Consider the following 115,343-nt stretch of genomic DNA (forward strand, 5'->3'; position numbering starts at 1 on the left):
TAATAGAAGCCAGTGGCACCGACAGCGCCTACTTAGATATAGAGCTCAATCACCACGACGAACTAGACACTCGATTACATCAGCCAGTTACCAAAACTCAGGGGCGAAGGGTTCCTATATCGGGAAGCCTCGAGGAACAGCTGATCATCTATCGAGACCACTGGCGAGCAGGCGTACCCAGTGTCGGTTTTTCGGAAGAAAACTTCATGTTTGTTGTCCATCGTGGAGGACGCAGCCAAGGTCAAGCACTACCCAAGACGGCATTTGGTGCAGGGCTTGCTAACCTCAAACAGCTATTTGACGCGCTTAAACCAGTTCACCCCCATCTGCTACGACATGACTGGAATTATCGTTTTTCAAAACATGCGGACAGAGAACGCATGCATTTTGAAGAAGAGCGTACGCTGAGAGAACAGCTAATGGGCTGGGTACCGGGCTCGCCAATGTCAGCACGTTACAACCGCCGCCACATTGAAGAAAAATCTCATGAAATTGGCCGCAAAGTCGCTTCCGACACTGCAAGGATTTTACAATGAAAAGAAAAACATCTTTGCCAGCACAACCAATATTTTTTGATCACAATCTCGATATCAACCGCACTGAGCGCCCTGGCGTTCAGTGCGGTACTTTTGGTGCGTTTCATTGGGACGGAGATGCACTTATTCATACGGGTCAGAATAAATTCCACATGGCCAAAGCGCTATCCTATCTAACCCCCTCGCTAGGATCGTCATTTAAACAACACCTGATATCTTTCACGGCGCAAGGCAATTATGCGCCAGCTAGCTACGGAAATCTCATCTCAGCATTTCGGACAAGTCTAATTACATACCCGACTTCCTCTTTCGACTCCAGCTGGATAGCAAAAGCTTTAACAGTCCCAACATTCCATAGAAACAAAAATAGAATCTTAAGTTTCTTCCAACATTGGTCGGAACGCGACAACGCCATTATCAGCCAGAGCGCCTTAAGCTTGCTGAATGATACTGCTTCTTCCTATCGCGCAACCCCGCGCAACGTGCTTTCAGACGATCCAAATAAAAGCTGGCTCACCAACGAGGAATACAATGGTCTGCTCAGCGTCGTTTGGGATAATTATGACAGGGGAAAATCCGGCACACAAGTTACGCTCATCAAGCTGCTTTCGATGCAATATGCTCGTCGGCCTGTACAGATTGCGAATTTAAAAATTGGTGATATTCAAGAAAACGACGGCTCGGATAAATTGAGCCCTATAGGTAAAGTAATTCTCTTTCCAGGCAGCAAGGATAAGGGGGCTGAAATAAGTTTTAGAGACAGCAAACTTGAGCCTCACTCCCTAGCCAATCACTTGTGGGACTTATGTCATATTCAGTGCCGTGAAGTAAAAACGCTTTACGAAAAAACTTTGGGCCTTACTCTTACAGATGATCAACTGAAAAAATTACCTTTGTTTTGCAGCGAATTTCGAGTGAGGCAATCTCGACAAATCATTGAAGGCCAAAGTGGGCTCAGCCTATTGACAAATCTGGACAGCGAGCTTTTTCATCTGCGTCGAGAAAGCATATCCCAAATCCTCACATGGGGAAATAATTTCCCGACTTGTGAATATGGCGACTCAAAAACTAAATACTCGTTACAGCAGCCTCCCCCCAGTCCACGTACTGGACGGACAATGGTTGTCACTGCTACGCGAATGCGCCATACGCGAGCGCGACAACTTGCCCGACTAGGCGTACCTCATCACATACTCTCTCACTGGCTAGGTCACACGACTGAACAGTCGATAGATGCCTATTACAATGACCCTGCCGAACAAGCTCGGCAACTTGATGAAACAATGGCGCATGCTCTGGCTCCATTCGCAATGGCTTTCACAGGGATACTGATCGACTCCACGGCTCAGGCCACGCGAGCCAGCGACCTAACCAGCAAGTTGGAATTTGCCCGCTCTGGAGTTTTAAAAACAGTCGGTCACTGCGGAAAATTCAGCTTCTGCGCGACAACGTCAGTGCCGATACCCTGTTATCGCTGTAGGTATTTCGAACCCTTGGTGGATGCACCACACCAAGAGGTATTGAATGCGTTAGAAGAGCGACAAGCAGCGGAGCAGGACGTATTAAAATTTGGCGGGGCGCGAAATATATTGATACCTATAGATCTTTCAGCAGACATTCACGCTGTCAAAAGCTGCATTGAACGTTGCAACGCGAGCAATGCACAAAGAGAGTTAAATTCATGAGTCAGTCCATTCGATTCACCCCTAAGCGCGAAATGTTTGCCAAACAAAATCTTAGTGATTTCATTGACATGGCAAAAAACAACTTAACACTGTGGTCTGATCTGAAGAATTTTTCTTGGGATGCAGATCGATGGCCTACAACATATTCAGGCATCCGTTTTATCAGCCATGAATACCGGAGCCTGCCAACCCGCGACCGCATCGACACGCATCAATTGATGCACCCAGCGTTCACCGAGTTTGCCAAAGCCTACTTGCGCTATAGACATACGCTCCGCCCACAAAAATCAATATGCCAGCAAATATCAGCGCTTCGAGTTATAGAGTACGTGTTGCGAAACGACATGACAGTGCCTGACATAACCAAGTTTGAACAAAGACACTGGGAAATGGTCGTCAGTACTGTTGTAGACCTACCCAGCCGCCAAGGGCTGTGCAGCCATGTTCGCAGAACTTTGAAGATGCTAGCGGATTTATTTATTCTTCAGGTAGATCCAGGATTCTGGAACAATCCTTACGTAGGGCAACACAGCTACGATGCTATTAACGGCGCAAAAGCGCCGAGTGAAGCAAAATTGAAGAAGCTACCAGACCAAGACGCGCTGTTAGCAATCGCTGAAGTTTTTTCGCTAGGCGACAGTGAAGCGCTCATAGACAACGACATAATGATTACTTGCATTACAGGGCTTCTTATGAGCGCTCCCATGCGTATCGGCGAAACCCTACGTCTACGGACCGACTGCTTGCGCGACGACAACGACAAGGATGGAGAACGCCAGAATTACTTAGCGTATTGGGTACCGAAATCGGCGCATTTCGCTCGTAAAGCCATACCGAAGACGATGGCAACTGTTGCTACCGACTCTATTCAAAGGCTAAGCGAAATGACCGATGAGGGCCGTCGCTTAGCGCGCTACATGGAAACTAATCCAGACCATTTCTACCGGCACGAGAATTGTCCAAAAGTACCTGACGATCAAGTACTTAGCAGACATCAAGTAATACAAGCGTTAGGTTTTTCTAGCCCGAATAGCTGCATGAGCTTCGTAAAACTCCACACTGGCAGTGGTTCACTGAAAGGCTTTACACTAGACACTCTTTGGAGCATTGTGTTAAAAGCGCACAACAAACTCAATCCACACTTTCCATATCAGGAAAACCCGAGAAATTCATCGCTACCACCGCTACGAATGTCCGAATCACTGCTGTGCTTTCGTCGATTTCAAACTTCACCTGAGTTAAATACCAGTCCTGTGCTACTTGCACCGTACAGCAAAGATACATATGGGAAGAATTTGTCGACAGGGAAAGGCACAACACATTCCGGGAACTTCTTTAGAAGAAACGGCTACGGCGCCATCAACCTAAAACCTCACAGCCTTCGCCACCTCCTCAACAGACTAGGGCGCAATAACGGTGTTTCCGTAGAAACGCTTACCGAATGGAGTAGTCGCGCCACCATCCGGCAGACTCGAACTTACCTGCACGACGATCCGCTTAAAGCGGCTTCCAATGGAGCGGCTTTGCTTGGGACGATCCAAAAACAGACTCCACTGAAGCCAGTCACCTCTGGGGAAGCAGAGCTATATGGTCAGGGGCCGTTCCATCGCAGCCGTTACGGCATTTGCCGACGAAGCTGGAGAGCCGGGCCTTGCAACAAGTTCGCCGATTGCCTCAATTGCTCCGAACTCCTCATGTGCAAGGGCGACAGGATCGCCGCAGAAATAATAAAACAAGACCGTAACAATCTTGTACAAACATACACTGCCGCACAACTTGCAATAGCTGAAGGCGAGCGGGCAGCATCGCGATGGACTGAAAAGGCAGGACCGCAGATCGCAAGACTCGATGAACTGCTGGCCATACTGCACAACCCTGAAATACCGGACGGTAGCCCTGTCGAAATGGAAGGAGAAGACTTCAGCCACGAGAAGGTGATTGTGTCCGAGAAAGCCGAAGCAGCAGGCGTAAAGTTGCTGGACCGGAATGAACTGCGCATCACATACGGCGATGATTTACTGGCTTGCCTAGAGTTACTTCGGAGCTCCGACAATGCCTAAGACAATCACAGAACAGCATGAAAGAAAAATCGCTCAGATGATCCGTAACTGGCCAGCCGAGCATGCACTGGACTGGAACGCAGTCTGTAAGGGCGCACAAGGCATATTGGGATGGGATAACCCTCCAACTCGCCAGGCGCTTGACAAAAAAATAGCGATAAAGGTCGCTTATAAGAACAAGAAACAAAATTTTAAGATAGAAAAACAAAAGCTCTCGGACATGCCAAGGCCACGGAGCACCCTGGATGCCATGAAGAAGATCTCTAGGCTTCAGGCAGAGAATGATGAACTGAAGGCAGAGCTTGCTAGGATGGCCGAAATCGCAAACAGACTCATCTACAACGCAACCATTGCAGGCCTTACACGAGAGCGACTGATGGCGCCACTTCCGACAATTCGTGAACCACAGCCACGCAAAATGTGAATTCAGTGATCGTTGAATGTAACTCTTGTATTTTCTGACCTAGTACGCCGTCTGGATCTCGAAGTGAGGCAGCCTCAAGGTTTCGCACACAGCGTTTAGACATAGCCGCATCACTAATACACCGCGAGGGAGGCCTAGGTGCTAATTTTTGAATCCGCCGTTAGCACTTTGATAATTCGAATAAATTGCTACCTAATTGATCGACTCCATCGCCCTACGACGAAAGATTCAAATGTCACCCCTGCCCCCTTTCAGCTCCATTAGTTGAAGCTCCTCTTGCACGCGGGATAGGAATCTCCTGACATCCCCGGTGTTTTCTTTCCGCATATAGCATGCCGCCACCAAGCTGACCGGATGGATGGCTAGAACGCTGCAAAGCTCTTCGAGCTTATCAAGCGTCGGACTGGTGCCGCCTCGCTCGAGCAAGCTGACATTAGTCCGGCTACTGACGAGCGCAAAATCCTCCTGCGTAAGGTTTTTCTGAAGGCGAACCTGCCTCAGCGTTGCCCCAAATGCTTTTCTCAGTTCCATTTTGCGGTCTCACAAAAGGAACGATAAGGCTTCATTGCACAATATATGACTACAACATATATTGGTCATTTGTGACGCGGAGAGGCTTGCCATGAATCAGGAGCATGGACGATCGATGATCTTTTCCAGCCTATTCAACGACGATTTTCTAGCACGACCCTTCGTTCGACAGACAATAATGTGCCCATGGTTTTATCTGCAAGCGGAGGTTCGTGAAGGCAAGGAATTCATGGGCGAGATGCTCATGGTCTCTTCGTTTGACTCACTGAAAGATATCCTCGAGCAGCAGCATGACTCCTTCCGGGTCCGGTCAATCCAGTACGTCACTCCCGGTTTTGTCAACAAAACTGGCCAGTGGCGTATGGAGCCGCTTTTGGAGGCTAGCGAAGCGATCGGTCAGGGTGGAGAGAAAATACCCATTTTGACAGTTGCGGGCCGGACGTATTCGCACATGGACATTAGCGCCGAGACAGACTTCACAAACGTTAAGGTATTGTTCACCCACAAAACGGACAGACATGACTGATTTTTTGTAGGTAGGCTGCGCCTCAGTCGGGGAGGTCTGCCTTGCTTGTTCAGCTCTGACTTACTCGGATGCGGTGTACAACGTAATCTTTCCGCAGTGATGCGGCCACAAGAAGTCGCCACCTGAACCAAGCTAATTCCGATGTTTCACATCATCGGTTATCAGTCACGTGGCGATGGATCGCTCAAAATCTTCGTGTACTTCAAGGGAGTGCCGGCGAAGGCGGTGCCTTCTACCTTACTAAAAGCATCAACAGCATCGACGTTGAAAAAACTACGATACTTGGACGATTTTTGTAGACGCTCAAGCTTGGCTCGGGCAGTAGCTACTGTATCGTTATCGACTTTAGCTCTCATTCTTTTCCACCTTCTCAAAGCACCGATACGTAAAAAAACCTGACGGACACCTTCCGCGCATTCGATACACGTTTCGAGGATTTTGGATGACATCACCTCCTACCATCCAAAAATACGTCACTTTTTCCGGCGACGTGATTCTTGTACAGTGAAATCAAAACTCAATCCTGCGAGTGGGCCACACGGTTCTTGATCCGGATGACAATGGAGCAATCTTTCCCGTAAATCGTGATCCAGTTTATTGAGTTTATCGAGTGATTGGAGGGCCTCGCCATCATCAACCTCCGCCTCTGACTCACTGTCCCCGTCCTCAGGCACCAAAGACTCAGGGCTACTCAAATAAAGAGCGAGTAATTTATGGTGTGGGTAGCGATTCTCAAAATCCCTGACCAACCCCTTGAAAATGCTTTCACCCGTGGGTGTGCCAGCAACTCGGCGAATCACATAGTCAGCGATAGCCAGGCGCACCTCGATCTCGTTTGAATCGAGTGGAAGATCCTCGTACCCATCTTCAAACCGGCTATAGGGACGACATCCAACGGGCTTATCGGTCATCGTTCAGGGTTCCTGCGTGGGTTGACTTTGATAGGTCAAATGACCGTACACGAAACTCCCGCATTACGATTGAAGTGATCGCTTTTGCGGTATTTCGACGCTATCTTCAAAGTACGTCAACTCCAAAACAAATGAAACCACCGGAATCTTGTGTACGGTCAGTGAAATCCAGGAGAGAACGCACTGCGCTCTCTTTCAAGCTCGAGCCCTCTGGCATTCCATCAGCTTAGGCTTTAGTCAATCAGCGAGTGAGGCATCACATGAGTAATCGCATGAGTAATCGCAAAAAGCATTCAGGAGAAGCTAGCTTTGACGAGATATTGATGATCAAGCGTCGAGCCAGGGACAGGCTTGTTGATGCGGTGTACGCAGCAGATCGTGAAAGCCTTGAGCTCGCAGCGGAACATATCAAAGCGGTTCTACGTGGCAACTCACCAATTCCACGGCCACAACGATTTAGCTGTCTCGATAACGAGAAGTAAAACGCCACGCTAGCTCTACAAACTAAATAGCCGAAAAATGGTAACTAATAGACTGAATTCCAGCGCCTGAACACTATTGAAGGGTTAGTTTGCGAAAACCAACCGTGTTGTGACCATACAAGGGTGCACTCACCTACCGTTGTGTAACGCAGGTAACACTATTGATGAGATTCACACCAGGCCATCCAACAGGCCATCTTCGCGTAGAAGGTCAACTATCTCCTGTTCTTCGATCGTATAGACACTACGAGACGTTTTCCAGACCAGTTTCTTTTCCTGCAGTGCCATGAGCGCTAGCTGCACATCTGGCACTTCAACCTTCGACTCGCTTGTGGCTATGCCAGCTTTCTGTATCGCTTTGGCATACAACTCCATAGTCGAGCATTCGAAGGGCGCGAAACCATCGCCCTTCGCACCCATCACACGAATGACTGCAGACTGCAATGGAGTGAGGCTACGAATCACCGTCTTAGGATTCGCATTGAGTGCTACAGCTTGCGCTCGGACAAGCTCGGCAAAACGCACCAAGATGGTTTTAGGGTCCACGGTGAGATCGAAGCGGATACCGTCTGCGGCTGCGCTGAGAAGCTCAGGCCGATAGCCGCTCTCTTGAAACAACTGGAATACATCTGAAGGGTCGAGATCCTGTGGAAGGTCAAGTCCCTTGCAGTACCAGTCAACGAAGCCTTCATCCAGCATTGGGAACTGCACCATTGAAGCCCCAAAAAACGCCTCATCGCTGCTGTTTCGAAGCATGGCAAGCTTGTTTCGGTTCGATCCGATGCAAACGATACGGAGACCATAATGCTGCGAACTGTTAAGTTCGTCTCTGGCCGCCTTTAGCGCAAAAAGCGCTGCGACGCCTTCGTCTGACGTGATCGCATGTTGGGCTTCGTCGATTATCAGCACTATGAGTTGTTTCGACTCATCGGACAGTGCTTCAAACGCCTTGGTAAGATCAATTTCTTTCCCGAGCCCAATGTTGTTCACGTCAAAATTAACGCGAGCGACACCTACCGTTTCCAGCCCGGATGCTACTGCCAATTGGCTGATGAGTTTCTCGTTAGGTCCAATAGCTTCTCGGACAGTCTCGACGATGACAGCTCCTGGATCTTTCGTCAGGTCCTTCCAAAGATCGGCGTATAACACAATGGCTCCGGCATCCTCCAAGGCAGGCCACAAATCTTCGCGGGCGAAAGTGGACTTCCCGGTGCGGCGTGGCGCTGTCATGAAGACACCTGACGTAGCGGCACTGCCTACCGCCACTTGCGTTATCAGCTTAGTGAGCCGCTCAGACAGCGCCCGACGACGGTAAAAATATTTCTGCGACATTGTTGGCCTTTGATGGGATCCATAGGGAATCAAAGAATTGAAGCCCTAATTTGAGCGTGATCTAGCATCGCGTTCAGTCAGCGTTGAAAGTAACTATATGTTAACGGTCAAAAAATCAGCAACGATAATGGACTCAGTTTCGTTTTATCTCTTTTTGACCAGACGCGCAGCGCTGACCAACCCCTCCAGCCAATCTTGATGCCCATTGATCATTGGGTTCGGCCGCGCCATGGCGAGTTCTTTGGCGGGTTTTCCCTTCTGGGTTTCTTGGGTGAGGATTCGAACTCGACCATCCGACAAATCTTCGATTAGCCAAGCATGGTGCACATCCAAGCGAGTGTGGACCTCGCCCGCCCAGCCGTGCCAGGCTATCCGTCCCGGCTTACCATCTCTGACCAATCAGCGGATTCCATTGCACACCAGATTTAGCTTCTACACCTGGCTTTAGGCGCTGAGTTTCGTCGTAGTCACTCCATGGGTGCATGAACAAGGGCTCAGCGCTATCCAACGTCTTTAGGCGCTCCGCAAAGCCAGCGAGGTAAGCCACACGATCTTCAGCAGTCACACGGCCTGGCATCCATGCGGCAAATGGCGGTAGGACAGAGAAGCCGGTGTAAGCCAGGAGACCGTTGTGAATTGGCCAAAGTACATGCAGCAAATCCCCATCGATCCCGTTCGGCTCATAGAGCGTCGATGCTGTCCCAGTCGTCAGGCAAAGCATCGCCTTCTTGCCCTTGAACAACCCCGAGTCGTATTTACGACCGGCTGCATAGGCAAAGCCGCGACTGAATACGCGATCGCACCAGCCCTTCAAGATCGAAGGCATGGAGAACCACCACACAGGAAAGTGGAACAACACCAGGTCAGCCTCAGCGACTTTCTGCTGCTCACGAACAACATCAGCACTTTGGGTATTCTGTGCGAACGCATGCTCTTGCTCACGAGAGAGATCCAAGAACTCCGCATTCTCGCGGTCAGCAAAATCTGCTGCAGACAGCACTGGACTCCATCCCATAGCGTAGAGATCGCTGACGACAACGTCGTGACCCAGACCGGTCAATGTTTCCACCGCTGTGTTTTTTAGCGCTGCGTTGAACGATGCCTGCTCCGGATGTGCATAAACGATGAGGGCTTTCAATGTGTACCACTCCGGACTTGAAAGGAGGACTCAAAAACTTGCACGATAAGCCCAACACATGTCTGCAATGTCAGTCGTTCAGCTTAAAGGCACGTCGAGCGTTCTCTGCTAAAAACAAGCGCTGCACGTCCTCTCCTAGATTTAATGCGCTAATCCCTTCCAAGCAGTCGGCAGGCGTCAGCATAGGATAGTTAGTCCCAAACAATACCTTGTTTTTCCCCGCTCCTCGCATATAGGCAACGAGCTCTGCAGGAAAACGAGATGCTTTGTAGGCCGATGTATCCACATAGACGTTCTGGTGTTTCATCATCAGAGAAATCATTTCAGATACCCAAGGAAACCCAATATGCCCACCGACGATCCGCAGCTCTGGGAATTCATGCGCGACGTTGTCTAGATAAGGCATGGGCCGTCCCGGTTCCGAAGGTCGCATCGGTCCTGCATGCCCGACTTGCAGGCAAAACGTAATGTCTAGCTCGATGCATTCGGCATACAACGGATAGTATCGGCGATCGTCCGGGGGCAATCCCCAAAGCCAAGGGAGGACACGTAAACCCTTGAAGCCAAGATCCCTGACACAACGGCGCAATTCTCTCACTGCGTCCATCGGTCGGCTGATGTCGACGGAAGCAATTCCAACGACTTGATCGGGATGCGCAAAAACTGAAGCTGCGATTTCATCATTGGTGATCATGGGGCCCGATGGTCCCCACCAAGCGCTAGCAAGTACTTTCGCCACACCTTGATCACGAAAGGTATCGAGCGCCTCGTCGAAGGTTATGTCCGGATTATCCTGCGCTAGCGTTTTCCATGCCGTGGGCCATCGTCGCAGCGAATCGAACATAGGGTCCTGTAGGTATGCCTTGTTAGGAAACTGCATCCAGGCGTCGATAATTTCCAAAGCGTCTCACCTCTAAAGATTGAGATTGGTGGTTCCAACAACGATCAAAGAAAACCAGTCGGGTCGCCTTGAAACCCGCCTCCTGTGCCAGCTTCGTCTCCAAATATTGACGTGTTCTGACTGTTGAATTTACTCAATTCAAGAGGCGAGCCATGTATCGGTCACATACCCATGATTTCCCGACGCCGTCTATCTTGGGCTCGACGGTTACCCTCTTCGCTCATCCCGGTTGGTAGCTCCTGGTCTAGCAGGGTTGTTCGAAGATCAATTTGTTGAATCACAGAGTCTTGCAAAGCTTTTTTGGACATGGCGTAAGCCACATTGCAGTCAGGAGTGATGCAGCGGGCATAGGCGATTGCCGTGGAAAGCAAATCCTCCTCTTCGACTACCTCATGGAAGAACCCAAGCTTCTCGGCCTGTTCCAGAGAGTAAAGTTCGCCTTTGAGGGTGGTCAGAGCTCCGACCTGGTTGCCCAGCGCGTATTTGATGATTTCAACATAGGCGGCTGGCATCGGAATGCCGATGGGAACTTCGTTCAAGCCAAATTTGGCTTTTTTCCGTGCTGCAATCCGGAAATCGCAATCCAATGCGGTGATCAGCCCACCCGCGATTGCATGCCCGTTGATCGCAGCGACGGTTGGTCTTGGGTATTGGAAGATTCGCAGATTGGTCGCACGGTATTCAGCGTACCACTGGCGAATACGTTCTTTGTTTTGGCTGCCGAACACGTCAAAGCTGTACTTGAAATCAATGCCGGCTGAAAAAACGTTTCCTTCTCCCGTCAGGATGACCGGCAACTCGCTAAACTCTTTTTCAAGCCGGTCGAAAGCGTCATGCAGATCCTTGAAGAAGGCGTCATTTTGCACGTTAACTTTATTGGTGTTCATGCGCACAACCGCGCACTCATCGACGACCTCAATTTGCCAAGCCATGTTCATTCTCCTCATCAGCTGCGCCTGCAAGCGGCGCAGTCATTAATTCACTCAAGTCCTAACTGATTGTGCGAGCATCTGGAAGTCATGCTGCGGTGTTAACACACCGCCAACGTGAGCTCCTCTTCCATCATTTCGCGCATCTTGAATTTCTGTACCTTTCCAGAAAGTGTCATTGGGAATCCGTCAACAAATCGTATATAGCGAGGGATTTTGTAACGTGCGATCTGTCCGTCGCAGAATGCTCGGATGTCGTCTTCACTGATCGACGCGCCGGCGCGCGGAACAATCCAAACGCATAGTTCCTCGCCGTATTTCCGGTCCGACACACCAATCACTTGGGCGTCCTGGATGGCCGGATGTTGGTACAAAAATTCCTCGATTTCACGTGGTGAGATGTTTTCGCCACCACGAATCACCATGTCCTTGATGCGGCCTGTGATGCTGACATAGCCTTCTTCATCCATGGCGGCAAGGTCACCGCTGTGAATCCAGCCGTCGGCATCAATGGTCTGGGCGGTCTTTTCCGGGTCATCCCAATACCCCTGCATCAGCGAGTAGCCACGAACACACAACTCACCAACGGTGCCTATCGGGACAATGGCACCTGATTCTGGATTGATAATTTTCGCTTCCAGATGCGGGTGCACCCTACCAATGGTCGATACCCGCTTTTCAATTGGTGTTTCGCAAGTGCTTTGATAGCTGGCGGGGCTTGTTTCAGTCATTCCATATGCGATGGTCACTTCGCGCATGTGCATGTCACGCTCGACTCGCTTCATGACCTCGATCGGGCATGCTGTGCCCGCCATGATGCCGGTGCGCAATGTCGACAGATCGAACTCCTGAAAGCGTGGATGATCGAGTTCTGTGATGAACATCGTCGGAACGCCATGAAGTGCCGTGCAGCGTTCGTTTTGGACTGCCTGAAGGACCGCCACCGGATCAAATGAATCGTTAGGATAGACAATGGCTGTGCCGTGGGTCAGAGCAGCTTGGTTGCCCACCACCATTCCAAAGCAGTGAAATAGAGGCACCGGTATGCAAAGTCGATCAGTCGAGGTCAGCTTCATGGCTTCCCCGAGGAAAAATCCGTTATTGAGTATGCCGCGATGCGTCAAGGCTGCGCCTTTCGGCGAGCCGGTCGTTCCGCTGGTGAACTGAATATTGATCGGATCGGTATTCTTAAGTGTTGCACCAATATGCCGGACGCTTTCATCTGCCGGATCGCCCGCAGCAATCAGGTCGCTGAAGCGCATGAAACCGGGAACCTGCTCTTCACTCAGTTGAATCACTGTTCGCAAGAACGGTAGTTTGACCGCATCCAGCATTCCAGGCGTTGCGCTGTGTATTTCAGGCGCGAGACTCCTGATCAACTCGAGGTAATTGGTGGTCTTGAAGGTCGACAGGGTTATTAGTGCCTTGCAACCCGCCTTGTTCAAAGCGTATTCGAGCTCGGAGGCCCGGTAAGCAGGGTTGAAATTGACGAGGACGAGGCCAATCTTGGCCGTCGCTAATTGGGTAATCAGCCACTCGGCACTGTTGTTGGCCCATATGGCCACACGATCACCAGGCTTTAGCCCAAGGCTCAAAAACGAGCTCGCCAGCCGATTGGTCTCACATTGCAGCTGGGAATAGCTATACCGGATATTCTGATGACATGAGACCAACGCCTCATTTTCGGGAAATTTGGCAGCTATTTCGTCAAAAAAAACACCCAAGGTTTTTTCTATCAGTGGGATATCGGTAGCGCCACGAGAATAGCTGTCTTTTATTTTGCTCATTTTTATTGTCTCAACCTTGATTCACTTGAATTTCTTGTGCTTCCCAATTCAGGTAGAGCGACAGCTCATTCCACTCATTGGTATCAACGAACATCCGGCTTAGAAATCGCAGCGCCCCACTTGCTTCAATGTACGAGTGTGGAAGGTCGTATAACATTGGCGATATTGACGTTTTTTGTGCCAGTTACGCCAAGCTAGAGCACCGCTTGCGACTCGACTTGAATCTCGAGACCAGAGCATGGTTAGACATTCTCTGGCCGCGAGCACTCAGGGGTTACCAAAGTGGCAAGCTGTAGCTGACGATCAAACGGTTTTCATCCAGGTCGCTGAGGAAGTTGCTGCGTGTGGTGGCGTTGCGTAGCTTAAGTCCGAGGTTTTTCAGCGGGCCGCTCTGAATGACGTATCCAATGTCAGTATTGCGTTCCCAAGTCTTGCCTTCACTGAGCCCTGCGCCTCGATCGACGTTGTCACCGGAAAGATAACGGGTCATCAGTGTCAGCCCAGGCACGCCGAGGGCTGCAAAGTCGTAGTCGTAACGAACCTGCCAGGAGTGCTCGTCCTGGTTGCCGAAGTCGTTGATCTGGACCTGATTGATCAGCGCATCATCAGCACCGTTTACAAAGGCAAAGCCGGTGTCGCCGCTGAGGTGCTGGTAACCAGCACCGAAACTGTGCCCGCCGAGCTTGTAGGTAAACAGGGCTCCCAACGCATCGTTATCGACATTACTGCCGCCGTCACCGCCGGAATGGGCAAAACGGATATCAGACTTGAGGCTCTGCCCATCTCCTAACGGTAGCTGGTGCACCAGATTAACGAGGTGCTGTTTGTAGATGCCGTCGAGGCCCCCGTAGTAGTAACTGGTGGCGAGTGACGGATTCCATTGGTAGCGACCGCCACCGAACAGGAACTCATTGCTGCTCTTGGTCTGGCCCAGCACGATGTTTCGCTTACCACCGTTAAATACAGTGAGCTCCTCATTGTTGGAGGAGTCCCGCTGATTGACTCGATCGATACGACCAAGATCCAGGTTCAAACCATCAATCTCATTGCTATTGATCCACGCACCCCGAAAGGTTTGTGGCATCAAGCGTGAATCGTTGCGCATCAACGGCGGTAAAATTGGCTGAAGGGTGCCGAGCTTGAGGGTGCTTTTTGACATGCGCAGTTTGCCAGTCAGACCGGATTCGCCGTATTCGTCCTTTGCGCGCTTGGGCGCGCTGCTGTTGGTTTTGAGCAGACCTGTTCCTACCCGGTCGGGGCTGGAATCAAGCTTCACACCGAGCATACCGATGGCATCAATGCCAAAACCAACGGGGCCTTCCGTATAACCGGACTCCAGGCGCAACATGAAACTTTGCGCCCATTCCTCCGCTTTGTTCTGCGCGGCACCAGCCTGGCGAAAATCACGATTCATATAGAAATTACGCAAATCGAGAGTGCCCTTGCTGTCCTCCAGAAAAGCTGCACTGGCTGACCCTGCGATGCCCATAACTGTTCCCGTGCAAAGCATATGGATGATAGTTTTCAAGTTGTACTGCATGGAAAGTCTTCCTCTCGCTATTGTTATTGTTATTGCTGTTTTTTTGTTGTTGTACGACTGATATGCACGTGCGAGCGCTGCCGAGATAACTTTCTCGACTTCACTTAAAACTCGAAATTCCATTTACTAATACAAGACATGAGCGTGAGCTCAACGGAATAACCCGGCCCTCAAATACTCGAATAACTTAATAGTTGAAAGAAACGATGTAGCGATACTTATTTTGCCGTCATCCGTAATGCTCCATCCAGGCGAATGACCTCGCCATTGAGCATCGGATTCAGAATGATTGATTCCACCAGTTGAGCGTACTCACTGCCACGTCCAAGGCGCGATGGAAACGGCACGGTCTTACCGAGGGAGTCCTGCACATCCTGCGGCAAACCCAGCAACATCGGAGTCTCGAAAATACCTGGAGCAATGGTCATGACCCGAATACCGAAACGTGCCAGCTCGCGGGCGATCGGCAGAGTCATGCCTACGACGCCTGCTTTGGACGCCGAATAAGCCGCCTGCCCGATCTGCCCATCAAACGCCGCCACTGAAGCCGTGTTGATGATTACTCCCCGCTCACCTTCTGCATTCGGAGTGTTTTTGCTCATCACCTCGGTGACCAAACGAATGGCATTGAAGGTGCCTACGAGGTTGATCATGATCCCGCGAGTGAAAGTGCTCAGTGCATGAGGGCCTTCCTTACCCAGAACCTTCTCCCCTGGTGCAACACCGGCACAACTGACCAATCCATGTAGAGCGCCGAATCGGGTCAAGGAAACATCGATGGCCGCTCGTGTTGAGTCTTCATCGACAACATCAGTGTGGACAAATAGCGCCGCGTGTCCCAGCTCATCCGCCAGCGCTTCACCGGCAGATACATTGAGGTCCGCGAGCACGACCTTGCCGCCGCCTTCCACCATTTTTCGCGCGGTCGACGCGCCAAGACCCGAAGCACCACCGGTGATGAAAAAAACGGAACCTTCGATATTCATTAGAGTTCTCCAGAGGGGTTAAACAGATACGCCGAAGTTAGCTTTACGCCGCTGGCAAAAGGCGCTAACGCCTTCTTGAAAGTCAGAGGTCGCAGACATTTCAATAAACATTGCTTTTTCGGCTTCTAGTGCGGTTTGCAGGTCGTGATCCAGTCCGTCGCGCATCAGACGCTTAATCCCAGCCTGCGCCGCAACAGGTCCATTGGCTAAGCGATGAGCCATGGCAAGTCCTGCCATCTGTAGCTCATCAGCTGGAACGACTTCAGCAACCAGTCCGATATCTTGTGCCTGGCGGGCATCCAGTTTCGGATTCAGCAGAGCGATCTTCATTGCCCTGTGCAAACCAACATGCCGTGGAAGGTGCCAGGTCCCACCGCCATCCGGGGTAGCACCAATGGCGCTGTATGCCATGAGAAAGCTTGCATCCTCTGCAGCCACAATCAGGTCGCAAGCCAAGGCAAGCGAAAGGCCAAAACCGGCTGCCGATCCGCTGATCAAGCCCAGCACAGGACAAGGCAGTTGCGTCAGCCCGATGACGGCCTCATTTACAGCGCTGATGAGTTGCTCCAACTCTGCGGCGCAGGCGGCTTTCGAGACTTTGAGCAACGTATCGAAGTGCCGGACGTCCCCTCCCACCATGAAATGTGCCCCGCTACTGCGCAACACAACAACCCGAGGTGGATCGGTGATGAGCGTGCGTACAGCGTCTCTCAGGGCAAACCCCATGGAGAGATCGAAGCTATTGCGCGTTTCTGGACGATCGAGGGTGATAAAAGCGAGTGCCCCTTGACGTTCAAGATGAACGAGCAGGCGCTCAGGCGTGGGAGTGTTCATTTTCTTCCTCACTGGCGTCACTGATTTGTGTTGCTGATGCGCTCGGCGAGCAGCTCAAGCCTGTCGCCGCCCCAAAAAAGCTCGCCGCGATACACGAAGGTGGGGGCTCCGAAAACGCCCATGCTTTCGGCTCTTTCGGCTGCCGCCGTTAAGTCTCGCTGTGCGTTCTGCTCGAGGTAATGGTGCCAATCCGAGGCCTTCAACCCCGCGCTGATCAGGGCTGCCTGAATTTGTGCTGCGGACTCCAGATCGAACTCCCGTTGCCAGAAAGCAGCCAACAACGGGTGACAGAACTCCCAAAGCCGATTCATCGACTTGGCGAACAACATTGCCTGGCTGGCAAGCGCCGCATCCCAGAGCTTTGTTGTTGCATGGATCGTGAGCCCCTGCTGCTGAGCGAGCCGACGGCAATCCATATACAGATACTTCAATTTCGAAACTTCTCGACTCGAGCGCTGCTCTACCTCACCGCCATACGCAGAGCGAAAGTCGGTGATGTAAGGCCACCAGTCAAAGGTCACTCCACTGCGTTTTGCGAGCGAAAAAACCGGTTGTAACGCAAGGTAAGAGTAGGGACTTCGCAAATCGATAAACACGTCCACTACCGGATCATCAGGTTGGCTCATGGTCCGCTCCTACCCCGCCCGAAACAGGTTGTGCTTGGCTTGCTCCGAAGTAGTGACGTCGACCCAACGATCCTTCAAAAGCTCGATTGCTTGCCCGACTGCTGGCCGGCTACGCACCCTGCCGTACCAGGCTTTTACGTTCGGAAAGTCATCGAGCGTGATTCCCGTCATCTTGTGAACACGGATCCAAGGGAAGCACGCCATGTCTACGATGGAGTAATCACTGCAGATGTACTCTCTCGTTTCGAGCCGATCGTCCAGGATCTTTAGAAGACGCTTGGTCTCGGTCTGATAACGGGTAGTTGCGTAGGGCACCTTTTCAGACGCATATCGAAAGAAATGTTGAGCCTGGCCCATCATCGGCCCCAGCCCTCCGACCTGCCAAAACAACCACTGCAGGACTTCTCTGCGCTGACGCACATCCTGTGGCAGGAAGCGTCCTTCCTTCTCCGCCAGGTACATCATGATGGCTCCGCTCTCAAATACTGTTACGGGTCCGCCGCCATCAGAGGGCGCGTGGTCAACGATCGCTGGAATCTTCCCATTCGGGTTGATCGCCCTGTAGCTCGGCGTGTGTTGAGCACCGCTAGTAATGTCGATTGGTACAACCTCATAGTGGATCGCCAACTCCTCCATCAGGATGTGCAATTTGTGCCCGTTGGGGGCTGGCCAGCTATACAGTTCGATCATGAGGTTTCTCCAACAACAGATACGCGTTTTTCCCGCTGACAACTCATGCTTACTCAAGACAGCTGCGACCGTTCAAGACAGCCGCAGCAGCTGGTTAACTACAAACAGAGGTGTTCTTTGGACGCAGGATCTCGTCGTAATCATCCAGCGAGGGAAATGTGAGCGACGGCCGTTGATCCAGCGTCAGCAGGTGCTGGCGGTACTGCTCCAGGTATTCCTGCCGCGCCTCTTGGCTGATGTAAGGCACGTGGAAGGCCACAAAGGGTGGCAAGACGGTCAAGCCGACATAACCGAGCACGCCACGCTGAATTGGCTGCAACAAAGCCTCAAGTTCGCCATGCACTGCGCCTGGACCGAACATATGGTCTTGCCCACCAAGAGAGAATGCGAGCATTGCTTTCTTGTCCTTAAGGCCACCACGGTCATAGATCCGTGCTCCGCCATAGCAGTAGCCCGAGATGAAGACGCGGTCGAACCAACCCTTCATGATCGCCGGCATGCTGAACCAGTAAATCGGGAAGTTGAAGATGATCAGATCGGCCCACTTGATCTTGTCCAGCTCTTCAAGAATGTCGGATGCCAGCGTTCCGGTGCTGTAGCCGTTGCGTTGCTCCAGCGCATAAACAAGATGATCGCTATTAGCACGCTGGTGGAAATCTTCAGCGCTGGCCACGGGATTGAATTTCATTGCATATAAATCAGACACGATTACGTCGTGTCCCTGTCCGCTTAATGCTTCAACGGCAAGGTTCAGCATCGACGTATTGAATGACTGAGGTTCGTTATGGGCATGGACGATCAATACGTTCATGGGAGCTCCGGTGAGTGACTATGGAGTCACTGTACGGAACAGGCAGCCAGTGCTAAATTGGCATTATTGACTAATAACATGCGGATTTTGCCAAAATGAAACCAGCCCCTCTTCGCGCAGCAATTCTTGCCCTCGATGGTTGCTATGCCTCGAGTCTCGCTGGTTTTGGCGATGTGCTGCATGTCACCAATGCCCATTTGAGTCGACATCAACATAAGACTGGCACCGCGATGGCACGCTCGTTTTCGTGGCAATTCGTTTCGCACAAAGGCAGGCCCGTAACCGCGTGTAATGGGCTTGCGCTCAATACCGCTGTGCCGCTCCCTGAAGAGACACTCGATATCATCTTCATCCCTGGCCTGTATTACTCGGGGCATGATGGCTTCGAACGTATGCTGGAAGCCGCCGAGCCGCAGCGGGAATGGCTTAAGGCGCAATGGCGTGAGGGCGCAGCGCTGGCGGCGAATTGCACCGGCACTTTCCTGTTGGCAGAAACCGGCCTGCTGCGCGGTCGTCAAGCCACAACCACCTGGTGGCTGGAAAGGCTATTTCGAGAGCGCTACCCGGGCGTCAACTTGCAACTGAGATCGATGGTCACAGAGGAAGATCGCCTCTGGTGTGCTGGTGCCTCTGCTTCTTACTTGCTGCAGGCAGTGCGCATGGTCGAACATTTTTGTGGCGCAAATACGGCCACACTGACGGCCAAGACCATGCTGATTGATACTAGCCAGACGACTCAACTGCCCTACCTGCCGCTCCAGATGGAAACCGTGCACAGCGACACGATGGTTGCAAAGGCGCAGCACTGGCTTTTGAAACACTTCGCCGAGGATGTGAGCCTGCCAGAGCTGGCCGCGGCGCTTTCAGTCAGCGTGCGGACGTTGATCCGTCACTTCAATCGCGTACTCGGCACTACTCCCCTTACCTACCTGCAGAACCTGCGCATAGAAATATCAATGACTCTGCTCGAAAGCGGTGACCTCAGTATTGAGGAAATCGCTAATCAAGTCGGCTACCAGAACGCCAGCTCATTTACGCGCCTTTTCCGCAAGCAGGTAGGGGCGACTCCGGCGGCTTACCGCAGTCGGTTTACGTCATTGGCGACGGGCTAGGTAGATTTTTGCGGTACGGGTGAAATTGCGAGGTGAGGCGTCCTTGCCCGTCTGACATGGCTTTACGCAGCCTTCAGCGTCCTGAAGCGAATGTTCAATGCCTCGACCGCAAGCGAGAATGCCATTGCAAAATAGACGTAGCCCTTCGGTACGTGCATCCCCATTGCATCAGCAATCAGCACGACGCCCACGACTATCAGGAATGCCAGGGCCAGCATTTTCAGGCTCGGATGCTTGTCGATGAACGCACTGATCGCCCCGGCCGCGAGCATCATGATCAACACGGCGACGACGATAGCGGCAACCATCACCGGTACATGAGAAACCATTCCGACAGCTGTGATCACCGAGTCCAGCGAGAAGACGATATCGATGATCGCAATCTGAATGATGGTGCTCAGAAAGCCCGCACCCTTTTTACCTAACTCAGACTCCCCCTCCTCGCCACCTTCCAGTTCCTGGAAGATTTCGCTGCTACTTTTCCACAGCAGGAACAATCCTCCGAAGAACAGAATCAGGTCACGACCCGAAATCCCTTGATCGAAGACATTAAACAGATCGGTAGTCAGTTGCATGATCCAAGTGATGGACAGCAGCAGAAGAATGCGCGTGACCATGGCCAGTGCCAAACCGAAGAAGCGGGTTTTGGGCTGCATGGCTTTGGGCATGCGGCTGACCAAAATCGAAATCATGATGATGTTGTCGATACCCAAAACAATTTCCAACACTGTCAGGGTAAAAAACGCGATCCAGATTTCCGGATTGAGAAACCATTCCATAACGTCAAAACTCTCGATTGCCCAGAAAAAAAGGCATCACCAAAATCGGTGATGCCCGCATGCTCAAATGAGCGAGTCGTGGTAAGCCACATCGCCTCGACGGGGGCGACCAAACCAATCGTCGGTGCGGCGATGCACTGATGGCACCTGTCAGCCAATCAGACGGTGAGAAGCGAGTTGCCATCCATCTCAGACGGAATCGGCAAACTCAGCATCTGCAACAGGGTTGGAGCGATATCGCACAACCGGCCATTCTTCAGCCCGTGTCGCCCTGGTTGCTCACTGACCAGAATCAGCGGCACCGGATTCAAGGTATGCGCCGTGTGGGCCTGGCCAGACATCGCATCGAGCATTTGCTCAACGTTGCCGTGGTCGGCGGTAATCAAACATTCACCACCAACTGCGAGGGTTGCTTCAACCACGCGACGCAGGCATTCATCGAGCACCTCGACCGCCTTGACGGCAGCATCGAAGGAGCCCGTATGACCCACCATATCGCCGTTGGCATAGTTGCAAACGATCAGGTCGAATCTGCCGCCAGCGATGGCGTTGACCAGTTCGTCAGTCAACAGGGGGGCGCTCATCTCAGGCTGCAGATCGTAGGAAACAACGTCAGGTGACGGAATCAGGATTCGCTCCTCACCCTCAAAAGGCTGCTCTCTACCGCCGTTGAAAAAGAACGTCACGTGGGCGTACTTCTCGGTTTCGGCAATGCGCAATTGCGTTTTCCCAAGTCTGGCCAAGTGTTCCCCCAAGCTGTTGTGAATAGCTTCGGGAGGGAATGCACACAGGCAACTCAGCTCTTCGGAATACTGCGTCAATGTCAGCAAGCGATCCTTGTCCACCACAAACGGCCGCTCGAAGGTCGTGAAATCCGGTTGGATCAACGCCTGGGTCAACTCCCGCGCCCGATCGGGGCGAAAGTTCATGAAGATCATGGCGTCATCCGCACCGACACTGACAGACTGTCCAATCGTGGTTGGCTTGACGAACTCGTCCGACTCCCCACGTTCGTAAGCGGCAGACAAAGCTACCGACGCCGTTTCAGCCTGATGTTCGGCTTCGCCGCCGACAATCAAGCGGTAGGCCGATTCCACGCGCCCCCAGCGGTTGTCGCGATCCATTGCATAGTAGCGACCGACCAGCGAAACAATGCGTCCGGCGCCCAGTCTCGCAAACGCGTTTTCCAAAGCCTCAAGCGAGGCTAAAGCGCTCTTGGGCGGCGTGTCTCGGCCATCGAGAAAACCATGCACATAAACTTTCTCGACACCCTGCTCAACCAGGCAACCACAAGCCGCGATAATCTGATCGATATGACTATGCACGCCGCCCGGAGAAAGGAGCCCCATCACGTGCACAGCACCATCGCGACTCTTTACCCCTTGGAGCAACATCTGTAGTGCCGGGTTGTGTGAGAACTCTCCGTCCGCGAGTGCTTTATCAATTCGGGTCAAGCTCTGGTACACCACCCGCCCCGCGCCGAGATTCATGTGGCCAACCTCGGAGTTCCCCATCTGACCTTCGGGCAGCCCAACAGCAAGACCTGACGTCGCGATCTCGCTGTGGGAGAAACGCTTGAGCAGCGCATCAAACGTCGGCTTTCTCGCTGCGGCGAAAGCATTCGATTCAGTAGCCTGCCGAATACCGACACCATCAAGAATAATCAAAGAGCGCGTAGTCATCGTGCCCCCTAGAAGATGTAGTCAGTGGTCAAGAAGCTCGACTCGCGATTGCGAATGATGTCGCTGACCAGTTCCTTGTTACTTTCCTGGAACTTGGTGGCGACGAGCGTGCGAATGGAGAACACGCGCAAGGCGTCATGCACGGACAGCGTCCCTTCGGCAGAGTTTTTGCGACCGTTGAATGGAAAGCTGTCTGGGCCGCGCTGGCATTGCGCGTTGATGTTGATACGCCCCACCTGATTGGCAAAGGCATCGACCAAACGACCCACTTGCGCGGAATCCTTGCCGAAAATACTGAGCTGCTGGCCGAAATCGGAATCGAGGACGTATTCGATGACTGTTTCCAGATCACGGTAAACCACCACAGGTACAACCGGCCCGAACTGTTCTTCGTGATACACACGCATGTCGGAAGTCACCGGGTACAGCACCGCCGGGTAGAAGAACGTCTCACAGACTTCTCCCCCGCCGGCGTTGACGACGTTGGCGCCTTTGCTGACAGCATCGGCCACAAGCCCGGTCAGAAAATCAGTCTTGCCTGGCTCTGGCAGGGGCGTTAAAGCGACACCCGGCTCCCACGGCATACCCGGTTTCAGCTGAGCCAACTTCGCCTGGAACTTGTCGATGAAAGCGTCAACGACGTTTTCATGAACGAACAGGATTTTCAGCGCAGTGCAGCGTTGCCCGTTAAACGAGAGCGAGCCGGTAACAGCCTCGGAAACGGCGTTATCCAGATCGACATCGGGCAGGATGATGCCCGGGTTTTTCGCATCCAGGCCCAGCGCGGCACGCAGACGGTGTGGCTTAGGGTGCAGCTTTTTCAGGTCGCTGGCAGCCTTGTTGGTTCCGATGAACGCAAAAACATCGATCTTGCCGCTGGCCATTAAAGCGCTGACGGTTTCCCGGCCGCTGCCGTAAATGATGTTGATAACCCCGGCCGGGAAGCTGTCACGGAATGCCTCAAGCAAAGGTCGAATCAGCAGTACACCGAATTTGGCCGGTTTGAACACGACGGTATTGCCCATGATCAGCGCAGGGATCAAGGTCGTGAACGTCTCGTTCAGGGGATAGTTATAAGGCCCCATGCAAAGCGTTACGCCCAGCGGAACGCGGCGGATCTGGCCCAAGGTGTCTTGTTCGAGCTCGAAACGGCTGGAGCGACGATCCAGTTCCTTGAGGGCATTGATCGTGTCAACGATGTAGTCGCAGGTGCGATCGAACTCTTTCTCCGAGTCTTTGAGATTCTTGCCAATCTCCCACATCAATAATTTCACTACCGCTTCACGTTGTTCACGCATGCGGCTGAGGAAAGACTCCACGTGTCGAATACGCTCGACCACGCGCAGGGTTGGCCAGACGCCTTGGCCACGGTCATAGGCCTGTACCGCTGCATCCAGTGCGGTCATGGCCGTTTGCGCGTCCAGAAGTGGGGTACTGCCCAAAATCACGGACTCATGACCCGATTCCTTTTTCAGGCATACAGGACTGCGGACGGGAGCGAGCGCGCCGTCCCACAACCGCAGCTCGCCATTGACCAGATATTCGCGCTGTTCAATGGAAGGTCCTGGACGAAACGCTGCAGGGATTTCGTCTGCGCTCGGGAAGAGAGTTTCAAGTCGGTTGTTCAACGTCATTTTTCATACCTCTGTGCACACTGTGCAGTGCCGGGAGAGAAAGAACCCGGCACATGGTGCTTTGCACGTTCAAATAGAATTCAGATCGCGATGGGTTCGGCAGCCGGCGCCGTTTGAGCCGCCCAGCAGATGGCAGCAAAGGACATCGCATCCAGCGAAGCTCCGCCGATCAGGCCACCATCGATGTCCGGTTGATCGAATAATTGCTTGGCGTTCTCGGCCTTCACACTCCCGCCGTACAGAATCCGGCAATCGGTGGCGGCCGGGCGATCCTGTTCAGCCAGCCATTCCCGGATGTGCCGATGAACAGCTTGAGCCTGCTCTGGCGTCGCGGTTTCGCCAGTACCAATGGCCCATACAGGTTCATAGGCAATCACGCCCCTGACCAGATCCTGAATGCCCACTGCCTTCAGTACTGCACTCAATTGTTGGGTGACGACTGCCTCTGTTTCACCCCCCTGACGTTGAGCAAGTGTTTCACCCACACACAACACCGGGATGAGTCCGGCACGAAGCGCGGTAGCAAACTTCTTTGCCACAAGCTCATCATCTTCTGCATAAAGCGCACGGCGCTCCGAATGCCCGACGAGCACGTAGCGGCAGCCGATGTCCTGGAGCATCGAAGCACTGACTTCTCCGGTATGTGCGCCTGACAGATGGGTGCTGAGATTCTGGGCTCCCAGCGAAACGTCAGAATCGTCCAGCAGATCAGCTACGGTCGTCAGGTAGGGAAACGGTGGGCAAATTGCCGTCTCAACACTTTCAAAGCGTGAAATCACCGGAAGTAGGCTGCGCAGCAACGAAGCATTGGTCGCGCTGCTGCCGTTCATTTTCCAGTTACCGATAACCAGTTTTTTTTTGTGAGAAAAGGTCTGCATAATTCAGGCTTTCCTGTTCAAAAGTGCGGTAGCGTCATAGGGCGCACGACCTTGCAACGCCTCTTCAATTCGTAGCAAACGGTTGTATTTGCCCACCCGATCCGAACGACTCAGAGAGCCGGTCTTGATCTGTCCGGCACAGGTCGCGACGGCAAGGTCGGCAATGGTGGTGTCCTCGGTTTCTCCCGAACGGTGAGAAATGACCGCGGTGTAGCCTGCGTCTTGCGCCATACGAATGGCGTCCAGCGTTTCACTGAGAGTCCCGATCTGGTTGAACTTGATCAGAATCGAATTACCAATTCCTTTCTGAATGCCCTCACGCAGAATTTTGGTGTTGGTCACAAACAAGTCGTCACCCACCAGTTGCACGTGGCCAAGTTTTTGGGTCAAACCCGCCCAGCCTTCCCAGTCGCTCTCATCCATCCCGTCTTCTATGGAAATGATGGGGTACTTGTCGCAAAGCATCGCCAGGTAATCGGCAAAGCCTTGCGAACTGAATGTCTGGTCTTCCCCGGACAGTACATATTGACCGTCTTCGTAAAACTCGGAGGCTGCGCAATCAAGCGCCAGAGTAATTTCCTTGCCCAGCTCGTAACCCGCTCGACTTACCGCTTCCTTGATAACAATCAGAGCTTCTTCATTGGAAGCAAGTGAGGGAGCAAACCCGCCTTCATCCCCTACCGCGGTACTCAGGCCACGCTCGGACAAAACCTTCTTCAAGGAATGGAACACCTCGGCGCCCATGCGCAGTCCTTCACGGAACGACGAGGCGCCGACCGGCTGGATCATGAATTCCTGGATATCGATGTTGTTATCAGCGTGCTCGCCGCCGTTGATGATGTTCATCATCGGAACCGGCATGCTGAACTTGCCTGGCGATCCGTAAAGCGCCGCCAAGTGTTCGTACAATGGAATACGCTGAACCTCGGCTGCCGCTTTGGCGGTAGCCAGGGAGACAGCGAGGATCGCGTTGGCACCCAGGATGCTCTTGCTCTCGGTACCATCAAGGGCAATCATCGCGTTGTCGATTTCGCGCTGATTCAACGCGTCCAGTCCGATCAAGCATTCACGGATCGGGTTGTTCACGTTTTCGACCGCACGCATCACGCCTTTGCCCATGTAACGCGTAGCGTTGTCGCGCAGTTCGAGTGCTTCACGTGAACCGGTAGACGCACCCGACGGGACACTGGCGGTGGCACTGACGCCACAATTGAGCGTCACAACCGCTTCGACAGTCGGGTTTCCTCGCGAGTCCAGAATTTCACGGGCAGTGATTTGTTGGATACGGCTGTTCTTGTTAAGCATGATTTGTCCCCTTCGTATGATTCACTGCCGTTGCCTCTTGGCCTTGCGTACCGAGCAATTCCTGCTGCTCGGCATACTGCGCCCGAAAATCGAAATCCCGTGGCCATGATGCAAAGTCGTGTTCTTCAACGACTTTGTGATCAGTAGAATTCGTCTCACTCATCAGAGCATCCTCAATCAGCGGATCGCTTCGCCTACGCGCACAACACGAAGGGAGTTGGTCCCACCTTGGGCGTTGGCGTAATCGCCTTTGGTAATCAGAACGTGATCACCGGCCTTCACCACACCGCGTCGGGTCAACTCTTCAACCGCTTTCTCATTCACCATTTCAGGAGCGAAGTCGTCACTGTCGAACGGAATGGTCGCGACACCACGGAACAACGTGACGCGATTCTGAGTGGCCAGATTGCGAGAGAACGCGAAGATCGGGAGGTGCGAGCGAATGCGCGACATCAAGCGAGGTGTATCACCGCTTTCCGTCATGCAGATGATGGCTTTGACACCGTGCAGATGGTTGGCCGCGTACATGGCGGACATCGCGATGGACTCGTCGATCTTGTGGAACACCTGGTCGACGCGATGTTTGGAACGATGGGACTGAGGATGCTTTTCTGCGCCGATGATGATCCGGTGCATGGCCTCGATCGTTTCGATGGGATAGGCACCCGCCGCGGTTTCGGCGGAGAGCATCACGGCGTCGGTGCCATCAAGCACTGCGTTGGCAACGTCGAACACTTCTGCACGAGTCGGCATTGACTGCGTGATCATCGACTCCATCATCTGAGTGGCGGTGATCACCACACGATTAAGCGTGCGGGCACGTTCGATAATCAGCTTTTGAACGGCGACCAGTTCCGCGTCACCAATTTCCACCCCCAGGTCACCCCGGGCCACCATCACGCCTTCAGATGCTTCGATGATCTCATCAAGAATTCGCAGGTCATTGACGGTTTCTGCGCGTTCAATCTTGGCAATCAGGCCGGCCTGCCCTCCCGCCTCCTGCATCAGGCGACGAGCCAGGTGCATATCCGAGGCGTCGCGTGGAAACGAGACAGCCAGGTAATCCACCTGCATGTGTGCAGCCGTCTTGATATCGGCGAAATCTTTTTCGGTCAGCGCCGATGCCGACAGTCCACCGCCTTTGCGATTGATCCCCTTGTTGTTGGACAGCGGCCCGCTTATCAGGACTTCGCAGATCAATTGAGTCGCTTCGACTTTCAGAACCTTCAACTCGATTCGTCCGTCGTCGAGTAACAGAATGTCGTCTGGGCGGCTGTCTGTGATCAAGGCCTCGTAGTCGATTCCGACTCGCTGATTGTCTCCGGCATTTTTGTCCAGCGCTGCGTCGAGAATGAATTGCTGCCCCTTCTCGAGAACGACTTTTCCTTGCGCAAACCGTGCGATGCGAATTTTAGGACCTTGCAGATCGGCCAGTACTGCCACGAAACGACCATGTTTGGCAGCCAGCTCACGCACCAGCCGGGCACGAGCAATGTGATCTTCAGCCTTCCCATGGGAGAAGTTCAGGCGCACGACATCAACGCCCGCTTTCACCAATCCCTCGAGGGCTTCGAATGATTCTGTTGCTGGCCCTAACGTGGCCACGATCTTGGTTCTGCGCTGCATGACAGATACTTCCTCAAACAGGGTTTTATTATTGAACGCAAAGGAAATCTGGACGTGCTTGTGATTATTTGCGTGCAAATAATCAATCAGAGCAAAGCAATCCTATCGACTGCTCAAACTGCCAGGGACCGACAAGAAGCTTTTAACCTCAGCATTTTTGGCTTTACCGCTCATCACTCAGGTAAGACTTCTCGAAAAACGCCTAAAAAATCTTGGCACATTGACACACCAAAATGCAATGCTATTTTAGTCAGCACAAATACACGCATCCGGCCACGACCCGGATCGCACTACTCTGCCGAAGGGATACTGATCATGCTGCCAAGACGCCTCTCCATCGCCAGTCGAATGGTTCTCGGGTTCGTCATCATTGCCGCGCTGAGCATTGCGCTAGGGGTCTTCGCGCTACGTCAGATCGATGAAGTGCAGGTCCAATCGACCCAGATAAAAGACAATTGGCTTCAACGGGTACGTGCTCTGGGGGCGGCGAATGCCGCACTGAACCGCTACCGGATGGGATCGATGCAGCACATTCTTTCGGTCAGCGAAAAAGACATGCAGTCTTACGAGGACAAAACCGCCGGGCGGTTGCGTCAGGTTCGCGAGCAAATGCAGATCTATGCCCAGTTGCTCACGAACGAGGACGATAAGGGCAGGTTGAGCGCGTTCAATGCCAGCCTTGACGTGTATGCAAAAAATCACCTCGAATTGCTCAAGCTTTCTCGCAAGGGTGACAAGACGGGCGCCAGGGAATTTCTGATGGCGATCAGGGATTCCTACGATCAGATGACGCAAAACTTCGAAGACCTCATCGACCGTTCAAACCAAGGCGCAGAGCTGGCAGGTAACGAGTCGATCGATGCCTATCAACGCGCCGTCCAAGGCGTGGCATTGGTCATCATCCTGGTTGGTATCGGGACAGTTCTGGTGGCATGGCTACTGACTCGCAGCATCACTGCGCCCTTGAATGTGGCCGTTAAAGCCGCGAAAACAATTGCCGAAGGTGATCTGAGCCAGCCCATTCAACCAACGGGCAACGATGAAGCTACTCGTCTGCTCGAGTCCTTGGCGACCATGCAAAGCAATCTGATAAAAACCCTGGGACAGATCTCAGGCTCATCCCGGCAATTGACCAGCGCCACCGCGCAACTGAACACGGTCACGGAAGCTTCCAGTCAGGATATTCAACAGCAACACGCCGAGATTGAGCAGGCAGCCACCGCGGTGACCGAAATGACCGCCGCAATCGAAGAAGTCGCCCGTAATGCGCTGTCCACGTCCGAGCTGTCCGTGGCGTCAAGGGACATTGCCCTGAAAGGGCAGCAACGCATGGTCGAAACGTTGGGCGCCATAGAGACGCTAACCCTAGATGTGCAACTCAGTTCGGAGCAGATTGAAAGTCTGGCCGAACAGGCGCAGCGCATTGGCAAGGTGCTGGACGTCATTCGCACGATCGCCGAACAGACCAACCTGTTGGCACTCAACGCCGCCATTGAAGCGGCTCGAGCAGGCGATGCGGGAAGAGGTTTTGCAGTCGTTGCAGATGAGGTACGCGCCCTCGCCCACCGCACTGCACAGTCGACCCGGGAAATCGAAGAGATGATAAGTGGCATCCAGAGCGGAACTGATACTGCCGTTTCGACCATGCTCAACAGCAGCGAGAACACCCGCCTCACACTGTCTTTGGCCCAATCCACTCAAAGCGCGCTGGCAGAAATCGTCGCCGCCAACGACGACATCAATCAACGCAATCTAATGATCACGACGGCCACCGAAGAGCAAGCGCACGTTGCACGTTCCGTGGACCGTAACCTGCTCAATATCCGCGATCTGTCCGTTCAGTCGGCCACGGGATCGCAACAAACCACCGACGCATCGTTATCCCTTGGCCATTTGGCTGTCGAGCTCAACAGCATGGTGGGCCATTTCAAAATTTAGCCAATGCAATTTTTTGCATAATGCCACGTTAAAAAGTAGTCATCAGCGACGAAACCTGTTCGAATCAAGCCATGCTTCATTCGCTCTCACTCGCCACTACTGCGGACAGTGATCGTCGCCACCCTATTTGTAAGTGATCAAAATATGGCCTCAAGCGCCCTCGTACAACGCATCGCTGCTGAAATTCGGCAGAAAATCCAGACCGGCAAGCTGGCTCTGGGAGCTCACCTGAGCGCACAAAAAGTCGCCGACGAGTTCAACGTCTCCCGCTCTCCTGCGCGTGAAGCACTGGTATTGCTCTCGGAGCAAAACATTCTCGAACAACTGCCAAATCGTGGATTCTTCGTGCTGGAGCTCGTGCAGGATCCGTCGCAAATCCAAGATGAGGTACTTCCGCTTGAGGAGCCGGACGAATACTACCGACTCTCGGAAGACTGGCTGAACAATGCAATCCCCAACGAAGTGACAGAGCAGTTTCTGCGCACTCGCTACAACCTGACAAAGGCCCAGGTCATAGACATTCTCAACCGGGCGGCAAAAGTCGGTTGGGCCGAGCCGAAACCGGGTTATGGCTGGCGCTTTCTGGACGTCGCAAAAACGCCGGAAACTCTCGAACAGATCTACAAGGTGCGCTCGTTGATCGAACCGGCAGCGCTGCTGGAGCCGACCTACCATCACGACCTGAGCAAGCTCCAGCGCTTGAAAAAAGAGCAGCAGGACATGCTCAACGGCGGCATTGATAACCTGCCGGCTGATGTGCTGCTCAAAAATGGCATTCGCTTCCACGAAGAGCTAATCAAGCTCTCCGGCAACCCGCTTTATCACATGATCCTGGTCCAGATGAACAACATGCGGCGCTTGATCGAATATCGCTCGATGATCGACCGCAAGCGCCTTTTCAAACAGTGCGCCGAACACATCCGGATGATCGAACTGGTGGAGCAAGGTAACAACCTTGAAGCCGCGCATCTCATGAAACAGCACCTGAGTGGATCCTTCGCTCACAAATCGCCGATTCTGAAATTAAGACCCGAATCCGCCGAAGCCAACCGTTCAGTTTCAGGCATCGGCTCTGGCCTCACATCACTTCTCGAGGAGAGTACAAGTTGAGCACCGAAGAACAATTGCGCGAAGAAATCTGCACCGTCGGCAAAAGCCTGTACGAACGCGGTTACACCGTGGGTAGCGCAGGCAATATCAGTGCACGCCTGGAAGATGGCTGGTTGATCACCCCCACCGACGCCTGCCTGGGAAGATTGAAGCCGGAAGAAATCGCGAAGGTCAGCAAGGACGGCACCTGGGTATCTGGCAACAAGCCTTCGAAAACCCTGGAGCTGCACCGTCAGGTCTACGACCGCAACCCGGAAGTGAATGGTGTAGTGCACACACATTCGACGTCGCTCGTGGCTCTGACGCTCGCCGGAGTCTGGAACAAAGACGACGTCCTTCCTCCACTGACGCCTTACCAAATCATGAAAGTCGGCCACATCCCATTGATCGCCTATCAGCGCCCCGGTTCTCCTGACGTGGCGGCACAAGTTGCGCAATTGGCCAACGATGTGCGTGGCGTCATGCTGGAACGGCTAGGCCCAGTGGTTTGGGAAACCTCAGTATCGAAAGCCAGCTTTGCACTGGAAGAGCTTGAGGAAACGGCGAAGCTCTGGATGATGAGCAATCCGAAGCCTGCACCGCTGGATGAGGAAGCAATTGAAGACCTGCGTCGGGTGTTTTCTGTTAAGTGGTGATGCCTCCAAGACGCAACACAAGATCTTCCATTGAATAATGCGTTGATACTCGCCTTGTTAATCAAGACCTCCATTCATCTCGCTACAGAGGTGATTAGCGAGGCGAATGTCCCCTTGCATAGTTGACACTATTTTCCCCTCAACCTAGGTCATGCAGCCTGACCGGGCACTATCTAACTGAATTTCCGCGCTATTACGCTCGTTCTTCGAATTAGGGGCAGATTCGTAAGGTGCGCCGATGTAGGGTGACAGCCGGCTGCGAGTTATTTTCAGACCATGCGACAGACAGCAATCGATTTCTGCGCTTCATGAAAGGCATAAAACGGCCATAAGCGGACCTTGGCAAGGACCGCTAACGGCCGAAGCCTGCCATTTGAGATGTCCAGCTAACGATCAACATCAGGCGTTCAAATCAACCACTAAATACCGTGCGCTGCGATGAACATTGCGACGGCCGACCGGCAATAGGATTCGACTTCATAGTCGTCCTTTGCTTTCGCCTCATCGAAGCGGGCGATCATCAGGAGATCGGACCCTTTGATAAGCGCGGCAAACAAGCGGGCAGACTCTAAAGGGTCGGGCACGTTCAGCATCGCCTTCGCGTGCAACTGACGCAACAGGGCCTCGATCTGGGCAATGACATAGGCGGGACCGGCTTCGTAATGGAGCTTGCTCAACGACTTTTGCTTCGTCTTGTCGACCATGATCATGGCTTCAACACTGCGCACTTCCGGACTCAACAACGTGCGCAACAGGAATGTCCCCACCGCCATGAGCTGATCTGCAGCCGAACCGTCGATGCCTTCAACAATGGCCTGTGGTGCAAACTGATGGCAATGGGCCGCGATGGCCGCGCTGAACAGCGCCTCCTTGTTCTCGAAGTGTCGGTAGATGCTTAGCTTGGATATTTTTGCCCGCTGGGCGACCTTGTCCATTGTTGTCGCTTGAAATCCCAACTCCACAAAAAGTTCGCCGGCGGCGTCGACGATCGTTTGGCTGAGCGCCTCGTTGGCTGGCCGGCCGCGCCGGGTCTGGCTGATTTCGGTCATAAAAATTCCAGTACTTGACGGTATCGTAATTTCGGGATTATGGTACTCGAAAGTATCCAAACAGTAAAACCCAAGTCCCTTCAGCCACAACGCGGAGCCTATCACCATGAATGACGTCATCATTATCGGCGGCAGTTTTGCGGGTCTTGCCGCCGCTCTCCAGCTTGGTCGTGCCCGCCGAGAAGTCACCGTTCTCGATACCGGACTTCCGCGTAATCGCTTCGCCGACCACTCGCATGGTTTGCTTGGCCACGATCACAAGCCACCGCTGGAAATTCTGGCCGAAGCGCGGCAACAGTTGGCGCGCTACCCTACGATCAGCCTTGTCACTGCCCGGGCCGAGAGTATCTCCGGCACCATTGACGATTTCTCCATCCTCACTGGCGATGGCGGAAGTCTCAGGGCACGCCGCCTGATCTTGAGTTATGGCGTCGCCGACCAGATGCCTGAACTTCCCGGCTTTGCCGAAGGCTGGGGAACCTCCATCGTGCCCTGCCCCTATTGCGACGGCTTTGAAGTTGCGGGCCGGCATTGGGGCCTCGTCTGGTCCGGCCCGCCGTCGCACAACTACGTCAGGCTATACCACGACTGGACCGACACATTGACGGTCTTCGCCAATGGTCACGACATTCCACCTGACATCCGGGCCGATCTGGCGCGCCGCGGCATCCCTGTCGTCGATGGCCGGATCACCGAAATCGACCATGACGAGAGCCATAACACCACCGTCAGGCTCGACGCCGGCCCCCCTGTCGCGGTCGACATCCTGTTCGCGCATCCGCGCAACAAGCCCTCCGCACGTCTGCATGAATCCCTGGGCCTCGCCACGGTCGATACGCCCCTGGGTATCGCCCTCAAGGTCGACGAGCGCCGCGAAACCAGTGTGCCCGGCGTCTACGCTGCCGGCGACCTCGCCAACCCTCTCATGGCTTCTGTCAGCACGGCTTCATGGCAAGGCGCGATGGCGGGCATCTTCGCCCAGCAGTCGATGCTGGTTTGAGATCAAGCAGCATCGATCACGCCAATTTCAACTTCACAATAGACGCGAGCGCCACCATGGAAGTCCTAAAGAAATTCAAGCCGCTAGACGATGAATTCCCGCTTGAGCGCCAACTCGGCATCTCGGCCGCGCCAATCGTACTTATCAACATATTCACGGTCGGTTCCGCTGACGAAGCGGGCTTCCTGGACGCCTTCAAGGCGGCAGGCGAAACCCTGAAGAAGCAGCCGGGCTTCATCTCCACCCAACTGCACCGAGCGATCGGTGATAGCCCGACCTTCCTGAACTATGTGGTGTGGGAGTCCACCGAGACGCTCCGCGATGCCTTCGCCCGTCCCGAATTCGTCGCGAAGGTTTCGGCCTATCCGTCATCCGTCGTAGCTACCCCGCACCTGTTCCAGAAGGTCGCCGTCCCCGGCTTTTGCACGGCCTGACTCCGGAAATATGGCAAGGCGCGATGGCCGGTATCTTCGCCCAGCAGTCGATGCCGGCTTGAGAGCACAGATTGGAGATGAGCATGGAGGCGCACATGTCCAGGACCAGAAACACCGAAGCCAGCATCAGCATTTCTCGCCCGACCATTTTTGAAAAAGGCTGACACACATGGAGTTCGAACACGTCACTTTCGACCTGCCACACGGCACCTTTCATGCGCTGAAGGGGGGGGATCCCGATGGTCAACCGACGATCGTCTTGCACGGTTTCCCAGATCATCCGCCGACCGCGAAGCTCTTCCTTGCCGAGCTCGGCCGCCGTGGCCGCCACGTCGTCGCACCCTGGCTTCGCGGTTACGCGCCGTCCCCGACCGCGGGGCCGTTCGACTTCGCAGCCCTCACCAGCGATGTGCTCGCGCTGATCGACCGCTGGTCTCCGGGGCGCCCCGTGGAGTTGATTGGCCACGATTGGGGCGCCCTGATCACCTATGATGCCTGCGTCACCGCACCGGGGTGGATCGAACGCGCGGTCGCGCTCGCAATCCCTCATCCACTCACGTTCATGAGCCGGCTGACGCACCTCGCTCAACTGCGCCGGAGCTCGTACATGGGGCTCTTTCAACTGCCTGGAAGCGGCTGGATCTCCACCGCCCGCGATCTTGCCTTCATCGACCGCCTCTGGCGTCAGTGGTCGCCCGGCTTCTCGCTCGATCCCGCTCTCAAGGCAGAGCTACACGAGCATCTGCGCAAGAGCATGCCCGCGCCCCTAAAGTATTACCGGGCGATGCTGCGCCCCGGCATGATTGGTGCGACGCGCCGCATGTCTCAGCCGATCACGGTGCCCCTGTTGCAGCTTCACGGTGCCAACGACGGCTGCATCCTCCCCACGCAGTTCGAAGACCGACATCAGTTCGCCGCCCCGCACGCGATGGAGGTCGTCCCCGGCGTCGGTCACTTCCTGCACATCGAGGCCCCTGAGGCGATCGCGGAACGGATCGTGGCATGGGCCAAGTAGCGTCCTTTCCTCCTTGCCTCGATCAAAGGCTAGCTGGTTAAAAACGAATCAAAACGAGGAGATGTCATGACAGAGCAAAAAGCCTATCAGGTCGCCGACTGGAATGGCGAAAGCGGAGAGTACTGGGCCGCCAACCAGGCCCGGCTCGACGCCATGTTTGCGGTATTTGGCCAGGCCGCGATAGAAGCCGCGGCGCCCGCCACGGGCGAACGCGTGCTTGACGTCGGTTGCGGCGCGGGCGCGTCGAGTCTGGCTCTGGCCGCCCGCGTCGGCGCGGGCGGACATGTGCTGGGCGTGGACATATCCGAACCGCTGATTGGACGAGCGCGCGAGCTTGCGCCGCAGGATACGCCGGTCCTGTTCCAGGTGGCCGACGCCAGTAGCGCCGAGCTGCCCGAGGGCGCGTTTGACATCCTTTTCTCGCGTTTCGGGGTGATGTTCTTCGACGATCCGACAGGGGCGTTCGCACATATGCGACGCGCGCTCCGGCCGGGCGGGCGGGTCGCTTTCATCTGCTGGCGCGGCGTGGCCGAGAACGATTGGGTGCGCCTGCCGATGGGCGCGATCAAGGGCATCGTCCCGCTGGCCGCACCGCCTGATCCTGAAGCACCTGGACCATTCTCGTTCGGTGACCGGGGACGCGTGACACGTATCCTGACGGCCGCTGGCTTTACCGATATCACTTTTGCGCCGTTCGATGTTTCCATCCCGTTCGGTGAAGGCGAGACTCGGGATGCGGCGATCGATGACGCGGTGAGGATGGCGTTCGAGGGCGGTCCGCTGTCGCTAGTACTAGCGCAACAAACCGATGACATCCGCGCCCACGCCTCGGCCGCGGTTCGCGCCGCCTTCGCCGGCCTCCCCGGCGAGCGGTCGGTGATGATCGACGGCGCGGCGTGGATCGTCATGGCATGTAATCCGGCAGCCAGCGCCTGTTAGCAGGGATGCCGCCCCCCACACTCAGTAGAGCAGTGCAACTTAGGTAAGTTAGATTAATGTCCCTTTTGGTTTGGTGATCCGTCCTTGGCAAAAGCGATACCGTCCGCTTCTGGCCGGTAGTTGCCCGTCGCGAGAGGCAGAAAACGGCCAAAAGCAGACCTTTAGAATTTCGGCCAGAACACCCTTCTCGGTCTGGGCAAGAATCAAGCTTCAACGGAAATTGCTGCGCGGTGCACTATGCTTATTTCTCTAAGGAACAGGGAGCTCAGGTATGGCCATTTATGAGGAAGTGCTGGAGTGGGCGGGAAGGTTGCCACTATGGCGTCAGGATGCCTTGCGACGCCTGTGTGTTCAGGGGGCATGGACCGAGGAGGACCTGAGTGAAATTCTAGACCTTGCCAAACAACATCATGCTGTCCCCAGTGCACTTCAACCAGCACCTCAACCGATAGGGTTCGCCGCGGAGCATTTCCCCGCAGAGGCGAATCAGGATCGGACGGTTGTCCTGCGAGCCCTACATTCGCTGACCAATGTCGGCAAGATTCCAAGCGACCAGATTTTGGAGTTTCAGTCGCAAGGGCTCACCATCGTGTACGGTGGTAATGGCGCTGGTAAGTCCGGTTATGCCCGCGTACTGAAACAGGCGTGCCGAGCCCGTAGCCCTGGTGCTGTATACGCCAATGCCTATGCCGCGAATTACCAGCAGCTCATACCGAGCGCCGCCATCGACTTCTCGCTGGACGGCGCCCCGGAGCAAACGATCTGGAGTGGTCAGCCTGGGGTTGTCCCGAGGCCCGAACTTCGGGGCATTTCCGTATTCGATGGCGACTGCGCCCGTCATTACCTACAGTCGCGAGAAGCTGCCACTTTTCAGCCGTCTGCGCTGATCTATCTGCAGCAGCTGGCCAACGGGCTCAACCAGGTTCTGAGGCCACGAGTCCAGAATGAAATTGCAGGTCTCGCTACAGACGTTACGCCATTCAATATCATTCCCGCCGATACCGAGGCCGGCCGGACAGTGCATCCGATTGGACCTACCACAGATCTGACGCGGGCACGTGAGTTGGCCACACTCACGCCAGATGAGCAGGCAGAGCGAGCTCGCCTTCCTCAGGAGATAAGCGAAGCGGACCCAACCGCTAGGGCGACGAACCTCGACAATGCCGCGACTCGGGTCGATGAGTTGGCCAACACCATCGCAGCGGCAGCAAGTGTTGTGTCCGATGATGCGTTGGATGCCAAGCTGCAGGCCCATCGAACCCTTGTCGATGCGGAGGTCGCGGAGCGTGCGGCATCTGCCCTGCTGCAGGCAGGGGATGCGACGCAGCTGCTTCCTGGAACTGGTCAGGGCCCTTGGGCAACGTTGTTCAATGCTGCGCGTGAGTACTCGATGGGCACGGCTTACCCTGGAGAAGCTTTCCCAGTTACCGATGACGGCGCAGTTTGCGTGCTTTGCCAGCAGGAACTGAATCCTGAGGCTCAGGACCGCTTGCAGCGGTTTGATCACTACATCCGGGATCGTGCGGCCGAAGCTGCTCAAACTGCCCGGGATGCCTGGCAGCAGATTGTCCGCGACGTTGGCCAAGCTAGTGTTGCTTTCATAGTTGCCCCCAACATGCAGGATGGTTTGAGGGCTCGAGTGGCAGCGCTGCCGGACGATATTCAGGCTTACCAGGAAGATTTGGTCGCTCGACTTCAGTGGCTCAGAACGGCTGTAGCTGACGGGGAATGGCCGGAGCGCCCTGGATATCGAGGCCCGGGCCCGGCGGCTTCGCTCCTTCAAGTTGCGGAAGCACTACGCGCCGAAGCGGCCCGCATGCGCGCAAACATGGATGCGGAAGCCCTGGCAGCCAAAAAGCTGCGACTGAAGGAGCTCGAAGCTAGGCAGCTCCTTTCCGAGCATATCCAAGGCATAGCCAGGGTCATCGAGAGTCTGGCCCGTAGGGCTAGGCTCCAGAGCTGTCTTGATGACATCGCTGCGACGCGCCCGATGACCACGCTTGCAAGTCAGTTGGGGAGAGCTTACGTCAGCGAAGCACTGGCTGGACGTATGAACGAGGAACTTAGCAGGCTGAATCTTCGGTACATCCAAGCCGGGATTTATTCTCAAGGAGATGCAGGATCGGTTCGCCTAGGTATTCAACTCCAAGGTTGCCAGCTTGGCCCGCACCAGGTTCTCAGTGAGGCTGAGCAGCGCATGTGCTCTCTCGCGTTCTTCTTCGCGGAGCTCCACCAGTCGGGGTCGACGTCAGGCATCGTTTTCGACGATCCGGTCTCAAGCCTTGACCACGGCCATCGAACCGCTGTTGCGCGTCGGATAGTTGAGGAGTCCGCCATTCGACAAGTGATCGTGTTCACCCACGATGCTGTGTTTTTTGGTGAGCTACTCACGCTTTGCCAGGATGCGGATCGGGTTCCGGGAGTCCGGTCGATCAGCTATCGAGCAGAAGGTCCTGGTTACGTCGATGCTGGATTACCTTACGACATGCGCCGGCATGCGGAACGGATTCAGCAGCACCGCACCACTCAGCAGCAGATTGCGGCTAACTTCAACAACCCTCCGGGAGAGGATGAGCGTCGCGCGATCCGCAACGCCTACGATGACCTGCGCGTGACGATTGAGGTTGGGATCGAGGACACGCTACTCAACGGAACCGTTGTGCGATTTCGTGATGGTATCTCGGTTGGCCGGCTCGATGGCGTGATGGTGGTGGAAGAGCAGGACTTTCGAGAAGTCCAGCGTCTACATGATCGCTGCTGCCGCAACGTGAGCGCGCACTCACATGCAGCTGGTCAGCAGCGGCCTGTAACGCAGCCAGACGAACTGCTCCGGGATATAGAGGGAGTCAACGCCTTGTTCGTGAGCATCCGAAGACGCAGAAACTGACTCCACGAAACCTGGGGGCGATTCAAGTTTGTATTCTTCTTACAGGCTCCTACTGGTTAATTGTCGTCAGCAGTTTAATCTTTGCTCGGTTGGCGCTGATGGAAAATTCGCGATCTGGCGCCCATAAAATCCGGCGACCGCTTTTGGCCATTTGCTGCCTATCACAACTAGTTGAAACTGACCCGTTGCTACCAGTAGAAAAGGCAGAATGATCCGCCGCCGCTACGATTGATCGCGTTCAATATATAGAGTTAAACAGCTGCTCAGCGTTCTTCAATTCACACGCCGCTTCTGCCTCCTCTCGCGTTGGAAAATGAAGGGGTAGACGGGACTTTTCCTTGTTGTCATAAATGTCGAATCCAGACGGCTCCGTGCGCGAATAAAAGCGCACACCACACCTTGCCGATTCTGTCTCTTTAGGGGTTGCTGGTATGACAACAAATCTCAATACCATCTCCTCACCTATAGTGTTTTATTCCTAATTCTTGTGTTTTAGCGGCATATAGCCATCTTATCAATCTCCCGTCACGGGACTCGACGAGCGGAAAGCACCTAGTCCAGATGCAGAGTTAACCGATGGTGAGCCGATGACAGCTTTAGGCCGAAGGCAGCTCAAGATTTCGCTATTTCGACCCGGAAATGTGTTCCGATGGCTATGCACGGCAGCAAGAAAAATCTGCCGTGGTTTTACAGTCCTCATGGCCCTCTCACAGTCTGCGCGCTTGGTTTTTAGCCGCTTCGAAGGCGGCATCCCGCGATGCACTTCCTGCCTCCCTATCAGTTGCTCACCTGCGAAACGACCTTGCGCACGACATACGGCAGGATACCGCCCTCCTTCAAGTAGAGAATTTCCTGTTGCGAATCCAGCTGCAGAATCAACGGCAGCGAGGTCTGACTTCCGTCCGCGCGATTGATCACCAGGCAAAGCGGGTTTGCCCCCACCTGCATTGTCTCCAGACCTTTGAAGTCCAGCGTCTCATCTCCCTTTAACTGCAAGTTCGTCACGTCGACGCCTGCCGAGAAGGTAATGGGCAAGATGCCCATGCCGATCAGATTGCTACGATGGATACGCTCAAAACTCTGCGCGACGACAGCCTTGACCCCCAAGGTGGCTTGCGCCTTGGCTGCCCAGTCACGACTGGAGCCCGCTCCATAGTTGAACCCGGCGAAGATCACCAGCGGCACGTCCTTGGCAACGTAGCTCAGAGCTGCGTCGTAAACGCGCTGGATCGAACCGTCAAAAGCCGTTGCAAAACCACCCTCTCCCGGCTGTTGCTCCAATAGCCGATTCTTCACTGCTCGATTCACGAATGCACCGCGCATCATCACTTCGTGGTTGCTGCGGCGGGTCGAGTATTGATTGAGATCGTTCGGGTTTTCGCCGCGCTCGATCAACCACTGTCCAGCCTGGCTTTCGAGTGGAATCGCACTGGCCGGTGAAATGTGGTCAGTGGTGACATTGTCGCCCAGCACCATCAAAGTTCTTGCACTATGAATCGACAACTCGGGTGAAGCTTCGGCTTTGACGTTTTGCAGGTAAATGGGGCGGCGCAGGTAAGTCGAATTCGACGCCCAAGGAAACTGCACACTGCCACTCGCTGACAGTGCCTGCCAGTGATGAGTGCCATCCCACAGCATCGCGTTACGCTGGCGGAACAAATCCGGGCGGACGGTCTGGCTGACCAGTGCCTGAATCTGCTCTTCACTGGGCATCAGTTCATGCAGGTACACATCGTTGCCTGCCGCATCCTGTCCTAACGGCTCAGTCTGGATATCCATATTGATGGTGCCTGCCAAGGCATAAGCCATGACCAGCGCCGGCGAGGCCAGGTAGCCGACCTGTACGCGAGGATTGACCCGCCCCTCGAAGTTGCGATTGCCCGACAGCACCACCACGGTTTTGAGGCCCTGGTCCGAGAAGCGCTCCATGTGTTCTTCAAGACTGCCGGAGTTGCCGATGCAGGTCATGCAGCCAAACCCGGCGAGGTCGAACCCCAGGGCCGAGAAGTCGCTCAGCAGATCGGCCTTTTCCAGGTAGTCCGCGACTACGCGCGAGCCGGGCGACAGAGATGTCTTGACCCAGGGTTTACTACGCAAACCGCGACGCTGAGCGTTACGGGCCAGCAATCCCGCCTGGATCATCTGGCTCGGGTTTGCAGTGTTGGTGCAACTGGTAATTGCCGCCAGGGAGATGGCGCCATGGGTCAGGGCCTGGCCAAACGTAGGCTCGAAGTATTCCGCTTCAGCATCCGAAGAGCGCGCTATCACACCCTCCCGCTCACCCAGAATTTCCTGGCGGAAGGACGGCGCGGCATCAGCCAGTTTGCGCCACTGATGCGGCTGATGAGGCCCGGCAACACTTGGCTCGATGGCCGCGAGATCCAGCTCGATCAGGTCATCGAAATGCGGGTCGGGCAGTGAGTCGTGGCGCCACAGGCCCTGTGCTTCGAGGTAAGTTTCAATACGCGCAATGGTGTCTTCGCTGCGACCGGTCAGGTGCATGTACTCCATCGTGCTATCGTCGAACGGGAAGAACACTACCGTGGCGCCATACTCAGGGGCCATGTTCGACAGCGTGCCTCGCGCCGCCCAACTGAGCTTCGACAGGCCAGGGCCGCAGAACTCAACGAACTTGCCCACTACGCGCTTCGCACGCAATATTTGCGTGATGCGCAATGCCAGATCGGTGGCCGTCACACCGGGCCGCAGTTCATTGCTCAAACGAATGCCGACGACTTCAGGAAAACTGATCGGCACCGGCTCACCGAGCATGGCAGCCTGTCCCTCCAGCCCACCTACACCCCAGCCCAGAACGCCGATGGCGTTGATCATCGGCGTGTGGCTGTCGGTCGCTACGATATCGTCAGGATGCAGCAGTGGCTGGCCATCGGCGGTCTGGCTTTCCCAAACCACGGTCGCCAGCGACTCCATGTTGACCTGGTGAATGATCCCGGTACCGGGCGGAACCACCTTGAAATTCGTCAGGCTCTTCTGTGCCCACTTGATGAATTCGTAGCGTTCGGAGTTGCGGCGGTAGTCGATGTCCAGGTTCTTCTCCACCGCGTCCGCTTCAGCGTAGCGCTCGACGATCACCGAATGGTCAATGACCAGCACAGCAGGAATCATCGGGTTCATGGTTTCCGGTGCGCCACCCATTTCCGCCACCATGTCGCGCATACCGGCAAAGTCAGCAAGCGCCGGCAGGCATGTCGTGTCGTGGAACATCAGCCGGTTAGGATAAAACGGCACTTCGCAGGCCGGCGCCCCTTGGCGTATGCATGCGATGAAGTTGTCCAGCGACGCTGGTGAACACCGAGCCACATTCTCCAGCAATATACGGATTGAATAGGGCAAGCCAATGAGCTCGTCCGGGGTGAGTATCTTGCGCAGATCCACGTAGGCGTAACGGGTGTCGCCCACTTGAAGATGACTTTGATGACGTGCGTCGATGGTTGAAATCATGGGCTTATCGTTCACCGGTTGAGTGCGTGCGCAAACGACTCTATATGGTCGTTCAGTTGAATCCAGCGTAACCAAAGGCCGAGCCGGGGAAAATTGAACAATGAGCAAGTCATCGTTCGCCCACGGAGAACGCAGCCTTGATGAGTCTGAAATTGTCAGGTCTTGCTCACTTCCCTACTCTCAGGGCCGACGACAATTTCCATGGAGACCATTTATGCTCGCCCCTACCGCAAAAGTTCTTGAAGATCTTGCACCGACCGGCGTGCTCAGAGCAGCCATCAACTTCGGCAACCCGGTGCTTGCACAGCGCAATGCCGAAACGGGCCAACCTCAAGGTGTATCTGTCAGCCTGGCGGTGGAACTGGGCAAGCACTTGGGCGTTCCTGTCGAGCTCATCACCTACGATGCTGCAGGTAAGGTGTTCGAGGCTTTGGCGCAAAATCAATGGAACATTGCATTCCTGGCCATCGAACCTGTGCGTGAAGCTCAAGTCGCCTTCAGTGAACCTTACGTGATTATCGAAGGTACCTATCTGGTCAAGGACAGCTCTCCATTCCGCAAGATGGAAGATCTGGATCAGCCCGGCGTGCGGATCGCCGTGGGTAAGGGTGCAGCTTATGACCTGTACCTGAGCCGGACTCAACAGCACGCAACCCTGGTTCGCGCACCAACCTCTGCCGGAGCTGTGGACCTGTTTCTCGATGAGAACCTGGATGCGGCGGCGGGTGTGCGTCAACCGCTGCTCAAGGTCGCCGAGGCCAACAAGGAATTGCGCGTACTGGACGGCTACTTCACATCAATTCGCCAGGCAATGGGCGTTCCAGTGCGATGCGCCGCGGGTGCGGCGTACGTCAGAGCATTCCTGGAAGAACAGAAAGCCAACGGCTTCGTTAGCAAGGCACTTGCCGCAAGCGGCCAAAGTGACGTCACGGTTGCCCCGCTTCAAGTCAATTGAGGCCGCTGCGATGAGGGGTTGAAACGCACTTGCCTGCTCAGCGGCGAAGGCGTTTCAACCAGATTTTATGCACCGGCTCAGCGCAGAGCATCACCACTATCAAACGCATGATCTGCATTGCCGTAACGATGCCAACGCCCAGGTTCAAGGCTTCGGCCGTCAGGTACATTTCCGTACTGCTGCCCGGCATCATGCCCAGTGCCAGCGTCATCAAAGGAAAGCCCAGCAGATATCCGATCCCAAGTGCCAGCAACAAGGTGCATACAATCATGCTCAAGGTGAACACCGAAACCTTGATCAGGAATGTCGGTGAGGCCTTGAAGAACTGGCGATCAAAGTAGCCTCCGAGCGCACAACCGATCATGAGCTGACCGTAATGGCTCAGCTCAACGGGTAATGCCGTCTGCAGATTGAAGCTGGCAGTGAATAGCGCACACAGCGCCATCGGGCCGAACATCCAAGGGTTCGGCAACTTGTACCGTTTCCAGATAATCGCCGTCAGCGCTCCGCCGAGCAACAATGGCAGCAGCCAATACCAATCACTGGGCAATCGGGCATGAGCCACCGATGGAGAGATTTTCGAGGTGAAAAAAATCGCGGGCGGAACACAAAGAACAATCAGCACGAGCCGTACACTGTGAGCTGCAGCGATCTGACTGACGTTGGCCTTATGCCTGATCCCCGATTGAATCATCTCTGCAAAGTTCGCAGGCATGAAGGCGAAAAAGGCAGTCGTCAGATCCATGCCTCGACGCCGCATGAACTCTATGCCGAGCAAGGCAAGCAACAAGGTCAGAAATGCCGCGAACAGCATCATCGCGAAATGCCCCAGGATCTGCTCCAGCACCGCGGGTGTGAAATGCAGGCCGATGGATGTCGCAATCATCCATTGCCCGGTCAATCGACCATTGGGGATCTCCCCTACCCGCCAGCCGAGGCAACGCACCAGAATAACCGCCAACATCGATCCAATGATCCAGGGCAAAGGCCAGTTCAGGTAACTGGCAATCAGTGCGCCGGTCACTCCAACCAGCGGTGTCGCCCACCACAATCCCATTGAGGTGAAAAACGCTCTCATACGTTGGCGCCACCAAAGACCATGCACACTGGACTCCCTGTCTCAATCACCTCACCCGTTGGGGTCAAGCTGCCAGTCGTTGGGTCAACACTGAAAACCACGATCGTGTCGCTGTCCTCGTTGGCCACATACATGCATCTGCCGTCGGGCGACAAAGCGAAAAATCGAGGAGTGAGGCCTTGCGTTGGCGTCGCTGATTCGAATGTCAGCCAGCCCGATTGGGGATCAATGCTGAAGCGCGCAATGCTGTCGCTTCCCCGGTTGGAGGCGTAGAGGAAGCGCCCGGCCTTATCGACTTCGATCTCTGCAGCCGTGCTGTCGCCGGTGAAAGAATCCGGCAGCGCAGAGAGCACCTGCTGCGGCTGAAGCTCACCACTTTCGCTGTTGAAGCGATAGGTTGCGACGGTCGAATCGAGCTCATTGACCGAGTAGACAACGGGCAATCCCGGATGAAACGCCACATGCCGTGGTCCTGCACCTTTGCGAGTAGCAACCGATGGACAAGCTGTCGGCAGCAACTTGCCCGATTGCGAGTCGAATCGATAAGTGAAGATCCGATCGAGACCTTTATCCGGCACGACCACTAGCTTTCCACTGTGGTCGAATGGATTGAAATGCGGTTTCGGGCCTTTTTGTTCAATTCGATGGGGTCCGATAGGCCCTTGCGTCATCACTTGATCGCAGAGCTCGCCGAGCTCTCCCGAATCGAGAATCGGTAAGACAACAACAGAACCACTGTAATGGTTGCTCACCACCAGGAAGGTGCCGTCCGGTGAAATCGCCAAATGTGCGGGATTGTGGCCATGGGTGCTTTGGCTATTGAGATAGCGCAGCGTGCCATTGGTGCCGATGCTAAATGCGCTGGCCTGATCCGTATCACCATGGACGCAGTACAGGAAATCCTCCTGTTTACTGATCGCAAGAAATGATGGGTTTACCAATCCATCAACCAGTTGCACATGAGACAGGCGCCCAGTCTTTGAGTCGACGCTGTAGACGTTGATCCCGTTGCCACGGGCATTCCTTTCACGAGTGGTACGACAGCCTACGTAAATGAACATGAAGTCATCTCAAAAGGCGAACAGGTACTTGGATGGCACCTGTCACGCGGTCAAGTGTGCGACGAACGCGCGAGCGGTAGGAGGGAGCGCTTCGAATCGTCGAGCAACAATATTCAACTGACGCTTGGCCCATGGCTCGGCCAACGTGACAGCCTGCAAATGGAAGGAACGCAGGTAGGGCCGCAGAACATCGCGAGGCAAAATGCATATGCCCAGATTGGTCGAAACCATCCGGCACATGCATTCAAAGCTGGAAACGCGAACCCGCTGCCTGATTGGTTTACCTAACAATTCGGCTTGTTCACTCAGGAGCAAATGCACCGAGCTCTCCAGATGAGGACCAATGAATTCGAAGATCAGCGCTTGCTCGAAACTGGCTTGCGTCTGCGCCGCCAATGGATGCCGTTCTGGAACCGCAATCACCAACTCATCCACGCGATAGGGAACGGACTCCAACCCTTGTGAAGGTGTTTGTTCGGCAATGATGCCGACATCCGCACGACCGTCCGACACCGCTCGTACGATTGCCGCACCGACGCGCTCCTCGATATCGAACTTGATATCGGGGTAGGTTTCCATAAATGTGCCGATATCCAGACTCAACTGTTGGGCCAACGCCGATGTAATGGCGTGTAATCGAATATGGCCCTTGATTCCAGCACCATACTCACTCAACTCCTGGTCCATCTTCTGAAGAGTTTCGTTCACCTGCAACGCGTAATGGCGCAGCGACTGCCCCGCAGGCGTCAGCTCCATTCCGCGCGGGTAGCGAATGAACAAGGGAGAACCCACCTTCTCTTCTAGCTCGCTGATCCGCTTACTGACTGCGGAGGTCGCCAAGTGGCAGAGCTGCGACGCCTTGGTCAGGTTTCGCTGCTCCGCCACAGCCATGAAGATTTCCAGGCTGAGCAGATCATGGCGCATTGGCCAATGCCTTCTCGAAGAAGTCTACGGTGCCAAAATTGCCGGATTTCAGCGCCAGGGCAACCGGGTCGTCGCGCAAGCCGAGTGTCCAGGGCACACCAGGATCGATGGTCGCACCAATTCGTAGAGCCTTGACTTGCAGTGCCTTGACTACCGCACCCGATGTCTCGCCGCCGGCAACCACCAGCTTGCGAACACCCATGCCGTAGAGGCCGACAGCAACGGCGGACAATGCGTCTTCAACGATCTGCCCAGCAGCCTCAACGCCGAGCTTTTGCTGAGCAAGCTTGACCGTCTCTGGATGTGCGCTTCCGTAGATCAGGACGGGACCCTTTTGAATCAGATCCTTTGCCCATTCAAGTGCTTCAGCAACCTGATCATGACCATTGGCAAGACGCAGCGGATCAATGGAAAAGCTCGGACGGGTTTTCTGCCAGTGCTCGACCTGACCATTCGTCGCTACCGAACAACTGCCGGAAACAACGGCGCCCAAGCCCTCGATGACAGGCAGTACCGATGCCGTTTCGGACTGACCGAGCTTGCCTGCACGACGGAAGTTTTCAGGTAGACCCAGCGCAACGCCAGAACCGCCGGTAACCAGTTTATGGTCCGCCACGGCAGTGCCTATCGCATACAAATCTTCATCATCGATCGCATCGACAATGGCATAACCTCGACCTTGGGCAATGAGGCTATTGAAAGCCGTGGAAATGGCTTGCGCGCCCTTGTTGACGACCGAATGTGCAACAAGACCTACCGGTTTGAGCGTCTGCTGCTGCAGCACCCGAACCAGATTGGAATCGGTCATTGGCGTCAATGGATGATTACGCATGCCGGATTCGCTCAACAGCACATCGCCGACGAACAAATGACCGTTAAAAATCGTCCGTTTGTTCTCCGGGAATGCAGGACACGCCACAGCGAACGAGACGTTCAATGCTTCAGCAAGTGCATCGGCGACAGGGCCGATGTTTCCGCGAGAGGTCGAGTCAAACGTCGAGCAATATTTGAAAAAAAACTGTTGGCAGCCTGCCGCACGCAACCATTCCAGCGCTTCGAGCGATTGGGTAACGGCTTCTTCCGGGCTGACGGTACGGCTTTTCAGGGCAATGACGACAGCATCGATATCATCAGGCAAGGGCCCTTGCGGCACACCGATCACTTGTAGCGTGCGCATGCCGCCACGTACCAGCGTACTTGCCAAATCCGTACCGCCGGTGAAGTCATCAGCGATGCAACCGAGTAGTAATTGACTCACTGTGGTCTCCTCGTGCCCTCCTCCTTTGGATATCTAAAAGGAGAACAGGCGATTTCTTGTTATAGATCCGCAACATTCCAGACAACGGGCGGCATGCCTGGCATGCCGCCCGTTTCAATCAGCCCAGAATGGCTTTGGCTACAGCTTCGCCGAACGATTTGGTACCGCTGGAGCCGCCCAGATCAGGCGTGCGCTGCTTAGGATCCTGCAGCACAACATCCACTGCCTTTTCCATTTCCAGGCCGGCCTTGATCAGCGCTTCTTTGTTGTGGTGCTCGCCCATCCACTGCAGCAGCATGCCAACGGACAGAATCATCGAAACCGGGTTGGCCTTGTCCTGACCGGCGATATCCGGCGCAGAGCCGTGCTGGGCCTGGGCGCAGCAATGAGTGTCGCTGGCCATCATGGAACCGGCCAGACCCAGGCTGCCCGACAGTTCACTGGCAAGGTCGCTGATGATGTCGCCGTAGAAGTTGGTCGCGACAAGAACGTCGAAGCGCTCAGGGCTACGTACCAGGTGGGCAGTGGAGGCATCGACCAGCAGATCGTCCAGCGCGACCTCCGGGAAGTCCTTCGCTACATCGCGAACGCATTCCAGAAACAGCCCGTCGGTCATGTGGAAGCTGTTGGCCTTGTGAATGGCGGTGACCTTCTTGCCACGCTTCATAGCCAGCTCGAATGCACGGCGGGCGATACGTTCGCTGCAATGACGAGTGATTTTACGAGTGGATAAAGCCATATCCGGAGTCGGCATCACTTCGCCCCAACCACGGCTCATGTTGCGATCTGGATAAAAGCCCTCAGTCGCTTCACGCATGATCACCAGGTCCATCGTCTTGCCTTCCTTCATGTTGGAAGTCAGGAATGGACGAGTACGAGCAGGACGTACGTTGGCGTAGAGATCCAGGCCAATACGGAAGCCGGCAGAAACGTTGCGACCGCCTTTTTCAGGCACTGGATAGTCGGCGTGCGACTGGGTGCCGAGGATGATGCCGTCGTAGCCTTTGGCCTTCTCCAGCACTTCATCACGCAAGGTGGTGCCGTATTTATCCAGGCTTGTGAAACCGACATCGTCGTAATCGAAGCTCAAGCCCAGATCGAATTTTGTGTTGGCAGCCTTGAGCACCGACATCGAAGATTCAACGATTTCTGGACCAATACCGTCACCAGGAAGAACCAAAATACGCATCGCATACCCCTTACTTATTGTTTGAGCTGAATTTTTTCGAAGCCAGTGCGTGATGAACCGACCCCATTTCTGTACATCGTAAATACAAAGTACAATATTGGCGAGACGAAGTCCTTAACCTTTTGCTCCCGTTCGTCCTGAGACGTTGTGGGGAGCAGTAGAGCTATCGCCCTCGACAGATTGCATTTTATTGCATGAATATTCAGTTTGTGCAACCTTTACGCTCAACGGTCACCCATTTCACTTTCCCAGGAGATCCTGCATGACAGTTAAAACCTCCGATCTTTGCGATCAATACCCAGACTCAATTCGCGTACTGGCCCCGATTTTTCAGGACTTTGGCGGCAAAAATGATTTCGAGGGACGCGCCTTCACCCTCAAATGTTTCGAGGACAATTCCCGGATCAAGGAAATAAGCAGTCTGCCGGGACACGGCCGGGTGTTGGTGGTGGACGGAGGTGGCAGTGACCGCTACGCGCTGTTTGGCGATGTGATAGCTGAGGATCTGGTCAAGAACGGCTGGGCCGGTGTGTTGATTTACGGTTACATCCGCGACAAAGCGGCGCTGCGCGATATGCCGATCGCCATCAAGGCACTGGGCACATCACCGCGAAAGACCGTCAAACGAAACGAAGGGCAGATTGGCATATCGGTGGAATTCGCCGGGCACACCATCGCCGATGGCGACCAACTGTTCGGCGATGACGATGGCGTGGTGCTGTTAAACGAGCTGAGCGCTAGCTGACAACCGATATTTCAAGGCTGCGCTGGTACTCCAGCTCATCCTTGGCCTCTTTGTCTGTTTTTTGCCGCCCGACCACATCAAGGTGGTTGCGTAGAAATTCCGCCGCCTCCTCTCGCTGTCCACTTTCGATGAGATCAAGAAGATGGATGTGTTCTTTACATTGGTTGATCAGGCGAGGCCGATCCACGTTGGCCTTGTAGGCCATGAACCGACGCAATTGGTTCTGGCGGCGGATAGCCTCAAGAAAGAAAGCGTTGCCCGAGCAGCGCACCACCAGCTCATGAAGCTGCGAACCGATCTGAAACAGCTGCGATCGCGACAAGGTGAAAATGTCGCCATCGAGCAGTTGCTGCTGGATTTCCCGCGCTTTGGCAAACGCTGGCTTATCCACCTCGTAACCCGGTTCCAAAACGGCGGCCGGTTCGATTGCCATGCGAAAACGGTAGCTCTGAATATGGGCTTTGGAGTCATGCAGAAAACTGTTGATCTCCCACCCCTGCCCTGGCTTGCGCTCAATCATTGCTTCATTGGCCAGCCGGGTCAGAACCTTCATGAGCTGTCCTCTCGGCACCTCATATTTGCGCATCAACTCGGCTTCAAAAAAAGTCGTGGGAATGTCACCACGCAGGACGTCGTCGACAACGCGCAAATAGAAGTCTTCAAAGGGATCAACTTCCAGAGGGAGCTTGCGACTGTCGATTCCTCGCGCGTCAGCTGTCAGGAAATAACCTCGGTTCGGCTCCTTGGTCGCCAGACCCAATTCGGCCAACAACGCGAAACCTCGTCGAATCGGAGATCGGGAAACTCCCAACTCCTTGGCAAAAGACTCCTCGCGCAAAGGATCACCAGCGCGCATCGACCGGGCTCTGGCCATGTCGATGATCTTGGGTGCCAACTGCTCTGCAAGGTCTTTCTTTATCTTGGGCTTCATTTTGGCTGGTTCGCCCACCAAGGGTTGTTGAAGAGTCGATTCTGCTGAGTTCATGGAAACCGGTAATCAGAGGAGGATGACATCAATGCATTGCCTAGGATGGAGCGTTACATCCAAAACCAAGCTTTAAAGAAAAATAACACACCTGATGCACATCAACACGCCAGTGACACTTCAGGACTTCACCGTACACCAACTTGACCTACAGCAATCCAGGAATCCGTCATGAGCGCACCACGCATCTATTTGATCCATGCAACACCAGTAGCAATCGCACCCATTACTGAAGCATTCACTCGGCTTTGGCCTGAGGCCAGGCTGGCCAATTTATTGGAGGATTCGCTTTCCAGCGATTTGGCCGAGGCCGGTGAACTGACTTCGGCATTGAGCCAGCGGTTCTTGAAACTCGCTACCTACGCCGCAGAGTCCGGTGCTGATGCGATCTTGTTTACGTGCTCGGCATTCGGTGACGCGATCGATTTGTGCAAGCGCTCGCTGAGCATTCCGGTACTTAAACCGAACGAAGCCATGATCGAGGAGGCCATTCAACGCACCGGAAAAATCACCATACTTGCGACTTTCCAGCCGGCCATTGCATCGATGACCGAGGAATTTCAAGCCTATGCGCAACAACTGGGTGTCGATATTGAGCTCAATTCCCTTGTCTGCCCAGCAGCACTCGCCGAATTGCGCAAGGGGAATGCCGAGCGCCATGACGCGCTTATCGTCGATTCAGCACGCCCCCCTACCAATAGCGAGCTGCTGTGTTTTGCACAATTTTCCATGACCAGTGCAGCACAAGAAGTCAGCCAAGCAAGTGGTCTGCCTGTACTGACAACACCCGACAGCGCCGTATTGAAGCTGCGCAACCTTCTGAACGCCTGATGCAGATTCGAAGATTTGAGGAGTCACCTATGACCAGGTTGAACGCGCACATCGGCTTCCAGTTTACGGAATTGCCTTTTCTGGAGCGGTTCTCGGCAGCGGCCAACGCGGGTTTTCGAGCCATCGAGTTTCCCTCGCCCTATGAACACGAAGCGCCGCAAATCGCAGAGCTTCTCCGCGAGCATGAACTCCAGATGGTGCAATTCGCCGCGCCATCGGGCCCAACCAAAGGCAACACCGGCATTTGCAGTTCAAAAGAAGCATTTCGATTGGATCTAACCAAGGCCGTTGAATATGCCAGTGCACTCGACTGCCGAATGGTTCACCTGATGTCAGGGGTGTCGCAGGCAGAACTTGGGGTCATTGCCGATAGCGGCATTTACCGTCGCAATCTGAAGTACGCCGTTGAGTTCTTGTCTGGAGAAGGCATCGAGCCGTTGATTGAAGTCATCAGCTCAGATGAAGTCCCAGGTTACCTGATGAGCCACTTCGACTTCGCTGAAGAGATGCTCGAGGCACTGCCCGACCTTGGACTGATCCTGGACACCTACCACACCGAGCTTCTCGGCGTGGATTGCCTGCGTAAGCTCAATCAATGGTGGTCGCGGGTGAGGCACATTCAGGTCGCGGACTTTCCCGGCCGCAACGAGCCAGGCACAGGCAACATCGACTTCCCGAAACTGCTCTCCATGCTGGAAGACCGGGCCTATCAGGGCTGGGTGGGTTGCGAGTACCGCCCTCGCACCTCGACGCTCGATGGGTTGGAAGAACTCTGGAGGATCATGAAACCGCATCCCCATGAAGATGACCGCTGGTAAGAAATTGTTTCTTTTTGGCGAAATTGTACTCCGTAACCTTGCAAAACAATTTCGACTGGGGTTTATTAGCCTCCAGTAGCCTTCAAAGGTTGCAATCAATGCTCCCAACAAAAAACACAACAGGAGTTTGCGCATGAACAAAAAGATCGCATTTGTTACTGCAGGTATGGGAAACCTGGGCACCGCAGTTTGCCAACGACTGGCACGTGACGGATTCACCGTCGTCGCAGGATGCGGCCCTGACTCGCCTCTGAAGGACACCTGGCTCGCCCAACAAAAGGAGCTTGGCTTTAACTTCATCGCTTCTGAAGGCAGCGTTGCTGACTGGGAGTCCTGCCGGAAGGCTTTCGATCAAATCAAGAAAAATGTCGGCCCCGTTGACGTTTTGATCAACAACGCCGGCACCGCTCGGAACGTTGTTTTTCAGGACATGCAGCCCAATGACTGGGCCACGGTCATCGATACCAACCTCAACTCGCTGTTCAACGTAACCAAACAGGTTATCGATGGCATGGCTGAACGAGGCTGGGGACGAGTGATCAACATTTCTTCAGTAAACGCCCAACTGGGCCAAGTAGGTCAGGTCAACTACTCAACTGCAAAGTCGGCAATCCGAGGCTTCACTCGCGCACTGGCACGAGAAGTCGGTTCCCGCGGGATCACGGTGAATACCGTATCTCCTGGCTACATCGCCACCGCCAAACTCAAGTCCGTCACCACGGCGGACGCGATGGATCGCATCATCCAGGACATTCCGACTCGTCGCCTTGGAACACCCGAGGAGATCGCGGCGGTATGCGCCTGGCTGGCCTCTGACGAGGCTGGGTATGCGAATGGTGCTGACTTCTCGCTTAATGGTGGCCTTCACATGAGTTGATACTCGTGTGAGACTCAGCGGCAACCCGCTGGATCAAACCAAAAATACAGCGGGAACCTTGATGCGCTTTTTTGCGCAGATCCCATAAAAACAATTGTACTTTACGTCAAGGTGATACAAATGCTCTCAATTCTCGGCTACGGCATGATCGTGACCTTCATGGCACTGATCATGACCAAGCGGTTGTCGCCGTTGGTAGCGATGACAACAGTTCCGATCGTATTCGCGCTCATGGCGGGATTCGGTCCGGACATGGGCAACATGATGATCGACGGCCTGAAAAAGGTAGCCCCGACCGCGGTCATGGTGATGTTCGCGATCCTCTACTTCGGCGTGATGTTTGATACTGGTCTGTTCGATCCGATCATTCGCAAGTTCATCAAGCTGATCAACGGCGACCCGATGAAAGCCGTCGTTTTCGCGACCCTGCTAGCAGGCTTGGTGTCGCTGGATGGAGACGGTTCGACAACCTACATGATCACCGTCACCGCGATGCTGCCTCTCTTCAAACGACTAAGGCTCGAACCCTTGTCGCTGACATGCGTGGTCATTCTGGCGGCAAGTGTGACAAACCTATTGCCATGGGGCGGACCACTTGCACGTGCCGCAGCTTCCTTGCAGGTCGATACGTCCGAGCTCTTCATCCCGCTTATTCCCGTTATGGTAGTGGGCTTCCTCGGTGTTCTGGCGCTGGCTTACTTCATCGGTATTCGTGAGCGTCAACGTCTCGGAAGACTGCGCTTGTCAGTGGGTGCTGCTGCCACAGTTTTTGACGATGAGACTGACGAAGGTCTGCCATCGATGTCAGACGAAAATGCCGAACTGCGTCGTCCAAAACTGTTTTGGTTGAACGCGGGCCTGACGATTGCCTTGATGACCGGCCTGGTGGTGGAAATCTTGCCACTCTCCATTTTGTTCATGGTCGCGTTCTCTGTTGCATTGGTGATCAACTACCCACACATGAACGATCAGCGTCGTCGCATTTCCGCGCACGCTCCAACAGCCCTGAACCAGATTGCGATCTTCCTGGCAGCCGGCATTCTGGCGGGTATCCTCTCCGGGACGGGCATGGTCAACGCGATGTCCGCCAGCTTCCTGGCAATGCTTCCTGCAACCTGGGGCCCGTACATGGCTCCGATCACCGCGCTGGCGAGTATCCCGGGCACGTTCTTCATGTCCAATGACGCCTTCTACTATGGTGTGCTTCCAGTGCTCGCCAAGGCTGCCGAAGTTTATGGCATTACCCACGCTGAAATCGGCCGGGCCTCGCTGGTAGGTCAACCTGTTCACCTTCTGAGTCCTCTTGTGGCTTCGACCTACTTGCTTTGCGGTCTGGCTGGTGTGGAGTTCAGCGACCACCAGAAATACACCATGAAATGGGCGTTTGCGCTTAGCTTCCTGATCCTGCTCGCTTGCTTGCTACTGGGTTTGTTCCCTCTGGCAGCTAGTGTCTAAGGGAAAGTGAGGAACAACTAGCATCACCGCTGCAAACCAATAAAAAATCCCGGAAATAGAAATGTTTTCGGGATTTTTTCTGTTCGCTCAATCAAATTTCACTTCGGAGCCCTAATGACCAGCCCAAAGGACATCGCCACCGAAAGCGGTGCACCGATGATTCCTGAACAGCGTCGTGAATTGATGCTGCGACAGTTGCGCAAGCATCAGGTGCTTAGCGTTCATCAATTGATGGAAATGTTCGACTGTTCGTGACCATACGCCGCGACATCGCGCTGCTGGAGCAAGAAGGTCGTGCTTATTCGGTAACGGGTGGGGTACGAATTGCCAGTCAGCTCCACAGTGAACCCAGCCATGAGCTCAAGGCAGTGTTCGAGTTGCCGCAGAAGCAGGCCATGGCCAGGCTCGCCGCCCGGCTATTGCATGCCGACATGACGATTTACCTGGATGCAGGCACCAGCACGCTGGAAATCGTCCCCTACATCAAGGCGCTGTCCGGCGTGACCGTGGTGACCAACGACTTCGGCATTGTCCAGGCACTGATCGAATCGCCCCATGTCACCGTGATTCATACCGGTGGGCAACTGGATCACTCCAATCAATCGTGTGTTGGCGGACTAGCGGTGGCCACATTGCGTCAGGTCGTCACCGATGTCGCATTCATATCCACCAGTTCATGGGATTTGCGTCGCGGCCTCACCGCATCTTTGGCCCTGAAGGTGGAGGTCAAGCAAGCCGCTATGCAATCGGCTTCGCAAGTGGTGCTGGTGGCCAGCAGTTCAAAATACGGCACCTTCAGTATGTACAGGATCGCCGGGCTCGAGCAGTTCGACATCATACTCAGCGATGACGTGTTGTCCCCTGCCGCGGCCGATGGCATCCGTAAGCTGGGTGTCGAATTGTTAATTCCATCGGACAATACTGTGGCCTGAAGCGAAGGGCTCCCGCACTCGGAAACGAAAAAGGTATGGGTTTATTTCCGGAAATTAATATGGGGATGCCCTTTCAATGCACCTCGAAATAAGCAGGGAGGCCAGGGATAGTCGGCCTTGGCTTGATGGCGTCAGACCTAGTGAGGCACGGTTTTCCATTGAGTCTGCGGGCAATGTCGCTAGCCTGATGCTGGATAACCTGTAACAGGCGAGTGCCTATGAACGACTGCTTTTGGCTGTGGATGGGCTTTCATTAAGGGCAGTTTTTGGTCGCTCAGAGTTCCGAGAATAGAACCAAAGAAAGCTTTTCTGTCCGCTGCGAGTTCTTCATCCGACAGCTTTCTGGCTGCTTGATACACCTTTTAATTCATCCACTCGTTGTAGGTCGCCATTAGGCAGATATGACTGGTGCGGCTCTTCGCCTTTACTCTTTGACCACTTCAGAGGACAACCCCGCTCATCCCGAGGTTGTCAGTATGTCGTAGCGCTACCAATCCATGGCTACCAAATCAAACAACCCGGGAGATCTGAGTTACTTTGCTGAGATATCGTTCGATCCGCGCCACAGCTTCTGCCAGTCGTTCGATGCTGGTGGTGTATGAAAAGCGGACGTAGCGCTCCGGCTCATTCGCACCAAAATCCAGGCCTGGTGCAATCGCTACCGACGCGTGCTCAAGTAAGGTCATTGCGAAATCAAAGCTGTTGTCCGTGAATGCGGAACAGTCAGCGTAGATGTAGAACGCGCCTTCAGGCTTGGCCACGATCTGAAATCCTATCCTTGTCAGTTCGGCCGACAGGTAGTCCCGACGGCGCTTGAACTCCATCCGCCGCGTCTCGACTATATCCAGGGTGCGGGCTCAAAAGCCGCCAGCGCGGCGTACTGAGCTGGTGCGGAGGGAGAAAGAAACAGGTTTTGGGCAAGCTTTTCAATATGCCGGGTGAATTCTTCCGGCACCACAAGCCAACCCAAACGCCAGCCTGTCATCTGAAAGTACTTGGAGAAGCTTTGTACGATCCATACATCGTCACAGCATTGCAGCGCGGTGGACGTCTCAACGTCGTAGGTCAACCCCTGGTAAATCTCGTCGAGTATGAAATGCCCGCCTTTCTCACGGATACAATCTGCGAACGTTTTGATCTGATCCAGACTGAGCATTGTGCCTGTCGGATTGGCCGGAGAAGCAAGTAGCACCCCGGCAGTGGCTTCGCTCCAGTTTTTTTCGATATCCCCAAGCGTCGGCTGGAAATTGCTTTCTTCGCCTACAGGGATCGACTTCGGTACGCCCTCAAAGATACGAACAAAATTGCGATTGCAAGGATAGCCAGGATCCGTCAACAGCCATTCTTTGCCCGGTTCTGCCAGGCAGGCCAATGCGAGCAGCAATCCGCCCGAGGCTCCAGCCGTCACAATAACGCGCGACGCAGGGACTGTTACGCCATATCGACTCTGGTAGTAATCAGCAATCGCCTCTCGCAGTTCAGGGATACCAAGTGCGGGAGTGTACGTAGTTTTGCCATTGGCAATGGCAGCCTGGGCGGCGGCGATGATAGCTGGCGGCGTAGGAAAGTCAGGCTCACCGACTTCCATGTGCACTATATCCCGCCCTTCGGCTTCGAGTCGTTTCGCTCGCGTCAGGATGTCAATGACGTGAAAGGGAGCGACATCGTTCATGCGCGTAGCAACGGACTGTTGATCGATAGTTGTTTTCACACTTTATCCTCCACTGAGATAGATAGGGCGCAAGGCAGACCCTTCAGTCTGAGCCTGCGCCCATTGGTCTCGCCCTCCACTTTCACCCAGCACGTTCTGCTCACCGACTTGGTGGTCACCAAGCGTCAGCAGGCCCATCAGGAAAAAGTAGAAATGGCAGCATCGCGACGTCGAGCCTTCAAGCCACTTTTTTCAGTGCGATCACACGGCCTCGCATGACATCCAACAACACAGCTTCGCGTTGTGTCGCCAGCTCCATGGCCTTGGCCCTGACATGGCCGTATCCGCGGATCTGCTCAGGTAACGAAGCAAGTTCGACCATCGTGTCGTAATGAGAGGAACTCCTGCCCTCTTCCAGCACCGAAAGGATTTCCGCAATAACCGCTTCGTAACGCTGAATCAAAGCGCGTTCCCGGCGGCGCTCAGCGGTGTAACCGAATACATCCAGCGGCGTACCTCGCAACATCCGCAGTTTGGCAAGCACGCGGAAAACAGGAACAATCCATGGTCCAAATTCAGTTTTCTTCGGAAGGCCAGTGTCGGGGTCGCGCCGGGCCAGGAGCGGCGGTGCAAGGTTGAACACCAGCTTGTAGTCACCTTCAAACTGCTGGGAGACACGATCAAGGAAGCCGCTTTCGACATGCAGACGGGCGACCTCATACTCGTCTTTGATCGCCAACAATTTGAAGTAGTACTTGGCCACTGCTTGTGTCAGGTCAGTACGCCCCGCAAACAGCTTCTGCTCAATCTTGCGTACACGCTCCAACAAGTCGGTGTAGCGTTGCGCATAGGCGGTGTTTTGGTACTCCACCAGAAACCTGCGCCGTGTTTCGATCACTTCGTCATTGGACTTTACGGGGGCGGGCGAAACACCTGCGCGCTGCGTAGTTTCTTTTGTGGCGAGCAATTGCTCCACCGCTTTTGGATTCACAGCAGCCTGACGTCCCCAGCGGAACGCTTCCGTGTTCATCTGTTTGGCCGCACCATTAAGATCAATCGCTGATTCAATGGAGGTCGCGGAAAGCGGTATCAGTCCACGCTGATAGGCAAAGCCCAGCATGAACATGTTGGCCGCGATGCTGTCACCGAGTAAAGCGGTGGCAATACGCCCTGCATCGACAAACTCGGTGTGCTCCTGCCCTACCGCGTCGACGATATTGCGGCGAAGATCCTCTGCGGGGTATTCGAGATCTGCGTTGCGAGTAAACGCCCCAGGCATTGTTTCCTGTGTGTTGGCCAGGATGAAAGTACTGCCATGACGCGTCGCGCCCAGGGTTTTGGAGTTGCCCGCAACAATCAGGTCACAACCCAGAACCAGATCGGCGCCACCTGCCGCAATGCGAATGGTCTTGATCGATTGTGGATCAGGGCCGAAGCGCAAATGGCTCCATACCGAGCCCCCCTTCTGCGCCAGTCCGGCCATGTCGAGCAAACCGCAACCTCGACCCTCGAGGTGAGCCGCCATTCCCAGAATGGCACCAATGGTGACGACACCGGTGCCACCCATGCCAGCCACCAGAATGCTGTAGACGCGATCGTCGATGCTTGGGCGAACCGGTTCCGGCAGCAACGGTGCCGTCTGACCTTGCGTTGCGCGCTCGGGCTTGCTCAGGCTCCCCCCGACTACGCTGACAAAGCTGGGGCAGAAACCGTTGACGCATGAAAAGTCTTTGTTGCAGGAAGATTGGTCGATCGTCCGTTTGCGACCGAACTCCGTCTCCAGCGGCTGCACCGATACGCAATTGGACTTCACGCCGCAATCTCCGCACCCTTCGCACACCAGATCATTGATGACGATGCGCTTGGCTGGATCAGGAAAGGTTCCGCGCTTACGCCGGCGCCGTTTCTCAGCGGCGCAGGTTTGGTCGTAGATCAGAACCGAAGTCCCTTCCACTTCTCGTATTTCGCGCTGGACCTTGTCCAATGTATCCCTGTGATGGAACGTCACACCCGCCGGCCAGGCAGTGTCCAGGGGATACTTGTGTGGCTCATCGCTCACCACAACAATCCGCTTCACGCCCTCAGCACTCACCTGGTGGGCAATGGCTGGAACATTCAGCGTACCGTCATGCTTTTGCCCTCCGGTCATCGCGACAGCATCGTTGAACAATATTTTGAAAGTAATGTTTGTGCCGGCTGCCACCGCGGCCCGAATGCCTAGATAACCCGAATGGAAATAGGTGCCATCACCTATGTTCTGGAACATGTGTTTGCGCTTGGAGAAAGGCGCCTCCCCTACCCAAACCATTCCTTCGCCGCCCATGTGGGTATAACCCAACGTTGAGCGCTCCATAGACTGCGCCATCCAATGGCATCCGATGCCTGCGTACCCCTTGCTGCCCTCTGGTAGCACGGTAGAGGAGCTATGAGGGCAACCACTGCAAAAATAATAGCTACGCGCCAGAAGTGCGGTATCACCCTTGACCACCTGGTAAGAGCGCAACTCTTCAATACGATTGCGCAGACTGACATTGTCCCCCAGCTCAAGGAGGCGCTCGCCTAACGCAATGCCTATTTGGTTCGAATCCAGCGCCATTTCCGACTGGAACATCGTTTGGCCTACTTCGTCATGTTTACCGACAATGACCGGAGCATTGGCACGACCGTAAAACTGCTCTTTCAGCTGGAACTCGATCAGACTCCTTTTTTCCTCCACCACCAGAATCTTGTCGAGTCCCTCTGAAAAATGTGCTGCACCTTCAGGTTCGAGTGGCCAAACCATCCCGACTTTGTAGATACGCAAGCCCATCTCAGCGGCGGCTTTTTCGCTGAGGTTGAGATCATCCAAAGCCTGCAATACATCCAGATAGCTCTTGCCATGGGTAATGATCCCCAACTTGGCAGCCGGTGCACCAAGGACAATTCGATCAAGTGCGTTGTGACGGGCGAAAGCGCGAACCGCATTCAATTTGTAGCGGTGTAAACGGGCTTCTTGTGCGTGCGGGGTATCAGGCTGACGAATGCTGAGCCCATCTGGCGGCAGTGCGAAATCCTGAGGAATCTGAATTTTCACGCGATTGATGTCGACATCAATGGTGGCCGTAGCCTCCACCGTGTCCTTGACACACTTCATCCCGACCCAGCAGCCACTGTAACGAGACAATGCCCATCCGATCAGGCCAAAGTCGAGAATTTCCTGGACGCCCGCTGGGCTGAGCACCGGAATCATGGCGTCCACCATTGCGAACTCGCTTTGGTGACATGTGCTTGAGGACTCGCAGGTATGGTCATCGCCCATCAACACGAGAACCCCACCGAGATTTGCCGTACCGGCGAGATTGGCATGCCGAAACGCGTCACCGGTGCGATCAACGCCAGGACCTTTGCCGTACCACATGCCGAAAACGCCGTCGTATTTACCTTCGCCGCTCAGGTGCGCTTGTTGTGCGCCCCAGATAGTGGTCGCTGCGAGGTCTTCATTGACGCCAGGAACAAAAAGGGTGTGATGCTGCTCGAGGTGTTTTTTGGCTTTACCAAGCTGGTCATCAAGTCCGCCAAGGGGCGATCCGCGATAACCGGATATGTAGCCCGCGGTGTTGTGGCCAAGTTGTTGATCTCTCTGCCGCTGCGTCATGGACAGGCGGACAAGGGCTTGAGTCCCGGTAATGAAAATACGCCCTTGAGTGAGGGTGTATTTGTCGTCGAGCTGGACGGTCTTCAGGTTCATCATTCACTCCGCCCCTGTGGTGGGGATTTATTGTTCTACTTCTAAGCGGACTTACCCGTTATGAAAATTACACTCTGTCAAGAGTGTTATTACGCAGCTTTATTAACGCGTAATCAGGCCATTCATTCGGATTATCAATTCAAGTAACTTTTAAAGCGTGGGAGGCGAATGCACTACGCGCTTTTTTACGACTCATTCAAGTCAAGGGCGGACGGCAGAAACTTCTATTTCCACGAGAAACCCAGGGTTCGCCAGACCAGACACCTGGAAGACCGATCGGGTCGGCAGATTTTTTTGAGCTCCCGCACCGAAAAACTGTGTGTAGCCTTTCATGAAACCTGCATAGTCCATCTCACCGTCATTACTTGCTGTGCCAACCAAATACACTTGCATCTTCACTACGTCGCCGAGTGAAAGACCTAGCCTTTTCAAAGTATTCTCGATACTTCTGAGCGTGCTGACAGTCTGTGCCTCGGTATCACCGTAGGCAGCAATGCTTTTTGGATCGGCCTTACTGTCAATTATGGATGGAACGGCTCCACTGAGATTAACAAGTGTCGCGCTAGCAGGAATTTCGACAGCCAAGGAAATAGGGAAGTCGGAGTTTGGAATTTTGTGGCGAATTACCGAGTCAGCGCTCGCATGGGTGGACAACAGCCCACTCAGCATCGAGACAAGGAATATAGTGCGTGCGTTTATTGTCGACATCAAATGATCCTTTTGCGTGTAAACAATTGGGGCGGCGTAGCACACCCTCACTATGATCAGCGTTGGCTTACAGTTCGGACATCTTCAACCGTGACGGTGTCAGAATAGTTATTTCCAAAGTGAGTGCGTACATAGTCGACCACCCATGCTATTTGTTGGTCAGACATGTATTTTTTGAATCCTGGCATGCCGCCCTGCCCAGACGTCACCATGTAAATGGGGTATATCTTTGCTCCCAGCTTTACGTTTGATGCTAAAGCGGGATAAGCCCCTGCCCCGTGCGAACCCTGGGCTTCGGACATATGGCAGCCCTGACAAACTTGTTGAAACAGCGCTTCACCACTTGTCTGATCAAACGAACCTGAAGTTGAGACCTGAATGGTGTCAGCGGCCAAAGCGGATGCACTGGCCAGCAAGCTCAGCAACAAGCCCGTTGCAAGAAAGTTGTGCATGATGAACTCCGGTCTCAAGCAGCCTTCGGGCTGGCGACAATGTGGGTGTGCAGGCGTTTGATGGCATCCAGCGACGATAGGATTGCACCCTCCATCCACGCCGGGATGTAGGAGGCATGCTCGCCGGCCAGGACAATTCGGCCGTCAATCTGGCAGAGGTTTTTGTAGTGCTGCTGACGAGACTCCTCAGTCCACAAACCATAGCAGCCGTTGGTCCAGGGCACCCGGTGCCAACCAACTGCAATGCCATTCTCGAATTCGCTGGTGTACTGGGGGTGGACTTGGGCGCCGTACTCGACGGCTTTCTGCACGCGCATTTCCGGTTTCATCGCGGTGAATTCATAGGCATTCGGTCCGAACAGGTATCCTCCCAACAAAACACCCTTCCCCGGCTTGCCGTAGTCGGTACTTGGGTAGCTGATCCTACCGATAGGGGTATCGGTGTAGCTAATGCCACCATAGATATGCTCGTCCTGCTCCCAGAAGCGCCGCTTGAACTGGAGTCCAACTTTCACAGAGGCTTCGTAAGGCACAGCACGGATAGCGTTCATCATGGGTGGGCTGACATCGATCGGCAGTTGACCGAGGATCGACAAAGGTAGTGTACAGACGCACCAGTCCGCGGTTTCCTGTAACGGACCGCCAGTGCCATCAGTATTCTGATAAGTCACTGTGACCCCTTTGTCACCCTGCTGAATTCGAGTGATTTTGGCGTTGTAACGAATGAGATCGCCTACCTGCTTTTCGAAGGCTCGAGCGATCATGTCCATCCCTCCCACAGGCTGGAAGATGCTGGTCTGAAATTCGTATTCCTGACCCGTTGCAATGCTTTTCCAGAGATTGGAATCGAGCAGGGCCTTACGATCCAGTGGCTCTGATGGCACCGCTTCAGGCATCAATCCGCCGCCTACGTCTACTGCGAATCCTCGACGCAGACTCGTCTCGAGCGACTTGCGATAGCTGCTGTTAGCGTCCAGTGCACCCCAACTACGCATAACCTCCAGCAAGCGCTCTCGATCTTCTCGAGTCAGGGCCTGATCCAGAGCATTCTGATTGACCGCCTTGCTCAGCAACTCAGCCACATGGCCTTGAAAGTCTGCCTGCACTTCACGATAACGTTGTGGTTTACCGCCGAACGCTTTAGTGGAGTGAACCATGGCGTTGTAGTTGACTTGAACAAATGGCTCAAGAGCGACACCGAACTGATGGCAGTAATCAAGCACTGCGTGGTGGTGGTAGGGAATTCGCCATGGGCCAGGGTTCAGGTATAACCCTTTATCAAACTGGCAATGCTGAGTAGCCCCTCCCAACTCAGTGAATCGATCGCCTCCACGCAATGTCCAGCAACGACCACCAGGCTTTGCATTAAATTCAAGAACCTTGACTTTGTAACCCGCTTTACGAAGCTCGAAAGCTGCGGTCATTCCTGCAAGTCCTGCACCTAGAACCAATACACTGGTCCCCATAGGTGCACCGCTTAATGCAAATGTGCGGTCGTAGTTTGACTCTGCTGCGAAACTCAGCGAATTCATTGCCTGATACATGGCCGCAGCGCCTGCGGTTACACCGATCCAGTTCAGTACTTGGCGTCGAGTTAAAGCCATTCCGTGTTCTTGCATATCAATGCCTCATCAGGATAAAAACCAATGGCAATCGAAAATTTCGGCAATTAACGGGCATCGACGTTTTCTGTTTAATCTCCTTCAGCAGAAGTGGAAACGTCGTGCCAACACCGAGACTTTTGAAGACGAATGGCAGAGTGACCGCTTCTTGGGTGACCAAGTTGACAAGCGGACACTGGAATTTATTTTTATTATCAGAAGGCGCTAACTTTTCCTCTTGCTCATATAGTTGAGCACGTAGCGCCTTCGTTATAGTCTTTTTTATTTAGAATGCTTATGTGATTTCAAGCCGGCGATCGCCACATGTAGTACAACACCATTGTTGAAAAAAAGCCGAAGGCCACGCCAGTTGCAAGCGAGATTTTGTTCCCCATGACGCAACCGAAAGCACCACCTACAACAATGGATAAAAGTAAAAACAGTGTATCGCCACCCTTAAAATCAGGACGAACAACCAAGCTCGAAAAACGATGCACAAAAGCCTCCTACATCAGTGACAATCAGGTAAAGATGTTCAGATGTAAGCTGACTGTATCGCTTGCCCTATCTGTTGGATTGTACGTTTGTAGGTGATGGTGTTTTTAATCAAATATCGGTGTACGTCGTGCGATTAGATCGGTGCGTTGCCCGGGCGCCTATACGCCCCTGGTGTACTGCCTGTCCAGCCACGAAACGCACGGTGAAACACGGCGTTGGAGTCAAAGCCTAAACCCAAGGCGATATGGCTGATAGAGAGGTCGGTGTGTATGAGCTGCTGCACGGCGATATCCCGACGCAACGCATCCTTGACCATCTGGTAACTAGTGCCCTCCTCCTTGAGTCGGCGCGTTAACGTGCGGGTGGAGAGCAACAATGCATTGGCTGCGCTTTGGATGCTGTCGTCACGCTTGAGGTTTGTGAGCAAATACTGACGAACCTGCTGCGCCACCAGACGTTCCTTCAAGGTGGTGAACAGCCAGTAGCGCGGAGCTACCTGCAGGAACGGCAGCAGCTCCGCCTTGCTGCGGCGAAACTGCGTATCTGCCCACTCCACACCAAAGCACAACGCCGTGCAGGGCTGATCAAAGCTGATCGGCGCGGGAAATATATGCATATATTCCGCGGCGTACACAGGCTTGGCAAAGGAGAACATCACACTGTGAAGCGGAATTTCCTGGCCGGCCAGCCACGACGCGACTCCGTGGGCCAGTTTCATCATCAGCTCATGCCCCCAGCGTTGTGCGTTGGCTGTGGAGTCGCGCGCCTCCAGGGAAATCACCACCTGACCCGACTTTTCTCTGTAGTCGAGCTGATAGTCATCGAGCAGCAAGTTCCAGAATCGAGTGAAGCGGTACATGGCTTTGCCCAAGGAGCTTGCATCAAGCAGGCTCGAGCATAGGTATTTGAGGGTGCCGCTACGAATACGACGGGAGAATTGCCCCATCACCTCGTCATCCGTACCCAATGCCACCTGCTGATACAAGCGCACGAATTGATCGTAAGTCACCCGTGCACCTGGCGCCTCCAGTAAGTGGGTTGCAATGCCCGCTGCACTGACGAAGGTCTGAATGTCAGCGGCACTGCTGATGTTCAACGCCCCTTGTAAAAGCCCCTGAACGAAGGTCATGGGCAACGTGTTGTCCACTGGATGATCCACCTGCTTCGCTCCTCTGAGCACAACTGAACTGGCGTGATATGCAAACTAATCGGCGGATCGGGTTATTTCAAGCCCGATGGTGCGCTGGCTAAGCTAGGCCCATATCGCGAATCAAAGCAACCTTGATCGAAAGACGGCTTGAACTAACCCTCAAAAAAAGTGGCCGTTAATGCAAATCAATGGAGGCCGCAGCGCCTTTGTTCAGCCTTCGTTAGATCAAGAAAAGTCCTCAGATTTTGCCACCCACCAAGGACCGGCAAACCGATCATCCCACCTGATAACAAGGGCCTCATCGCCCCGGAAGAAAAAACAATGGCTGACAATAGCGTCCCAACCGTAAAGCTGCTGATCAACGGCAAGCTGGTCGAATCCAAAACCACTCAATGGCGTGATGTGGTCAATCCGGCTACCCAGGAAGTGTTGGCCCGAGTGCCCTTTGCCACCACCGACGAAATGAACGCCGCCGTTTCCAGCGCTAAGGAAGCCTTCAAGACTTGGCGCAAAACGCCAATAGGCGTCCGCTCCCGAGTATTCCTCAAGTATCAGCAGTTGATCCGCGAAAACATGAAGGAACTGGCGGCGATTCTCACGGCCGAACAAGGCAAAACACTGCCGGATGCAGAGGGGGATGTGTTCCGCGGCCTGGAAGTGGTCGAGCATGCCGCCAGCATCGGCAACTTGCAGCTGGGTGAACTGGCCAATAACGTGGCCGGTGGTGTGGACACCTACACCTTGCTGCAACCGTTGGGTGTCTGCGCTGGTATTACCCCATTCAACTTCCCCGCGATGATCCCGCTGTGGATGTTTCCAATGGCCATTGCTACCGGCAATACCTTCATCCTTAAGCCCTCCGAGCAGGACCCGATGGTCACGATGCGCCTGGCAGAACTGGCGATGGAAGCCGGCGTTCCACCAGGCGTACTCAACGTGATTCACGGTGGTGTGGAAGCAGTCAACTTGATCTGCGATCACCCCGATATCAAGGCCGTTTCCTTTGTCGGTTCGACCAAGGTCGGTACACACGTTTACAACCGCGCCACGTTCAACGGCAAACGTGCACAGTGCATGATGGGCGCGAAGAACCATGCAATCGTCCTGCCCGATGCGAACAAGCAGCAGACGCTGAACAATTTGCTTGGCGCTGCATTCGGTGCGGCCGGCCAACGCTGCATGGCCCTGCCTGTTGTGATCCTGGTCGGCGAAGCGCAGAGCTGGCTGCCAGACCTCATCGAAAAAACCAAAGGCCTGAAGATCAGCGGCGGCGCCGAGCCTGGCACCGATATTGGCCCGGTGGTGTCCTGTTCGGCACTGGATCGAATCAGCAGCCTCATCGCCACTGGCGTTGAGCAGGGCGCAACGCTTGTGCTGGATGGCCGCAATCCAGAGATTGCGGGCTATGCCCAAGGCAACTTTATCGGGCCGACCATCTTTTCCGACGTCACCACAGAAATGGCCATCTACCGAGAGGAAATCTTCGGTCCGGTGCTCTGTGTATTGCATGCCGATACCCTGAATGATGCCATCGAGCTGATCAATGCCAACCCAAATGGTAACGGCACTGCCCTCTTCACCCGCTCAGGCGCGGCTGCCCGACACTTCCAAGAGGAAATTGATGTCGGTCAGGTCGGGATCAACGTGCCGATCCCGGTCCCAGTCCCACTGTTTTCCTTCAGTGGCTCACGCGCGTCCAAGCTCGGCGACTTGGGTCCGTACGGCAAGCAAGTGGTGCAGTTCTATACCCAGACCAAGACCATCACCGAACGCTGGTTCGATGAAGACGAGGTCAGCGGCCCAGTCAACACCACCATCACTCTGAAATGAAGCAACAGGCCGGCGCCATTTGCGCGCCGGCCTGATCTGGGAGTCTGCGTCATGCAATTTGAAACTCTGCTGTTGGAAATCCACGAACGCGTTGGCCTGATCACCCTGAATCGGCCGAAGTCACTTAATGCCATCAATAGTCAGGTGATCGCAGAGCTGAACCAAGCCTTGGACCACCTGGAAAAAGACCCGGCAATTGGCTGCATGGTCATCACCGGGTCCACAAAAGCCTTCGCCGCGGGTGCGGATATTAAAGAGATGGTGGAGTTCACCTATCCCCAAGTGTTCCTCGATGATTTCTTCTCTGCTGCCGACCGTATCGCCAGCCGACGCAAGCCGTTGATCGCTGCTGTTGCCGGCTATGCCTTGGGGGGCGGTTGCGAACTGGCACTGATGTGCGACTTCATCTATGCCGCCGACAACGTCCGCTTCGGTCTGCCGGAAATCACATTGGGTGTGCTTCCAGGAATCGGTGGCACACAACGTCTTGCCCGCGCAGTGGGTAAGGCCAAAGCCATGGAAATGTGCATGAGCGGTCGCCAAATGGACGCCGAAGAGGCCGAGCGGTCTGGCCTAGTCGCCCGCATTTTACCGGTCGACAGCCTGCTGGACGAAACGCTCAAGACCGCCAGGGCGATTGCTGAGCGGTCGCTGCCGGCGACCATGCTGGTGAAGGAAAGCGTCAACCGGGCCTTCGAGTCCAGCTTGAGCGAAGGCGTGCGCTTCGAACGTCGGGTATTCCACTCAATCTTCGCCACAGCAGATCAGAAGGAAGGCATGGCAGCCTTCGTCGAAAAGCGTCCAGCACAGTTCAAGCACTGCTGACACCCGCCCATTAACAAGGAATCACCATGAAAATTGGCTTCGTAGGACTCGGCAACATGGGTGGGCCAATGGCCCTGAACCTGATCAAAGCTGGCCATGTAGTAACCGTATTCGACTTGTCGGCAGCCTCACTGGCGCGTCTGGTTGAGGCAGGGGCCGCGGCCGCGGAATCTCCAGCTGCCATCGCCCAAGGCGACGTAGAGCTGATCATCACCATGCTGCCCGCTGCTGCACATGTGAAATCCGTTTACCTGGGCGCCGAAGGCATTTTGGCTCACGTCCGCCCCGGGGTTTTTCTGATCGATTGTTCGACTATTGATCCACGCACTGCTCGTGAAGTGGCCAAGCAGGCGTTCGGAAATGGTAATCCAATGCTCGACGCTCCCGTCTCCGGCGGAACCGGTGGCGCAAGTGCCGGGACCTTGACCTTTATGGTGGGTGGTTCAAGCGCTGACTTCGACCGTACTTGGCCGATTTTGGCGGCGATGGGCAAGAACATCGTGCACTGCGGCGATTCCGGCAACGGCCAAGTCGCCAAGGTTGCCAACAACATGCTGCTCGGTGTCTCGATGATTGCAGTTTCCGAGGCCATGGCGCTTGGCGTTTCTCTGGGGATGGACGCTGGTGTGTTGGCCAGCATCATCAATACTTCCAGCGGTCGCTGCTGGAGTTCGGACACCTACAACCCCTTCCCTGGCGTACTTGAAAACGCGCCTGCGGCTCGTGGATACACCGGCGGCTTTGGCACCGACCTGATGCTCAAAGACTTGGGACTTGCCAGCGAAGCGGCCCAACAGATCGGCCAACCGGTCCTCCTTGGTGCGTTTGCCCAGCAGCTCTATCAAAGCTTCAGCGCACAAGGCAATGGCAGCCTGGATTTCTCCGCCATCATTAACATGTATCGCAAGGGCGCCTGAACATGAGTGATGTCGAAGCGTCTGTTCTGGCTGCAGTACGCAACCGCATCGGCCACCTGACACTGAATCGTCCGGGCGGTCTCAATGCGTTGACGCTGCCTATGGTCCGTCTGCTCCAGCAGCACCTGCGAACCTGGGAGCAGGACCCGAACGTAGTTGCCGTGGTATTACGCGCAGCGGGAGAGATAGCATTTTGCGCTGGCGGAGACATCCGCATGCTTTACGAAAGCCATATGTCAGGTAACGGTCTGCATGAGCTTTTTCTCGAAGAAGAATATGCGCTCGACGAATACATCCATAACTACTCAAAGCCCCTTCTAGCCTTAATCGATGGTTTGGTTCTCGGAGGGGGCATGGGGTTGGTGCAGGGGGCAACCCTGCGGGTTATCACCGAACGCACGCGCATGGGCATGCCCGAGGTGGGTATTGGATTTTTCCCCGACGTCGCTGCCAGCTATTTTCTGCCACGTTTGCCTGGCGAGTTGGGGATTTATCTGGGGGTCACCGGAATCCAGATACGCGCCGCAGATGCCCTTTATGCAGGCCTGGCCGACTGGTGTATCACCAGTTCCCAGATCCCCGAACTGGATCATTGTCTCAACAACATGAGTTGGACAGACCAGCCACTATCGGCCTTGCAAGCGCTACTCGCCACACTGGGCGTCAACAAGTTCCCAGGTTCGGAGCTCAAGGCGATGCAGCCCGCCATAGACCGGCACTTCGCTGAACCTGATCTTGCCTCGATTCGTGCGGCACTCCTGGCAGAGCCCTCTCCCCAGTTCCAAGACTGGGCAGAAGAAACCGTTGATGTACTGGACAGCCGCTCTCCGCTGGCAATGGCCGTCACTCTGGAATTATTACGCCGTGGTCGGAATTTGTCCCTGAGCGAATGTTTTGCCCAGGAACTGCATCTGGATTACCAGTGGTTCGACAAAGGCGATCTGATGGAAGGCGTACGTGCCCTGATCATCGACAAGGACAAGAACCCGGCCTGGAATCCACCGACCTTGGCTGAGCTTGACCCGGCACGGGTAGAAGCATTTTTCAGTGATTTCAAGTCCACCACCTGCGCGCCACAGCGGCTTGTCACTGTTTGACCCCTTGATAAGAGAGATACCCGATGCACGACCTCGAATTGACTGAAGAGCAGCGAATGATTCGCGACATGTCCCGCGACTTTGCTCGTCGTGAGATCGCGCCGAAAGCCGAATACATGGAAAAAGCCAGCTGGATCGACGACGTCCTGGTGAAGCAGATGGGCGAACTTGGTCTGTTGGGAATGGTGGTTCCTGAAGAATGGGGTGGCACTTACATCGACTACGTCGCCTATGCCCTGGCCGTGGAGGAAATTTCGGCCGGTGATGGTGCCGTCGGTGCACTGATGAGTATTCACAACTCCGTCGGTTGTGGTCCGATTCTGAAGTTCGGCACGCAGGCACAAAAGGATTTCTGGCTAGCAGATCTGGCTAGCGGGCAAGCAATCGGCTGCTTCTGTCTGACCGAACCGCAAGCAGGATCAGAAGCGCACAACCTGCGAACACGTGCAGAACTGCGCGACAGCCAATGGGTGCTTAACGGTGCAAAGCAATTCGTGAGCAACGGTAAACGCGCCAAGCTGGCCATCGTGTTTGCCGTGACCGATCCGGAGCTCGGCAAGAAAGGTTTGTCGGCGTTTCTGGTGCCCACCGATACACCAGGTTTTACGGTCGACCGAAGTGAACACAAGATGGGGATTCGCGCATCAGATACCTGCGCGGTCACCTTAAACGATTGTCGAATTCCCGAAGCCAACTTGTTGGGGCTGCGTGGAAAAGGCCTGTCGATCGCCCTGTCCAACCTGGAAGGTGGACGCATCGGGATCGCCGCTCAGGCGCTCGGTATTGCTCGCGCTGCGTTTGAAGCAGCACTGAATTATTCACGTGACCGTATCCAGTTTGGCAAGCCGATCAGCGAACACCAAAGCATCGCCAACATGTTGGCTGACATGCACGTGCAGCTTAACGCTGCCCGCCTCATGATCCTGCATGCAGCACGACTGAAAAGCGCCGGCCACCCCTGCTTGTCGGAAGCCTCGCAGGCAAAGTTGTTCGCGTCAGAAATGGCTGAGCGTGTGTGCTCAAAAGCCGTACAGATTCATGGTGGTTACGGGTACCTGGAGGACTATCCAGTAGAGCGCTATTACCGGGATGCCCGCATTACCCAGATTTATGAAGGCTCCAGTGAAATTCAACGTCTGTTGATTGCCCGGGAACTGGCGCACTACACAATTTAAACATCTCGATGAGCGCTAGGTCCGACGGTTGGGCTCGCTCGAAACTTCATCTATCAAGAATGGAGCCCACAATGGCCCTAGCAGAAGTTTTTTTCGTCGGTACGGCACGGACTGCCATCGGTAGTTTCGGCGGAGCCTTAAAGGATATTCCCCTAGGCGATCTGGCCACCGCAGCAGTCAAAGGTGCCCTCACCCACGCAGGCATCGACGGCCAACAGGTTGATCATGTGGTGATGGGGAATGTGATCCCAACCGCGCCACGGGACGCCTACCTGTCAAGGGTTGCAGCAATCGGGGCAGGTATTCCCAAGGAAACGCCAGCGTTCAATGTTAACCGCTTGTGCGGCTCCGGCTTGCAAGCAATCGTTTCCGCCGCGCAGGGTATCCTGCTTGGCGATTTTGGGGTTGCTGTAGCGGGTGGTGCAGAGTCCATGAGTCGCGGCCCCTACCTCATCCCCAGCCTGCGCTGGGGGAGTCGGCTGGGTGACAGTCAGGCCGTGGATTACATGAATGGGATTCTTCACGATCCTTGGAAAAGATCCCATATGGGGATTACTGCTGAAAACATTGCCGAACGATATGGCATTTCACGTGAAATGCAGGATCAGTTGGCACTTCAGAGCCAACATCGGGCTGCACACGCCATCGCAGAGGGCCGCTTCAAGACGCAAATCGTGCCGATGGAAGTGCAGGTGAAGAGAAGGACCGTGCTGTTTGATACAGACGAAAACGTACGCCCCGACATCGACATCGAACAACTGGCCAGGATGCAGCCAGTCTTCCAACAGGGTGGTACTGTGACCGCCGGCAACGCATCCAGCCTCAACGACGGAGCGGCGGCCCTCGTTCTGGCTGATGCTAATGCAATCAAGCAACACAACCTTAAGCCAATTGCCCGTCTTGTGGCCTATGCGCATGCCGGCGTTGAACCGGATTACATGGGCATTGGCCCCGTTCCTGCCACTCGCATGGTACTGAAGCGTGCTGGGCTGGGCATTCAAGACATTGATGTCATCGAGTCAAACGAGGCTTTTGCAGCGCAGGCTTGTGCCGTGGCCCAACAACTGGAATTCGACCCGGCGAAGGTCAACCCCAATGGTTCCGGGATTTCACTCGGACATCCGGTTGGTGCCACGGGGGCAATCATAACGATCAAGGCTATTCATGAGCTGCACCGCACACGCGGACGGTATGCGCTGATAACGATGTGCATTGGCGGCGGACAAGGCATTGCAGCCATTATTGAACGGGTTTAAGTCGACCACGAACCAATAATTTTCTGCAAGGGGCGTGACCGGAAGCCACCGGTCCGCTCCTCCAACTAAAATCGACGCCCCCCTAATTTACAATCCGCCAACCACAAACGTACAAGCCATGCACAACCCCGTTTGCTTATGCTCTGACTAACCTCCGCAGGCGACGTATCGAAACGAAGGCGGCGCTGCAAAACATCGCATGAGACCCTTCTTACAGCACTAATTTTCGGGCGTCCCCTAGGCCCAGTTATTGCCGAAATCGACCATGCTATCCTGAATCGCGTTTTATATTGCAATCGCACCGGTGCGCCACTATGCAAGACGACCAATCGAAACGGGACTGGGTGATACATGCGCCTCTGACCTCGAAGGTCGAGCGGTTTGAGGCGTTCTTTGGCTCACACGCCTTCGACCCACATCGACATGATACGTATGCCATCGGGCGTACGATTTCCGGTGTACACCGGTTTCATTACCGCGGCGAATCGAAGCTGTGCTTGCCCGGTGAAACCATGATCATTCACCCGGATGAAGCACATGACGGTTGCGCCGGTTCCGAAGCAGGATTCCGGTATCGCGGCGTGTATGTTCCACCGTCCCTGGTCCAGGACATTGTGAAGGGCGCTCCCCTACCTTTTCTTGCCGCCGGCATTACACGTGACCCTCGCTTGGCCGCTGCCGCTGATGTGCTGCTCAATACCTTGGACGCCGATCTGGACTCGTTGGCGGAGGACGATGCTCTTTACACCTTCGTCAGTACTTTGGCAGAGGTCGCCGGGCATCCCATGACCAAAGCCTCCCATCATTTTGCGGCTGCCGCTCTCGCCCGCGAATACATTGATGACAACCTCGACCAGCCGATCACGCTCGACGACCTTGCTGACTGCGCGGGGCGAGATCGCTGGAATCTATCGAATGATTTTCGCGCGTTCTTCGGAACCAGCCCACACCGGTACCTCACACTTCGGCGCCTGGATCGTGTGAAAGCGCTCGTTCTGGCGGGGCAAGCGTTGTCGGACGCCTCGATAGAAGCGGGATTCTTTGATCAAAGTCACATGACCAGGCATTTCAAAAAGGCATTCGGACTTTCGCCTTCGCGCTGGTGCAATCCTCGAAAGGATTAGTTAATCACTGACTCCGTCACAAGCTCACCCTTGAAGCTCATGCCCACGCAAGTTTCGCTGAGGGGCCCTGCCCGCTCGTAACCGAAACGTACTCCCGCCTACTCCCGCGGAACACTGTCACAAGGACTTTTTCAATGCCTGATATCACTCTCACCACTCTGCATGGGCTCAAAGCTCGCGGCGAAAAAATTGCCATGCTGACCTGCTACGACGCCACCTTCGCCCAAGCGGCAAGCTCCGCCGGTGTGGAAATGCTCTTAGTAGGTGACACGTTGGGCATGATTTTGCACGGACACGACAGCACGCTACCGGTGCAGGTAGAAGACGTTGCCTACCATACCGAATGCGTCAGGCGCGGCAACGTCGGCGCCTTCATCGTCGCGGATCTTCCATTCATGAGTTACGCCACCGTTGAGCAGGCTCTGCAGAGCGCTGGTCGCCTGATGAAGGCCGGCGCACACATGGTCAAGCTGGAAGGAGATCGATGGTTGGCCGAATCGGTCAAACGACTGACCCAAAACGGTGTGCCGGTATGCGCACACCTCGGCCTGACGCCGCAATCAGTCAACGTTCTCGGCGGCTTCAAGGTCCAGGGGCGAGACCCGGTTCGGGCGCGTCAGTTGATAGAAGACGCGATCACATTGGAAGAAGCTGGCGCTGCAATGTTGTTAGTCGAATGTCTGCCTAGCCCATTAGCCGAGCAACTCAGTCAAGCCGTAAGGATCCCGGTAATTGGCATCGGCGCGGGCGCCGGTACTGATGGCCAAGTGCTGGTACTTCACGACATGCTTGGTCTGTCCCTGACCGGACGCACCCCAAAATTCGTGCGCAATTTCTTGACGGGACAGAACAGTATCCAGTCCGCGTTGCAGTCCTACGTAGCGGCAGTTAAAAGCCGCGAGTTTCCTGGCGCAGAGCACGGATATGCAATGTGATGACGTTGTTCTCGAGCACCGTAAAAATTAGTGGGGGACGCAGAGCGCGTGCGGGCTGGTTCTCATTACGGGAGTGGCGTGTTTTGCAAATTAATCGGCGGATCGGGTTATTTCAAGGCTAACGGGTCACTGGCTAAGCTAGTCCCAAGATCTAGTTAGCCTGATTGGTACACCTTTTTGGTAAACAACGCGCATTGGCCGCTAATGCAAATAATCTGAGGATTGCAAAATCGGTAACCAGCCGCCAAGTGAGCGGTCAACCTAGAACAATAAAGGGAATCGCTGCATAGCTAGACCCGGTAACGCGGCATCCTCATTTCCATCTATCAACTTGAAGCTACATTCACGCACCACTTCAGTTGCCACGAGGTAATCAAGACCGGACACGACGTCCATAGCACCTGAGAGAGTTGGTTCATCGCGCAGTTTGCTGCGCACTTGAACTCTCTCGGGTTGCCCTGCAGCACCTGCCATTCAAGAGCATGGCAGCCCCATAACAAAAAAACTCCAGCCAATAACAATTAAAGTTTAAGGAGCTCAAATATGTCATCGCACCCCGTCTATCAGGCCCTGCGGAGTCATCCACAGTATCAAACACTGGTTCAACGCCGTAGTCGTCTCGCCTTTACCCTCAGTGCCATCGTGTTAGGACTTTACTCACTGTTTGTCGCTGCGGTCTCGTGGCATCCGCAACTACTGCTGCATGTGCCTCTGGGAGGTGGTCTCACCACCGGCATATGGTCCGCACTCATCCTTATCATCGGCTCCTGGTTACTGACCGGGCTGTATGTTTTTCGGGCAAATAATCAGTTCGACAAATTGACCCAGGCGCTGTTGTCGGAGGTGAAAGCATGAAATCGCTCACACGACTGTTGTTGGTACCATTGCTCTGCTTCACCAGCATTGCGGCCATTGCACAGACAGTCCAACCCGGCACGCACGGGCCAAACATGACAGCGATCGCGATTTTCCTGGCGTTCGTGATCACAACCATCGGCATTACTTATTGGGCGGCCGGCCGAACACGTTCTGCCTCGGATTTCTACACCGCGGGTGGCGGTATCAGTGGTGTGCAAAACGGCTTTGCCATCGCTGGCGACTACATGTCGGCAGCCGTATTGCTTGGCGTTTCCAGCATGGTATTCGCCACAGGATTCGATGGAATGATCTATTCGGTCAGCGCTATTCTCGGATGGCCGCTGATTATGTTCTTGATGGCCGAACGACTAAGAAACCTTGGACGCTACACCCTCGCCGATATCATTGCCTATCGTCTCGACCCTGTGGGCACCCGCCTGTTTTCGGCCTTCAGTTCCTTTGTCATTGTGTGCTTCTACCTGATTGTGCAAATGGTCGGCGCCGGGCAATTAATCAACCTTCTGTTCGGGCTCGACTACGAAATTGCTGTTATTTGTGTCGGCGTGTTGATGGTGGTCTACGTAACGTTTGGAGGCATGGTCGCTACTACCTGGGTGCAAATCATCAAGGCGGTATTATTGCTCAGCGGGGGGATTCTGTTAACGCTACTGGCCTTTCAGCACTTTGGCTTTAGCATCGAGCACATGATCGACAGTGCCGTAGCCAGCCACCAGAGTGGTAAGCAAATTCTTGGCCCCCTGAAAATCGCCACCGACCCGCTCTCGATGATTTCGCTGTCTCTCGGGCTGGTGTTTGGTATCGCTGGACTGCCACACATCATGATGCGTTTCTTTACCGTCCCCGATGCCAAGGCCGCCCGTAAGTCAGTGCTCGTTGCCTACGGTTTAATTGGTTTGTTTTTCATACTGGTCTGCATTCTAGGCACCGCTGCGATCAGTATCGTTGGTCAAGACCCGCAGTACTTTGAACAAGGCGTCATCGGGGGCCCGCTGCTTGGCGGCGTCAACATGGCGATCATGCACTTGGCCCAAGCCTTGGGTGGCGATCTGATGTTCGGGTTCCTGGCCGCCGTTGCATTCGCCACTATTCTCGCGGTGGTTTCCGGATTGGCCCTGGCCGGTGCCTCTGCCATTTCTCACGACCTGTATGCCAATGTACTGTGTAAAGGCAAACCTGACAGCAAAAGTGAAATGCGAGTTAGCCGCTGGGCAACCATCGGTCTAGGAGTCGTCGCTGTTGCTCTGGGGATTCTCTTCAAAGGACAAAACGTCGCGTTCCTGGTAGCACTGGCATTCGGGATTGCTGCCTCTTCCAACTTCCCGATCCTGCTGCTGGCCATGTATTGGAAAGGTCTGACAAGCCGTGGCGCCATTTGGGGCGGGTTGAGTGGGCTGGTCAGTTCATTGGCGTTGGTCTTGCTGTCTCCGGGTGTATGGGTCAAAGTCCTGCATCACCCCGAGGCACTTTTCCCCTATGACTACCCTGCGTTGTTCTCGATGCCATTGGCATTCGTAATTGCCTGGGCGGTCTCATGCCTCGACCACAGTCCGAGTGCCAATGTTGAGCGTGACGCCTTCGAGCAACAAAGCGTACGCGCCGAAACTGGATGGGGCGCTGAAAAAGCCGCGCAACACTAATTGGCTTGAAGCATTTTAAGACCAGGGCGTGGTAATGGCCTTCACCACGCCCATCCCTCGCCGGTGCGAAAGGACAACACCGTAGTCTGATATGAGGATCATCAATGCTGGTTTCCATTACTCAAAAAGACCATTGGGTTAATACACCTTACGGTCAGGTGTTCGCCCGTAGCTGGCATCCCCACAATGATGAGCCAGCGCAAAATACAGCCCCTATCATCCTCTTCCATGACTCGCTCGGCTGCGTTGAGCTATGGCGCGACTTCCCTGCCCGTTTGGCGAAAGCAACCAAAAGATGCGTGGTTGCCTATGACCGATTGGGGTTTGGTCAGTCAGATCCTCATCCGGGCGATTGGTCCTATCACTTCATTCGTGAAGAGGCGCAGCGTTACTTTCCCTTCGTACGATCGAGTCTCGGCATCGATTGTTTTATCGCCTTCGGCCACAGCGTGGGGGGGGCGATGGCGACAAATTGCGCCGCGTTGTTTCCCGAGCAATGCCTGGCGTTGGTCACCGAATCCGCCCAAGCCTTTGTTGAGGAGCGAACAGTCTCGGGGGTACGCAGTGCAAAAGAACAGTTTCAACAACCAGGTCAAATCGAGCGCTTGCAGAAGTACCACGGTGACAAGGCCCAATGGGTGTTGAACGCTTGGACCCAAACCTGGCTTTCGCCCTTTTACGCAGATTGGTCCATAGAGAAGGGGTTGCCTGCGATTCAGTGTCCGCTGTTGGTTATCCATGGCGCGCAAGACGAGTTCGGTTCAACGCTGCACCCTCAGCGATTCGCCAACCTTGCCCGCAAAGAAGTTGAGCTGCTCATACTTAGCGATTGCCAACACGTGCCCCACAGGGAAAAACCGCAAAGTGTAATTGACGCGGTTGGACGCCTGTTATAAAGGCATGAGAGCAAGGTTGGTGTCGGCAGACGCCCGTTAGCCGCAACTGGTTCACAGGGGCAGCGAACGATCTTGAATGACACGCTTCATCACCAGGGTTGTTGTCAACCGCTGAACATTGGGTAGCGTCGACAGGCAATCATCATATAGCTGATGGAACGACGGTAGATCACGTGTAATGACGTGAAGTAGATAATCAGGCTCGCCAAACAGCCGTTGAGCCTCGACGATCTCTGGTACTCCCAATAGTGCACTTTCAAACGCTTCAACCGCTTGATGATCCCCTTCGCGCAGCGTCGCAAAAACCATTGCTGAAAAATTCAAACCTAACGCGCTGGGCGAAAGTTGAGCGCGATAGCCCTCGATCACCCCGGACTCCTCAAGCGCACGCACCCTACGATGGCAAGGGGACAGGCTCAGACCGACCCGCTCGGCCAGTTCTGTGACCGACAATCGCCCGTCAGATTGAAGCTCGGCAAGTATTTTTCGATCAGTGCTATCCATATAGAAGAATCTACCTTAATTCAGTCATCAATCCGGAATAATAGGGATAACATTTTAACCGTTTTCAATTATTCTTTTTCAAACTTTGTTACCACCTGTCATCCGTATTTGTCCGATTCAGGACTGATATCGGTTGTATGTCTGCGAGAGTGAAAAATGCACCCCGTCATCACTAGCGATCAATTCAACAAGGCGGAAGCTGTCATACGCGGCTCTCGCCAACCAATCACAACATCGTCCATCAATGCGAGGTTGGTATGAGTCTTAGTATTTTCGCCGCGTTCTGGGCTGTGTCTTTTTTATTCGTGATTACCCCTGGAGCAGATTGGGCGTACGCGATTTCGGCGGGGTTGTTTGGTCGCGTCGTGATGCCCGCGGTGGCTGGTTTGTTGATTGGCCATGTGTTGGCGACGCTGATTGTAGCTGCAGGTGTTGGTGGCCTGGTTGCTAGCAACCCCGTCGCCCTTTCGGTGCTCACTATTGGAGGCGCGGCTTACCTGATCTGGCTCGGAATCAACATGATTTTACGCCCTTCGGTACCACAAGCCGGCGAAACGCAAGCCACAGGCTCCTGGGCACGCTGGACTCTTAAGGGGGCCTGCGTGAGCGGCCTCAATCCCAAAGTTTTTTTGCTTTTTTTGGCTTTGTTGCCGCAGTTCACTGATCCAACGGCCGCATGGCCGGTGCCATTTCAGATCGTCGCGCTGGGCCTGCTTCACGCCTTCAGTTGCGGCGTGATTTACCTGGCTGTGGGTTTTGGCTCTCGAGCGGTGCTGCAGGCTCGTCCGGTGGCAGCCAAAGCGGTTAGCCGTCTCTCGGGGGCTATCATGATCATTATCGCCGTGCTTCTGTTGATTGATCAGATTCTGCGCTAACTACCATCTGCTTCAGAAATAGGCGAAGGGTAAACCTATGTTGAGAAGCTCTGCAGGGATGTTCCGTTAGCTTCGTAAAGCTTTCGAGTGACTGCTTCGACCACTTATTGCCCGTCACTGATACCAGCTTTCGCGGGTAGGCAAGCTGACGAAGCTTTTAACCTCCACTCTTGAATGAGATGAAAAAAAGGGGCCTCGAAGGTCCCTTTTGTACCCAAACCAAAATCATTTGGTCAGCCAAGATTCAACGGTCGTGGAGCCGTGTTCTGCTTTCCATTCTTTCAGTGTTTTGTGATTGCCGCCTTTGGTTTCGACGACTTCGCCGGTGTGAGGATTCTTGTAAACCTTCACTTGGCGTGGCTTACGGATGCCAGCTTTAGAATCGACAGCAAGAGCGCGACGGCTCGCTTGCGGATCTAGCAGGTTGACTACGTTCGGTAGGCTGTAGCCGTACTCAGCCAGCAGTGCACGCAGTTTGGTCTCGAACTCGATTTCTTTCTTGAGGCCAACGTCCCCTTTCAGGGCTTCGAGAGCTTGGAGCTGTTCAGCCAAGTGCTTTTCAAGCTGACGAAATTCTGCGAGTTTTGACATGTTAATTCTCCATGTAGTTAGTCACCTAACGATACACCAAAAACCACAATTTGAACCTAGGGTCAGGGAGCCCCGTGTCTGTGAGTCCAGGTTCGCGGCCCTGATTTATTCGCCCTCCAACAAGAGCGGCATATTGAGGTGCACATCAATCTGATCGACTAGCTAAATCTAAATGATGCAAGCGACAAGATGCGTATCCGCAGGAAGCATCCTCCCGGAGACGCATTCATGTCAGCCGCCAAAAGTTCGAGAGTTCGGGATACGGAGGGATGAGCTTGCATCGTTTCATTAAACGCCGTCGCGGTCTTGCTCGCACGCGATTCGCAAGAGCGATGATGGGGTTACGAGGATTGCGTAATTGCATGAATTTGACCATCTATTCGCATTGCCATTGACCATTCAATTGCATCCGTGCTGACCAACCGTTTGCATCGACTTGACCAGCACACCCCGAAGTGACGACCGGCAAAGATCGGCCAAAAGCTGCCCCCCCCAACATCCCCCCCCAAAGCTATCCAACACCATCTCGTTGAACCGGCACCTCTGAGGGCCGGTTGCGTGGCTTTGAGTTTGAGCTTATTTTTCGGTTAAAAAGTCGAATATCGATACGGAGGATATTTCCTTACTTTCATCGTAAACAAGCTTGGGACTTCCTACGTCGCTGGTTAAATCCGTAGCTGCTGTGATCTGAACGCACGACTCACTCATCTGCACTGCACCTCGCTTCAGCAAACGATCAAAGAACGATTGTGTGAGGTCGGTGATAAAGAGTTCATAACCGAACGAGGCACCTACGTCGTGAATCGCTTTGATCGTCCGCTTCCCCAACCGCTCACGTTTCATGCAGCCAGGCATGAAGATATTCGGTATTTGAATTTCCTTGAGGTCGTGGAGGAACTCTACTCTCAATACCAAGATTGATTGAGGTCTGCGTCCCTCCGCGACATCCTTCTCCAGCGCATGTAGCTCCAATTTCATGCGATGCCGATCATCCGCATAAAATGGCGTGTAGCAGAATGTGTGATTGACACTCAGCTTGTCATCCAAAAGCTCCTGGATGGATTCCTGCACGTGCCTCTCAACTTCTCGTCTTTTCAAGGTTCGATCCTTCAATCATGAGGGTATTTTGGAGAACGGTCCGAAGCTGCGTAATTGCATGTACTTGACCACCCATTTGCATTGCTACTGACCAGTCAATTGCGTCCGTGCTGACCAATCGTTTGCATTCGACTTGACCAGCACACGCCGTAGTGACGACCGGCAGAGAACGCCCCCAAAGTAGACTTTGCCTTTTGGTGTACCTCATCGCGCGGCAATTCTTAGTCATAGCCATACGTCTCCCCGTACTTTGGACGTTACGTAGGTCGGGGTAATTCGCCATCCCGCAGTCTGATGCAGTCCAATCGCGTCCGAATTGGGGTGGTGATAGCGATTCGGATGGCCATACGAGACCGCCGCAGTGGCGCCTGCTTTTACCGGAATAGGAGGGCTGCCGCTGAAGGCCCCCCCGTGGTGTGTCACTGTAATCGCTGCAAACTGGTTTCCGGCGCCACTTGGGAGTAACGAATATGGGACATCTCCGGAAAGCAGAACGTCGCCTCCAGCTCTGTTTATCTTCATGACATATCCGCTTCCGTTTCTATCTGTCGATGCGCCAGTGCCTTTCCAGAGATGAAGGCTAGAGTCAAGCGAGTAGGAGGGGGCCGAAAGGAGGGTAAGCTTTGAACCGAGTTTGGCTTGTAGAGACGCGGCATTAGGGCCTACTGGTTGATCGGGGGCAAACCAGTCGAGTTGTCTTAGTGCAGGGATTTTGCTCACAGCTAGGGAGTAATGATCAAAATCCCAGTGTGAGAGGACGACAAACCCCGACGCAGGTACGCGTCTGGCTTCGGAAAAACTATTCGGGAAGGTTCGGTGATGGAAGAACACCGGGCCGCCTACATCGAAGTATCCGAGTACCGGAGATGTTATAGAGCGGTCAGGATGGATAGTCGAGAAACTGGCGTGTCCGACGTCTACGACCCTTACAAATGGGCCGACACCCGCAAGTTTTCGAGGGCGTTTGTCTTGCTTCTGGGTTCGAACAGCCGTCGTCGACTGGCAGAGATTCATCAATTTTTCCACCACCAGGGCAGGCCCTAAAGGTCCTCCAGACAAGGCGACGGCGCTTATGATGTTGGTTCTGACAACGGGACCACTATAGTCATTTTCGGCCGATAGGAACCAGGCTGGAGGTTCTCCAGGGCAATCTTGCAGCTCGAACTCAATCCAGCCCCCCTCATCCCAGCGGCTTTCAGGAAACAATGAATCCAGCCGGTTGATAGTCGAAAGGATGCGTACGATAAAAAGGTCGGAAACCTCCCTGTTGTGAGCAGTACCGGATTCGATAGCCTCAATCTTGATTGAGTCTATGACGACGTTCACTCGGCCTCTGGATTTTGTCTTTTCCTTTGGGAAAGTAACTGCCTCCAAAAAACCATAGGCCTTGATGACCGGCCGATCTGATTCATCCATGATCAATCTCACTTAAATGTTTATGACGCCAGCAGACGCCCGTCGCGCGTGGGCTACCTTCCAAGGATAACTAATATTGGCCCATCGGTATTGGTTAACAAGGGTGGCGACCTATTGCAGCAACTTACCAACGACTGTGATCGGGCCAAAGCTACCTGCCCCAAACGGCACCGTGCGCGATCGTCACCTCAGCTAAGGGCCCACAGCGATCAGTCGCACGCTTAAGATCAGATATGAACGACTTCACTATGACCAAATGAGCTTTCACGTAAACAAAAGGAAAGATGGGGTGATGGAAGATTTTCTGAACAAATCTGATGAGCTTCACATAGAGATCCTTCACCTTTTGGAGGGAGTTGCTCCATTCCCCGGCAAACGGCATGAGGTCGCAATGGTGGCTTGTGGCATGGCGCTGGAACACGCTCTGAGCCTGCGCCTACTGGTAAGAACTCAATGCTACACGTCAGCTCTGGCGATGATGCGTTTGCAGTATGAAGCCCTTACAAGGGCCGTTTGGCTTCTCTATGCGGCCAAGGATCAGCAGGTCGAAACCCTCGCGGCACCACTCACACTGGAAGCCGAACACAGCGCAAAGAATCTCCCGATGTTCTCGCAAATGCTCCGTGAGATCGTCGAAAGGGCTCCTGTGCAGGCATCAAGCATGCTAATGAGTTTCAAGGATGTGAATTATCACGCCATGAATTCGTTCGTACACAGCGGCATTCACCCTCTGCGCCGACATTCCGAAGGCTATCCACCTGAGCTGATTCAGAGCGGCGTTCAGAATAGCAATGGGCTTAACTTCATGACACTCCAGCTTGGAGTGATTCTTACGGGTGACCCGTGTCTGTTAAGCACTGTGAGAGCCGTGCAGGAAAAGCACAATCAGATTTTGCCGGGTCAGATTCCCCCACGTCACTGACTGAGACCTATGGTCACCGACCCAAACCAGGCAGCCGCACGTGTCCAGGAATTCAGAAGCGATTCAGACTGCTTATGGCCGTTTGTGGTCTGTCGCGATGGGCTGAAATCGGCCAAAAGCTGACATTCGCAGCGGAAGATTCAGTCTCTTCCTCGCCCCTGAGACTGCGTACGAAAGTAGGCACGGTTCAAGCGCCAGCGCTAGCGACTTGACCCTTTGCTGGATTGTTGGAGTTTCCCGAACAGTGAAGTCAAAGACTCGCGGATTATCTGAGAACTGAAATCATCCACTCTTACCTCCCGCCGCCACTCTGACCCGTGAGGAACACTCTATGACCTGCTCGTTAATAACGTCTCGACTCATCCGTTTCCTCCTGCTTGGTGCAGTGGGCCTCGCTGGCATTGGGTGCACACCCAACGCGCCAACCGACCCCGAAACCGCTTACCAGGACCGTCGTATGAAAGCCTCTGTCACGTACCTGCACCTGCTCCGCCATACGCCATTCTTTTCGGAGTTCAACGATGAGCAGTTGAATTGGGTGATCAAGCACTCGCGTGAATGGGACGCGCCGGCAGGGACGGTGATCGACAGCCGGGTAGCGGGTGCTGCTGCGTCGCCAGATTTGTGGATTTTGCTCGATGGCAGTTGGCAAGTTGAGACGAAGTATTCGACCCATGCCGCCGACAACGCTGCTCCAGGCAAGTGGTACAGTTCAGCTGCAACGCTTTCGGAAAGCCGCTTGGTCACTACCGGACGCAGCTACGTAATGCGCATTAAGGCGAGCGACATGGAAGACATGCTCGTGCAGAACTTTCCATTCGGAGGGCAGTTGTCGATAGGACGCGCTTGGTACACCTATATCGGCGCGGGCCAATCCAACGCGCCATCGTCTGCCGACTAAGCTCCGCCCTCAATTAACACTCTCTGCTAACAGTGGTAACGCGATCAGCCAGTGAAGATCTCTTTCAGCCACTCTACGAACACCCGAACCCGCGGTGAAAGATGTCGGTTGTGCGGATACAGCACGGACACGGGCATGGGTGGTGGAGGATGGCCAGGGAGCAACTCGCACAACATGCCTTGCTGCAACTCTTTGGCAACCCGATATCTGGGCACCTGAATTAATCCAATCCCCGCCAGGGCCGACGCCGTATAGATTTCTGCGCCGAAAACAGAGATGGCAGTGGGAATTGCGACTTCCTGCACCGTACCGTTTATTTGAAAATCGAATGGAAATGGTTTTCCGGTAGTGCGCGAGATGTAATTGATCGCCTTATGGTTAAGCAGCTCAGCCACGCTTTGTGGTTCGCCATAGGTGCTTACATAGACGGGGCTGGCGCAGGTGACCTGAGGCAGGTCGGCCAGATGCCGGCCGATCAACGATGAATCCCCAAGAGTTCCTGCACGCACCACACAATCGACGCCCTCCTCGATAAGGTCTACGAAGCGATCTGTCTCGCTGAGCGACAACTCGATACCTGGGTAGCGCTGCATAAATGCCGGCAACGCCGGTATGACGAAGAACCGAGCCAATGTGCCGTGCAAATCAACGCGCAATCGGCCCTTGGGCACGCTCTGCCGGAAGGCCAACTCCGCCTCCTCCAGCTCCGCCAGCAGATTTACGCATCGGCGATAATAGGCTTCGCCATCCAGTGTTGGACGCACTCGCCGAGTACTTCGCTCCAGGAGCCGGGTACCCAGCCACTGTTCGAACTGATTCATCACATGAGTAAGCGTCGCACGAGGAATCTCAAGATCCTCAGCTGCGGCGGTGAAACTACTGCGTTCGTATATACGAACGAAGATTTTCATGGCGCGAACCTGATCCATCGGGCTCCACTTCTGATTGTTGATAGAAACCGAATAGTACCTTCGTGCGCTCCTCCTTTCGCTAGAAACCGAGCACTACAGGCGATCTAACACACGTTGTCGCTTCCCGTTTACCCGTTCAGCGATCGAGGAACGGCTAACTACCAACGCTTCTATTGTTGGCCAAAATTGAATAGTTAAGCCTAATAACGAGTATTTATCAGAATTAGCTGCCATGGGAATCTACGTCCACACCCACTCCACACCCACGAAGAAGGCAGGGAATCAATATGAATACTTCCAACGGCAAAGTAGCAATCGTCACTGGCGCCTCTCGCGGTATCGGCAGTGAAATCGCCAAGCGTCTATCTCAGGATGGCTTTGCGGTGGTCGTTAACTACGCCAGCAGCGCGGGAGAAGCGAACACCTTAGTCGCAACCATCCAGGCGCAAGGCGGCCACGCACTTGCGGTAAAAGCCGACGTAGCCAGTGCACAAGACGTGCGTCGCCTGTTCGTCGAAACAGAAAGTCATTTCGGGGGTGTTGATGTTCTGGTCAACAACGCCGGAATCATGGCCCTGGCGACCATTTCCGAGACGGACGATGAAAGCGTCGACAGGCAGATCGACATCAACTTCAAGGGCACTTTCAACACCCTGAGAGGCGGCCAAGCGATTGCGCGACGGCGGGCGGGTGGTCAACTTTTCTTCAAGCGTCGTCGCCATGCTGCAACCCACGTACGGCGTTTATGCCGGCACCAAGGCCGCTGTGGAAGCCATGACGAGCGTCTTCGCCAAAGAGCTGCGCGGTCGCAACATCACGGTCAACGCCGTCGCTCCCGGCCCTACTGCCACCGATCTGTTTTTGAAGGGTAAGCCGCAAGAAGTGGTGGATCGGCTTTCCAAACTTGCCCCCCTGGAACGTCTGGGTGAACCGCAAGACATCGCCGCCACTGTCGCCTTCCTCGTGGGTTCCGATGGCGGCTGGATCAACGGCCAAACCCTGCGCGCCAACGGCGGGATTATCTGAATCAACGTTGTTGGTTTTTACCCTTATTGCTACCTGGAGAGACACATGAAACAAGTCATTGTTATCACCGGAGCTTCCAGTGGTTTTGGCGCGCTCACCGCCCGGGCACTGGCGCAAGCCGGCCATACCGTTTACGCCAGCATGCGCGATACGCAGGGTCGTAACGCACCGCAGGTAGAAGAAGCGGCTCGCTACGCCGAAGTGCATCAAGTCGATCTACGCACCGTCGAATTGGATGTCGCTTCCAGCGAATCCGTTGATGCCGGTATCGCAAAAGTAATCAAGGAAGCAGGACGGCTTGATGTGATTATTCACAACGCAGGGCACATGTCGTTTGGCCCAGCCGAGGCATTTACGCCAGAGCAGTTTGCCCAGCTTTATGACATCAACGTTTTGAGCACCCAGAGAGTAAATCGCGCCGCGCTGCCGTACCTGCGTCACCAAGGTAGTGGCTTGGTGCTTTGGGTATCTTCGAGCAGTGCCCGAGGGGGCACGCCGCCCTACTTGGCACCGTACTTTGCAGCCAAAGCCGCAATGGATTCTCTTGCGGTGTCTTATGCAGCAGAGCTGTCCCGCTGGGGTATCGACACCACCATTGTAGTTCCGGGCGCCTTTACCAAAGGTACCAACCACTTTGTTCACTCAGGCACGCCTGTGGACAGTGCAAGAGCCGCCGAGTATCACACGGGGCCGTACGCGGGCGTTCCTGAACAAAGCCTCAAAGGCCTGGCCTCCCTTGAGCCTGAAGATGCCGACGTAACGGACGTTGCCCGTGCCATCGTAGAAGTCGTTGAAATGCCATTGGGGCGCCGTCCGTTTCGCCGCCATATCGATCCTTCTGCAGACGGTGCCGAAATCGTTAACGGCATGGCTGACCGCGTGCGCGCCGAAATGCTGCGTCGCATTGGTCTCGAAGATTTGCTGCACACCCGCGTACCTAGCGCGGCAACCCAACCGGCTGTATCGCAGGAGTGCAACCAATGACCACCTCTCAAAAAGCTCTGGCGGAGCCGACCTACCGCTTGAAGTCACAATTCAAGTTCAACGCAATGACGGGTGTTGCTGCGGCCACCGCCTCCGCAGCAGCGGCGACCAGCCTTTCCGTCGGCTTGCCCGTCTGGGCTATGTTCATTGGCTGGGTCGCGTTCTTCTCGCGCGGTCATAGTGGGCGTGACGGCCTCATAAACTACGCCAGCGTATTGGCAGGTCTGGTCATTGGGATGGTAGCGGCCACAGCGATTGCCTGGCTTAGTCCTTCAATCGGCAAATCGGCATTGCCGCTGGTAGTTTTCGTGGTGGCGATGATGGTGGTCTCGCTCAGGGCAGTCCCGGTGATGAACAACGTACTGGCTTACTTTCTTGGCCTGATCGCCTTCTTTGCTGCACACCTGGAGCCGTCACTGGACGCCGTGCTGCGACTTGGGGGCGCGTCAGCGATCGGTAGCGCTGCTGCTTGGGCGTCATTAAAAGTTCAGCAACGCATTGCGGCATGATTGTTGAAGCTGGTGCGCACGCTAATTGCATCGGCTTTCAAACTTAGATAAAGCGGCACGTATTAACCCGACACCGTTTACGGCGAAGCTTAAAGTCTTAATTATTAATGCTGCGACAGCTGTAGTCCGCTACTGGCCGTTTACTGCAATTCGCGACTGACGGAGAGCGGTCATTTCCGGCGCAAAGGACGTGAATTCATTCAATTACTACCGCCGCGTCGTCTGAGCAAGGGTAACCTGTCGCATCTAACGACAACGACATATCAGAAATGCGCTTGATTAATGCCCTGGAGAGCGTCAATGGCAGCACAACGGTTTCGTTGATGTTGTAATAAATCGCAACTCTAAAAACTGAATCATCTAACATTAGCCGGCCCACTACACACTTCAGACCATCGATAAATTCACATGAAAACTTATTGAATTCCGACCAGTTTTGAAATTCAAAATCGACTACTGATATAGACAGACACCCCGTAATCGGGTTGATTTTGCTAAAATAATTACTGGGCAGTCCCAACGCTATCGGTGAAATTTCCGAGACTTTATGATTTTTTATTAAGATCTCAAGACTGCATTCAAATGACATAGTAGCTCCTAGTCATGTAGGCGTTTATCAATTCTAGTTCTGATCGGTCGGCGCGTCAGGTTGCCCGCATACTCATCCATACCCCTTAACCCGCCCGCCAGCGCCTTGCTTGCTTTGACGGCGATTGGAGCGGGGCCTATAACGTATCGGGTGCGGCCCTTCGCGACAGACGGCATTCAGCCGAGAACACCGGAAACGAGGCACTAAGATCGAATGGAGTCCATTGCAGACATCGTAATCAACCTACTGGCTCATCGCATTGGCGTTTACGTACTGAGGCTACTGAGTAGGGGCCGTTTCAAGGGAGAAAGCGGTTTTGCCTGGGGCTGGGCAGTCGCCGTTGGCGGCTTGATATTGTTGACTCCTTTCGCAGCTTTCATAGCCTGGATCATCCATACCAGCGGCCAGTGAGCTGATGTCCGCTTTGGGTCGATTTCTGCCTGTCGCGAAGGTGGGATGCCGATCTATAGCTGCATCCTTTCGTTATCAGAATTAGGTCGAAGGCTCACACCGACAAGCTAAGTTTTTCGTACACCACCTCGAATTCTTCACCCAATTCCTGTTGGATGGATTTCAGTAATTTAGCGGCAGCCTCGTCAAATCTTGCGTAATCGTCTGCATTCCAAGGGCCGGGATCAGGTGGGTAATCCCAGTTCAGCGAGGTGTCATGCCACTGTGAAAGCTCGTTAAGCATTGCTTTGACTTCGTCACTGAGTGGTAGCCTCTCTTCAATAGGCCCTACAGAAAATTTATCCCGTGCAATATTATTTCCACACCAAAGGCAACCGCCGCCCCATTCGAACATTAAGCGAACACGATAGCGTTCTGCCCTCATCATTGGGCTCCAATTTTTTGTGGGTACATGGTGTGCAATAGGTTGGCAAAGATATCCACGCTAGGCCAGCGACTCTGGGGCAACTCCCTACGACCGTCGCAGTTGCAGGATCGCATCTGTTAGCGCTCGTGCATTTGTGTCCAAGGTTTCCAAAGCCATGACTGCGTTCAGGGCGGCCTCCTCTACGCCATTCTCTGAAAACCATTTCGTGACCTCATCTAATGCCGCACGGATAGCATGCTGGTTGTGCACGATCAGTGTCAGAGCATCTGCCGTGGCGATGTTGGAGTCCGAGTTTTCAGGCATGGGATCCGTCCTGGAGTTAGAGGTTTGGAAAGCCTAGTTCATGCGGCCGATCGTGACTGACCACTTTTGGCCGGTTGCTGCCTGTCGTGTCGAGTTCCAATTCCCCCACGATGATAACTTCTAGACTTTTGCCGGTCGTCTACACCCACTACATTCTGCGCACGAAAAACGCCATTGAGGGGCCTTTGGGGCATTTTGTTACGTTTGGCTCGTGCGACCTGAACCCAACTCCATACACCTAAGGCCCACAGATTAGTTATCCCCAAGGCTAGGTATCCGTTTTGCGGCCTGCAGGATCCGATGCACGCTTAGGGGTCCAAGGCCCGCATCGCAGACATGGAAAAGACGAGAATGTTTCTGGATGGACTAATGAGTTTTTTTTGCAAAGACCCACTCTCCTCACAACAAAGCCTTCTGAAGTCATTTTTTTCATTTTCAAACTCACTGCTTATTTGAGTTTGGAAGGCTAGCATCCGATGGGCAATCTGCTTCGACGGAATGCACATCGACAATCGCTCCGCAACGAACCAGGGGAAAATTCCAGAGGTTCAATGGGTCGTGAAAATGGATATAACGCCCAAGCGCCGAATCTCTGTTTCTCGGAGAGCGGGAATGGTTGTCCAGCGCATTGAGTCTGCACCAGCAGGTCACAGTGTTTATTGCGGACGACTTACAGTAGGAATTGCTATCCCGAGACGACAAACGTCGCATTCGACAAAGAGGCTATCAGACCGCCGCAGCCTTTATTTTAGAATGTAAACCATGGGTAGTTAAAACAGCTCATCGTTTACACTTTAGAATCATGAAGCCTTGAAATTCGGCTAAAGAAATGGGGGGGGCTGGACCGGTAAACCCCTCACAATCAGCACCTTGAATCGATCACCGATGTGCAGGGGGCTCGATTACACTGTTGACAAGTAGACAGAAAGAGATAACGGATCTGGTGGCCATCGGGTGCTCAGCTCTCAATCGGTCAATCGTGCAAAAGCGCGGATACTACCACGCTCAAGGTTTGCGTCGTGAATACGGTCAATGTAGGAGCTGCCGCAGGCTGCGATCTTTTGATCTGGCTCTTGATTTTCTGCGATCCAAAAAAAATCAAGATCAAAAGATCGCAGCCTGCGGCAGCTCCTACAGGGGGATTGCATTCAGGCTTGCTTGAACCCGCGCACTTCATCCACGCCACGGTTGGCCAGTTGGTCGGCCCGTTCGTTGCCGTGATGGCCAATGTGTCCGCGCACCCATTTCCAGGTGACGTTATGGCGATTGACCTGCTCGTCGAGCAGCTTCCACAGGTCGGCGTTCTTGACCGGCTCTTTCGCTGCGGTTTTCCAGCCGCGTTTTTTCCAGTTGGCCATCCACTCGTTGATGCCTTTCATCACGTACTGGGAGTCGGTCACCAGCAACACGTCGCAGGAACGCTTGAGCTCTTCCAGGCCGCGAATCGCGCCCATCAGTTCCATGCGGTTATTGGTGGTGTTGGCTTCGCCGCCCCACAGTTCCTTCTCGACCCCCTTGCACACCAGCAATGCGCCCCAGCCGCCAGGGCCAGGGTTGCCCTTGCAGGCGCCGTCGGTGAAGAGTTCTACGCTATCGCTCATGCCAATCTATCCAGAAAATGCAGTGGCCCGCCAATCGATGATCGACGACGCCCAGGACCGGGGTCACCCCCGGCCGGAAAAAAGGAAGTATCACGGTTCGATGTTGCGCCGGTTGACCTTGGCCATCGGCAACGGGATCAGCTTGCCCATCGGCTCGCGGCGCTCCTGGCGGACCGGCCGCAAGCCGACCACGATCTTGCGCGCCACCAATAAATAGAAGCCACCACCGCCCAGTTGCCAGTCACCGGCCTTGCGTTCCCAACCGGCCAGACGGGTCTGCCAGGTGGGCGAAGCCAGCGGCGGACGATAGCACCCGAAGCGGCGTTTCTCCAGCGCGAAGCCCAGCAGGTTGAGCCAGTCAGCCACCCGCGAGGGGGAAATGCAGCGGGCTTTGCGCAAGCCATCATGGGCAAACACATGGCGCAGCCCCCACGTACTCCAGGGGTTGATGCCGACGATCAGCAAATGCCCGCCGGGCCGCACGCTGCTCGCTGCCTCGCGCAGCAAACCATGGGGTGAGAGGCAGAAATCCAGCCCATGCTGCAGCACCACCACATCGGCGGCATGCTCGCTCAGCGGCCAGGCCTGTTCCTCGCAGACGATCTCGACCCCGGGCAACGGCGCCCCCAGGCGCACGTTGCGCTGCACCTGCGGCGCCGACGGCGGCGTCTGGGCCGATGGCCCGTAATGCACCAGGTAGCCACCGAAGAAGCGCCCCAGCTCGTCTTCGAGCATGCGCCGTTCTTCATCCAGCAGGAATTGGCCGAGGGGGCCGGACAGCCACTCACGGGCTGCGCTGATCAACGCCAGCCAGTCAGGATCAGCCTGAGCGAACGCTTTATCAGTCATTGCATTCTCCAACGCGCCAGGAAGTTCTAAGATGCGCCATTGTTTCCAGCTTGGCGAATCCGACGATGATACAGATCACTGCCCTGCCCGCCTTCACCGACAACTACATCTGGTTGTTACAAGACCCTCGCACCCACCGCTGTGCGGTGGTCGATCCGGGCGATGCCGCGCCAGTACAGGCCTGGCTCAAGGACAATCCGCAATGGGTCCTGAGCGATATTCTGATCACTCACCACCACCATGACCATGTCGGCGGAGTCGAAGCGCTGAAGAAAGCGACGGACGCAACGGTCTACGGTCCGGCAAGCGAAAACATCCCGGCGCGCAATGTTGCGCTCAAGGACAACGATCGCATCAGCGTACTGGGCCTTGATTTCGATATCATCGCCGTTCCGGGTCATACCCTGGGGCACATTGCCTATTATTACCCCGGCCTGCTGTTTTGTGGCGACACCCTCTTCGCCGCCGGGTGCGGGCGTCTGTTCGAAGGCACGCCCAAGCAGATGTACAACTCGCTGTCGCGCCTCGCCGCCCTGCCCGGAGAGACTCAGGTCTACTGCACCCATGAGTACACCCTGAGCAATCTGCGCTTCGCTGCCGCTGTAGAACCCGGCAACGCCGACACCCTCGAACGCCTGGCCAGCGTGACCCGCCAGCGGGAAGCGGGGGTCATGACATTGCCGTCCACGGTGGCCCTGGAAAAACGTACAAATCCGTTTTTACGCACCGGTGAAACATCCGTTAAAGAAAAAGCGGATGAACGGACCGGCACCGATAACTCCGCGCCCGATATGGTTTTTGCTGCGCTAAGAGCCTGGAAAGATACATTCTGAGCTGTTTGCACGATAGTCCAAAAACTCTGAAAGGTTGACCGCAGAGGGTGCGCTTTCTAGAATCGCCCGACATTTTTGCCCGGAACTTACTTCCAGCCAATGTCGTCATCTATACGCAAAGCCATCAATTCGGACACCCTCACCCGCCTGGCGCAAGCCATAGCGGTGGCTGTGTCCGCGACATTGGCAGGCTGTTCCAGCCATGCGCCGCAGACCGATGCGGCGCACACGCCGAACATTGCCGCGCGCGCCAAGCAGAAGCCCGTCTTCCTCACCGAAAAGCCGACCCCGCAAATCCCGCAGGATGTCTGGGAGCGCATGCGCCAGGGCTTCCAGCTGCAGGACGGCCTGGGCGTCAACCCGCGCATCGAGCAACAGCGCCTGTGGTTCGCCAGCAATCCATCGTTCCTCGAAAACGCCGGCGACCGCGGCAGCCTGTACATCCACTACATCGTCGAACGCCTTGAAGAGCGCAACATGCCCCTGGAGCTGGCGCTGCTGCCAGTGATCGAAAGCGCCTACAACCCGATGGCCTATTCCCGGGCCAATGCGGTGGGCCTGTGGCAGTTCATTCCCTCCACCGGGCGTTACTTCAATCTGCGCCAGACCCGTTTTTACGATGGCCGACGCGACATCACCGCCTCGACCACGGCGGCCATGGACTACCTGACCCGCCTGCACGACATGTTCAACGGCGACTGGCTGCTGGCCCTGGCCGCCTATAACGCCGGCGAAGGCACGGTCAGCCGTGCCATCGAACGCAACGAGCGACTCGGCCTGCCAACCGACTACTGGAACCTGCCGCTGCCCGCCGAAACCCAGGCCTACGTGCCGAAGTTGCTGGCACTCTCGCAGGTGGTCATGGCGCCGGATGCCTACGGCGTGAACCTCAACCCGATCGCCAACGAACCGTATTTCCAGGTCGTCGAAATCAACCAGCGCATGGACCTGTCCAAGGTCGCCGCGGTGGCCAATATCGACGAAGACGAGCTGTTCCAGCTCAACCCGGCCTTCAAGCAGCGCACCACCATCGACGGCCCGCAGCACTTGCTGGTACCGACTTCCAAGGCACAGCTGCTGACCACCAGCCTGCAGACCATGCGCCCGGACGAGTTGATCAGCAAGAAGCAGCTCAAACCGGTTTTCGAAGGCTCGGACAATACCCAGCTGGCGAGCGCCAAGCGCAGATACCGGGTCAAGCGCGGCGACAACCTGGGCTCCATTGCCAAGGCCAACAATGTCAACGTCAAGGACCTGCAACGCTGGAACAAGCTGAGCGGCAAGAATCTCAAGCCGGGCCAGACGCTGGTCATGCAAGACACCAACAAGCGCAATTCGGGACGCATCAACACCGTGGTCGCGGCCAAGTCAAAATCCAGGACCGAGAAGCCGCAGTCCCAGTACAAGGTTCAGCAAGGCGACTCGCTGTACATGGTGGCCAAGCGCTTCAACGTTGAAATGCAGCACCTCAAGCGCTGGAATCCTCGTGTTGGCCAGGCGTTGAAGCCTGGACAGATGCTGACGGTTTCCAACCCGCACTAAAAATGAGCCCCTGAATTCAGGGGCTTTTTTTGTCCGCATGTTTCAGCAGACCTCTGTAGCAGCTGGCTTGCCAGCGAAAAACCAAGGATCGACGCGGTTAACCTGTAAATACGCGTAATCGTTAACGACCATCGCCGGCAAGCCGGCTCCTACAGTAGATCGGGTACAGCCGCGAGAGATGGGGCGGCTGTGAGGCCGCCGTCTTTTTCCTGTCCATACAAGCTGTTACTGTACGATCCACAATGCCCAAGCCGCCCGGATCGGATTCCTTATTTGAAGCGTCCCCTCCTCCCGCTCCTGATCAGCCTGGCCTTGAGCTCCACCGCAAGCGCGACGATCAGCGAAAGCCATGGTTATGCGCAGTTCGGCACGCTCAAGTACCCGGCCAGATTTACCCACTTCGACTGGGTCAACCCGCAAGCGCCCAAGGGCGGTACGTTGCGGGTCATGGCATTTGGCACCTTCGATACGCTCAACCCCTACACCTTCAAGGGCACCAGCCCGGTGACCACGCCGAATTTCCTGCAATACGGCATCAACGAACTGAACGAGCCGCTGATGGTCGGCACCGGCCAATACGCGCCATCCGGGGACGAGCCGACCTCCAGTTACGGCCTGATCGCCCAGTCGGTGGAATACAGCGAGGATCGCAGCTGGGTGGTCTTCAACCTGCGCCCCGAGGCACGCTTCCACGACGGCACGCCGATCACCGCCTATGACGTGGCATTCTCCTACCGCCTGCTGCTCAAGGAAGGTCATCCGCAATACCGCACCAACCTGCAGGAGGTGTTGCGGGTCGACATCCTCAATCCGCAGCGCATTCGTTTCGTTTTCAAGCGTGCCGGCAATCCCTTGCTGATCCTGCGCCTGGGGGAGTTGCCGGTGTTGCCGCAGCATTACTGGAAAGGTCGCGACTTCAAGGCGACCACCTTCGAACCGCCGCTGGGCAGCGGACCGTATCGCATCACCTCAGTCAACCCGGGGCGCCAGATCGTGTTCGAGCGGGTCAAGGACTACTGGGGCAAGGACCTGCCCGTCAACCGCGGCAAGTACAACGTCGATCGCATGGAAGTCGAGTTCTACCGTGACAGCGACGTCGCGTTCGAAGCGTTCAAGGCCGGCGAGTTCGACATCTACATCGAGCACCAGGCGAAAAACTGGGCCACCGGCTACGGTTTTCCGGCGATCCGTCGTGGCGAGGTGATCAAGGCGCAGATCCCGCACCAGATCCCGACCCAGACCCAGGGCCTGTTCATCAACAGCCGCCGCCCGACATTCGCCGAGCCCCGGGTTCGCGAAGCACTGGGCCTGATGTTCGACTTCGAGTGGACCAACCGCACCCTGTTCAGCGGCGCCTACAAACGCGCCATGAGCTACTACCCCAACAGCGAGTTCTCCGCCAGCGGGCTGCCGGTCGGCCATGAATGGCTGTTGCTCAAACCATATCGCGAGCAATTGCCGGCCAGGCTGTTCACCGAGCCTTTCAGCCTGCCGCAGACCCAGGGCCGGGGCATCCCCCGGGAAACCATGCGCAAGGCCCTGAGCCTGCTGGCTGAGGCCGGCTGGAAGCTCAATGGCCAGCGCTTGCAGAACGCGGCCGGGCAACCCTTGCGCCTGGAGATCCTGCTGGTCAACCCGAACCTGGAACGCATCCTCCAGCCCTACGTCGAGAATCTCACCAGCATCGGCATCGACGCCAGGTTGCGCACGGTCGATCGCGCCCAGTACAAACAGCGCCTCGACCAGTTCGATTTCGACATGATCCTGATGACCCTCAACCAGACCCTCAGCCCGGGCCTTGAGCAATGGCAGTATTTTCACTCCAGCCAGGTCGGGGTCAAGGGCAGCAAGAACTACGCGGGCATCGCCAATCCGGTGGTCGATCATCTGCTCGATCAACTGCTCGCGGCCAAGAGCCGTGACGAACAGGTCGCCGCCGGCAAAGCCCTCGACCGGGTATTGCTGTGGCAGCACTGCATCATTCCCAACTGGTACCTCAATTATCACCGCCTGGCCTACCGCAACCGGTTGGCCTTCGTCACGACGCCGCCCTACACCCTGGGCCTGAGCGCGTGGTGGCTGAAATCTTCGGAGAAAGATCGATGAAATTCGCAAGCGCCCTGCTCGTGCAGGCCAGCGCCCTGTTGTTCGCAGGGTGGGCCTTCGCCGCCCCGCAACATGCCCTGACCCTGTACAACGAGCCGCCGAAATACCCGGCCGACTTCAAACACTTCGATTACGTCGACCCCGACGCACCCAAGGGCGGGAAATTCCGCCAGGCCGGGTTCGGCGGTTTCGACAGCCTCAACCCGTTCATCAGCAAGGGCGTATCAGCCAACGACATCGACCTGATCTACGACACCCTGGCCAGGCAGAGCCTGGATGAACCCTTCACTGAATATGGCCTGATCGCCGGCAAGATCGAAAAAGCCCCGGACAACGACTGGGTGCGTTTCTACCTGCGGCCCGAAGCGCGTTTCCATGACGGCCATCCGGTGCGCGCCGAAGACGTGGTGTTCAGTTTCCAGACCCTGGTCAAGGACGGCGCGCCGATGTACCGCGGCTACTACAGCGACGTCGCCGACGTGGTCGCCGAAGATCCGCTGACCGTGCTGTTCAAGTTCAAGCACAGCAACAACCGCGAATTGCCGCTGATCCTCGGCCAGTTGCCGGTGCTGCCCAAGCATTGGTGGGCCAGCCGCGACTTCAACAAGGGCAACCTGGAAGTGCCGCTGGGCAGCGGCCCGTACAAGGTCACCGAAGTGAAGGCCGGGCGCTCGGTGCGTTATGAGCGGGTCAAGGATTACTGGGGCAAGGACCTGCCGATCAACCGCGGTTTCTACAACTTCGACGTGATGACCACCGACTACTACCGCGACAACACCGTGGCCCTGGAAGCCCTGAAGGCCGGGCAGTTCGATTACTGGCTGGAGATGACCGCGAAGAACTGGGCTAACGCCTACAACATCCCGGCGGTGACCGAAGGCCGGCTGATCAAGGAACAGATCCCCAACGGCAACCCCACCGGCATGCAGGGTTTCGTCTTCAACCTGCGCCGCCCTGTGTTCCAGGACGTGCGGGTGCGCCAGGCCCTGACCCTGCTGCTGGACTTCGAATGGACCAACAAGCAGTTGTTCAACAGTGCCTACGCACGCACCCGCAGCTATTTCGAGAACTCGGAAATGGCCGCCACCGGGCTGCCGGACGCCGATCAGCTGGCGATTTTGGACCCCTTTCGCGGCAAGATTCCCGAGCAGGTGTTCAGCGAGGCGTTCGCCAACCCGGTGACCGACGCCAGCGGCATGATCCGCACCCAGCAACGCCAGGCCTACCAGTTGCTGCAGGAGGCCGGCTGGCGCATCGTCGACGACAAGATGGTCGATGCCAACGGCAAACCGGTGAGCATCGAATTCCTCCTGGCCCAGACCGAATTCGAACGGGTGCTGCTACCGTTCAAGCGTAACCTCAGCGACCTGGGAATCGAGCTGGTGATCCGCCGGGTCGACGTTTCGCAGTACGTCAACCGCGTGCGCTCGCGGGACTTCGACATGATCGTCGGCAGCTTCCCGCAGTCCAACTCACCGGGCAACGAACAGCGCGAGTTCTGGATGACCGCGGCCGCCGACAAGCCCGGCAGCCGCAACTCCATGGGCCTCAAGGACCCGGTGGTGGACCAGCTGGTCGAGCAATTGATCAACGCCGACTCACGCCGCAGCCTGGTCGCCCATGCCCGCGCACTGGACCGGGTGCTGCAATGGGGCTATTACGTGATACCCAACTGGCACATCAAGACCTGGCGCGTGGCCTACTGGAACCACATCGGCCACCCCAAGGTCTCGCCTAAATATGACATCGGCATCAACACCTGGTGGATCAAGCCCGATGCGAAACCGGCCATAGAGATCGAAACCAAATTGCAAGCCGACCCTGCGGGCACGGAGTAATCAGATGCTGGCGTATATTTTTCGGCGACTGCTGCTGATCATCCCGACCCTGTTCGGCATTTTGCTGATCAACTTCGTGATCATCCAGGCCGCCCCCGGTGGGCCGGTGGAACAGATGATCGCCAAGCTCGAAGGCTTCGAAGGCGCCACCAGCCGCATTGCCGGCGGTGGTGCCGAAGTGTCGGTCGCAGGTTCGACCTATCGTGGCGCGCAAGGCCTGGACCCGGCGCTGATCAAGGAAATCGAGCACATGTACGGCTTCGACAAATCGGCGCCGGAACGCTTGTGGATCATGGTCAAGAACTACGCGTCGCTGGATTTCGGCGACAGCTTCTTCCGCGACGCCAAGGTCATCGACCTGATCAAGGAAAAGATGCCGGTGTCGATTTCACTCGGGCTGTGGAGCACCCTGATCATGTACCTGGTGTCGATCCCGCTGGGGATCGCCAAGGCCACGCGGCACGGCAGTCACTTTGACGTCTGGACCAGTTCGGCGATCATCGTCGGCTACGCGATCCCGGCGTTCCTGTTCGCCATCCTGCTGATCGTGGTGTTTGCCGGTGGCAGCTATCTGGACTGGTTCCCGTTGCGCGGGCTGACCTCGAACAACTTCGACGAACTGAGCATGGGCGGCAAGATCCTCGATTACTTCTGGCACCTGGCGCTGCCCGTGACCGCCCTGGTGATCGGCAACTTCGCGACCATGACCCTGCTGACCAAGAACAGCTTCCTCGATGAAATCAACAAGCAGTACGTGGTCACCGCCAAGGCCAAGGGCCTGACCAATCACCGCGTGCTCTATGGCCATGTGTTTCGCAACGCCATGCTGCTGGTGATCGCCGGTTTCCCCTCGGCGTTCATCGGCATCTTCTTCACAGGCTCCTTGCTGGTGGAAGTGATCTTCTCCCTCGACGGCCTCGGCCTGATGAGTTTCGAAGCGGCGATCAACCGCGACTACCCGGTGGTCTTCGGCACGCTGTTCATCTTCACCCTGCTGGGGCTGGTGGTGAAGCTGATCGGCGACCTCACCTACACCTTTGTCGATCCGCGCATCGACTTCGAAAGCCGGGAGCATTGAGATGAACCTGTCCCCTCTCAATCGCCGGCGCTTCGAGCTGTTCAAGGCCAACAAACGCGGCTGGTGGTCGTTGTGGCTGTTCCTGATCCTGTTCGGCGCCAGCCTCGGCGCCGAGTTGATCGCCAATGACAAGCCGCTGGTGGTGCACTACGACAACGGCTGGTACTTCCCGGCGCTCAAGCGCTACCCGGAAACCACCTTCGGCGGCGAGTTCCCGCTGGAGGCCAACTACAAGAGCCCGTACATCCGTGAACTGCTCAAGGCCAAGGACGCCTGGGTGCTGTGGGCGCCGATTCCCTACAGCTACCAGAGCATCAACTACGACCTGAAAGTGCCGGCCCCCGCGCCCCCCTCGACCGACAACCTGCTGGGCACCGATGACCAGGGCCGTGATGTGCTGGCCCGGGTGATCTACGGCTTCCGGATTTCCGTGTTGTTCGCCCTGACGCTGACCCTGCTCAGCTCGCTGATCGGCGTGATTGCCGGGGCGCTGCAGGGTTTCTACGGCGGCTGGGTGGACCTCGCCGGGCAGCGCTTCCTCGAGATCTGGTCGGGCTTGCCGGTGCTGTACCTGCTGATCATCCTCGCCAGCTTCGTCCAGCCGAACTTCTGGTGGCTGCTGGGGATCATGCTGCTGTTTTCCTGGATGAGCCTGGTGGACGTGGTGCGCGCCGAGTTCCTGCGCGGGCGCAACCTCGAATACGTGCGTGCGGCGCGGGCGCTGGGCATGCAGAATGGTGCGATCATGTTCCGCCACATCCTGCCCAACGCCATGGTCTCGACCATGACCTTCATGCCGTTCATCCTGACTGGCGCCATTGGTACCCTGACCGCCCTGGATTTCCTCGGCTTCGGCTTGCCGGCCGGCAGCCCGTCCCTAGGCGAACTGGTCGCCCAGGGCAAATCCAACCTGCAGGCGCCGTGGCTGGGCATGAGCGCCTTTGCCGTGCTGGCGTTGATGTTGAGCCTGCTGGTGTTCATCGGCGAGTCCGCTCGCGATGCCTTCGACCCGAGGAAGTGAAATGAATCAGGACAATCTGATCGAAGTGCGCGACCTGGCCGTCGAATTTGTCGTTGGCGAGCGCTGCCAGCGGGTGGTCGAAGGGGTCAGCTTCGACATCAAGCGTGGCGAAACCCTGGCGCTGGTGGGTGAAAGCGGCTCCGGCAAATCGGTGACGGCGCATTCGATCCTGCGCCTGCTGCCCTACCCGCTCGCCAGGCACCCGTCGGGGACCATCGAATATGCCGGGCAGAACCTGCTGGAGCTGAAAGAGAAAACCATCCGCCATATCCGCGGCAACCGGATCGCGATGATATTCCAGGAGCCGATGACCTCGCTCAATCCGCTGCACTCGATCGAGAAGCAGATCAACGAGGTGCTGGGCATCCACAAGGGCCTGGTCGGCAAAGTCGCGACCAAGCGCACCCTGGAGCTGCTGGAAATGGTCGGCATTCCCGAGCCGGAAAAGCGTCTCAAGGCCCTGCCCCACGAATTGTCCGGCGGCCAGCGCCAGCGGGTGATGATCGCCATGGCCCTGGCCAACGAGCCGGAACTGCTGATTGCCGACGAGCCAACCACTGCGCTGGACGTGACCGTCCAGCTGAAAATCCTCGAATTGCTCAAGGAATTGCAGGCCCGCCTGGGCATGGCTCTGCTGCTGATCAGCCACGATTTGAACCTGGTCAAAAGAATTGCGCATCGCGTATGTGTCATGCAGCGCGGTTGCATCGTCGAACAGGCATCGTGCGAAGAATTGTTCCGCGCGCCGCAGCACCCGTACACTCGGGAACTGCTGGCAGCGGAGCCCAGCGGCCAGCCTGCAACCAATGTCGTCGGCCCGCCGTTGCTTGCGGTCGAGGACCTGAAAGTCTGGTTCCCGATCAAGAAAGGCCTGCTGAAAAAGACCGTGGACTACGTCAAGGCGGTCGACGGCATCAATTTCAGCCTGCCCCAGGGCCAGACCCTGGGGATTGTGGGAGAAAGCGGTTCCGGCAAGTCGACGCTGGGCCTGGCGATATTGCGCTTGATTGGCAGTAGCGGCGGCATCCGTTTTGAAGGCAAGCAGCTAGACTGCCTGACGCAGCAACAGGTCAGGCCGCTGCGGCGGGAGATGCAGGTGGTGTTCCAGGACCCCTTCGGCAGCTTGAGCCCACGGATGTGCGTGAGCCAGATCGTCGGCGAAGGCCTGCGGATTCACAAGATGGGCACCGCTGAGGAACAGGAAGCGGCGATTATTGCAGCATTGAAGGAGGTAGGCCTGGACCCGGAAACCCGGAACCGCTACCCCCACGAATTTTCCGGCGGGCAACGGCAGAGAATCGCCATTGCCCGGGCACTGGTGCTAAAACCGGCGTTGATACTGCTGGACGAGCCGACTTCGGCCCTCGACCGCACCGTGCAACGCCAAGTGGTCGAGCTTTTACGATCACTGCAAAGCAAGTACAACCTGACGTATCTGTTTATCAGCCATGACCTGGCTGTCGTCAAGGCGCTGAGCCACCAACTGATGGTGGTCAAGCATGGCCAAGTGGTCGAACAGGGAGACGCGCAAAGCATTTTTGCCGCCCCCCGTCATCCGTATACACAGCAGTTGCTGGAAGCCGCCTTTTTGGCACCAGCCACTGCGCAATAACCTGAAAAGAGGAGCAACACATGGGTTTTCTCGCCGGTAAGCGCGTACTGATCGTCGGTGTCGCCAGCAAGCTGTCCATCGCATCCGGCATCGCTGCCGCCATGCATCGCGAGGGCGCTGAGCTTGCCTTCACTTATCAGAACGACAAACTCAAGGGTCGTGTCGAAGAATTCGCACAGGGCTGGGGCTCGAGCCCTGAGCTGTGCTTCCCGTGCGACGTGGCCAGCGATGAAGAAATCGCCAAGGTCTTCGAAGCACTGAGCAAGAAGTGGGACGGCCTGGACTGCATCGTGCACTCCGTTGGCTTCGCCCCGGGCGACCAACTGGACGGCGACTTCACCGAAGCCACCACCCGTGAAGGTTTCCGCATCGCTCACGACATCAGCGCCTACAGCTTCGTGGCCCTGGCCAAGGCTGGCCGCGAAATGATGAAAGGCCGCAACGGCAGCCTGCTGACCCTGTCGTACCTGGGCGCCGAGCGCACCATGCCGAACTACAACGTGATGGGCATGGCCAAGGCTTCCCTGGAAGCTGGCGTACGTTACCTGGCCGGCTCCCTGGGCCCGGACGGCACCCGCGTGAACTGCGTATCGGCCGGCCCGATCCGCACCCTCGCCGCTTCCGGCATCAAGAACTTCCGCAAGATGCTGGCCGCCAACGAAGCGCAAACCCCGCTGCGTCGCAACGTCACCATCGAAGAAGTCGGCAACGCCGGCGCCTTCCTGTGCTCGGACCTGGCGTCCGGTATCAGCGGCGAAATCATGTACGTGGACGGTGGCTTCAACACCACGGCCATGGGCAACCTCGAAGAGTGATCTTCGGTTAGCCAAAAAAACCCGCCTTTTCAGGCGGGTTTTTTTATGGGAATCATGTACACCTGTAGGTACTGGGAATGTCGGAGTAGTAGGCGCTGGCCGAACGGTTGCAATCGCAGGGGACTCGTTTCGTGATTGAGCCGGGGATACGATTCAAGGGGCTGGTGGGCGAACAGGCGACGATGTTTCTGTTCGATCCCTGCAGCAATGCCCTGGAGTTCAAGGCGTTTAAGGATATTGGGCAGCTTTTTGCCAATTAGTGTTGTCTGCACGACCGCCTTCGCGAGCAAGCCCGCTCCCACATTTGACCGAGCTCCACCAGTTGAAATGCGATTAATTGTGGGAGCGGGCTTGCTCGCGAAGAGGCCCGCAAACACACCATAACTCTAGCGAGCCAGCGCCTCTTCAGCCTCTTCCAACAGCTCCTCGACCGAACCATGCAGTGCCGGGTCAAACTCGATCTGCCCAATACTGAAACGAATGTCATACCCGCGATGCGTCATGGCATTACGCTCATCGAGCATTTCTTCAAGCCGCGCCCTGATTGCGCTGACGTCTACCGAGGTGGATCCCAGGAGCAAGGCGACGAAGGAGGAACCCTCCAGCCGCCCGACCACATCGCTCTCCCGAAAGCCGATACGCAGCACGTCGGCAAAGGTCTTCAGCGCGTTGTCGCCCTCGGTGCGGCCGAACAGATAGTTGATGCGTTTGAACTCATCAAGGTTGAAGAACAGCAGCGTCGCCGGCCCCCCCAGTTGCTGGCAGGCCTCCAGGCCCAACTGAGCCAGGGCAATGAAACCGTGCCGGTTGGGCAGCAGTGTCAGCTCATCCATGCTCGCCATCTGCACGCCGATCAACTCCTGTTCGGCTTTGCGGGCCAGATCGCGCAGCAGCTCGCGCTCCTGTTGTGGCGTCCCTGCACGTACACCGGGTTTGTGCGGTTTGCCTGAGATCAGCATCACATACTCCATGGGTGGGTATGTTGTTTAGAGTCCTCGATTCCGGGTTTGACTCCCTGTCTGCGGGCCGTTGGTCAGCTTCCCGTCACCGGGCACGGCCCACCGGCGTCCGCCCAGCGCTTGAATTGAGTGACAAAAATGTCGTGGGGAACCGGCACCGGTGCGCGATTACCACCCGGATTCCAGCCCCACAGCACCAGCTTGTCCTCGCTGACATGCTTGATCAGCGCGGCGAAATCACGGTCGCCATTGCTCGCACGGTCCTTGATCATGCTGCACAACATGTCCGGGGGCAGGCCGATCCAGGCCATTTTGTGCGCCGCCGGTGGCAGGCTCCAATGCGGCGCACCCGGCGGTGCATGGGCGCCGTAACTGGCCGGCGGATTGTCTTGCGCATGGCAACTGGCGCAAGGCAGACCCGCCGCGCCTTTGCCGTCCATGCCACGCACGACGTTCATCGCGTGGGGTAGGCCGGCGTCGAACTGCAACGGCGATTCGCCGGGGATGTGGCAATTCTGGCAACGCGGGCTCTGGAAGACTTGCTGCACGGTATCGAACGCCTTCAAGGCTTCCCGGTCTTCGGCGAACAACTCTGTCGCATAGATAAACAGGCAAACCAGAAGCACCGAACCGAGCAACCAATGATGTCGCTTCATCTCACTTTTCATTTCACACCCCCGACAACTGCAGCGGCAGTTCACGCAGGCGTTGCCCGGTCAGGGCGTACACCGCGTTGGCCACCGCCGGCGCCGTGGGTGGTACACCCGTCTCGCCGATGCCACCGGGTTTCTCGCTGCTGGGCAGGATATGCACTTCGACCACCGGCATCTCGTTGAGCCGCAGCACCTGGTAATCGTGGTAGTTGGACTGCACCACCCTGCCGTCCTTGATCGTCAGTTTGCTGTGTAAGGTGAAGCCCAGGCCGAAGGCGATGCACGACTCCATTTGCGCCGCGATGCTTTGCGGATTGACCGCGATCCCGCAATCCACCGCGCACACCACCCGGTGCACACGGATCGCCAGGTTGTCCTGCGACACTTCGGCGACCTGCGCCACGTAACTGCCAAATGACTCATGCACCGCCACGCCCAGGGCATGGCCATCGGGCAGCGGCGCCTTCCAGTTGGCCTTCTCCACCGCCAGGTTCAATACGCCCAGATGCCGCGGATGCGCCTTGAGCAACGTGCGTCGATATTCCACCGGGTCCTTGCCGGCCGCTGCGGCCAGCTCGTCAATCAGCGATTCCATGACGAAGGCGGTATGGGTATGTCCCACCGAACGCAGCCACAACACGCTGATGCCGGTCTTGGGCGAATGCAGCTCCACCTGATGATTGGCCAACCCTTGCAGATAGGGACTGTCCGCCACGCCCTCCACGGACGTCTTGTCGATACCGTTCTTGACCATGGCGGCTTCGAGCGAGGTGCCGGCCATGATCGATTGCCCGACCAGCACATGCTGCCACGCCACCGGCAGGCCATCGGCACCGAGGCCGACCCGCGCCTGGTGCAGGAACGCCGAGCGGTAATAGCCGCCACGGATGTCATCCTCTCGCGCCCACACGGTTTTCACCGGCCCGCCCACGGCCTTGGCGACCTGCACCGCTTCGGCGACAAAGTCCGAAGTCGGGTTGGCTCGCCGGCCGAAACCGCCGCCGAGGAACTCGGTGTGGATTTGCACCTGCTCGGGTTTGAGCCCGGTGATCTTGCCGGCGATCATCTGGTCCAGGGTCTGGAACTGCGTACCGGTCCAGATCTCGCATTTGTCCTGGGTGATGCTCACCGTGCAGTTGAGCGGCTCCATCGGCGCATGGGCCAGGTAGGGCACGCTGTACTCGGCATCGATTGTCTTGGTCGCCTTGGCCAGTGCGGCCTGGGCATCGCCCGCTTGGCTGGCGGGCAATCCGGGGGTGGCGGCGAGCTTGCGAAACTCCTCGAGCAATTGCTCACTGTCGAGCCCGCTGTTCGGCCCCAGGTCCCACTCGACGTGCAGCGCATCGCGCCCCAGTTTCGCCGCCCAATAGTGATCGGCGATCACCGCCACGCCGGTCGGCACCTGCACCACTTTGTGCACACCGGGTATCGCCAGCGCCTCGGCGCCTTCAAAGGATTTGACGCTGCCACCGAACACCGGCGAACGAGCGACCATCGCGGTCATAAGGCCGTCGAACTGCACGTCCATGCCGAACTTGGCGCGGCCGGTGATTTTCTCCGGGGTATCCAGGCGCTTGGTAGGTTTGCCAATGATCTTCCAGTCCTTGGCCTCCTTGAGCTTGATCGACGCCGGGTCCGGCACCGGCAACTTGCCGGCGTCATCGGCCAGTTCGCCATAGGTGGCCTGCTGGTCGCCGGCAAACACCACGCCCGACTCGGTGCGTATCGCCGAGGGTGCGACGTTGAAACGCTTGGCCGCGGCCTCGACCAGCAGCAACCGCGCCGCCGCACCGGCCTGGCGATAACGGTCGAACTCCATCCAGGTCGAGGTCGAGCCGCCGGTGATCTGCATGCCGCCGAACCCGGCAAGTCCATAGTCGGCGGCTGAAGCCGGTGAGTGTTCGACGCGGATTTTCGACCAATCGGCGTCCAGTTCTTCGGCAATCAACATGGTCAGCCCGGTCCATATGCCCTGGCCCATTTCCGAATGGCCGAGCAACACGGTGACGCTATTGTCATTGCCGATGCGCAGGAAGGCATTGGGGGCGAACACATTGCCCTGGTTTTCCGCGCCCAGGGCAAAGCGATGGGCCCCGGGGATGACAAACGCCACCACCAGCCCGCCGCCCAGCACGGCACTGCCCTTGAGAAAGCCACGACGCGACAGTGGATCGATACTGTTCATGGCCATCAAGCCAGTTGCGCCGCGCGCTTGACCGCGGCGCGGATTCTTGGATAGGTGCCGCAACGACAGATGTTGCCCGACAGCGCCTGGTCGATATCGCTGTCGGTCGGTTGCGGGATCTTTGCCAGCAAGGCCGCGGCCGACATGATCTGCCCGGACTGGCAGTAACCGCACTGCACCACATCGAGTTCGGCCCAGGCCAGTTGCACCGGGTGCGAACCGTCGGTGGACAGGCCTTCGATGGTGAGGATTTTCTGTCCATGGGCCACGGCCGTGGCGGGTGTGATGCAAGAGCGCAAAGGCGTGCCGTCGATGTGCACGGTGCAGGCGCCGCACTGGGCCATGCCGCAGCCGAACTTGGTGCCGGTCAGGTGCGCGACGTCGCGCAGAACCCAGAGCAGCGGCATGTCCGCGGGGACATCCAGCTCCTGATCCTTGCCATTGATATTCAGGGTCAGCATTGCGCAGGTCCTCAGACTCACGGTGTTCTGAAGGTGGCGTCGCTTTGGCGATCAACAACCTACGCGCGCCTTTGGGTTATCCCTTCAGCTAAGCGCAAATTGCCGGGCAGGCCGGGGTGTATCGACCACCGGTCACAAAACCCGCCCGAATTGCCGATGAAGCCGTCCATCTCTCAAGGCCGCCCCCGATCCACTGTAGGAGCTGGCTTGCCAGCGATGGCGCCCTCACAACCGCCCCGTATCTCACGGCCGTACCCGATCTACTGTGGGAGCCAGCCTGCTGGCGATGGCGGCCTGACAGCCGACCTATTATTTGTTGACCGAGTACATATCCATTCCTGCGGTAACGGCCACTTATGGTTTCGCCCTTACGGCGAGTCACTTGGAAAAACGGAACGCCGCCCGGCCTCAAGTAACCAAGGGCTCTTGCCCCTGACGTTCGGTGCCTCGCTAAGGCTCGGCATGCCCTCGCTCCGGTCCTGCTCCGTGGGCCCGCCGCGATGGGGCCGCGGGCTCCTACACCCGGGGCCTTAGCCAAATTGAGGTGTAGCCCACCAGAAACAACCCAAACGCAACACACCAAAACAACGCCGAAACCCCCAACCCCAACCCGGATAACGGCACTAGCAACACCCGCACCACCCCTGCGATCAACATCAGGACAAACCCCGCAACGATGGCTTTCGAAGGCCGCAGCGCCCGCCCGGTGTGCCCCAGGCTGACCCGGGCGATCATCGCCAGAATCAACCCGCCAATGCCACCCACCGCCAGCGCATGGGTGGCCAGGCTCTGTTGCGGCATCAGGCCGGCGTGCCACAGCGCCATGGCAAACACCGCCACCACCAGCCAGGCATACGACAGATACAGCGACCACAGCAGGGGCACGCGCCAGATACCGCGGTCATGCCAGCGCCACAGGCGCAGCAGATGCAGACTGCCGATCAAAACAAACAACGCCGCCAGCCAGGGTATGGGCAGGTCATTCAAACCGAGGGCAAATGTCAGCGCGGCCAGCAACCCGCTCACCAGCAGTACCCTGGTGGGTAATGGATTGGCCGCAGGCGGTGCTGGACGATTCAAGCCGCGCTGAATGAAGAACGGGATCACCCGCCCGCCAATCACGCTCATCAGCGCGCCGACCAGCCACAAGGCCGCCAGTACGCCCCGCCGCTGCAAACCCGTATCATCGGCCCAGAGCCCCCACAACGTCATGGCCTGGCAGCCGGCCAGCAAAGTGATCATCAGCAATATCGGATAGTTATCGCGCTTGCCCGCGGCCACCAGGTCGCGCCCCAACACCCAGGCCAGCAATGGCAAAAAGGGCAGTTGCACAAGCAGCAACCCTGCGGGAGCAATCGGCAGCAACCAGGCCATTCGTGCAACCAGCCAGACCAGCACCAACCCGATCAATGGCCAACCCTTGAGCCCCGGGCGACCGGTCCAGTTCGGCACCGCCGTCAGCAGGAATCCGGTGATGATGGCCACGGCGAATCCGAAAGGCATCTCGTGCCGATGCCAGGCGAGCATACCGCCCAGCGGTTGTGCGCCGGGCAAGCGGCCGTACAACCACAGGGCCCAGATTGCCACTGCCAGTGCGGCGAACGCGGCACCTGCCAGAAAGAACGGGCGAAATCCAAGACTGAAGACGGGAGCAGCGGCCAGTTTGCGCATCAGGCCAGCGCCACGCGCTGAGGTTTGCTCAACCGGTGCTGGGCCAGCAGGCGCATGACGTAGCCGATTTTCAGCAGGGTCGGTCCGATGATGGTCATGGCGTGCAACGCCACCAGCGCCACGATCGACAGATGGCCGGCATACAGGTAAGCGCCGTAGATGCCTGCCAGCAACATGGCCAGGCCGACGCCAAGTACGCGGCTGGAAAGGTGCAGGACGTTCTGAGCATTGCTGAAGAAATGGAACATTTTCCGTACTCCTGAAGCAGTTCAGTTGTACGTTTCATCCATCAAGTCTCGTGCCAGATATTTAGCCCTTACAAATCAGGTATCTGAGGTCGTAGGTGTCATAACGACTCGCGCTGAAAATAGTCTTAATGACACAAGGCTTGGTCATTAAGACTCCACTTTGTAGAAAATCCTTACACACCCGGCGATCTACGGCTCGGCCAGACCGCCGCAGGCTAGCTACGCTGATAGTCCAGCATGCAAAAACCTGCCAAGGAGACCCGCCATGCTACACATGCAAAAACTCACACCCTGCCTGTGGTTCGATGGTCAGGCCGAAGAGGCCGCGAAGTTCTACTGTGCGATCTTCGATCACTCGAAAATCACCGCCATCACTCACTACGGCGAGGCCGGAAAGGAATTCCATGGCCGGGAAGTCGGCTCGGTCATGACGGTCAGTTTCGAACTCGACGGGCAGACGTTCACCGGGCTCAACGGTGGCCCGAACTTCATCTTCAACGAAGCGATCTCGTTCCAGGTCAACTGCCAGACCCAGGAGGAAGTCGACCACTTCTGGGGACGCCTGTCCGCCGGCGGGCCTGTCGAGGCACAGCAATGCGGCTGGCTCAAGGACAAATTCGGCGTGTCCTGGCAGATCGTCCCGGTGGCGATGATGGAGATGATCAAGGACCCCGACACGGTAAAATCCCAACGCGCCATGCTGGCGATGATGCACATGAAAAAACTCGATATCGCCGAGCTGCAACGAGCCTTCAACGGCGAGAACTAATACACTGTGGCGCTGATCTGCCTAGGATTGACCATGAAGCCCGCAACACCCAGGGACACCGACAAGGCCCCGCGCTTCTGGCGCGATGATGCCCTGCCCTTCATCGAAGCCCGCTCCATCGCCGACGGGCGTGAGGTCTGTTACACCCGGCATGCCCACGAGCACTTTTCCATCGGTGCGATCACCGCCGGGCGCAGTACCTATGTCCATGAGCAATCGAACTCCGAGGTTTGTGCCGGCACCGTGGTGCTGATGAACCCCGGTGATGTGCATGCCTGCAATCCGATCGACGATCAGCCCTGGTCGTACCTGATGCTGTATGTCGACAGCCCATGGCTCACCGACTTGCAGCATCAGTTGGGCTTCAGCAACGATCTGGCGTTTCGCCGGTTCGCGGTCACCCATACCGCAGACCCTGGCCTCTTCATGGGTTTGCAGGCTTTGTATCAGGTGCTGGTCGACGAGCAGCAAGACGTGATGTGTAAACACAGCGCAGCGGTGGAGTTTTTCACCGAGGTGCAGCTACACCTGAACCCGACCGAACAACCGCTGCGCGAGCCCAACTTCAAGCTTGAGCGCGCCGCCGACTTCATCCGCGAGCACTGCACGCAGATGCTCAAGCTCGAAGACATCTGCCAGGCGGCGCAATTGTCGCCGTCCTACCTGATCCGCGCCTTCAAGCAGCATTACGGCATGACACCCCACGCCTTCCTGGTCAACCGCCGCATCCAGTTCGCCCGGGATCAACTGCGCAATGGCAAGCTGATCGCCGACGTGGCGCTGGAAGCAGGGTTTGCCGATCAGGCGCATTTCCAACGGGCGTTCAAGCAGCATCTGGCGGCAACGCCAGGGCAGTATCGCGGTTGATTAAGGCACCAACAGATACACCGCACTCACCGCCAACAACAACGCCATGCCCCGATTGAACAAGCGCATGCCCGCCGGATTGTTCAGGTAGCCGCGCAAAAACGTCCCGGCGTAGGCCCAGCAACCGACCGACAGGTAGCATATCACCAGGTACACCGCCGCGAACTGCCACACCAGGCGGGCTTCGCCATCGGCGACGAACGCGCCCATGCCGGCCACGCAGGCCAGCCAGGCTTTCGGGTTGAGCCATTGCATGACCGCGCCGTACAGCATCGACGGCGCCCGGTTCGAATCCTTTGCCTGCAGTTGCCCGTCGTCGGCGGCCAGCTTGAACGCCATGTACAACAGGAACGCCACCCCGGCCCACTGGACCACCTGGGTCATTGCCGGCCACAGCAGCAACAGCTCATGCAACCCCAACCCCATCAGCACCAGCAGCAACACGAAGCCCAGCGTCGCCCCGGCCACATGGCGCTGACTGGCACGAAAGCCGAAGCGCGCCCCCGAACCCAGGGCCACGATATTCACCGGCCCCGGCGTGATGGAAGCGGCCAACGCAAACGCCGCCATGGACATGATCAAACTCATTTGCACACCTGCTCAGTCAGTTGAACCAGGCGTCAATGTAAGGAGCCCTTTGCTGCGCGTATTGAAGAAAACTGCCTTGGGCTATGAGTAATAGTCGACCACCTTCTTCACCTTCACCAACGCCTGGCGCAGCGCGACCATGTCCACCGAGCCCAGCGCCAGACGTATCGCGTGGGGGACATGAGGGGTAATCGCAAAGGGTTCGGCGGGCGACACCGACACCTGCTCGCGCATCAACGCCATGGCGATCTGGTCGGCCCGGGCGTCCTCGGCCAAGGGCAGCCAGATGAAATACGAAGACGGATGGCTGATGGTCCTGAGCCCCGCCAGCACCTCACGGGCCAAGGCTTGCCGGGCTTGTGCGTCCGCACGCTTTTGCGCCTCGAGTTTGCTGACAGTGCCGTCGTCGAGCCAGGCCGTGGCAATGGCCGTCATCACCCCGGGGGTGTTCCAGGTGGTCGCCATGATGGTGCGTTCAAATCCGGCAATCCATTGCGCCGGCGCGGCGACAAAACCGACGCGCAACCCGGTGGCGACATTCTTCGATAAACCGCTGACGTACACCGTTCTTTCCGGCGCCATTGCAGCCAGGGGTGGCGGGACGTCTTCGGCGAGGAAAGCGTAGGCCGCGTCCTCGATGATCGTCAGGTCATGCCGGCGTGCGATCGCCACCAGATGCTCGCGCTGATCGGCGTCCAGCACCCAGCCCAACGGATTGTGCAAGGTCGGCATCGAGTAGACGGCCCGCACCGGGCGAAGCCGGCACAGTTTGTCCAGGGCAGGCAAATCAGGCCCCTTGTCCGTGACGGGAATGGGCAGGACTTCAAGATGCAGGGTTTCGGCCAATGTCTTGAAGCCCGGATAGGTCAAGGCGTCCGCGGCTATCACATCGCCGGGCTTGAGCAGGGTCATCATCGCCACCGTCAGGCCATGCTGGGCGCCACTGACGATCAGCACCTGTTCGGCCGCTACGTTCAGGCCGCGTTCGCGCAGATGACGAGCGAACGCCGCCCGCTCATGCATGCGCCCCGCGTGGGGCTGGTAACGCAGCAGGGCCTCCAGGTCACCGGACAGCGCGAGTTGGCGCAGGGCATTACGCAACAGATCGGCCTGACCGGGCAAAGACGGGTAGTTGAAGTTGAGGTCGATCATCCCTGCCGCCACCACCGACTGGGAAATGCCCTGCCCCGGCGGCAATGAGGTCTCCCGGACAAAGGTCCCGCGCCCGGTTTCGCCGCTGACCAGGCCCATGCTCTCGAGCTCGGCATAGACCCGGCTGGCCGTGACCAAGGCCAAGCCGTGCTCAGCAGCCAACTGGCGGTGAGTCGGCAGACGCGTACCGGGCGGCAAACGCCCGGCGCGGATCTCGGCGGCATATGCATCCACCAGGGTTTTGTAGCGGGAACGAGGCATGTCGAGATGTATCCATGACAATTTTTTGATTGTACCGATAGTCAATCATACGATGGCTTTCGTGCAACCCGACAATGAGTGAGCCAAATGGAACGGACTTCAAACGTGCAAAACCCGGTGCTGGAAAGCAGTGCCCGCGGATGGATCAATGGCCTGATCGGCGTGGTGATTTTCAGTGGCTCGCTGCCTGCGACGCGGGTGGCGGTGCTGGAATTCGACCCGGTGTTCCTGACGGTGGCCCGCGCCACCCTTGCAGCCATCCTGGCCCTGTGCCTGCTGTTGCTGTTCAAGGAAAAACGCCCCGCGCGCAATCAGCTTGTGCCCTTGTTGATCGTGGCACTCGGCGTGGTGGTGGGGTTTCCGCTGTTGACCGCGCTGGCGCTGCAATACGTTACTTCCGCGCATTCCATCGTCTTCGTCGGCCTGCTGCCACTGGCGACCGCGGTGTTCGGTGTCCTGCGCGGTGGCGAGCGCCCACGGCCGGTGTTCTGGTGCTTCTCGGTGCTGGGCAGCCTGCTGGTGGTCGGATTCGCCGTCGCCCAGGGCCTGACGGCGTCGCCCCAGGGTGACATCCTGATGCTGCTGGCGATCCTGGCCTGCGGGCTCGGTTATGCCGAAGGCGCGAAGTTGTCCCGCACACTGGGCGGCTGGCAAGTGATTTGCTGGGCGCTGGTACTGGCACTGCCGGTCATGGCTGCATTGACCTTGTGGCGGCTGCCCGCAACCTTTGCCAGCATCAGTACACCAGCTTGGGTCAGCCTGGCCTACGTGTCCCTTTTCAGCATGCTGATCGGGTTTGTGTTCTGGTATCGCGGGCTGGCGCAGGGAGGAATTGCGGCCGTGGGGCAACTGCAACTGCTGCAGCCGTTTTTTGGTTTGGCGCTGGCGGCGACTTTGCTGCATGAGCAGGTCAGCATTGGCATGCTGGCGGTCACTGTGGCGGTGATTCTTTGTGTGGCGGGTGCGAAGAAATTCGCGAAGTAGTTTATCGGCTCGCAACAAATTTCCCCGCTTAACCCGCTTGTTTAACAGGCTGAAAAAGCGTGGGCCGTTACGCGGTCACCGTGTAGCGATAACCCACACTGGTCAGCCGCCCATGAAAAGCCAGCGTCGCCTCCGAGGTGCCAAGGGTGTTGGTCGGCAAATGTACATAGCGCAGGTTTTGATCCAGATACGCACCTGGACTGCCAATGATTTCAACACCGCCCGGTTCATACAGGTAGTCACCTGGCGTCAGGGCCTGCTCAAATATTTTCTGCAACCTGATGGGCAACGAACTGTTTTGCCTCACATTGCCCAGCTCAAAAACACCCAAGGCTTGATTGCGGGCATTGATGCTGGTGGTCGAAGGCATGACATTCAAGACGGTCATGTCTTCAAACCCGTTGCTTTGAACCAACATGAATTTGAGGGCGATCAGCCTGGAAAGGGAATCGGGTAATTTTCCGCAGAGGTTATTGTTATTACCCACGTCAAAGCGTTCCAGTTTTGTCAGGTTGCCGATTGACTCCGGGATACCGCCTCTGAGAATGCCCCGCGGTAACTGAGAACTCAGATTCAGGCTGGTCAGGTTGTGGAGATTGCCGATCCAGTCCGGAATTGATTTGATTGAGTTATTGCCGAAATGCGCCGACGTCAACTTTGCTAACGTCCCAAACTCTTCAGGAAGGCGAGTGATCAATTGATTTTCTATCATCAGGTCCTGCAAATTGCGCAGATGTCCAATGCCTTGCAGGCTGGTGATTCTTCTCGGCTGCCCGCTCAACACCCGTAACACCGTCACTTTATCCAGCATGTCCTGCGTCACCGTGTCTTCGATCGTCACCGGCGTGTTCGTGGCTGCCGAGATATGCTCGGCCGCCACTTGTGCAAATGCAATATCGTCAAAAAGCGTCTTGATCGGCGCCGGGATTGTCACCGCGGCAAAAGTTTTTACAGTTGCAGTATTCGAAGTCATATCGGTCACTTGGCCATTGAGTAAGGACTCCTTTTTAACGCATCGCCGAAATGCTTTTAACTGTCACAACTGTCAGGTAGCTAGACCCGTTTGGAATAATCGGGAGTGCCTGGCGGCAAATAGTTACTGCCCCCCTTGATTGTACGGTGCCTGCGGTTCACGACTGTACGGGGCAAGCCGCACGGCACCTGTGGTAAAAATATCGCTCTCGCTACTGGAGCCGATAATGGACCTCGCCACCCTCTCCCTCTTTCTCCCGGCCTGCTTCGCCCTGAATATGGCGCCAGGCCCGAACAACCTGCTGTCGGTCAGCAACTCGACCCGCTATGGCTACCGCACCGCGTGCCTGGCCGGCATCGGCCGCTTGCTGGCGTTCGCCGCAATGATCGCCCTCGCCTCGGCCGGTCTGGCGGTGGTGCTGCAAACCTCGGAATTGCTGTTCTACGGGATCAAGATTCTCGGTGCGGCGTACCTGTTTTATCTCGCCTGGCAATTGTGGCGGGCCAACCCCGGCGCAGAAACCTCCGTAACCACCCCGCCGGCGGGCATGCTGGCGTTGGCCCGGCAGGAGTTTCTGGTGGCGGCCGGCAACCCCAAGGCGATCCTGATCTTCACCGCGTTCCTGCCGCAATTCGTCGATCCGACCCGCGCGATCACGCCACAATTCGCCGTGCTGGGAGCACTGTTCCTGATCCTGGAATGGATCGCCATCGGCGCCTACGCTTACATGGGCCTGCACATGCGCCGCTGGTTTGCCAAGCCGTCGGGCAAGCAGCTGTTCAATCGCTGCTGCGCGGGTTTGTTGTCGGCGGCGGCTTCAGTGTTGCTGATGGCGCGTCGGGCCTGAATCAACTACCGCTCATGGGGCGCATGCCAATGGATCAATCTACGCCGGACGCTCAGGCCATCTGCAGCCCCATCACCCGCAGCGCGATCTTCATCGTCGCCACCCTGGTTCCCGGCAGTGAAGCCGCGAGCAAAGTGCGGGGCTGGTGTGCAGACGTCGCAGCCCTCACGCGCTCTGTTGGCAAACGCGTTCCCGCCGGGAACCTGTCGTGCATCTGTGGCTTCGGCTCCACCGCTTGGGACACCTTGTTTGGCCACCCGCGCCCCGCCGCGCTGCACAGCTT

General features: G+C 55.9%; 104 protein-coding genes and 5 pseudogenes (2 of these 109 running past the window's edge). 53 read left to right on the top strand and 56 right to left on the bottom strand.

Translation table 11 applies throughout. The features are described from left to right. The 4 genes in view from SOP95_RS02305 to SOP95_RS02320 are tightly spaced (each overlapping or abutting the next) and all read left to right on the top strand, a layout consistent with a single transcriptional unit that may run on beyond the window. Positions 1-536 carry the end of a site-specific integrase gene (locus SOP95_RS02305; protein WP_323605855.1) on the top strand. 676 nt of this gene lie to the left of the window's left edge, so the window shows 536 of its 1,212 coding nt (coding positions 677-1,212); its start codon lies beyond the left edge, outside the window; it ends in the stop codon at positions 534-536. Continuing rightward, positions 533-2,221 carry a site-specific integrase gene (locus tag SOP95_RS02310; protein ID WP_323605856.1) on the top strand — a complete coding sequence of 563 codons (1,689 nt, stop codon included), beginning with the start codon at positions 533-535 and terminating at the stop codon, positions 2,219-2,221. The genes SOP95_RS02305 and SOP95_RS02310 overlap by 4 nt, the downstream gene beginning before the upstream one ends. Continuing rightward, a complete protein-coding gene (locus SOP95_RS02315; RefSeq protein ID WP_323605858.1) occupies positions 2,218-4,281 on the top strand; it encodes an integrase in 2,064 nt (687 codons plus the stop codon). The genes SOP95_RS02310 and SOP95_RS02315 overlap by 4 nt, the downstream gene beginning before the upstream one ends. Then, positions 4,274-4,705: a hypothetical protein gene (locus SOP95_RS02320; protein WP_323605859.1), complete on the top strand. Its 432-nt coding sequence runs from the start codon at positions 4,274-4,276 to the stop codon at positions 4,703-4,705. Before SOP95_RS02315 ends, SOP95_RS02320 begins: the two co-directional genes overlap by 8 nt. Before the next feature lie 228 nt (positions 4,706-4,933). Here SOP95_RS02320 and SOP95_RS02325 read toward each other — a convergent pair whose 3' ends face one another. Continuing rightward, complete coding sequence (locus SOP95_RS02325) at positions 4,934-5,236, bottom strand: helix-turn-helix domain-containing protein (protein WP_323605861.1); 303 nt, start codon at positions 5,234-5,236, stop codon at positions 4,934-4,936. A 91-nt stretch (positions 5,237-5,327) separates the two neighbouring features. Here SOP95_RS02325 and SOP95_RS02330 point away from each other — a divergent pair, with 91 nt between their 5' ends. Then, positions 5,328-5,762, top strand: coding sequence for a hypothetical protein (locus SOP95_RS02330; protein WP_323605863.1), 435 nt, complete (start codon positions 5,328-5,330; stop codon positions 5,760-5,762). Positions 5,763-5,923: 161 nt separating this feature from the next. Here SOP95_RS02330 and SOP95_RS02335 read toward each other — a convergent pair whose 3' ends face one another. Next, positions 5,924-6,211 (bottom strand): hypothetical protein, encoded by a 288-nt coding sequence (locus SOP95_RS02335; protein WP_323605864.1) that lies wholly within the window; start codon positions 6,209-6,211, stop codon positions 5,924-5,926. A gap of 24 nt (positions 6,212-6,235) precedes the next feature. Further along, a complete protein-coding gene (locus SOP95_RS02340; RefSeq protein WP_323605865.1) occupies positions 6,236-6,673 on the bottom strand; it encodes a hypothetical protein in 438 nt (145 codons plus the stop codon). A 272-nt stretch (positions 6,674-6,945) separates the two neighbouring features. Here SOP95_RS02340 and SOP95_RS02345 point away from each other — a divergent pair, with 272 nt between their 5' ends. After that, positions 6,946-7,155 carry a hypothetical protein gene (locus SOP95_RS02345; protein ID WP_323605866.1) on the top strand — a complete coding sequence of 70 codons (210 nt, stop codon included), beginning with the start codon at positions 6,946-6,948 and terminating at the stop codon, positions 7,153-7,155. 171 nt (positions 7,156-7,326) lie between these two features. Here the strand turns inward: SOP95_RS02345 and SOP95_RS02350 are convergent, their stop codons facing one another. From SOP95_RS02350 to SOP95_RS02400, 11 genes are all read right to left on the bottom strand, one after another. Further along, positions 7,327-8,385 carry an ATP-binding protein gene (locus SOP95_RS02350; RefSeq protein ID WP_323605868.1) on the bottom strand — a complete coding sequence of 353 codons (1,059 nt, stop codon included), beginning with the start codon at positions 8,383-8,385 and terminating at the stop codon, positions 7,327-7,329. A gap of 484 nt (positions 8,386-8,869) precedes the next feature. Continuing rightward, a complete protein-coding gene (locus SOP95_RS02355; protein WP_323605869.1) occupies positions 8,870-9,625 on the bottom strand; it encodes an NAD(P)H-dependent oxidoreductase in 756 nt (251 codons plus the stop codon). Positions 9,626-9,695: 70 nt separating this feature from the next. Then, positions 9,696-10,526, bottom strand: a complete 831-nt coding sequence (locus tag SOP95_RS02360; RefSeq protein WP_007946545.1) for an amidohydrolase family protein — start codon at positions 10,524-10,526, stop codon at positions 9,696-9,698. Positions 10,527-10,687: 161 nt separating this feature from the next. Next, positions 10,688-11,458, bottom strand: a complete 771-nt coding sequence (locus tag SOP95_RS02365; protein ID WP_007946546.1) for an enoyl-CoA hydratase/isomerase family protein — start codon at positions 11,456-11,458, stop codon at positions 10,688-10,690. Between the two features lie 98 nt (positions 11,459-11,556). Beyond that, positions 11,557-13,242 (bottom strand): AMP-binding protein, encoded by a 1,686-nt coding sequence (locus SOP95_RS02370; RefSeq protein WP_323605872.1) that lies wholly within the window; start codon positions 13,240-13,242, stop codon positions 11,557-11,559. Positions 13,243-13,516: 274 nt separating this feature from the next. After that, positions 13,517-14,752: an OprD family porin gene (locus SOP95_RS02375; RefSeq protein ID WP_238543965.1), complete on the bottom strand. Its 1,236-nt coding sequence runs from the start codon at positions 14,750-14,752 to the stop codon at positions 13,517-13,519. 248 nt (positions 14,753-15,000) lie between these two features. Further along, positions 15,001-15,768: a 3-hydroxyacyl-CoA dehydrogenase gene (locus SOP95_RS02380; RefSeq protein ID WP_007946549.1), complete on the bottom strand. Its 768-nt coding sequence runs from the start codon at positions 15,766-15,768 to the stop codon at positions 15,001-15,003. An 18-nt stretch (positions 15,769-15,786) separates the two neighbouring features. Then, positions 15,787-16,602 carry an enoyl-CoA hydratase/isomerase family protein gene (locus SOP95_RS02385; RefSeq protein ID WP_007946550.1) on the bottom strand — a complete coding sequence of 272 codons (816 nt, stop codon included), beginning with the start codon at positions 16,600-16,602 and terminating at the stop codon, positions 15,787-15,789. Positions 16,603-16,619: 17 nt separating this feature from the next. Further along, complete coding sequence (locus tag SOP95_RS02390) at positions 16,620-17,228, bottom strand: DsbA family protein (RefSeq protein WP_323605874.1); 609 nt, start codon at positions 17,226-17,228, stop codon at positions 16,620-16,622. Between the two features lie 9 nt (positions 17,229-17,237). Next, the gene (locus SOP95_RS02395; protein ID WP_007946553.1) at positions 17,238-17,918 is read right to left on the bottom strand and encodes a glutathione S-transferase N-terminal domain-containing protein; all 681 of its coding nucleotides are present in this window, start codon (positions 17,916-17,918) and stop codon (positions 17,238-17,240) included. Between the two features lie 94 nt (positions 17,919-18,012). Beyond that, the gene (locus SOP95_RS02400) at positions 18,013-18,729 is read right to left on the bottom strand and encodes an NAD(P)H-dependent oxidoreductase (protein WP_323605875.1); all 717 of its coding nucleotides are present in this window, start codon (positions 18,727-18,729) and stop codon (positions 18,013-18,015) included. A 95-nt stretch (positions 18,730-18,824) separates the two neighbouring features. On the opposite strand from SOP95_RS02400, the gene SOP95_RS02405 reads away from it, so the two are divergent. Beyond that, the gene (locus SOP95_RS02405) at positions 18,825-19,841 is read left to right on the top strand and encodes a GlxA family transcriptional regulator (RefSeq protein WP_323605876.1); all 1,017 of its coding nucleotides are present in this window, start codon (positions 18,825-18,827) and stop codon (positions 19,839-19,841) included. A 62-nt stretch (positions 19,842-19,903) separates the two neighbouring features. On the opposite strand, the gene SOP95_RS02410 is transcribed toward SOP95_RS02405, so the two are convergent. From SOP95_RS02410 to pyk, 7 genes are all read right to left on the bottom strand, one after another. Beyond that, a complete protein-coding gene (locus tag SOP95_RS02410; protein WP_007946556.1) occupies positions 19,904-20,620 on the bottom strand; it encodes a TerC family protein in 717 nt (238 codons plus the stop codon). 158 nt (positions 20,621-20,778) lie between these two features. Further along, entirely contained in the window at positions 20,779-22,302 is a 1,524-nt protein-coding gene (gpmI, locus tag SOP95_RS02415) for a 2,3-bisphosphoglycerate-independent phosphoglycerate mutase (RefSeq protein ID WP_323605878.1), read from the bottom strand. A gap of 8 nt (positions 22,303-22,310) precedes the next feature. After that, positions 22,311-23,936, bottom strand: a complete 1,626-nt coding sequence (locus tag SOP95_RS02420) for an NADP-dependent glyceraldehyde-3-phosphate dehydrogenase (protein WP_323605879.1) — start codon at positions 23,934-23,936, stop codon at positions 22,311-22,313. Between the two features lie 80 nt (positions 23,937-24,016). Beyond that, positions 24,017-24,814, bottom strand: coding sequence for a triose-phosphate isomerase (gene tpiA / locus SOP95_RS02425; RefSeq protein WP_323605880.1), 798 nt, complete (start codon positions 24,812-24,814; stop codon positions 24,017-24,019). 3 nt (positions 24,815-24,817) lie between these two features. Then, a complete protein-coding gene (gene eno / locus SOP95_RS02430; RefSeq protein ID WP_323605881.1) occupies positions 24,818-26,119 on the bottom strand; it encodes a phosphopyruvate hydratase in 1,302 nt (433 codons plus the stop codon). After that, positions 26,112-26,282, bottom strand: coding sequence for a hypothetical protein (locus tag SOP95_RS02435; protein WP_162830878.1), 171 nt, complete (start codon positions 26,280-26,282; stop codon positions 26,112-26,114). The genes eno and SOP95_RS02435 overlap by 8 nt, the downstream gene beginning before the upstream one ends. Positions 26,283-26,296: 14 nt before the next feature. Next, complete coding sequence (pyk, locus tag SOP95_RS02440; RefSeq protein WP_323605882.1) at positions 26,297-27,745, bottom strand: pyruvate kinase; 1,449 nt, start codon at positions 27,743-27,745, stop codon at positions 26,297-26,299. A gap of 315 nt (positions 27,746-28,060) precedes the next feature. Here pyk and SOP95_RS02445 point away from each other — a divergent pair, with 315 nt between their 5' ends. From SOP95_RS02445 to otnC, 3 genes are all read left to right on the top strand, one after another. Then, a complete protein-coding gene (locus SOP95_RS02445) occupies positions 28,061-29,683 on the top strand; it encodes a methyl-accepting chemotaxis protein (RefSeq protein WP_323606105.1) in 1,623 nt (540 codons plus the stop codon). A 144-nt stretch (positions 29,684-29,827) separates the two neighbouring features. Then, complete coding sequence (locus SOP95_RS02450) at positions 29,828-30,793, top strand: GntR family transcriptional regulator (RefSeq protein ID WP_323605883.1); 966 nt, start codon at positions 29,828-29,830, stop codon at positions 30,791-30,793. Continuing rightward, positions 30,790-31,428 carry a 3-oxo-tetronate 4-phosphate decarboxylase gene (gene otnC / locus SOP95_RS02455; RefSeq protein ID WP_323605884.1) on the top strand — a complete coding sequence of 213 codons (639 nt, stop codon included), beginning with the start codon at positions 30,790-30,792 and terminating at the stop codon, positions 31,426-31,428. The genes SOP95_RS02450 and otnC overlap by 4 nt, the downstream gene beginning before the upstream one ends. 419 nt (positions 31,429-31,847) lie before the next feature. On the opposite strand, the gene SOP95_RS02460 is transcribed toward otnC, so the two are convergent. Continuing rightward, on the bottom strand, positions 31,848-32,477 hold the full coding sequence (locus SOP95_RS02460; RefSeq protein ID WP_218481896.1) for a TetR/AcrR family transcriptional regulator: 630 nt from the start codon (positions 32,475-32,477) through the stop codon (positions 31,848-31,850). Between the two features lie 106 nt (positions 32,478-32,583). On the opposite strand from SOP95_RS02460, the gene SOP95_RS02465 reads away from it, so the two are divergent. The 5 genes from SOP95_RS02465 to SOP95_RS02485 all read left to right on the top strand — a co-directional run bounded on the left by SOP95_RS02465 (position 32,584) and on the right by SOP95_RS02485 (position 38,752). Then, the gene (locus tag SOP95_RS02465; RefSeq protein WP_323605887.1) at positions 32,584-33,477 is read left to right on the top strand and encodes an NAD(P)/FAD-dependent oxidoreductase; all 894 of its coding nucleotides are present in this window, start codon (positions 32,584-32,586) and stop codon (positions 33,475-33,477) included. 56 nt (positions 33,478-33,533) lie between these two features. Next, positions 33,534-33,911, top strand: coding sequence for an antibiotic biosynthesis monooxygenase family protein (locus tag SOP95_RS02470; RefSeq protein ID WP_218481898.1), 378 nt, complete (start codon positions 33,534-33,536; stop codon positions 33,909-33,911). A 169-nt stretch (positions 33,912-34,080) separates the two neighbouring features. Next, positions 34,081-34,926, top strand: coding sequence for an alpha/beta fold hydrolase (locus tag SOP95_RS02475; protein WP_323605889.1), 846 nt, complete (start codon positions 34,081-34,083; stop codon positions 34,924-34,926). Between the two features lie 66 nt (positions 34,927-34,992). Continuing rightward, on the top strand, positions 34,993-35,865 hold the full coding sequence (locus tag SOP95_RS02480) for a class I SAM-dependent methyltransferase (protein ID WP_218481900.1): 873 nt from the start codon (positions 34,993-34,995) through the stop codon (positions 35,863-35,865). A gap of 271 nt (positions 35,866-36,136) precedes the next feature. Next, complete coding sequence (locus SOP95_RS02485; protein WP_323605890.1) at positions 36,137-38,752, top strand: AAA family ATPase; 2,616 nt, start codon at positions 36,137-36,139, stop codon at positions 38,750-38,752. Positions 38,753-39,529: 777 nt separating this feature from the next. Here the strand turns inward: SOP95_RS02485 and acnA are convergent. Beyond that, positions 39,530-42,214 (bottom strand): aconitate hydratase AcnA, encoded by a 2,685-nt coding sequence (acnA, locus tag SOP95_RS02490; protein WP_323605892.1) that lies wholly within the window; start codon positions 42,212-42,214, stop codon positions 39,530-39,532. Positions 42,215-42,428: 214 nt separating this feature from the next. Between acnA and SOP95_RS02495 the strand changes: the two genes are divergently transcribed. After that, the gene (locus SOP95_RS02495) at positions 42,429-43,169 is read left to right on the top strand and encodes an ABC transporter substrate-binding protein (RefSeq protein ID WP_323605893.1); all 741 of its coding nucleotides are present in this window, start codon (positions 42,429-42,431) and stop codon (positions 43,167-43,169) included. Positions 43,170-43,206: 37 nt separating this feature from the next. Here the strand turns inward: SOP95_RS02495 and SOP95_RS02500 are convergent, their stop codons facing one another. The 5 genes from SOP95_RS02500 to SOP95_RS02520 form a co-directional block, all read right to left on the bottom strand. Beyond that, positions 43,207-44,247: an AbrB family transcriptional regulator gene (locus SOP95_RS02500; RefSeq protein WP_323605895.1), complete on the bottom strand. Its 1,041-nt coding sequence runs from the start codon at positions 44,245-44,247 to the stop codon at positions 43,207-43,209. Then, the gene (locus tag SOP95_RS02505; RefSeq protein ID WP_323605897.1) at positions 44,244-45,308 is read right to left on the bottom strand and encodes a lactonase family protein; all 1,065 of its coding nucleotides are present in this window, start codon (positions 45,306-45,308) and stop codon (positions 44,244-44,246) included. Before SOP95_RS02505 ends, SOP95_RS02500 begins: the two co-directional genes overlap by 4 nt. A gap of 42 nt (positions 45,309-45,350) precedes the next feature. Then, complete coding sequence (locus SOP95_RS02510; protein WP_323605898.1) at positions 45,351-46,232, bottom strand: LysR substrate-binding domain-containing protein; 882 nt, start codon at positions 46,230-46,232, stop codon at positions 45,351-45,353. Further along, the gene (otnK, locus tag SOP95_RS02515) at positions 46,222-47,490 is read right to left on the bottom strand and encodes a 3-oxo-tetronate kinase (RefSeq protein WP_323605899.1); all 1,269 of its coding nucleotides are present in this window, start codon (positions 47,488-47,490) and stop codon (positions 46,222-46,224) included. Before otnK ends, SOP95_RS02510 begins: the two co-directional genes overlap by 11 nt. 118 nt (positions 47,491-47,608) lie before the next feature. Further along, the gene (locus SOP95_RS02520) at positions 47,609-48,679 is read right to left on the bottom strand and encodes an isocitrate/isopropylmalate dehydrogenase family protein (RefSeq protein WP_323605901.1); all 1,071 of its coding nucleotides are present in this window, start codon (positions 48,677-48,679) and stop codon (positions 47,609-47,611) included. 262 nt (positions 48,680-48,941) lie between these two features. Between SOP95_RS02520 and rraA the strand changes: the two genes are divergently transcribed. Beyond that, the gene (rraA, locus tag SOP95_RS02525) at positions 48,942-49,424 is read left to right on the top strand and encodes a ribonuclease E activity regulator RraA (RefSeq protein WP_323605902.1); all 483 of its coding nucleotides are present in this window, start codon (positions 48,942-48,944) and stop codon (positions 49,422-49,424) included. Here the strand turns inward: rraA and SOP95_RS02530 are convergent. Beyond that, positions 49,417-50,355 (bottom strand): GntR family transcriptional regulator, encoded by a 939-nt coding sequence (locus SOP95_RS02530; RefSeq protein WP_007948269.1) that lies wholly within the window; start codon positions 50,353-50,355, stop codon positions 49,417-49,419. The two genes, rraA and SOP95_RS02530, sit on opposite strands and share 8 nt — an antisense overlap. 225 nt (positions 50,356-50,580) lie before the next feature. Here SOP95_RS02530 and SOP95_RS02535 point away from each other — a divergent pair, with 225 nt between their 5' ends. The 5 genes and pseudogenes from SOP95_RS02535 to SOP95_RS02555 all read left to right on the top strand — a co-directional run bounded on the left by SOP95_RS02535 (position 50,581) and on the right by SOP95_RS02555 (position 55,322). After that, positions 50,581-51,240 carry an aspartate/glutamate racemase family protein gene (locus SOP95_RS02535; protein WP_323605903.1) on the top strand — a complete coding sequence of 220 codons (660 nt, stop codon included), beginning with the start codon at positions 50,581-50,583 and terminating at the stop codon, positions 51,238-51,240. A 29-nt stretch (positions 51,241-51,269) separates the two neighbouring features. Then, on the top strand, positions 51,270-52,058 hold the full coding sequence (locus SOP95_RS02540) for a hydroxypyruvate isomerase family protein (RefSeq protein ID WP_323605904.1): 789 nt from the start codon (positions 51,270-51,272) through the stop codon (positions 52,056-52,058). A gap of 133 nt (positions 52,059-52,191) precedes the next feature. Then, a complete protein-coding gene (gene phbB, locus SOP95_RS02545; protein ID WP_323605906.1) occupies positions 52,192-52,935 on the top strand; it encodes an acetoacetyl-CoA reductase in 744 nt (247 codons plus the stop codon). Between the two features lie 120 nt (positions 52,936-53,055). Next, the gene (locus tag SOP95_RS02550; protein WP_442967714.1) at positions 53,056-54,390 is read left to right on the top strand and encodes a CitMHS family transporter; all 1,335 of its coding nucleotides are present in this window, start codon (positions 53,056-53,058) and stop codon (positions 54,388-54,390) included. Between the two features lie 114 nt (positions 54,391-54,504). Beyond that, a pseudogene (locus SOP95_RS02555) lies at positions 54,505-55,322 on the top strand (DeoR/GlpR family DNA-binding transcription regulator). A gap of 272 nt (positions 55,323-55,594) precedes the next feature. Here SOP95_RS02555 and SOP95_RS02560 read toward each other — a convergent pair. The 8 genes and pseudogenes from SOP95_RS02560 to SOP95_RS02595 form a co-directional block, all read right to left on the bottom strand. Continuing rightward, positions 55,595-55,714 (bottom strand): annotated as a pseudogene (locus SOP95_RS02560) (DinB family protein); the annotation flags it as partial. A gap of 117 nt (positions 55,715-55,831) precedes the next feature. Further along, positions 55,832-56,994, bottom strand: a pseudogene (locus SOP95_RS02565) (pyridoxal phosphate-dependent aminotransferase). 217 nt (positions 56,995-57,211) lie between these two features. Further along, complete coding sequence (locus SOP95_RS02570; RefSeq protein WP_323605908.1) at positions 57,212-60,700, bottom strand: indolepyruvate ferredoxin oxidoreductase family protein; 3,489 nt, start codon at positions 60,698-60,700, stop codon at positions 57,212-57,214. A 201-nt stretch (positions 60,701-60,901) separates the two neighbouring features. Continuing rightward, entirely contained in the window at positions 60,902-61,408 is a 507-nt protein-coding gene (locus SOP95_RS02575) for a RidA family protein (RefSeq protein ID WP_007948278.1), read from the bottom strand. 56 nt (positions 61,409-61,464) lie between these two features. Continuing rightward, positions 61,465-61,860, bottom strand: coding sequence for a c-type cytochrome (locus SOP95_RS02580; protein WP_007948279.1), 396 nt, complete (start codon positions 61,858-61,860; stop codon positions 61,465-61,467). Positions 61,861-61,874: 14 nt separating this feature from the next. After that, the gene (locus SOP95_RS02585; protein ID WP_033049647.1) at positions 61,875-63,404 is read right to left on the bottom strand and encodes a flavin monoamine oxidase family protein; all 1,530 of its coding nucleotides are present in this window, start codon (positions 63,402-63,404) and stop codon (positions 61,875-61,877) included. Between the two features lie 362 nt (positions 63,405-63,766). Next, positions 63,767-63,958, bottom strand: coding sequence for a hypothetical protein (locus tag SOP95_RS02590; protein WP_157214459.1), 192 nt, complete (start codon positions 63,956-63,958; stop codon positions 63,767-63,769). Between the two features lie 134 nt (positions 63,959-64,092). After that, the gene (locus tag SOP95_RS02595; RefSeq protein WP_323605912.1) at positions 64,093-65,106 is read right to left on the bottom strand and encodes an AraC family transcriptional regulator; all 1,014 of its coding nucleotides are present in this window, start codon (positions 65,104-65,106) and stop codon (positions 64,093-64,095) included. Between the two features lie 324 nt (positions 65,107-65,430). Between SOP95_RS02595 and SOP95_RS02600 the strand changes: the two genes are divergently transcribed. From SOP95_RS02600 to SOP95_RS02650, 11 genes are all read left to right on the top strand, one after another. After that, a complete protein-coding gene (locus SOP95_RS02600; RefSeq protein WP_007948283.1) occupies positions 65,431-66,939 on the top strand; it encodes a CoA-acylating methylmalonate-semialdehyde dehydrogenase in 1,509 nt (502 codons plus the stop codon). Positions 66,940-66,990: 51 nt separating this feature from the next. Further along, positions 66,991-67,764: an enoyl-CoA hydratase gene (locus SOP95_RS02605; protein ID WP_007948284.1), complete on the top strand. Its 774-nt coding sequence runs from the start codon at positions 66,991-66,993 to the stop codon at positions 67,762-67,764. A 26-nt stretch (positions 67,765-67,790) separates the two neighbouring features. Beyond that, the gene (gene mmsB / locus SOP95_RS02610) at positions 67,791-68,681 is read left to right on the top strand and encodes a 3-hydroxyisobutyrate dehydrogenase (protein ID WP_007948285.1); all 891 of its coding nucleotides are present in this window, start codon (positions 67,791-67,793) and stop codon (positions 68,679-68,681) included. Between the two features lie 2 nt (positions 68,682-68,683). Beyond that, a complete protein-coding gene (locus SOP95_RS02615) occupies positions 68,684-69,778 on the top strand; it encodes an enoyl-CoA hydratase/isomerase family protein (protein ID WP_323605914.1) in 1,095 nt (364 codons plus the stop codon). Between the two features lie 23 nt (positions 69,779-69,801). After that, positions 69,802-70,953: an acyl-CoA dehydrogenase family protein gene (locus tag SOP95_RS02620; protein ID WP_323605916.1), complete on the top strand. Its 1,152-nt coding sequence runs from the start codon at positions 69,802-69,804 to the stop codon at positions 70,951-70,953. 71 nt (positions 70,954-71,024) lie between these two features. Next, the gene (locus SOP95_RS02625) at positions 71,025-72,209 is read left to right on the top strand and encodes an acetyl-CoA C-acyltransferase family protein (RefSeq protein ID WP_323605917.1); all 1,185 of its coding nucleotides are present in this window, start codon (positions 71,025-71,027) and stop codon (positions 72,207-72,209) included. Positions 72,210-72,523: 314 nt separating this feature from the next. Next, positions 72,524-73,333: an AraC family transcriptional regulator gene (locus tag SOP95_RS02630; RefSeq protein ID WP_007948289.1), complete on the top strand. Its 810-nt coding sequence runs from the start codon at positions 72,524-72,526 to the stop codon at positions 73,331-73,333. A 134-nt stretch (positions 73,334-73,467) separates the two neighbouring features. Further along, entirely contained in the window at positions 73,468-74,268 is an 801-nt protein-coding gene (gene panB / locus SOP95_RS02635; RefSeq protein WP_007948291.1) for a 3-methyl-2-oxobutanoate hydroxymethyltransferase, read from the top strand. A gap of 543 nt (positions 74,269-74,811) precedes the next feature. Beyond that, entirely contained in the window at positions 74,812-75,123 is a 312-nt protein-coding gene (locus SOP95_RS02640; RefSeq protein WP_007948292.1) for a DUF485 domain-containing protein, read from the top strand. Beyond that, positions 75,120-76,784, top strand: a complete 1,665-nt coding sequence (gene actP / locus SOP95_RS02645) for a cation/acetate symporter ActP (protein ID WP_323605922.1) — start codon at positions 75,120-75,122, stop codon at positions 76,782-76,784. Before SOP95_RS02640 ends, actP begins: the two co-directional genes overlap by 4 nt. Positions 76,785-76,888: 104 nt before the next feature. Continuing rightward, entirely contained in the window at positions 76,889-77,680 is a 792-nt protein-coding gene (locus SOP95_RS02650; protein WP_323605924.1) for an alpha/beta fold hydrolase, read from the top strand. A 51-nt stretch (positions 77,681-77,731) separates the two neighbouring features. Here SOP95_RS02650 and SOP95_RS02655 read toward each other — a convergent pair whose 3' ends face one another. Continuing rightward, positions 77,732-78,184, bottom strand: coding sequence for an Lrp/AsnC family transcriptional regulator (locus tag SOP95_RS02655; protein WP_323605925.1), 453 nt, complete (start codon positions 78,182-78,184; stop codon positions 77,732-77,734). A gap of 257 nt (positions 78,185-78,441) precedes the next feature. Here SOP95_RS02655 and SOP95_RS02660 point away from each other — a divergent pair, with 257 nt between their 5' ends. Beyond that, positions 78,442-79,059: a LysE family translocator gene (locus SOP95_RS02660; RefSeq protein WP_323605927.1), complete on the top strand. Its 618-nt coding sequence runs from the start codon at positions 78,442-78,444 to the stop codon at positions 79,057-79,059. 225 nt (positions 79,060-79,284) lie between these two features. Here SOP95_RS02660 and SOP95_RS02665 read toward each other — a convergent pair whose 3' ends face one another. The 3 genes from SOP95_RS02665 to SOP95_RS02675 form a co-directional block, all read right to left on the bottom strand. Further along, positions 79,285-79,650 carry a histone-like nucleoid-structuring protein, MvaT/MvaU family gene (locus SOP95_RS02665; RefSeq protein WP_007948296.1) on the bottom strand — a complete coding sequence of 122 codons (366 nt, stop codon included), beginning with the start codon at positions 79,648-79,650 and terminating at the stop codon, positions 79,285-79,287. 576 nt (positions 79,651-80,226) lie between these two features. Beyond that, positions 80,227-80,748, bottom strand: coding sequence for a hypothetical protein (locus tag SOP95_RS02670; protein ID WP_323605930.1), 522 nt, complete (start codon positions 80,746-80,748; stop codon positions 80,227-80,229). 225 nt (positions 80,749-80,973) lie between these two features. Further along, positions 80,974-82,164: a hypothetical protein gene (locus SOP95_RS02675; RefSeq protein WP_323605932.1), complete on the bottom strand. Its 1,191-nt coding sequence runs from the start codon at positions 82,162-82,164 to the stop codon at positions 80,974-80,976. 292 nt (positions 82,165-82,456) lie between these two features. Between SOP95_RS02675 and SOP95_RS02680 the strand changes: the two genes are divergently transcribed. Further along, complete coding sequence (locus SOP95_RS02680; RefSeq protein ID WP_323605933.1) at positions 82,457-83,086, top strand: DUF6988 family protein; 630 nt, start codon at positions 82,457-82,459, stop codon at positions 83,084-83,086. 457 nt (positions 83,087-83,543) lie between these two features. Continuing rightward, positions 83,544-83,987 (top strand): hypothetical protein, encoded by a 444-nt coding sequence (locus SOP95_RS02685; protein WP_323605935.1) that lies wholly within the window; start codon positions 83,544-83,546, stop codon positions 83,985-83,987. A gap of 44 nt (positions 83,988-84,031) precedes the next feature. Here SOP95_RS02685 and SOP95_RS02690 read toward each other — a convergent pair whose 3' ends face one another. Further along, entirely contained in the window at positions 84,032-84,916 is an 885-nt protein-coding gene (locus SOP95_RS02690) for a LysR family transcriptional regulator (RefSeq protein ID WP_323605936.1), read from the bottom strand. A gap of 269 nt (positions 84,917-85,185) precedes the next feature. Here SOP95_RS02690 and SOP95_RS02695 point away from each other — a divergent pair. The 3 genes and pseudogenes from SOP95_RS02695 (at position 85,186) to SOP95_RS02705 (ending at position 87,417) form a co-directional block, all read left to right on the top strand. Next, positions 85,186-85,924: pseudogene (locus SOP95_RS02695) on the top strand (SDR family oxidoreductase). A gap of 45 nt (positions 85,925-85,969) precedes the next feature. Further along, positions 85,970-86,908 carry an SDR family oxidoreductase gene (locus SOP95_RS02700; RefSeq protein ID WP_323605938.1) on the top strand — a complete coding sequence of 313 codons (939 nt, stop codon included), beginning with the start codon at positions 85,970-85,972 and terminating at the stop codon, positions 86,906-86,908. Then, positions 86,905-87,417, top strand: coding sequence for a DUF1097 domain-containing protein (locus tag SOP95_RS02705; protein ID WP_323605940.1), 513 nt, complete (start codon positions 86,905-86,907; stop codon positions 87,415-87,417). The genes SOP95_RS02700 and SOP95_RS02705 overlap by 4 nt, the downstream gene beginning before the upstream one ends. 196 nt (positions 87,418-87,613) lie before the next feature. On the opposite strand, the gene SOP95_RS02710 is transcribed toward SOP95_RS02705, so the two are convergent. From SOP95_RS02710 to SOP95_RS02730, 5 genes are all read right to left on the bottom strand, one after another. After that, positions 87,614-88,006 carry a hypothetical protein gene (locus SOP95_RS02710; protein WP_323605942.1) on the bottom strand — a complete coding sequence of 131 codons (393 nt, stop codon included), beginning with the start codon at positions 88,004-88,006 and terminating at the stop codon, positions 87,614-87,616. A gap of 505 nt (positions 88,007-88,511) precedes the next feature. Continuing rightward, positions 88,512-88,841 carry a hypothetical protein gene (locus SOP95_RS02715; RefSeq protein WP_323605944.1) on the bottom strand — a complete coding sequence of 110 codons (330 nt, stop codon included), beginning with the start codon at positions 88,839-88,841 and terminating at the stop codon, positions 88,512-88,514. A gap of 87 nt (positions 88,842-88,928) precedes the next feature. After that, positions 88,929-89,147, bottom strand: coding sequence for a hypothetical protein (locus tag SOP95_RS02720; RefSeq protein ID WP_323605946.1), 219 nt, complete (start codon positions 89,145-89,147; stop codon positions 88,929-88,931). 1,148 nt (positions 89,148-90,295) lie between these two features. Then, complete coding sequence (rnhA, locus tag SOP95_RS02725; protein ID WP_008062270.1) at positions 90,296-90,748, bottom strand: ribonuclease HI; 453 nt, start codon at positions 90,746-90,748, stop codon at positions 90,296-90,298. Between the two features lie 90 nt (positions 90,749-90,838). Further along, on the bottom strand, positions 90,839-91,597 hold the full coding sequence (locus tag SOP95_RS02730; RefSeq protein ID WP_274077011.1) for a class I SAM-dependent methyltransferase: 759 nt from the start codon (positions 91,595-91,597) through the stop codon (positions 90,839-90,841). 65 nt (positions 91,598-91,662) lie between these two features. Here SOP95_RS02730 and gloB point away from each other — a divergent pair, with 65 nt between their 5' ends. The 9 genes and pseudogenes from gloB to SOP95_RS02775 form a co-directional block, all read left to right on the top strand. After that, positions 91,663-92,430 carry a hydroxyacylglutathione hydrolase gene (gloB, locus tag SOP95_RS02735; RefSeq protein WP_323605949.1) on the top strand — a complete coding sequence of 256 codons (768 nt, stop codon included), beginning with the start codon at positions 91,663-91,665 and terminating at the stop codon, positions 92,428-92,430. Between the two features lie 99 nt (positions 92,431-92,529). Beyond that, positions 92,530-93,972, top strand: coding sequence for a LysM peptidoglycan-binding domain-containing protein (locus SOP95_RS02740; protein WP_323605950.1), 1,443 nt, complete (start codon positions 92,530-92,532; stop codon positions 93,970-93,972). A 297-nt stretch (positions 93,973-94,269) separates the two neighbouring features. Beyond that, positions 94,270-96,078 (top strand): extracellular solute-binding protein, encoded by a 1,809-nt coding sequence (locus SOP95_RS02745; RefSeq protein ID WP_442967718.1) that lies wholly within the window; start codon positions 94,270-94,272, stop codon positions 96,076-96,078. Continuing rightward, positions 96,075-97,916 carry an extracellular solute-binding protein gene (locus SOP95_RS02750; protein WP_323605952.1) on the top strand — a complete coding sequence of 614 codons (1,842 nt, stop codon included), beginning with the start codon at positions 96,075-96,077 and terminating at the stop codon, positions 97,914-97,916. Before SOP95_RS02745 ends, SOP95_RS02750 begins: the two co-directional genes overlap by 4 nt. A 4-nt stretch (positions 97,917-97,920) precedes the next feature. Then, positions 97,921-98,994: a microcin C ABC transporter permease YejB gene (locus SOP95_RS02755; protein ID WP_323605954.1), complete on the top strand. Its 1,074-nt coding sequence runs from the start codon at positions 97,921-97,923 to the stop codon at positions 98,992-98,994. Position 98,995: 1 nt separating this feature from the next. Continuing rightward, the gene (locus SOP95_RS02760) at positions 98,996-100,015 is read left to right on the top strand and encodes an ABC transporter permease (protein WP_274077016.1); all 1,020 of its coding nucleotides are present in this window, start codon (positions 98,996-98,998) and stop codon (positions 100,013-100,015) included. Between the two features lies 1 nt (position 100,016). Then, a complete protein-coding gene (locus SOP95_RS02765) occupies positions 100,017-101,627 on the top strand; it encodes an ABC transporter ATP-binding protein (RefSeq protein WP_274077017.1) in 1,611 nt (536 codons plus the stop codon). Positions 101,628-101,647: 20 nt separating this feature from the next. Then, a complete protein-coding gene (gene fabI, locus SOP95_RS02770; RefSeq protein WP_025213267.1) occupies positions 101,648-102,442 on the top strand; it encodes an enoyl-ACP reductase FabI in 795 nt (264 codons plus the stop codon). A 92-nt stretch (positions 102,443-102,534) separates the two neighbouring features. Further along, a pseudogene (locus tag SOP95_RS02775) lies at positions 102,535-102,702 on the top strand (VOC family protein); the annotation flags it as partial. A 126-nt stretch (positions 102,703-102,828) separates the two neighbouring features. Here SOP95_RS02775 and SOP95_RS02780 read toward each other — a convergent pair. From SOP95_RS02780 to SOP95_RS02805, 6 genes are all read right to left on the bottom strand, one after another. Then, a complete protein-coding gene (locus SOP95_RS02780; RefSeq protein ID WP_323605956.1) occupies positions 102,829-103,401 on the bottom strand; it encodes a GGDEF domain-containing protein in 573 nt (190 codons plus the stop codon). 74 nt (positions 103,402-103,475) lie between these two features. Beyond that, complete coding sequence (locus SOP95_RS02785; protein ID WP_274077020.1) at positions 103,476-104,057, bottom strand: hypothetical protein; 582 nt, start codon at positions 104,055-104,057, stop codon at positions 103,476-103,478. 13 nt (positions 104,058-104,070) lie between these two features. Further along, on the bottom strand, positions 104,071-106,239 hold the full coding sequence (locus tag SOP95_RS02790; RefSeq protein ID WP_323605958.1) for a xanthine dehydrogenase family protein molybdopterin-binding subunit: 2,169 nt from the start codon (positions 106,237-106,239) through the stop codon (positions 104,071-104,073). A gap of 5 nt (positions 106,240-106,244) precedes the next feature. Beyond that, a complete protein-coding gene (locus tag SOP95_RS02795) occupies positions 106,245-106,700 on the bottom strand; it encodes a (2Fe-2S)-binding protein (protein ID WP_274077022.1) in 456 nt (151 codons plus the stop codon). A gap of 516 nt (positions 106,701-107,216) precedes the next feature. Next, a complete protein-coding gene (locus SOP95_RS02800) occupies positions 107,217-108,371 on the bottom strand; it encodes an NnrS family protein (protein WP_323605960.1) in 1,155 nt (384 codons plus the stop codon). Next, the gene (locus SOP95_RS02805) at positions 108,371-108,619 is read right to left on the bottom strand and encodes a transmembrane sensor/regulator PpyR (RefSeq protein WP_274076355.1); all 249 of its coding nucleotides are present in this window, start codon (positions 108,617-108,619) and stop codon (positions 108,371-108,373) included. Before SOP95_RS02805 ends, SOP95_RS02800 begins: the two co-directional genes overlap by 1 nt. Before the next feature lie 265 nt (positions 108,620-108,884). Here SOP95_RS02805 and SOP95_RS02810 point away from each other — a divergent pair, with 265 nt between their 5' ends. Continuing rightward, on the top strand, positions 108,885-109,388 hold the full coding sequence (locus SOP95_RS02810) for a VOC family protein (RefSeq protein ID WP_274076354.1): 504 nt from the start codon (positions 108,885-108,887) through the stop codon (positions 109,386-109,388). Positions 109,389-109,421: 33 nt separating this feature from the next. Continuing rightward, positions 109,422-110,255, top strand: coding sequence for an AraC family transcriptional regulator (locus SOP95_RS02815; protein WP_323605962.1), 834 nt, complete (start codon positions 109,422-109,424; stop codon positions 110,253-110,255). Here SOP95_RS02815 and SOP95_RS02820 read toward each other — a convergent pair whose 3' ends face one another. Both SOP95_RS02820 and SOP95_RS02825 read right to left on the bottom strand, forming a co-directional pair. Further along, positions 110,256-110,843, bottom strand: a complete 588-nt coding sequence (locus SOP95_RS02820) for a LysE family translocator (protein ID WP_274076352.1) — start codon at positions 110,841-110,843, stop codon at positions 110,256-110,258. It abuts the gene before it with no gap. Positions 110,844-110,924: 81 nt separating this feature from the next. Beyond that, a complete protein-coding gene (locus SOP95_RS02825) occupies positions 110,925-112,256 on the bottom strand; it encodes an aminotransferase-like domain-containing protein (protein WP_323605964.1) in 1,332 nt (443 codons plus the stop codon). A gap of 87 nt (positions 112,257-112,343) precedes the next feature. On the opposite strand from SOP95_RS02825, the gene SOP95_RS02830 reads away from it, so the two are divergent. Beyond that, entirely contained in the window at positions 112,344-113,240 is an 897-nt protein-coding gene (locus SOP95_RS02830) for a DMT family transporter (RefSeq protein WP_323605966.1), read from the top strand. Positions 113,241-113,307: 67 nt separating this feature from the next. Here the strand turns inward: SOP95_RS02830 and SOP95_RS02835 are convergent, their stop codons facing one another. After that, positions 113,308-114,213 carry a leucine-rich repeat domain-containing protein gene (locus SOP95_RS02835; protein WP_323605968.1) on the bottom strand — a complete coding sequence of 302 codons (906 nt, stop codon included), beginning with the start codon at positions 114,211-114,213 and terminating at the stop codon, positions 113,308-113,310. A gap of 226 nt (positions 114,214-114,439) precedes the next feature. Here SOP95_RS02835 and SOP95_RS02840 point away from each other — a divergent pair, with 226 nt between their 5' ends. Both SOP95_RS02840 and SOP95_RS02845 read left to right on the top strand, forming a co-directional pair. Continuing rightward, on the top strand, positions 114,440-115,060 hold the full coding sequence (locus SOP95_RS02840) for a LysE family translocator (protein WP_323605970.1): 621 nt from the start codon (positions 114,440-114,442) through the stop codon (positions 115,058-115,060). A 29-nt stretch (positions 115,061-115,089) separates the two neighbouring features. Next, positions 115,090-115,343: the 5' end (the start) of a Dyp-type peroxidase gene (locus SOP95_RS02845; protein WP_442967715.1), read on the top strand. 694 nt of this gene lie beyond the right edge of the window; the window shows 254 of its 948 coding nt (coding positions 1-254); its start codon is at positions 115,090-115,092; the stop codon falls past the right edge of the window.

It is taken from the genome of Pseudomonas sp. YuFO8, assembly GCF_035065025.1.
Lineage (GTDB): Bacteria > Pseudomonadota > Gammaproteobacteria > Pseudomonadales > Pseudomonadaceae > Aquipseudomonas > Aquipseudomonas putida_AE.

What these genes read in the sequence shown, in the direction of transcription:
- SOP95_RS02310 (WP_323605856.1), top strand. Translation starts at nt 533, where the DNA reads ATGAAAAGAAAAACATCTTTGCCAGCACAACCAATATTTTTTGATCAC.
- SOP95_RS02315 (WP_323605858.1), top strand. Translation starts at nt 2,218, where the DNA reads ATGAGTCAGTCCATTCGATTCACCCCTAAGCGCGAAATGTTTGCCAAA.
- SOP95_RS02320 (WP_323605859.1), top strand. Translation starts at nt 4,274, where the DNA reads ATGCCTAAGACAATCACAGAACAGCATGAAAGAAAAATCGCTCAGATG.
- SOP95_RS02325 (WP_323605861.1), bottom strand. Translation starts at nt 5,236, where the DNA reads ATGGAACTGAGAAAAGCATTTGGGGCAACGCTGAGGCAGGTTCGCCTT.
- SOP95_RS02330 (WP_323605863.1), top strand. Translation starts at nt 5,328, where the DNA reads ATGAATCAGGAGCATGGACGATCGATGATCTTTTCCAGCCTATTCAAC.
- SOP95_RS02335 (WP_323605864.1), bottom strand. Translation starts at nt 6,211, where the DNA reads ATGTCATCCAAAATCCTCGAAACGTGTATCGAATGCGCGGAAGGTGTC.
- SOP95_RS02340 (WP_323605865.1), bottom strand. Translation starts at nt 6,673, where the DNA reads ATGACCGATAAGCCCGTTGGATGTCGTCCCTATAGCCGGTTTGAAGAT.
- SOP95_RS02345 (WP_323605866.1), top strand. Translation starts at nt 6,946, where the DNA reads ATGAGTAATCGCAAAAAGCATTCAGGAGAAGCTAGCTTTGACGAGATA.
- SOP95_RS02350 (WP_323605868.1), bottom strand. Translation starts at nt 8,385, where the DNA reads ATGACAGCGCCACGCCGCACCGGGAAGTCCACTTTCGCCCGCGAAGAT.
- SOP95_RS02365 (WP_007946546.1), bottom strand. Translation starts at nt 11,458, where the DNA reads ATGGCTTGGCAAATTGAGGTCGTCGATGAGTGCGCGGTTGTGCGCATG.
- SOP95_RS02370 (WP_323605872.1), bottom strand. Translation starts at nt 13,242, where the DNA reads ATGAGCAAAATAAAAGACAGCTATTCTCGTGGCGCTACCGATATCCCA.
- SOP95_RS02375 (WP_238543965.1), bottom strand. Translation starts at nt 14,752, where the DNA reads ATGCTTTGCACGGGAACAGTTATGGGCATCGCAGGGTCAGCCAGTGCA.
- SOP95_RS02380 (WP_007946549.1), bottom strand. Translation starts at nt 15,768, where the DNA reads ATGAATATCGAAGGTTCCGTTTTTTTCATCACCGGTGGTGCTTCGGGT.
- SOP95_RS02385 (WP_007946550.1), bottom strand. Translation starts at nt 16,602, where the DNA reads ATGAACACTCCCACGCCTGAGCGCCTGCTCGTTCATCTTGAACGTCAA.
- SOP95_RS02390 (WP_323605874.1), bottom strand. Translation starts at nt 17,228, where the DNA reads ATGAGCCAACCTGATGATCCGGTAGTGGACGTGTTTATCGATTTGCGA.
- SOP95_RS02395 (WP_007946553.1), bottom strand. Translation starts at nt 17,918, where the DNA reads ATGATCGAACTGTATAGCTGGCCAGCCCCCAACGGGCACAAATTGCAC.
- SOP95_RS02400 (WP_323605875.1), bottom strand. Translation starts at nt 18,729, where the DNA reads ATGAACGTATTGATCGTCCATGCCCATAACGAACCTCAGTCATTCAAT.
- SOP95_RS02405 (WP_323605876.1), top strand. Translation starts at nt 18,825, where the DNA reads ATGAAACCAGCCCCTCTTCGCGCAGCAATTCTTGCCCTCGATGGTTGC.
- SOP95_RS02410 (WP_007946556.1), bottom strand. Translation starts at nt 20,620, where the DNA reads ATGGAATGGTTTCTCAATCCGGAAATCTGGATCGCGTTTTTTACCCTG.
- gpmI (WP_323605878.1), bottom strand. Translation starts at nt 22,302, where the DNA reads ATGACTACGCGCTCTTTGATTATTCTTGATGGTGTCGGTATTCGGCAG.
- SOP95_RS02420 (WP_323605879.1), bottom strand. Translation starts at nt 23,936, where the DNA reads ATGACGTTGAACAACCGACTTGAAACTCTCTTCCCGAGCGCAGACGAA.
- tpiA (WP_323605880.1), bottom strand. Translation starts at nt 24,814, where the DNA reads ATGCAGACCTTTTCTCACAAAAAAAAACTGGTTATCGGTAACTGGAAA.
- eno (WP_323605881.1), bottom strand. Translation starts at nt 26,119, where the DNA reads ATGCTTAACAAGAACAGCCGTATCCAACAAATCACTGCCCGTGAAATT.
- SOP95_RS02435 (WP_162830878.1), bottom strand. Translation starts at nt 26,282, where the DNA reads ATGAGTGAGACGAATTCTACTGATCACAAAGTCGTTGAAGAACACGAC.
- pyk (WP_323605882.1), bottom strand. Translation starts at nt 27,745, where the DNA reads ATGCAGCGCAGAACCAAGATCGTGGCCACGTTAGGGCCAGCAACAGAA.
- SOP95_RS02445 (WP_323606105.1), top strand. Translation starts at nt 28,061, where the DNA reads ATGCTGCCAAGACGCCTCTCCATCGCCAGTCGAATGGTTCTCGGGTTC.
- SOP95_RS02450 (WP_323605883.1), top strand. Translation starts at nt 29,828, where the DNA reads ATGGCCTCAAGCGCCCTCGTACAACGCATCGCTGCTGAAATTCGGCAG.
- SOP95_RS02460 (WP_218481896.1), bottom strand. Translation starts at nt 32,477, where the DNA reads ATGACCGAAATCAGCCAGACCCGGCGCGGCCGGCCAGCCAACGAGGCG.
- SOP95_RS02465 (WP_323605887.1), top strand. Translation starts at nt 32,584, where the DNA reads ATGAATGACGTCATCATTATCGGCGGCAGTTTTGCGGGTCTTGCCGCC.
- SOP95_RS02470 (WP_218481898.1), top strand. Translation starts at nt 33,534, where the DNA reads ATGGAAGTCCTAAAGAAATTCAAGCCGCTAGACGATGAATTCCCGCTT.
- SOP95_RS02475 (WP_323605889.1), top strand. Translation starts at nt 34,081, where the DNA reads ATGGAGTTCGAACACGTCACTTTCGACCTGCCACACGGCACCTTTCAT.
- SOP95_RS02480 (WP_218481900.1), top strand. Translation starts at nt 34,993, where the DNA reads ATGACAGAGCAAAAAGCCTATCAGGTCGCCGACTGGAATGGCGAAAGC.
- SOP95_RS02485 (WP_323605890.1), top strand. Translation starts at nt 36,137, where the DNA reads ATGGCCATTTATGAGGAAGTGCTGGAGTGGGCGGGAAGGTTGCCACTA.
- acnA (WP_323605892.1), bottom strand. Translation starts at nt 42,214, where the DNA reads ATGATTTCAACCATCGACGCACGTCATCAAAGTCATCTTCAAGTGGGC.
- SOP95_RS02495 (WP_323605893.1), top strand. Translation starts at nt 42,429, where the DNA reads ATGCTCGCCCCTACCGCAAAAGTTCTTGAAGATCTTGCACCGACCGGC.
- SOP95_RS02500 (WP_323605895.1), bottom strand. Translation starts at nt 44,247, where the DNA reads ATGAGAGCGTTTTTCACCTCAATGGGATTGTGGTGGGCGACACCGCTG.
- SOP95_RS02505 (WP_323605897.1), bottom strand. Translation starts at nt 45,308, where the DNA reads ATGTTCATTTACGTAGGCTGTCGTACCACTCGTGAAAGGAATGCCCGT.
- SOP95_RS02510 (WP_323605898.1), bottom strand. Translation starts at nt 46,232, where the DNA reads ATGCGCCATGATCTGCTCAGCCTGGAAATCTTCATGGCTGTGGCGGAG.
- SOP95_RS02520 (WP_323605901.1), bottom strand. Translation starts at nt 48,679, where the DNA reads ATGCGTATTTTGGTTCTTCCTGGTGACGGTATTGGTCCAGAAATCGTT.
- rraA (WP_323605902.1), top strand. Translation starts at nt 48,942, where the DNA reads ATGACAGTTAAAACCTCCGATCTTTGCGATCAATACCCAGACTCAATT.
- SOP95_RS02530 (WP_007948269.1), bottom strand. Translation starts at nt 50,355, where the DNA reads ATGAAGCCCAAGATAAAGAAAGACCTTGCAGAGCAGTTGGCACCCAAG.
- SOP95_RS02535 (WP_323605903.1), top strand. Translation starts at nt 50,581, where the DNA reads ATGAGCGCACCACGCATCTATTTGATCCATGCAACACCAGTAGCAATC.
- SOP95_RS02540 (WP_323605904.1), top strand. Translation starts at nt 51,270, where the DNA reads ATGACCAGGTTGAACGCGCACATCGGCTTCCAGTTTACGGAATTGCCT.
- phbB (WP_323605906.1), top strand. Translation starts at nt 52,192, where the DNA reads ATGAACAAAAAGATCGCATTTGTTACTGCAGGTATGGGAAACCTGGGC.
- SOP95_RS02550 (WP_442967714.1), top strand. Translation starts at nt 53,056, where the DNA reads ATGCTCTCAATTCTCGGCTACGGCATGATCGTGACCTTCATGGCACTG.
- SOP95_RS02570 (WP_323605908.1), bottom strand. Translation starts at nt 60,700, where the DNA reads ATGAACCTGAAGACCGTCCAGCTCGACGACAAATACACCCTCACTCAA.
- SOP95_RS02575 (WP_007948278.1), bottom strand. Translation starts at nt 61,408, where the DNA reads ATGTCGACAATAAACGCACGCACTATATTCCTTGTCTCGATGCTGAGT.
- SOP95_RS02580 (WP_007948279.1), bottom strand. Translation starts at nt 61,860, where the DNA reads ATGCACAACTTTCTTGCAACGGGCTTGTTGCTGAGCTTGCTGGCCAGT.
- SOP95_RS02585 (WP_033049647.1), bottom strand. Translation starts at nt 63,404, where the DNA reads ATGTATCAGGCAATGAATTCGCTGAGTTTCGCAGCAGAGTCAAACTAC.
- SOP95_RS02600 (WP_007948283.1), top strand. Translation starts at nt 65,431, where the DNA reads ATGGCTGACAATAGCGTCCCAACCGTAAAGCTGCTGATCAACGGCAAG.
- SOP95_RS02605 (WP_007948284.1), top strand. Translation starts at nt 66,991, where the DNA reads ATGCAATTTGAAACTCTGCTGTTGGAAATCCACGAACGCGTTGGCCTG.
- mmsB (WP_007948285.1), top strand. Translation starts at nt 67,791, where the DNA reads ATGAAAATTGGCTTCGTAGGACTCGGCAACATGGGTGGGCCAATGGCC.
- SOP95_RS02615 (WP_323605914.1), top strand. Translation starts at nt 68,684, where the DNA reads ATGAGTGATGTCGAAGCGTCTGTTCTGGCTGCAGTACGCAACCGCATC.
- SOP95_RS02620 (WP_323605916.1), top strand. Translation starts at nt 69,802, where the DNA reads ATGCACGACCTCGAATTGACTGAAGAGCAGCGAATGATTCGCGACATG.
- SOP95_RS02625 (WP_323605917.1), top strand. Translation starts at nt 71,025, where the DNA reads ATGGCCCTAGCAGAAGTTTTTTTCGTCGGTACGGCACGGACTGCCATC.
- SOP95_RS02630 (WP_007948289.1), top strand. Translation starts at nt 72,524, where the DNA reads ATGCAAGACGACCAATCGAAACGGGACTGGGTGATACATGCGCCTCTG.
- panB (WP_007948291.1), top strand. Translation starts at nt 73,468, where the DNA reads ATGCCTGATATCACTCTCACCACTCTGCATGGGCTCAAAGCTCGCGGC.
- SOP95_RS02640 (WP_007948292.1), top strand. Translation starts at nt 74,812, where the DNA reads ATGTCATCGCACCCCGTCTATCAGGCCCTGCGGAGTCATCCACAGTAT.
- actP (WP_323605922.1), top strand. Translation starts at nt 75,120, where the DNA reads ATGAAATCGCTCACACGACTGTTGTTGGTACCATTGCTCTGCTTCACC.
- SOP95_RS02650 (WP_323605924.1), top strand. Translation starts at nt 76,889, where the DNA reads ATGCTGGTTTCCATTACTCAAAAAGACCATTGGGTTAATACACCTTAC.
- SOP95_RS02655 (WP_323605925.1), bottom strand. Translation starts at nt 78,184, where the DNA reads ATGGATAGCACTGATCGAAAAATACTTGCCGAGCTTCAATCTGACGGG.
- SOP95_RS02660 (WP_323605927.1), top strand. Translation starts at nt 78,442, where the DNA reads ATGAGTCTTAGTATTTTCGCCGCGTTCTGGGCTGTGTCTTTTTTATTC.
- SOP95_RS02665 (WP_007948296.1), bottom strand. Translation starts at nt 79,650, where the DNA reads ATGTCAAAACTCGCAGAATTTCGTCAGCTTGAAAAGCACTTGGCTGAA.
- SOP95_RS02675 (WP_323605932.1), bottom strand. Translation starts at nt 82,164, where the DNA reads ATGGATGAATCAGATCGGCCGGTCATCAAGGCCTATGGTTTTTTGGAG.
- SOP95_RS02680 (WP_323605933.1), top strand. Translation starts at nt 82,457, where the DNA reads ATGGAAGATTTTCTGAACAAATCTGATGAGCTTCACATAGAGATCCTT.
- SOP95_RS02685 (WP_323605935.1), top strand. Translation starts at nt 83,544, where the DNA reads ATGAAAGCCTCTGTCACGTACCTGCACCTGCTCCGCCATACGCCATTC.
- SOP95_RS02690 (WP_323605936.1), bottom strand. Translation starts at nt 84,916, where the DNA reads ATGGATCAGGTTCGCGCCATGAAAATCTTCGTTCGTATATACGAACGC.
- SOP95_RS02700 (WP_323605938.1), top strand. Translation starts at nt 85,970, where the DNA reads ATGAAACAAGTCATTGTTATCACCGGAGCTTCCAGTGGTTTTGGCGCG.
- SOP95_RS02705 (WP_323605940.1), top strand. Translation starts at nt 86,905, where the DNA reads ATGACCACCTCTCAAAAAGCTCTGGCGGAGCCGACCTACCGCTTGAAG.
- SOP95_RS02710 (WP_323605942.1), bottom strand. Translation starts at nt 88,006, where the DNA reads ATGTCATTTGAATGCAGTCTTGAGATCTTAATAAAAAATCATAAAGTC.
- SOP95_RS02715 (WP_323605944.1), bottom strand. Translation starts at nt 88,841, where the DNA reads ATGAGGGCAGAACGCTATCGTGTTCGCTTAATGTTCGAATGGGGCGGC.
- SOP95_RS02720 (WP_323605946.1), bottom strand. Translation starts at nt 89,147, where the DNA reads ATGCCTGAAAACTCGGACTCCAACATCGCCACGGCAGATGCTCTGACA.
- rnhA (WP_008062270.1), bottom strand. Translation starts at nt 90,748, where the DNA reads ATGAGCGATAGCGTAGAACTCTTCACCGACGGCGCCTGCAAGGGCAAC.
- SOP95_RS02730 (WP_274077011.1), bottom strand. Translation starts at nt 91,597, where the DNA reads ATGACTGATAAAGCGTTCGCTCAGGCTGATCCTGACTGGCTGGCGTTG.
- gloB (WP_323605949.1), top strand. Translation starts at nt 91,663, where the DNA reads ATGATACAGATCACTGCCCTGCCCGCCTTCACCGACAACTACATCTGG.
- SOP95_RS02740 (WP_323605950.1), top strand. Translation starts at nt 92,530, where the DNA reads ATGTCGTCATCTATACGCAAAGCCATCAATTCGGACACCCTCACCCGC.
- SOP95_RS02750 (WP_323605952.1), top strand. Translation starts at nt 96,075, where the DNA reads ATGAAATTCGCAAGCGCCCTGCTCGTGCAGGCCAGCGCCCTGTTGTTC.
- SOP95_RS02755 (WP_323605954.1), top strand. Translation starts at nt 97,921, where the DNA reads ATGCTGGCGTATATTTTTCGGCGACTGCTGCTGATCATCCCGACCCTG.
- SOP95_RS02760 (WP_274077016.1), top strand. Translation starts at nt 98,996, where the DNA reads ATGAACCTGTCCCCTCTCAATCGCCGGCGCTTCGAGCTGTTCAAGGCC.
- SOP95_RS02765 (WP_274077017.1), top strand. Translation starts at nt 100,017, where the DNA reads ATGAATCAGGACAATCTGATCGAAGTGCGCGACCTGGCCGTCGAATTT.
- fabI (WP_025213267.1), top strand. Translation starts at nt 101,648, where the DNA reads ATGGGTTTTCTCGCCGGTAAGCGCGTACTGATCGTCGGTGTCGCCAGC.
- SOP95_RS02780 (WP_323605956.1), bottom strand. Translation starts at nt 103,401, where the DNA reads ATGCTGATCTCAGGCAAACCGCACAAACCCGGTGTACGTGCAGGGACG.
- SOP95_RS02785 (WP_274077020.1), bottom strand. Translation starts at nt 104,057, where the DNA reads ATGAAGCGACATCATTGGTTGCTCGGTTCGGTGCTTCTGGTTTGCCTG.
- SOP95_RS02790 (WP_323605958.1), bottom strand. Translation starts at nt 106,239, where the DNA reads ATGAACAGTATCGATCCACTGTCGCGTCGTGGCTTTCTCAAGGGCAGT.
- SOP95_RS02795 (WP_274077022.1), bottom strand. Translation starts at nt 106,700, where the DNA reads ATGCTGACCCTGAATATCAATGGCAAGGATCAGGAGCTGGATGTCCCC.
- SOP95_RS02800 (WP_323605960.1), bottom strand. Translation starts at nt 108,371, where the DNA reads ATGCGCAAACTGGCCGCTGCTCCCGTCTTCAGTCTTGGATTTCGCCCG.
- SOP95_RS02805 (WP_274076355.1), bottom strand. Translation starts at nt 108,619, where the DNA reads ATGTTCCATTTCTTCAGCAATGCTCAGAACGTCCTGCACCTTTCCAGC.
- SOP95_RS02810 (WP_274076354.1), top strand. Translation starts at nt 108,885, where the DNA reads ATGCTACACATGCAAAAACTCACACCCTGCCTGTGGTTCGATGGTCAG.
- SOP95_RS02815 (WP_323605962.1), top strand. Translation starts at nt 109,422, where the DNA reads ATGAAGCCCGCAACACCCAGGGACACCGACAAGGCCCCGCGCTTCTGG.
- SOP95_RS02820 (WP_274076352.1), bottom strand. Translation starts at nt 110,843, where the DNA reads ATGAGTTTGATCATGTCCATGGCGGCGTTTGCGTTGGCCGCTTCCATC.
- SOP95_RS02825 (WP_323605964.1), bottom strand. Translation starts at nt 112,256, where the DNA reads ATGCCTCGTTCCCGCTACAAAACCCTGGTGGATGCATATGCCGCCGAG.
- SOP95_RS02830 (WP_323605966.1), top strand. Translation starts at nt 112,344, where the DNA reads ATGGAACGGACTTCAAACGTGCAAAACCCGGTGCTGGAAAGCAGTGCC.
- SOP95_RS02835 (WP_323605968.1), bottom strand. Translation starts at nt 114,213, where the DNA reads ATGACTTCGAATACTGCAACTGTAAAAACTTTTGCCGCGGTGACAATC.
- SOP95_RS02840 (WP_323605970.1), top strand. Translation starts at nt 114,440, where the DNA reads ATGGACCTCGCCACCCTCTCCCTCTTTCTCCCGGCCTGCTTCGCCCTG.